Annotated in this window: 102 protein-coding genes, 1 tRNA gene and 2 pseudogenes (2 of these 105 cut by a window edge); 58 read left to right on the top strand and 47 right to left on the bottom strand. The window is 51.3% G+C overall.

Annotated features, from left to right (window positions below):
• A protein-coding gene (locus NB640_RS02325; RefSeq protein ID WP_269309531.1) for a fumarate hydratase crosses the window boundary here: on the bottom strand, nucleotides 1-1,494 show its 5' portion. It extends 45 nt beyond the left edge of the window; only the first 1,494 of its 1,539 coding nucleotides appear in the window; the start codon lies at nucleotides 1,492-1,494; the stop codon falls past the left edge of the window.
• A gap of 233 nt (nucleotides 1,495-1,727) precedes the next feature.
• Between NB640_RS02325 and NB640_RS02320 the strand changes: the two genes are divergently transcribed.
• A complete protein-coding gene (locus NB640_RS02320) occupies nucleotides 1,728-2,264 on the top strand; it encodes a hypothetical protein (RefSeq protein WP_269309530.1) in 537 nt (178 codons plus the stop codon).
• 50 nt (nucleotides 2,265-2,314) lie between these two features.
• Complete coding sequence (locus NB640_RS02315) at nucleotides 2,315-3,535, top strand: Bcr/CflA family efflux MFS transporter (RefSeq protein ID WP_269309529.1); 1,221 nt, start codon at nucleotides 2,315-2,317, stop codon at nucleotides 3,533-3,535.
• Nucleotides 3,536-3,639: 104 nt separating this feature from the next.
• Here the strand turns inward: NB640_RS02315 and NB640_RS02310 are convergent, their stop codons facing one another.
• A complete protein-coding gene (locus tag NB640_RS02310) occupies nucleotides 3,640-3,789 on the bottom strand; it encodes a hypothetical protein (RefSeq protein WP_269309528.1) in 150 nt (49 codons plus the stop codon).
• 175 nt (nucleotides 3,790-3,964) lie between these two features.
• Between NB640_RS02310 and NB640_RS02305 the strand changes: the two genes are divergently transcribed.
• From NB640_RS02305 to NB640_RS02295, 3 genes are all read left to right on the top strand, one after another.
• Nucleotides 3,965-5,194 (top strand): mechanosensitive ion channel family protein, encoded by a 1,230-nt coding sequence (locus NB640_RS02305; RefSeq protein ID WP_269309527.1) that lies wholly within the window; start codon nucleotides 3,965-3,967, stop codon nucleotides 5,192-5,194.
• 133 nt (nucleotides 5,195-5,327) lie between these two features.
• On the top strand, nucleotides 5,328-6,308 hold the full coding sequence (locus NB640_RS02300; RefSeq protein WP_269309526.1) for a DUF3829 domain-containing protein: 981 nt from the start codon (nucleotides 5,328-5,330) through the stop codon (nucleotides 6,306-6,308).
• 143 nt (nucleotides 6,309-6,451) lie between these two features.
• Nucleotides 6,452-7,420, top strand: coding sequence for a DUF3829 domain-containing protein (locus NB640_RS02295; RefSeq protein ID WP_269309525.1), 969 nt, complete (start codon nucleotides 6,452-6,454; stop codon nucleotides 7,418-7,420).
• A gap of 50 nt (nucleotides 7,421-7,470) precedes the next feature.
• On the opposite strand, the gene NB640_RS02290 is transcribed toward NB640_RS02295, so the two are convergent.
• The 4 genes from NB640_RS02290 to adhP all read right to left on the bottom strand — a co-directional run bounded on the left by NB640_RS02290 (nucleotide 7,471) and on the right by adhP (nucleotide 10,170).
• On the bottom strand, nucleotides 7,471-7,692 hold the full coding sequence (locus NB640_RS02290) for a hypothetical protein (RefSeq protein ID WP_269309524.1): 222 nt from the start codon (nucleotides 7,690-7,692) through the stop codon (nucleotides 7,471-7,473).
• Nucleotides 7,693-7,836: 144 nt separating this feature from the next.
• Nucleotides 7,837-8,484, bottom strand: coding sequence for a helix-turn-helix domain-containing protein (locus NB640_RS02285; protein ID WP_269309523.1), 648 nt, complete (start codon nucleotides 8,482-8,484; stop codon nucleotides 7,837-7,839).
• 207 nt (nucleotides 8,485-8,691) lie between these two features.
• Nucleotides 8,692-8,952 carry a hypothetical protein gene (locus NB640_RS02280; RefSeq protein ID WP_269309522.1) on the bottom strand — a complete coding sequence of 87 codons (261 nt, stop codon included), beginning with the start codon at nucleotides 8,950-8,952 and terminating at the stop codon, nucleotides 8,692-8,694.
• 189 nt (nucleotides 8,953-9,141) lie between these two features.
• Nucleotides 9,142-10,170: an alcohol dehydrogenase AdhP gene (gene adhP / locus NB640_RS02275; protein WP_269309521.1), complete on the bottom strand. Its 1,029-nt coding sequence runs from the start codon at nucleotides 10,168-10,170 to the stop codon at nucleotides 9,142-9,144.
• Between the two features lie 269 nt (nucleotides 10,171-10,439).
• Between adhP and NB640_RS02270 the strand changes: the two genes are divergently transcribed.
• On the top strand, nucleotides 10,440-10,715 hold the full coding sequence (locus NB640_RS02270) for a thioredoxin domain-containing protein (protein ID WP_269309520.1): 276 nt from the start codon (nucleotides 10,440-10,442) through the stop codon (nucleotides 10,713-10,715).
• A gap of 246 nt (nucleotides 10,716-10,961) precedes the next feature.
• Here NB640_RS02270 and NB640_RS02265 read toward each other — a convergent pair whose 3' ends face one another.
• The 3 genes from NB640_RS02265 to NB640_RS02255 form a co-directional block, all read right to left on the bottom strand.
• On the bottom strand, nucleotides 10,962-11,693 hold the full coding sequence (locus NB640_RS02265) for an META and DUF4377 domain-containing protein (protein WP_269309519.1): 732 nt from the start codon (nucleotides 11,691-11,693) through the stop codon (nucleotides 10,962-10,964).
• Between the two features lie 360 nt (nucleotides 11,694-12,053).
• Entirely contained in the window at nucleotides 12,054-13,094 is a 1,041-nt protein-coding gene (locus NB640_RS02260) for a sensor domain-containing diguanylate cyclase (RefSeq protein WP_269309518.1), read from the bottom strand.
• 12 nt (nucleotides 13,095-13,106) lie between these two features.
• Nucleotides 13,107-13,643, bottom strand: coding sequence for a 4-vinyl reductase (locus NB640_RS02255; RefSeq protein ID WP_269309516.1), 537 nt, complete (start codon nucleotides 13,641-13,643; stop codon nucleotides 13,107-13,109).
• 410 nt (nucleotides 13,644-14,053) lie between these two features.
• Between NB640_RS02255 and NB640_RS02250 the strand changes: the two genes are divergently transcribed.
• Complete coding sequence (locus tag NB640_RS02250) at nucleotides 14,054-15,523, top strand: IS1182 family transposase (protein WP_269309515.1); 1,470 nt, start codon at nucleotides 14,054-14,056, stop codon at nucleotides 15,521-15,523.
• Between the two features lie 92 nt (nucleotides 15,524-15,615).
• On the opposite strand, the gene NB640_RS02245 is transcribed toward NB640_RS02250, so the two are convergent.
• Together NB640_RS02245 and NB640_RS02240 are read right to left on the bottom strand one after the other, a co-directional pair.
• Nucleotides 15,616-16,257 (bottom strand): SagB/ThcOx family dehydrogenase, encoded by a 642-nt coding sequence (locus NB640_RS02245; RefSeq protein WP_269309514.1) that lies wholly within the window; start codon nucleotides 16,255-16,257, stop codon nucleotides 15,616-15,618.
• Between the two features lie 11 nt (nucleotides 16,258-16,268).
• Entirely contained in the window at nucleotides 16,269-16,832 is a 564-nt protein-coding gene (locus NB640_RS02240) for a nitroreductase family protein (RefSeq protein ID WP_269309513.1), read from the bottom strand.
• 254 nt (nucleotides 16,833-17,086) lie between these two features.
• Here NB640_RS02240 and NB640_RS02235 point away from each other — a divergent pair, with 254 nt between their 5' ends.
• The 7 genes and pseudogenes from NB640_RS02235 (at nucleotide 17,087) to NB640_RS02205 (ending at nucleotide 20,953) form a co-directional block, all read left to right on the top strand.
• Nucleotides 17,087-17,644: a hypothetical protein gene (locus NB640_RS02235; protein WP_269309512.1), complete on the top strand. Its 558-nt coding sequence runs from the start codon at nucleotides 17,087-17,089 to the stop codon at nucleotides 17,642-17,644.
• Nucleotides 17,637-18,293: pseudogene (locus NB640_RS02230) on the top strand (DUF1287 domain-containing protein). The gene NB640_RS02235 and the pseudogene NB640_RS02230 overlap by 8 nt, the downstream one beginning before the upstream one ends.
• A 10-nt stretch (nucleotides 18,294-18,303) precedes the next feature.
• Nucleotides 18,304-18,558 carry a transcriptional regulator gene (locus tag NB640_RS02225; RefSeq protein ID WP_269309511.1) on the top strand — a complete coding sequence of 85 codons (255 nt, stop codon included), beginning with the start codon at nucleotides 18,304-18,306 and terminating at the stop codon, nucleotides 18,556-18,558.
• A 61-nt stretch (nucleotides 18,559-18,619) separates the two neighbouring features.
• A complete protein-coding gene (locus tag NB640_RS02220; RefSeq protein ID WP_269309510.1) occupies nucleotides 18,620-19,789 on the top strand; it encodes an iron-containing alcohol dehydrogenase in 1,170 nt (389 codons plus the stop codon).
• 58 nt (nucleotides 19,790-19,847) lie between these two features.
• Nucleotides 19,848-20,222 (top strand): C-GCAxxG-C-C family protein, encoded by a 375-nt coding sequence (locus NB640_RS02215; RefSeq protein WP_269309509.1) that lies wholly within the window; start codon nucleotides 19,848-19,850, stop codon nucleotides 20,220-20,222.
• Nucleotides 20,223-20,240: 18 nt separating this feature from the next.
• On the top strand, nucleotides 20,241-20,558 hold the full coding sequence (locus NB640_RS02210; RefSeq protein WP_269309508.1) for a hypothetical protein: 318 nt from the start codon (nucleotides 20,241-20,243) through the stop codon (nucleotides 20,556-20,558).
• Between the two features lie 8 nt (nucleotides 20,559-20,566).
• Nucleotides 20,567-20,953, top strand: a complete 387-nt coding sequence (locus tag NB640_RS02205; RefSeq protein WP_269309507.1) for a DUF4280 domain-containing protein — start codon at nucleotides 20,567-20,569, stop codon at nucleotides 20,951-20,953.
• Between the two features lie 448 nt (nucleotides 20,954-21,401).
• Here NB640_RS02205 and NB640_RS02200 read toward each other — a convergent pair whose 3' ends face one another.
• Nucleotides 21,402-21,701, bottom strand: a complete 300-nt coding sequence (locus NB640_RS02200) for a hypothetical protein (RefSeq protein ID WP_269309506.1) — start codon at nucleotides 21,699-21,701, stop codon at nucleotides 21,402-21,404.
• Nucleotides 21,702-22,024: 323 nt separating this feature from the next.
• Between NB640_RS02200 and NB640_RS02195 the strand changes: the two genes are divergently transcribed.
• On the top strand, nucleotides 22,025-23,170 hold the full coding sequence (locus tag NB640_RS02195; protein ID WP_269309505.1) for a site-specific integrase: 1,146 nt from the start codon (nucleotides 22,025-22,027) through the stop codon (nucleotides 23,168-23,170).
• A 734-nt stretch (nucleotides 23,171-23,904) separates the two neighbouring features.
• Nucleotides 23,905-25,374, top strand: coding sequence for an IS1182 family transposase (locus NB640_RS02190; RefSeq protein ID WP_269308866.1), 1,470 nt, complete (start codon nucleotides 23,905-23,907; stop codon nucleotides 25,372-25,374).
• Between the two features lie 92 nt (nucleotides 25,375-25,466).
• On the opposite strand, the gene NB640_RS02185 is transcribed toward NB640_RS02190, so the two are convergent.
• From NB640_RS02185 to NB640_RS02175, 3 genes are all read right to left on the bottom strand, one after another.
• On the bottom strand, nucleotides 25,467-25,856 hold the full coding sequence (locus tag NB640_RS02185) for a flagellar protein FlaG (protein ID WP_269309504.1): 390 nt from the start codon (nucleotides 25,854-25,856) through the stop codon (nucleotides 25,467-25,469).
• 80 nt (nucleotides 25,857-25,936) lie between these two features.
• The gene (locus NB640_RS02180; protein ID WP_269309503.1) at nucleotides 25,937-26,131 is read right to left on the bottom strand and encodes a hypothetical protein; all 195 of its coding nucleotides are present in this window, start codon (nucleotides 26,129-26,131) and stop codon (nucleotides 25,937-25,939) included.
• 58 nt (nucleotides 26,132-26,189) lie between these two features.
• Nucleotides 26,190-27,791, bottom strand: a complete 1,602-nt coding sequence (locus tag NB640_RS02175) for a flagellin N-terminal helical domain-containing protein (protein ID WP_269309502.1) — start codon at nucleotides 27,789-27,791, stop codon at nucleotides 26,190-26,192.
• 325 nt (nucleotides 27,792-28,116) lie between these two features.
• Between NB640_RS02175 and glnK the strand changes: the two genes are divergently transcribed.
• Complete coding sequence (gene glnK / locus NB640_RS02170; RefSeq protein WP_269309501.1) at nucleotides 28,117-28,455, top strand: P-II family nitrogen regulator; 339 nt, start codon at nucleotides 28,117-28,119, stop codon at nucleotides 28,453-28,455.
• Nucleotides 28,456-28,531: 76 nt separating this feature from the next.
• Nucleotides 28,532-29,875: an ammonium transporter gene (locus NB640_RS02165; protein WP_408637951.1), complete on the top strand. Its 1,344-nt coding sequence runs from the start codon at nucleotides 28,532-28,534 to the stop codon at nucleotides 29,873-29,875.
• A 136-nt stretch (nucleotides 29,876-30,011) separates the two neighbouring features.
• On the opposite strand, the gene htpG is transcribed toward NB640_RS02165, so the two are convergent.
• The 3 genes from htpG to NB640_RS02150 all read right to left on the bottom strand — a co-directional run bounded on the left by htpG (nucleotide 30,012) and on the right by NB640_RS02150 (nucleotide 33,404).
• Complete coding sequence (htpG, locus tag NB640_RS02160; RefSeq protein ID WP_269309500.1) at nucleotides 30,012-31,916, bottom strand: molecular chaperone HtpG; 1,905 nt, start codon at nucleotides 31,914-31,916, stop codon at nucleotides 30,012-30,014.
• A gap of 254 nt (nucleotides 31,917-32,170) precedes the next feature.
• The gene (locus NB640_RS02155) at nucleotides 32,171-32,368 is read right to left on the bottom strand and encodes a zinc-finger domain-containing protein (protein ID WP_269309499.1); all 198 of its coding nucleotides are present in this window, start codon (nucleotides 32,366-32,368) and stop codon (nucleotides 32,171-32,173) included.
• A gap of 115 nt (nucleotides 32,369-32,483) precedes the next feature.
• The gene (locus NB640_RS02150) at nucleotides 32,484-33,404 is read right to left on the bottom strand and encodes a branched-chain amino acid transaminase (protein WP_269309498.1); all 921 of its coding nucleotides are present in this window, start codon (nucleotides 33,402-33,404) and stop codon (nucleotides 32,484-32,486) included.
• 181 nt (nucleotides 33,405-33,585) lie between these two features.
• Here NB640_RS02150 and NB640_RS02145 point away from each other — a divergent pair, with 181 nt between their 5' ends.
• From NB640_RS02145 to NB640_RS02125, 5 genes are all read left to right on the top strand, one after another.
• Nucleotides 33,586-34,776, top strand: a complete 1,191-nt coding sequence (locus tag NB640_RS02145; protein WP_269309497.1) for a phosphoglycerate kinase — start codon at nucleotides 33,586-33,588, stop codon at nucleotides 34,774-34,776.
• Nucleotides 34,777-34,799: 23 nt separating this feature from the next.
• Nucleotides 34,800-35,864 (top strand): class II fructose-bisphosphate aldolase, encoded by a 1,065-nt coding sequence (fba, locus tag NB640_RS02140; protein ID WP_269309496.1) that lies wholly within the window; start codon nucleotides 34,800-34,802, stop codon nucleotides 35,862-35,864.
• Between the two features lie 345 nt (nucleotides 35,865-36,209).
• Nucleotides 36,210-36,677, top strand: a complete 468-nt coding sequence (gene purE, locus NB640_RS02135) for a 5-(carboxyamino)imidazole ribonucleotide mutase (protein WP_269310377.1) — start codon at nucleotides 36,210-36,212, stop codon at nucleotides 36,675-36,677.
• A 10-nt stretch (nucleotides 36,678-36,687) separates the two neighbouring features.
• Nucleotides 36,688-37,566, top strand: coding sequence for a phosphoribosylaminoimidazolesuccinocarboxamide synthase (locus tag NB640_RS02130; RefSeq protein WP_269309495.1), 879 nt, complete (start codon nucleotides 36,688-36,690; stop codon nucleotides 37,564-37,566).
• An 11-nt stretch (nucleotides 37,567-37,577) separates the two neighbouring features.
• Nucleotides 37,578-38,597 (top strand): L-threonylcarbamoyladenylate synthase, encoded by a 1,020-nt coding sequence (locus tag NB640_RS02125; RefSeq protein ID WP_408637936.1) that lies wholly within the window; start codon nucleotides 37,578-37,580, stop codon nucleotides 38,595-38,597.
• Nucleotides 38,598-38,653: 56 nt separating this feature from the next.
• Here NB640_RS02125 and NB640_RS02120 read toward each other — a convergent pair whose 3' ends face one another.
• Nucleotides 38,654-39,160: a universal stress protein gene (locus NB640_RS02120; RefSeq protein WP_269309493.1), complete on the bottom strand. Its 507-nt coding sequence runs from the start codon at nucleotides 39,158-39,160 to the stop codon at nucleotides 38,654-38,656.
• A gap of 251 nt (nucleotides 39,161-39,411) precedes the next feature.
• On the opposite strand from NB640_RS02120, the gene msrA reads away from it, so the two are divergent.
• Nucleotides 39,412-39,942, top strand: coding sequence for a peptide-methionine (S)-S-oxide reductase MsrA (msrA, locus tag NB640_RS02115; RefSeq protein ID WP_269310376.1), 531 nt, complete (start codon nucleotides 39,412-39,414; stop codon nucleotides 39,940-39,942).
• A 54-nt stretch (nucleotides 39,943-39,996) separates the two neighbouring features.
• On the opposite strand, the gene NB640_RS02110 is transcribed toward msrA, so the two are convergent.
• The gene (locus NB640_RS02110; protein WP_269309492.1) at nucleotides 39,997-41,211 is read right to left on the bottom strand and encodes a class I SAM-dependent methyltransferase; all 1,215 of its coding nucleotides are present in this window, start codon (nucleotides 41,209-41,211) and stop codon (nucleotides 39,997-39,999) included.
• Between the two features lie 543 nt (nucleotides 41,212-41,754).
• Here NB640_RS02110 and NB640_RS02105 point away from each other — a divergent pair.
• Nucleotides 41,755-42,603, top strand: a complete 849-nt coding sequence (locus NB640_RS02105) for a tRNA threonylcarbamoyladenosine dehydratase (RefSeq protein ID WP_269309491.1) — start codon at nucleotides 41,755-41,757, stop codon at nucleotides 42,601-42,603.
• Here NB640_RS02105 and thpR read toward each other — a convergent pair.
• The 7 genes from thpR to NB640_RS02070 all read right to left on the bottom strand — a co-directional run bounded on the left by thpR (nucleotide 42,600) and on the right by NB640_RS02070 (nucleotide 49,835).
• Entirely contained in the window at nucleotides 42,600-43,127 is a 528-nt protein-coding gene (gene thpR, locus NB640_RS02100) for an RNA 2',3'-cyclic phosphodiesterase (protein WP_269309490.1), read from the bottom strand. The genes NB640_RS02105 and thpR overlap by 4 nt on opposite strands.
• A 7-nt stretch (nucleotides 43,128-43,134) precedes the next feature.
• The gene (locus NB640_RS02095) at nucleotides 43,135-44,043 is read right to left on the bottom strand and encodes a sugar kinase (protein ID WP_269309489.1); all 909 of its coding nucleotides are present in this window, start codon (nucleotides 44,041-44,043) and stop codon (nucleotides 43,135-43,137) included.
• 53 nt (nucleotides 44,044-44,096) lie between these two features.
• Nucleotides 44,097-45,533 carry an MATE family efflux transporter gene (locus NB640_RS02090; protein ID WP_269309488.1) on the bottom strand — a complete coding sequence of 479 codons (1,437 nt, stop codon included), beginning with the start codon at nucleotides 45,531-45,533 and terminating at the stop codon, nucleotides 44,097-44,099.
• Nucleotides 45,534-45,808: 275 nt separating this feature from the next.
• Nucleotides 45,809-47,191: an MATE family efflux transporter gene (locus tag NB640_RS02085; protein WP_269309487.1), complete on the bottom strand. Its 1,383-nt coding sequence runs from the start codon at nucleotides 47,189-47,191 to the stop codon at nucleotides 45,809-45,811.
• The gene (locus NB640_RS02080) at nucleotides 47,188-48,945 is read right to left on the bottom strand and encodes an ArnT family glycosyltransferase (RefSeq protein WP_269309486.1); all 1,758 of its coding nucleotides are present in this window, start codon (nucleotides 48,943-48,945) and stop codon (nucleotides 47,188-47,190) included. Before NB640_RS02080 ends, NB640_RS02085 begins: the two co-directional genes overlap by 4 nt.
• A gap of 85 nt (nucleotides 48,946-49,030) precedes the next feature.
• Entirely contained in the window at nucleotides 49,031-49,297 is a 267-nt protein-coding gene (locus tag NB640_RS02075) for a type B 50S ribosomal protein L31 (RefSeq protein ID WP_269309485.1), read from the bottom strand.
• Nucleotides 49,298-49,526: 229 nt separating this feature from the next.
• Nucleotides 49,527-49,835, bottom strand: coding sequence for a hypothetical protein (locus tag NB640_RS02070; protein WP_269309484.1), 309 nt, complete (start codon nucleotides 49,833-49,835; stop codon nucleotides 49,527-49,529).
• 198 nt (nucleotides 49,836-50,033) lie between these two features.
• Between NB640_RS02070 and ompR the strand changes: the two genes are divergently transcribed.
• Nucleotides 50,034-50,783, top strand: coding sequence for an osmolarity response regulator transcription factor OmpR (gene ompR / locus NB640_RS02065; protein ID WP_269309483.1), 750 nt, complete (start codon nucleotides 50,034-50,036; stop codon nucleotides 50,781-50,783).
• Nucleotides 50,784-50,810: 27 nt separating this feature from the next.
• On the top strand, nucleotides 50,811-52,196 hold the full coding sequence (locus tag NB640_RS02060; RefSeq protein WP_269309482.1) for a sensor histidine kinase: 1,386 nt from the start codon (nucleotides 50,811-50,813) through the stop codon (nucleotides 52,194-52,196).
• A gap of 105 nt (nucleotides 52,197-52,301) precedes the next feature.
• Here the strand turns inward: NB640_RS02060 and NB640_RS02055 are convergent, their stop codons facing one another.
• The 3 genes from NB640_RS02055 to NB640_RS02045 form a co-directional block, all read right to left on the bottom strand.
• On the bottom strand, nucleotides 52,302-52,634 hold the full coding sequence (locus NB640_RS02055; protein ID WP_269309481.1) for a metallophosphoesterase family protein: 333 nt from the start codon (nucleotides 52,632-52,634) through the stop codon (nucleotides 52,302-52,304).
• Nucleotides 52,571-53,206 carry a metallophosphoesterase family protein gene (locus NB640_RS02050; RefSeq protein WP_269309480.1) on the bottom strand — a complete coding sequence of 212 codons (636 nt, stop codon included), beginning with the start codon at nucleotides 53,204-53,206 and terminating at the stop codon, nucleotides 52,571-52,573. The genes NB640_RS02055 and NB640_RS02050 overlap by 64 nt, the downstream gene beginning before the upstream one ends.
• A gap of 79 nt (nucleotides 53,207-53,285) precedes the next feature.
• The gene (locus NB640_RS02045; RefSeq protein ID WP_269309479.1) at nucleotides 53,286-54,203 is read right to left on the bottom strand and encodes a LysR family transcriptional regulator; all 918 of its coding nucleotides are present in this window, start codon (nucleotides 54,201-54,203) and stop codon (nucleotides 53,286-53,288) included.
• A 200-nt stretch (nucleotides 54,204-54,403) separates the two neighbouring features.
• On the opposite strand from NB640_RS02045, the gene NB640_RS02040 reads away from it, so the two are divergent.
• The 12 genes and pseudogenes from NB640_RS02040 (at nucleotide 54,404) to NB640_RS01985 (ending at nucleotide 77,631) form a co-directional block, all read left to right on the top strand.
• A complete protein-coding gene (locus NB640_RS02040; RefSeq protein ID WP_269309478.1) occupies nucleotides 54,404-54,640 on the top strand; it encodes a hypothetical protein in 237 nt (78 codons plus the stop codon).
• A 53-nt stretch (nucleotides 54,641-54,693) separates the two neighbouring features.
• The gene (locus NB640_RS02035) at nucleotides 54,694-58,443 is read left to right on the top strand and encodes an acyl-CoA dehydratase activase-related protein (protein WP_269309476.1); all 3,750 of its coding nucleotides are present in this window, start codon (nucleotides 54,694-54,696) and stop codon (nucleotides 58,441-58,443) included.
• Nucleotides 58,440-58,928: a hypothetical protein gene (locus NB640_RS02030; protein ID WP_269309475.1), complete on the top strand. Its 489-nt coding sequence runs from the start codon at nucleotides 58,440-58,442 to the stop codon at nucleotides 58,926-58,928. The genes NB640_RS02035 and NB640_RS02030 overlap by 4 nt, the downstream gene beginning before the upstream one ends.
• A gap of 409 nt (nucleotides 58,929-59,337) precedes the next feature.
• Nucleotides 59,338-60,606, top strand: a complete 1,269-nt coding sequence (locus tag NB640_RS02025) for a hypothetical protein (RefSeq protein ID WP_269309474.1) — start codon at nucleotides 59,338-59,340, stop codon at nucleotides 60,604-60,606.
• 215 nt (nucleotides 60,607-60,821) lie between these two features.
• Nucleotides 60,822-62,222: an efflux RND transporter periplasmic adaptor subunit gene (locus NB640_RS02020; RefSeq protein ID WP_269309473.1), complete on the top strand. Its 1,401-nt coding sequence runs from the start codon at nucleotides 60,822-60,824 to the stop codon at nucleotides 62,220-62,222.
• 3 nt (nucleotides 62,223-62,225) lie between these two features.
• Nucleotides 62,226-65,432: an efflux RND transporter permease subunit gene (locus tag NB640_RS02015; protein ID WP_269309472.1), complete on the top strand. Its 3,207-nt coding sequence runs from the start codon at nucleotides 62,226-62,228 to the stop codon at nucleotides 65,430-65,432.
• A 336-nt stretch (nucleotides 65,433-65,768) separates the two neighbouring features.
• On the top strand, nucleotides 65,769-69,734 hold the full coding sequence (gene purL / locus NB640_RS02010) for a phosphoribosylformylglycinamidine synthase (RefSeq protein ID WP_269309471.1): 3,966 nt from the start codon (nucleotides 65,769-65,771) through the stop codon (nucleotides 69,732-69,734).
• Nucleotides 69,735-69,829: 95 nt separating this feature from the next.
• Nucleotides 69,830-72,442, top strand: coding sequence for an alanine--tRNA ligase (gene alaS, locus NB640_RS02005; protein WP_269309470.1), 2,613 nt, complete (start codon nucleotides 69,830-69,832; stop codon nucleotides 72,440-72,442).
• Nucleotides 72,443-72,450: 8 nt separating this feature from the next.
• Nucleotides 72,451-72,687 (top strand): sulfurtransferase TusA family protein, encoded by a 237-nt coding sequence (locus NB640_RS02000; protein WP_269309469.1) that lies wholly within the window; start codon nucleotides 72,451-72,453, stop codon nucleotides 72,685-72,687.
• Nucleotides 72,688-72,889: 202 nt separating this feature from the next.
• A complete protein-coding gene (locus NB640_RS01995; RefSeq protein ID WP_269309468.1) occupies nucleotides 72,890-73,639 on the top strand; it encodes an electron transfer flavoprotein subunit beta/FixA family protein in 750 nt (249 codons plus the stop codon).
• A gap of 14 nt (nucleotides 73,640-73,653) precedes the next feature.
• Nucleotides 73,654-74,586 carry an electron transfer flavoprotein subunit alpha/FixB family protein gene (locus NB640_RS01990; protein WP_269309467.1) on the top strand — a complete coding sequence of 311 codons (933 nt, stop codon included), beginning with the start codon at nucleotides 73,654-73,656 and terminating at the stop codon, nucleotides 74,584-74,586.
• 163 nt (nucleotides 74,587-74,749) lie between these two features.
• Nucleotides 74,750-77,631: pseudogene (locus NB640_RS01985) on the top strand (adenosylcobalamin-dependent ribonucleoside-diphosphate reductase).
• 115 nt (nucleotides 77,632-77,746) lie between these two features.
• Here NB640_RS01985 and NB640_RS01980 read toward each other — a convergent pair.
• From NB640_RS01980 to NB640_RS01970, 3 genes are all read right to left on the bottom strand, one after another.
• Nucleotides 77,747-79,216 (bottom strand): IS1182 family transposase, encoded by a 1,470-nt coding sequence (locus tag NB640_RS01980; protein ID WP_269308711.1) that lies wholly within the window; start codon nucleotides 79,214-79,216, stop codon nucleotides 77,747-77,749.
• Nucleotides 79,217-79,356: 140 nt separating this feature from the next.
• The gene (locus NB640_RS01975) at nucleotides 79,357-79,914 is read right to left on the bottom strand and encodes a nitroreductase family protein (protein WP_269309466.1); all 558 of its coding nucleotides are present in this window, start codon (nucleotides 79,912-79,914) and stop codon (nucleotides 79,357-79,359) included.
• 55 nt (nucleotides 79,915-79,969) lie between these two features.
• A complete protein-coding gene (locus NB640_RS01970) occupies nucleotides 79,970-80,122 on the bottom strand; it encodes a hypothetical protein (protein WP_269309465.1) in 153 nt (50 codons plus the stop codon).
• Between the two features lie 124 nt (nucleotides 80,123-80,246).
• Here NB640_RS01970 and NB640_RS01965 point away from each other — a divergent pair, with 124 nt between their 5' ends.
• The 3 genes from NB640_RS01965 to NB640_RS01955 all read left to right on the top strand — a co-directional run bounded on the left by NB640_RS01965 (nucleotide 80,247) and on the right by NB640_RS01955 (nucleotide 84,064).
• Complete coding sequence (locus NB640_RS01965) at nucleotides 80,247-80,984, top strand: hypothetical protein (protein ID WP_269309464.1); 738 nt, start codon at nucleotides 80,247-80,249, stop codon at nucleotides 80,982-80,984.
• A gap of 142 nt (nucleotides 80,985-81,126) precedes the next feature.
• Nucleotides 81,127-81,273 carry a hypothetical protein gene (locus tag NB640_RS01960; protein WP_269309463.1) on the top strand — a complete coding sequence of 49 codons (147 nt, stop codon included), beginning with the start codon at nucleotides 81,127-81,129 and terminating at the stop codon, nucleotides 81,271-81,273.
• A 244-nt stretch (nucleotides 81,274-81,517) separates the two neighbouring features.
• Nucleotides 81,518-84,064: a DUF349 domain-containing protein gene (locus NB640_RS01955; protein ID WP_269309462.1), complete on the top strand. Its 2,547-nt coding sequence runs from the start codon at nucleotides 81,518-81,520 to the stop codon at nucleotides 84,062-84,064.
• Between the two features lie 193 nt (nucleotides 84,065-84,257).
• On the opposite strand, the gene hslO is transcribed toward NB640_RS01955, so the two are convergent.
• Nucleotides 84,258-85,196 (bottom strand): Hsp33 family molecular chaperone HslO, encoded by a 939-nt coding sequence (hslO, locus tag NB640_RS01950; RefSeq protein WP_269309461.1) that lies wholly within the window; start codon nucleotides 85,194-85,196, stop codon nucleotides 84,258-84,260.
• 88 nt (nucleotides 85,197-85,284) lie between these two features.
• Nucleotides 85,285-85,863 carry a gamma carbonic anhydrase family protein gene (locus tag NB640_RS01945; protein ID WP_269309460.1) on the bottom strand — a complete coding sequence of 193 codons (579 nt, stop codon included), beginning with the start codon at nucleotides 85,861-85,863 and terminating at the stop codon, nucleotides 85,285-85,287.
• A 151-nt stretch (nucleotides 85,864-86,014) separates the two neighbouring features.
• On the opposite strand from NB640_RS01945, the gene NB640_RS01940 reads away from it, so the two are divergent.
• From NB640_RS01940 to greA, 9 genes are all read left to right on the top strand, one after another.
• A complete protein-coding gene (locus NB640_RS01940) occupies nucleotides 86,015-86,887 on the top strand; it encodes an alpha/beta fold hydrolase (RefSeq protein WP_269309459.1) in 873 nt (290 codons plus the stop codon).
• Nucleotides 86,888-86,955: 68 nt separating this feature from the next.
• Nucleotides 86,956-87,789, top strand: a complete 834-nt coding sequence (locus NB640_RS01935; protein ID WP_269309458.1) for a PHP domain-containing protein — start codon at nucleotides 86,956-86,958, stop codon at nucleotides 87,787-87,789.
• Nucleotides 87,790-87,946: 157 nt separating this feature from the next.
• On the top strand, nucleotides 87,947-88,822 hold the full coding sequence (htpX, locus tag NB640_RS01930) for a protease HtpX (RefSeq protein WP_269310375.1): 876 nt from the start codon (nucleotides 87,947-87,949) through the stop codon (nucleotides 88,820-88,822).
• A 45-nt stretch (nucleotides 88,823-88,867) separates the two neighbouring features.
• Complete coding sequence (locus NB640_RS01925) at nucleotides 88,868-89,491, top strand: L-threonylcarbamoyladenylate synthase (protein WP_269309457.1); 624 nt, start codon at nucleotides 88,868-88,870, stop codon at nucleotides 89,489-89,491.
• Nucleotides 89,492-89,570: 79 nt separating this feature from the next.
• Complete coding sequence (locus NB640_RS01920) at nucleotides 89,571-90,227, top strand: site-2 protease family protein (RefSeq protein ID WP_269309456.1); 657 nt, start codon at nucleotides 89,571-89,573, stop codon at nucleotides 90,225-90,227.
• Between the two features lie 11 nt (nucleotides 90,228-90,238).
• Nucleotides 90,239-91,450: a tryptophan--tRNA ligase gene (locus NB640_RS01915; RefSeq protein WP_269309455.1), complete on the top strand. Its 1,212-nt coding sequence runs from the start codon at nucleotides 90,239-90,241 to the stop codon at nucleotides 91,448-91,450.
• Between the two features lie 219 nt (nucleotides 91,451-91,669).
• Entirely contained in the window at nucleotides 91,670-92,815 is a 1,146-nt protein-coding gene (gene carA, locus NB640_RS01910; protein WP_269309454.1) for a glutamine-hydrolyzing carbamoyl-phosphate synthase small subunit, read from the top strand.
• 11 nt (nucleotides 92,816-92,826) lie between these two features.
• A complete protein-coding gene (gene carB, locus NB640_RS01905) occupies nucleotides 92,827-96,057 on the top strand; it encodes a carbamoyl-phosphate synthase large subunit (RefSeq protein WP_269309453.1) in 3,231 nt (1,076 codons plus the stop codon).
• Nucleotides 96,058-96,156: 99 nt separating this feature from the next.
• Nucleotides 96,157-96,633 carry a transcription elongation factor GreA gene (greA, locus tag NB640_RS01900; protein WP_269310374.1) on the top strand — a complete coding sequence of 159 codons (477 nt, stop codon included), beginning with the start codon at nucleotides 96,157-96,159 and terminating at the stop codon, nucleotides 96,631-96,633.
• A 32-nt stretch (nucleotides 96,634-96,665) separates the two neighbouring features.
• On the opposite strand, the gene NB640_RS01895 is transcribed toward greA, so the two are convergent.
• Entirely contained in the window at nucleotides 96,666-97,133 is a 468-nt protein-coding gene (locus tag NB640_RS01895) for a YhbY family RNA-binding protein (RefSeq protein ID WP_269309452.1), read from the bottom strand.
• A 30-nt stretch (nucleotides 97,134-97,163) separates the two neighbouring features.
• On the opposite strand from NB640_RS01895, the gene NB640_RS01890 reads away from it, so the two are divergent.
• The 5 genes from NB640_RS01890 (at nucleotide 97,164) to NB640_RS01870 (ending at nucleotide 102,370) form a co-directional block, all read left to right on the top strand.
• The gene (locus NB640_RS01890; RefSeq protein WP_269309451.1) at nucleotides 97,164-97,811 is read left to right on the top strand and encodes an RlmE family RNA methyltransferase; all 648 of its coding nucleotides are present in this window, start codon (nucleotides 97,164-97,166) and stop codon (nucleotides 97,809-97,811) included.
• A gap of 205 nt (nucleotides 97,812-98,016) precedes the next feature.
• On the top strand, nucleotides 98,017-99,903 hold the full coding sequence (gene ftsH / locus NB640_RS01885) for an ATP-dependent zinc metalloprotease FtsH (protein WP_269309450.1): 1,887 nt from the start codon (nucleotides 98,017-98,019) through the stop codon (nucleotides 99,901-99,903).
• Nucleotides 99,904-99,982: 79 nt separating this feature from the next.
• Nucleotides 99,983-100,822, top strand: a complete 840-nt coding sequence (folP, locus tag NB640_RS01880; RefSeq protein WP_269309449.1) for a dihydropteroate synthase — start codon at nucleotides 99,983-99,985, stop codon at nucleotides 100,820-100,822.
• Between the two features lie 41 nt (nucleotides 100,823-100,863).
• A complete protein-coding gene (gene glmM, locus NB640_RS01875; RefSeq protein WP_269309448.1) occupies nucleotides 100,864-102,210 on the top strand; it encodes a phosphoglucosamine mutase in 1,347 nt (448 codons plus the stop codon).
• 83 nt (nucleotides 102,211-102,293) lie between these two features.
• A tRNA-Pro gene (locus NB640_RS01870) sits at nucleotides 102,294-102,370 on the top strand.
• A 112-nt stretch (nucleotides 102,371-102,482) separates the two neighbouring features.
• Here NB640_RS01870 and NB640_RS01865 read toward each other — a convergent pair.
• Genes NB640_RS01865 through NB640_RS01855 form a run of 3 tightly spaced genes read right to left on the bottom strand, consistent with a single transcriptional unit; the run spans nucleotide 102,483 to nucleotide 103,703 of the window.
• The gene (locus tag NB640_RS01865; protein WP_269309447.1) at nucleotides 102,483-102,932 is read right to left on the bottom strand and encodes a DUF6691 family protein; all 450 of its coding nucleotides are present in this window, start codon (nucleotides 102,930-102,932) and stop codon (nucleotides 102,483-102,485) included.
• 10 nt (nucleotides 102,933-102,942) lie between these two features.
• Nucleotides 102,943-103,374, bottom strand: coding sequence for a YeeE/YedE family protein (locus NB640_RS01860; protein WP_269310373.1), 432 nt, complete (start codon nucleotides 103,372-103,374; stop codon nucleotides 102,943-102,945).
• Nucleotides 103,374-103,703 carry a metalloregulator ArsR/SmtB family transcription factor gene (locus NB640_RS01855; RefSeq protein ID WP_408637950.1) on the bottom strand — a complete coding sequence of 110 codons (330 nt, stop codon included), beginning with the start codon at nucleotides 103,701-103,703 and terminating at the stop codon, nucleotides 103,374-103,376. Before NB640_RS01855 ends, NB640_RS01860 begins: the two co-directional genes overlap by 1 nt.
• A 117-nt stretch (nucleotides 103,704-103,820) precedes the next feature.
• On the opposite strand from NB640_RS01855, the gene NB640_RS01850 reads away from it, so the two are divergent.
• A complete protein-coding gene (locus NB640_RS01850) occupies nucleotides 103,821-105,476 on the top strand; it encodes an FAD-dependent oxidoreductase (protein WP_269309446.1) in 1,656 nt (551 codons plus the stop codon).
• 159 nt (nucleotides 105,477-105,635) lie between these two features.
• On the opposite strand, the gene NB640_RS01845 is transcribed toward NB640_RS01850, so the two are convergent.
• Nucleotides 105,636-105,851 (bottom strand): hypothetical protein, encoded by a 216-nt coding sequence (locus NB640_RS01845; protein WP_269309445.1) that lies wholly within the window; start codon nucleotides 105,849-105,851, stop codon nucleotides 105,636-105,638.
• A gap of 658 nt (nucleotides 105,852-106,509) precedes the next feature.
• On the bottom strand, nucleotides 106,510-107,229 hold the full coding sequence (locus NB640_RS01840; protein ID WP_269309444.1) for a Crp/Fnr family transcriptional regulator: 720 nt from the start codon (nucleotides 107,227-107,229) through the stop codon (nucleotides 106,510-106,512).
• 373 nt (nucleotides 107,230-107,602) lie between these two features.
• On the opposite strand from NB640_RS01840, the gene NB640_RS01835 reads away from it, so the two are divergent.
• Nucleotides 107,603-108,364, top strand: coding sequence for a class I SAM-dependent methyltransferase (locus NB640_RS01835; protein ID WP_269309443.1), 762 nt, complete (start codon nucleotides 107,603-107,605; stop codon nucleotides 108,362-108,364).
• A 304-nt stretch (nucleotides 108,365-108,668) separates the two neighbouring features.
• Here the strand turns inward: NB640_RS01835 and NB640_RS01830 are convergent, their stop codons facing one another.
• From NB640_RS01830 to NB640_RS01805, 6 genes are all read right to left on the bottom strand, one after another.
• Nucleotides 108,669-109,415, bottom strand: a complete 747-nt coding sequence (locus NB640_RS01830; RefSeq protein ID WP_269309442.1) for an OB-fold protein — start codon at nucleotides 109,413-109,415, stop codon at nucleotides 108,669-108,671.
• Between the two features lie 100 nt (nucleotides 109,416-109,515).
• Nucleotides 109,516-111,303 (bottom strand): ABC transporter ATP-binding protein/permease, encoded by a 1,788-nt coding sequence (locus NB640_RS01825; RefSeq protein ID WP_269309441.1) that lies wholly within the window; start codon nucleotides 111,301-111,303, stop codon nucleotides 109,516-109,518.
• On the bottom strand, nucleotides 111,300-112,190 hold the full coding sequence (locus tag NB640_RS01820) for a ChaN family lipoprotein (RefSeq protein WP_269309440.1): 891 nt from the start codon (nucleotides 112,188-112,190) through the stop codon (nucleotides 111,300-111,302). Before NB640_RS01820 ends, NB640_RS01825 begins: the two co-directional genes overlap by 4 nt.
• Nucleotides 112,191-112,201: 11 nt before the next feature.
• Nucleotides 112,202-114,508: a TonB-dependent hemoglobin/transferrin/lactoferrin family receptor gene (locus NB640_RS01815; RefSeq protein ID WP_269309439.1), complete on the bottom strand. Its 2,307-nt coding sequence runs from the start codon at nucleotides 114,506-114,508 to the stop codon at nucleotides 112,202-112,204.
• Nucleotides 114,509-114,534: 26 nt separating this feature from the next.
• A complete protein-coding gene (locus NB640_RS01810) occupies nucleotides 114,535-114,975 on the bottom strand; it encodes an ExbD/TolR family protein (RefSeq protein ID WP_269309438.1) in 441 nt (146 codons plus the stop codon).
• Nucleotides 114,976-114,977: 2 nt separating this feature from the next.
• A protein-coding gene (locus NB640_RS01805; RefSeq protein ID WP_269309437.1) for a MotA/TolQ/ExbB proton channel family protein crosses the window boundary here: on the bottom strand, nucleotides 114,978-115,343 show its 3' end. 387 nt of this gene lie beyond the right edge of the window; only the last 366 of its 753 coding nucleotides appear in the window; its start codon lies off the right edge, out of view — the gene reads right to left on this strand; its stop codon occupies nucleotides 114,978-114,980.

The following is a 115,343-nucleotide window of genomic DNA, read 5'->3' as shown; positions in this document are numbered from 1 at the left end:
GTATTCGCTCCATGTCTTCGGGCCGGTTTCGTGTACGGAGATACCGGTGGAATCAACGGCGACGGTTACCGGCATATCAACCACATCAAACTCATAAATCGCTTCCATACCCAGATCATCAAAGCCCACGACCCGCGCATTTTTGATGGCTTGCGAGACGAGATAGGCCGCGCCGCCAACTGCCATCAGGTAGGCTGATTTGTGTTTTTTAATCGATGCCACGGTTTCGGGGCCACGCTCTCCTTTGCCGATCATGGCAATCAGCCCGGCGTCTTCCAGCATGGTGTCAGTAAATTTATCCATGCGGGTTGCTGTCGTCGGGCCTGCCGGGCCGACGGCTTCATCGCGGACAGGGTCAACAGGACCCACGTAGTAGATGACGCGATTGGTAAAATCAACCGGCAGTTTTTCTCCTTTGGCGAGCATGTCCTGGATGCGTTTGTGCGCAGCGTCCCGTCCCGTGAGCATTTTTCCATTCAAAAGCAGGGTCTGGCCGGGCTTCCAGGAAGCGACTTCTTCCTTGGTGAGGGTATCCAGATTGACCCTGAGTGATTTTTCGGTATCCGGCTGCCATTTGACATCCGGCCAGTCCGAAAGGGAAGGCGCGGGCAGATTGGCCGGGCCCGATCCATCCAGCACAAAATGGGCATGGCGGGTTGCCGCGCAATTCGGGATGATGGCAACCGGTTTTGATGCGGCATGGGTGGGGTACATATTGATTTTGACATCCAGCACGGTGGTCAGTCCGCCAAGGCCCTGTGCACCGATACCCAGCGCATTGATCCTGTCGCAGAGTTCAATCCGCAGTGCTTCCAGCTTGTTTTGCGGTCCGCGCTCTTTCAACTCAAACATGTCAATGTCATCCATCAGCGATTCTTTCGCCATGAGAACCGCCTTTTCAGCGGTACCGCCAATGCCGATGCCGAGTATGCCCGGAGGACACCAGCCGGCCCCCATATCCGCTACTTTATCCAGTACACAGTTGATGACAGAGTCAGAAGGATTCAGCATGACAAGCGCTGCCTTGTTTTCAGAGCCGCCGCCTTTGGCAGAAACGCGTACATCAACCGTATTGCCGGGAACCACTTCCATGAAAATCACGGCGGGGGTGTTGTCCCGCGTGTTTTTCCGTTCAAACTGCGGATCGGCAACGACCGAGGCGCGCAATTTGTTTTCCGGCAGATTGTAGGCACGCCGCACGCCTTCGTTGATGGCGTCTTCAATCGAACCGGTAAAACCTTCCCACCTGACATCCATGCCGATTTTGAGAAAAACATCGACGATACCGGTATCCTGGCAGAGCGGGCGTTTTCCTTCAGCGCACATGCGGGAATTCATCAGTATCTGTTCAATGGCATCTTTTGCTGCCGGGCTTTTTTCTGCCTCGTAAGCGCGGGCGAGCTGCTGGAGATAATCCTGTGGATGATAGTAGCTGATGTATTGGAGAGAGGCAGCGATGGATTCGATAAGATCGTTTTGCTTGATAGTGGTCATATCTGTTTTGTTATCCAAAATACAATGAGGGGAGGCTGCTTTTTTACAGCCGGTTTGAGATCTGCTTATTTTAATGCGTAATGGTTGTAAACGAGAAAAAGCTTTTCTTCGGGAAAAAGCCGCAGATTTTGGTTTGCCCGGAAAAATCACAGTGTAGACTGTGGCTTCGTGAGGTAGGGTCAGCCCTCATTAACTGACCTGCTGCAAAGCTGCTTTTCGCGGGCGGCAAATTAATGAGGGCTGACCCTAATGGCAAACAGTATGAAGGGAGGCTGACAATGGCACGTTTTTTTACCAGCGGGATCATGCTGCTGTTAATGGCAATGCTTTCAGGGTGTATCAACCTGAATTCTCCCCCGTTTCAGCCCGGAGCAACTGAAGATGAGATTACTTCCTATATTGGCAAACCTACTGCTCGGTATCAGGATGGCAATACGGTCCTGCTGGAATATGCGCGTGGCTACTGGGGGCAGCATACCCACATGGGAAGGCTGGGTCCGGATGGGCGTCTTGTTTCATGGGAGCAGGTGCCGACAAACGAAAAATTCGGTGAGCTGGCGTTGGGACGATCCACCAAACAGGATGTGCTGCTGACGGTGGGACAGCCCGGGGAGTACACCCGGATTGTCCTGCATGATTATGAAGTCTGGACATATCATTACAAACAGGACGGGGTATTTGACAGTGTGATGCATCTGATGTTTGACAAGAACGGTGTCCTCCGGAAAATGGAAAATGGTCTGGATTTTATGTATAACGTTGGTCCCTGATATGATGACTGAGGCTGAATATTGCAATCAGCTTGAGCCGGCTGCTGTTTATGAATGAACAGGTATTTCACGACGACGTTTTCCTTTTTGGCCGGAAAAGCCTGATCGTTTTTCTGGCCTTTCTGAATGCGTTCGTCCCGCTTTCCATTGACCTGTATCTTCCGGCGCTGCCCGGTATGGCCGCGCTGTTTTCCGCATCGGAGAGTGCTGCCAAGCTGACGCTCAGTCTCTTCATGCTCTTTTTTGCCCTTTCCATGCTGCTATGGGGGCCTTTGAGTGATAAATACGGCCGAAAGAAAATACTCTGGTTTGGCCTTTTTCTGTATGTGACAGCGAGCCTCGCCTGTTCCATGGCCCAGAGCATGGAATTCCTGATTGCCGGACGTATTTTGCAGGCCATTGGTTGTGGTGCCGTCCAGTCTGTTTCCATGGCGATTGTGAAAGATATCTTCCGGGAAGGAAGGACAATGGAAAATGTCCTGGTCTGGATACAGACGATGACGATCCTGTGTCCCATGCTTGCCCCGATCCTGGGGGCTTTCCTTTTGCAGTATTTTTCCTGGCGCGGGCTTTTTGTGATCCTGATGGCCGGCGGCCTGGCCGGGCTGCTGCTTTCTTTTGCGCTGAAAGAAACACTGGAAGACCGGCTGGATGTTTCTCCCTGGCGTTCATTCGGGCGTATCGGGTTTGTGCTGCGTGACAAGGGGTTCAGATCACTTTTGCTGATTTTTTCGCTGACGGCGATGCCTTTCATGGCATTTCTGAGCGCTTCGGCCTTTATTTACGAAAACATGTTTGGCACAACGTCGCAGGGTTACAGTTACTTCTTTGCCCTGAATGCCTCTTTTTCATTGCTGGGTCCGCTGTTTTATGCCCGTCTCTTTCGCAGGATGCCGCGTTTCCTGTTTCTCACCATCAGTTTTGGTGTGACGTTATGCGCGGGTCTTTTACTTTGCTTTTATGGCAGTTCGGGTCCCTGGTATTTTGCGCTGCTTTTCATTCCCGTTACTTTCATGGGAAGTGCCAACAGACCCGTAGGGGCGGTACTGATGATGAGCCAGCTGGATTCGGACAATGGTACTGTGGTTGGATTAATGAGCTGCTCTGCGCTTTTTTTCGGCAGTATCTCCATGCTGATCTGCTCGATGGGGTGGAACAACCTGGTCATCGCTGTTGGTACAATATGTGCTTGTGGCGGTGGCATTTGCCTTGCCCTGTGGCTTAATGCCAACAGGAACCGCACCTACCGTTTGCCCAGGGGAGAGTCGTAAGCTGGGGGCTATGCCAGATGCCTGATATACAGGATAAGAAGGACGCATAAAATGATGATCACTCCTGCCATAAAACTGGTAAAACGATAAGCTTTCCGGCCAAATCAGAAACCGACCGGATTTTTGATGGAGTTGTATGGCGGCGCAAACATCCAGTCCCAGTCGAACCAGGCTGAGGCCATGAAAAAAAGTCCCATAGCGACGAAAAAGAGCTCGACATGCTGGCTGAAAAAGGCACGAAGTGTGTCTTCCATTTTCTGTCCTGTGTCCTCTGAAATTGACGGTGCCGCCGCTTTGTAAGCATAATACGGCATGTTTTGACATTGTCATCCGGCAGTTTCATATTTATCTGCCGATACTTGCCTGTTTGGTGCAACCATGCCGTTCATTGGGGATATTACGCTGAACAGGTGCCTTATATAAAAAAAGATGGAACTGCTACAGTCTTATTTTTCAGATTCACCGGTTTACGCCATGATTGCGGCCCTGACCATTCTGGTTATTGTGGCCTGCTTTGCCAATTTTGTTGTCAAACGGCTTTTGCTCCGCCTGATCCGTCATGCGCTTCGCATGACGCCCTTTGGCAATGACGATGAGATTGTCAGTAATAATGTGATTTCCCGCCTGGCCAACATCATTCCGGCCATGGTGTTTACTGTGGGCATCCCGCTTGTCCCGGCTATGCCTGAAACCGTGACTGCCATCATCAGGAATGTGGCGTCGGCATTTATCATCCTGACGATTGCCATGGCGATTTGTGCCGCGCTTGACGTGGTCAATACGCTGTATTCCCGCCGTCCGGACGCTGACAGCAAGCCCATTAAAGGGTATCTGCAGGTATTGAAAATCGTTGTTTATCTGGTTTCAGCCATTCTCATCATTGCGGCACTCATTGACAAGTCGCCCATTATTCTGCTTTCGGGTCTTGGGGCCATGGCTGCTGTGCTCATGCTGGTGTTTCAGGATACGCTGCTTTCGCTTGTTGCCAGTGTGCAGCTTTCCTCAAATGACATGGTGCGCGTGGGCGACTGGATCGAAATGCCCCAGTTAAATGCGGATGGTGACGTTATTGATATTGCCCTGCATACCGTCAAGGTGCAGAACTGGGACAAGACCATCACGACATTGCCGACACGGCGTCTTATCAGCGATCCTTTCAAAAACTGGCGTGGTATGCAGGAATCCGGCGGGCGCCGCGTCAAAAGAGCCTTCTTTATTGACCAGAACACCATTCACTTTCTGACAGAAACGGAAAAAGCGCACCTGATGAAATTCAGCCTGCTTCAAACGTATCTGATCAATAAAGAGACTGAGCTGGATGAATGGAACAAAATGGTAAGACAGGAAAATGACGAGGCGATGAATACGCGGCGGCTGACCAATATCGGCACCTTTCGGGCGTATGTCTTTGAATACCTGAAAAAACGGGATGACATACACAAGGATATGACCCTGATTGTCCGGCAGTTGAATCCGGGAGCACAGGGGTTGCCGCTTGAGATTTACTGTTTTACCACCACGACAGCATGGGCAGAATACGAAGGAATCCAGTCCGACATATTTGATCACCTGTACGCCATCATGCCGGAATTTGGTTTGAGAGCCTACCAGCAGCCAAGCGGACATGATCTGGAAAAAATCCAGCTCAGTGTATCGTAATTTCGGCAGATTTCGGGCAAGAGGGTTTTGCTGGACGAGAGTTGAATATAGAATAACAGTTTGTTCTCGCTATACTGATTTTACAGACGGTCTTTTCAGGACAGTCTTTTTTATTTTAAGAGAAAGCAATTTAATGAAGCCCTATTCCATTTTTTTGTCAGTTGTTCTTGTTCTCTGCATTGGCCTGGTTGCCGGATGCAAGCGTCCGGAAAATACAGCTGCAAAGCCAGCAGACAAGTCCCAGCCGATGACGGCGAATTCTTCATCGACACCTGAAAAAAGCCAGCTTACCCAGGAACAGCTTGCTGATAAAAAGCTGGCTGTTTATGCTGGCTTCTACAATACGCTTGTCCATGAAGAGGACGGTTTTCCTGAGGGTTACCGGATGCTGACAAAGAAGGTGTTGAAAGGAAAATCATCTGACACCATCGATTTTCCTGTGATTGAGAATCTGGAAAAGATGCTGGAGTCGTTACGGAAAAATCGTGCTGAAGCAGCAGAAGGGCTGACTGAAACAGATAAGGCTGCCGATGAGCTGATTGCCGCCGGGGACAAGCTGCTTGCCCATGAAAAGGAACTGGTTCCTTATTTCAAGGACAGAATCTATAAAGCCGATAACATGGCAAAAGCTAAAACGATGTTTGCTGATCTGGAAAAAGATTATGAGTCAGCTCTGGATGCCCTCTCAGCGTTCGGCGCCGAAATCCTGAAAAGCAAGCGGGCTGCTGCAGAAAAGCGCATGGAAGCGCTCAAGGCATCAGGAGATATGGTTCGCTACCATACAGAAGAGATCATGACGCTTTCAGAAGAATTGCTTGCCCTTTTTGATGATCCCCGGGTGCCGTTTAACCGGAATGAGGCATTTTCAAAAGGGAACAGCATTGCCGTAAAGCTTAATAACGCGATTCAGGCACAGCGCAAGGCTGCAGACGAGGCACGATCCAAAGACGGCAATGTCAGCCCGTACTATGACGCCATTAGAAACAATACGGGGAGCATGATCAGTGATTATCGTGAAGTGCGCGATAAACGCTCCCAAACAGCTTTCAATAACATGCTGAAAAAGTATGACAAAGCGGTACAGGACTATAACAGCGCACAGATGAAAGTGTAGCTGACAGCGTACAGAAGCGTTTTTTGAAAAGGTGGAAGCCATTCCGCCTTTTCATGGTTTTTAGGAAAGGATGTTTTGAAAGAAAGCACGCTTTGAAAGTATTCCCAATTGATATCACTGTTTTTCATCACAGGAAAACAACAATGAAATATGCTTCATTTGTAATACCTGCCATGCTGGCAGTCGCGCTGGGCGTGACGGGGTATGGTAAATCAGATAACAAACAGCCTGCCGCCGACAACAAGGCAGCGCAAAGCGCCAGTGCACCGGCAAAAGAGGCGCCTGCTGTCAAGGCTGATCAGGCGCCGACAGAAAAGCTCAATGCCTATTCGGAAGGCTATAACCGGATGATGCGTGGCACATGGGGATTGTCCGGCACTTATGAGCGCCTGCAGAAGTTTTCTGCCAGAGCAAAAACATCGGACAACCTGAGTTTGCCAACAATGAGCAACCTCAGTGGCGCAATTGATTCCTTCAAAAAGGGCCTGGCTATTTCCGGTGGCATGGATGACCTTGATGCTGCACTCAAGCCCGTAGTGGAAGCAGGGGAAAAACTGCTTGCACAGCAAAAGGAACTGGAGCCTTATTTCAAGAGCAAGGCATACAAGGAAGATGATCTGGCCAAAGGCAAGGCAGCATTTCCGGAAATGCTGGCAAATTATGACGGCATGATTGCGGCGATGGACAAGGTTGATGATCTGTTGACAGCGTATCAGCGTGCAGCATCTGAAAAACGCCTGGCCGGCTTCAAGGATAAAGGTGACATGCTGCGTTACTATACTGAAGAGAGCATGCTTTATGCACAGGATATCCTGAGCGTATTTGAAGATCCGGAGCAAACCATCAAGTCTGCGGAAAGCTATACCAAGGCAGATGAAATTCTGCCCAAGCTCGAAGCTTCACTTGAAGCGCATCGTAAGGTGATTGAAGAAGAAAAAGGCAAAGGCACCAGCGTCGGTTCATACGAAAGCGTCAACAGCAATCTGACCAGCCTGCTTGGCAGCTATCGTGATCTGCGCCAGAAAAAATCAGGCAATGCCTATAACAGCATGACAAAGCGCTATAACGATGCGGTTGACAGTTATAACAGAGCGGCACGCTTCAGCCGTTGATTCATCGTGGTTTATTGAAAGGGAGCGTAAAATGCTCCCTTTTTTCATGTTCATTTTCTTTGTTTATTGTATTCCCGGCGTCTGATTTCCTTACGTATCAGATATTCGATGCGTCTGATTTCAATAAACACATCCCTGGACAGCTGTAATTCAAAATGATGGTTATTATCATCCGGATGTTTCGGCATGGCAGCCAGTATTTTTTCCGCTGCCATGAGTTCGTTGCGAGCGTTATTGAAATGCGCCAGGATTCTCAGGTGGTAGAGCTGCATGGGCAAAACTTTCTCAAAAGAGAAACAAAAATAATGCGTAATACGCATCATACAGGATAAAAAGGGAATATGCGCAATGCGCATGAATGGTATGATGCACGGCAGGGACGTCAGCAAGGCATCTTTAAAGCAGGTGTAAGCGGATCAGGTTTTCCGGTAGCGGCGATGTTCCAGCATGGTACCTATGATCGTGATAGAGGTGATATCAGAACGCAGGGAAGGGTAATCTTCATTCAAGGGCATCAGTTGAAAAACCATATCCCCTGACGCACTGCTTCCACGAGGCCGGTATTTTCTGAACAGGGTTTCGTGGTTGACTTTTGCGAGAATAAAATCGCCCGGTTTGGGTTCCTGGCTGGGGTCAATAATGACATGATCATTCTCATGAAAATCAGGCAGCATGGAACTATCGCCAATTTCCAGTGCAAAAGCATTTTCCGGCATATCTGCTGCTGCGGGTATCCAGCGTGACGGATCGGATGACGCATAGGCGCTTAATTCCTGGCGTATGGTGTGCAGCTTGTTTATGTTTTGCAGCGTTTCCGTCTGGGCATAGGTAACAAGCGGGATTTGCTGTCCTGAGGCGGCACCTGTTGCAGTGTTGCTGAAAAAATCGACAATACTGCAATCCAGCGCGTTGGCAATAGCGATTAATGTTTCTTCTCTGGGCCACTGTTTCCCGGTTTCGATACGGGACAGATTACCTTCGGATATGCCAGCCCTGAGCTCAACATCGGATATGTTGAGTTTTCTGGATTTCCTGATTTCCCTGATTTTTCTTCCTATACCCATACAGCCATTCTGGTAATAAAATGCGTATCGCGCAAAGCGTGAAAAGCATTTTCCCGCTCTAAATATGCGTAATACGCACATTTAGAGCGGGAAGAAAGAAAAAAAGTGCCATCTGCAATGCAGAAAAGCGGAAAAACGTATTAGGGCGTAAAGAAAAGAGGAAGAGGGAAAAGAAAAACAGCCGGTGTATTGACCGGCTGTTTGGAGTTACATCCAGCCCATGGCTTCAGAAAGTTTGTACAAACCGTACATGACGCCGGTACCAACGACCATGACAATCAGGCAGAATTTCATGAAAAACATACGGGAACCTTCCGGTATGGTAGCCGAACAACCACAGGAAAAATCCCGGTTGGGATCATAAACATCACCGCCCTCAATCAGAGGGGATTGTATCGGGTTGTCACTCACGATAGGATTGGCGTTCACAATCGGATTGGCATTAACGATAGGGTTGGTCGCAGACATAGCCATCTCCTTTCGAAATACAAATAAGGTTATCTCGCTTATGCAGGCTTTGCCCACACCACATTGTGCTGTTATTTTATGAACAGCAGCTTATGCTTTGATTATATCAGGAATTTATCCCGATGATTTTATTCCATTTTTCTTGAGGCTAACGGTTTTTCAGTTCAGGTGCCAACCTGAAGAAAAGGCTTATTTACTGAAGTCCAGTACGATACGTCCCTCGATTTCATTATTTTTCATGCGAGTGAAAACTTCATTAATATTTTCCAGTTTTTCCGTTGAAACCGTCGCATGTACTTTCCCTTCTTCCGCAAACTGGAGAGATTCACGCAAATCCAGGCGGGTACCGACAATGGAACCGCGTACAGTGACGCCACCCAGCACCATGTCAAAGATCGGCAAAGGGAATTCTCCTGGTGGAAGGCCGGTTAAGGAAACGGTGCCTTTTCGCCGAACCATGCCCAGGGCCTGCTCAAAAGCCTTGGGAGAAACCGCAGTGACAAGGGCGCCATGCGCCCCGCCGATTTCTTTTTGAAGAAAGGCTGCCGGATCTGTTGTGGCGGCATTGACGGTGACGCTGGCTCCCAGGCGCTTTGCCAGGTCCAGTTTTGAATCATCAATATCAACAGCGGCAACATTTAATCCCATTGCCCGGGCATATTGCACGGCCATGTGGCCAAGTCCGCCGATGCCGGAAATAACCACCCAGTTGCCAGGGCGGGTATCGGTCATTTTCAGTCCTTTGTATACGGTTACGCCGGCACACAGAACCGGTGCGATTTCCACAAAGCCGAGATTTTTGGGTAACAGGCCGACATAATTGGCGTCAGCAACGACATATTCGGCAAAGCTGCCATTGACCGAATAACCGGTATTTTTCTGTTGCAGGCACAGGGTTTCCCACGAATCCAGGCAATAGTCACAATGCCCGCATGCGGAATAAAGCCAGGGAATACCGACCCGGTCACCTTCCTTGATGTGTTTGACATATGGGCCAACGCCGACAACATAGCCCACGCCTTCATGCCCCGGAATGAAGGGAGGGGCAGGTTTGACCGGCCAGTCACCATCGACGGCATGCAGATCCGTGTGACAGACGCCGCAGGCTTCTACCTTGACCAGTATCTGGCCTTCCCCTGGTACGGGGACAGGCACTTCTTCTATGCGTAGAGGCTTACCGAATTCATGTACGACAGCGGCTTTCATGGTCTTGTTCATAAGTCACCTGTTAAAAGCATTCAGAAAAAAGAGCGTTTTTCTATTGTACCCTCATGATTATCAGGATTTATGAAAGAGGGATGTTGATTTGATCGCTGTGGCATTTCATTGATGACAAGAGGGACAGCCAGCTTCTGTATGGGGTATGGCGCCTGAAATTGCGAAAAATATTGATATGCCATAAGCAGTAGCCCAACGCTTTGCTTCATGCTGTTTCCGTATGAAAAACGACACTATCGGTTCCCGCTTTTTCAGGAAAGGGAGGAAATATGTCTCAGGAGATGGGTATGCTTTATTATGGTCAGGGATGTCCGCATTGCCAGATTGTGGAGGATTATCTGTCAGGCAATGGGCTGGGAGACAATGTCAGTCTTCAGAAAAAAGAAGTCTTTCATAATCGGGAGAATCTCGAAGAGCTGAAAAGAAAAGCCAATTCGGCTGGCATTCCAGATGAATTTGTCGGTGTTCCTTTACTGTGTGAGGGAGATAACTGCCTCGTTGGTGAAGAGGAGATTATCAATTTTTTTGAGCAGCACAAACATTGATTTGAAGCGGGAGCCATAGTAGGGTCAGGCCTCATTAAATTGCCTGCTGCAAAGCCATTGTGCCCCAAATGGCGGTGTTGCACCAAGAAATAGGAGCTTGATGGTGGTCTACTACGCCTCTTTCCCCATTTCCCGCTCTTTCTGGGCCCTTGAGTCAAAACGGCTTTTCGCAAACGGAAAATTAATGAGTCCTGATCCTAAAACCCCCGCTTGTTGCGGGGGTTTTTATTCGTGCCGAAATACTGTCTATCGGGGAAGTTTTACCTGTTTTCTTGGCTTGATGACCTGTGATTCGACCACCATGTCAAGAACATAAGCGGAATCAGCGGAATCAGCCGGCGGGTTGGTTATCTTGTATCGTTTGACCCGCAGGAGATTGCGAATGCCCGGCTGGAAGCTGTAACCTTCAATATCCTGATAAAAGGTCTGCCATTGCCCCGGTGTCCCCGTTTTCAGGCCATAACTGTCGTAATAAACCTGGCGAATCTGCAGACACTGTTTGTTCGGGATCTGCGGATGGGAACATGGCGTGGTTTGTGGCGCAACTTCAAGGAAGATGATTTCGCCTTCTGAACCATAACGTGTAGCAGGGGTTTGTACACCGGTCAATTTCAGGATGTCACCATCGGATGTGGTGATGGTCAGGATGGGTTGTTCAGCTGGTGTAATGCTGTAAGTATTGGCACCACGCAAGCGTTTGCTGACTTCATAATCCAGTGCGGTAATCCTGCTGTCAACACACATTTTTTGAGTGGAATGCATGGCGCCGAAAGTCATCTGGTTTTCATAAAGGGAATAGGTTCCTCCCATATTGTTGCAGGTGTTGCTGATGTTGAATCGGCCATTGTTAAAGTCTACCTGTACAGGCTTGCTGGCCTGCACAAAAAGCGGAGTTATCAGCATTCCCTGGGCATTTCTTGCATCCTGCAACATCCACGAATGGCTGGTCAGGGTGGCATTGTCCGATATGGCTGGCATTGTTGTTCGACCTTCGTCAGAGCTTGCGCAACCGATCAGAAAAGCAGGAAATATCAATGCGATCAGATAGCGTTTCATCATCTTCTCCTGTTGAAGGATCAGGGCTCATTAAATTGCCTGCTGCAAAGCCGTTGCGCCTGGCCTTTTGAGCCAAAACAACTTTTCGCGGACGGAGAATTAATGAGTCCTGATCCTGGCGTTGTTCGGTTAAAAAAAGTAAAACGGGCTTAGCATCATATTACTACGCGACGGGGCAGCAGGTACTACACGGGTTATTTTACGCACAGGTTGATGAAACCGTTTGATTTATCCCGGAAAACAGTAACTTTGGCGTCCTGGACAAAAAGCGGATTTTTCCGCTCAGGCGTTCAGTATTTCCTGTGTCAGTGTTGGCTCGATAACAGGGGCAGGCTCGACAGCATTACGTCCGGCCTGTTTGGCTTTATAAAGCGCATTATCAGCATTGGCAATGTGAAACTGTAAAAACTTGTTGGCATTTTCAGCGTCATACCATTCCGGCTTGATAACGGCGACCCCGATACTGGCGGAAATCGGGATCTGGGTACCGTTGGAGAGTTTGACCGGCGTGTTTTCGATGGCAAGGCGTATACGGTCGGCAACGGCCATGCCCTGATCGAGATCGGCCTTGCCAAAGAAAAAGATAAATTCCTCGCCGCCGTAACGCCCCAGCATGTCAGTCTGCCGCAGATGCCCCTGGGCAACTGCCACAATATGCTGCAATGCGATATCACCTTCTGTGTGACCATAGGTGTCATTGAACGTCTTGAAGTGGTCTACATCCAGAAGGGCAACACAGCAGGTGGTATCGTTCTCATGCGCATTATTCAGTTCAGACAGGATCATGGCATGGAAGGAGCGCCGGTTCAGTGTATTGGTCAGCGCATCGTGTTCAGCAAGATATTTGAAGCGTGCTTCGCTCTTCTTCAAGGCATTGGCTGCTGCAGTGCGCAAAGTGATTTCTTTTTGGAGAGAATCGGTCAGTACAGTAAGTGCTTCTTCATTTTGCCTGAGTTCTTTCATGGTACGGTCGAGCTGGGCAACCATGCTGTTAAAGGCAACAGAAAAATCTCCAAGGAAATGGACTTCCTGCTTGAAATCACCCCGCTCAACCTGCTGTGCCTGCCATGTCAGGTGCCGAAGATTGGATTGCAGCGCCTTCAGGCCGCCGGCAACAAAGCCGCGCATTTTAATGGAGTGTGAGAGATTGCCCTTGGCGAAATCCGAGATGATGAGCCTTAATTCCATCAGCCTGTTGTGGAGCGCAACGAACTCCCCATTCCCGGCCAGTTCTTCAGGTACTGACGGAGATGAGGAGCCACCAAGCAGCCCATCGATATGTTTTACAATAAGCGATGTAATTTTTTCTTCAGATTTATCCATGCATGGGGCGGTCTATTCTACCGGCATCCCCTGGAAACGGCACGTTCGGGCACCCGTGCACCAGCAGTCTACTTCCTTGACGGTATAGACTTTACCAGTAAATTTTTCCAGAATACCAGCGATGAAACCCTCATCATAAATGCAGATAACATCTTCAATGTCCGGCAGGCCGGAGCAGTCAAGATCCTCATCAACTGTAACGTAACACTGCATAGATTCGTTGTCAAAAGATTCGACACGAAAAATGCCAATACCCAAATCACGGAACAACTCGCCAATTCGTCTGACCAGGGGGCCGGTATCGCTTGATCCGGTAAATTCGGTCAGAAACTGGTCATAAAATGATTTTCCGGCAAGCACGCCTGATTTGTAGAAAAGATCATCAGCCGCCTGCGTACCGTATTCCTGTTCAATAACGTCACGCATAGTAAATTGAAGAAGCCGATAAACCTCGATTTTCAGCGAGTCACCCAGGCTTGGCCTGGCCAGTGCCATATCAGAACCCAGCGTATCCCAGGAAAATTTGTACTTTCTTTTATCCTCACTCATTTTACGTCTTCCTTCGAACAAAACAGTTATTGATTTGTACAACAGGGCTTTAGCATTTGCATTTGTTGTGAATCAGTTGAATTTTAAATGTTTTTTTGTTGTAAAAAAAGCATTATTTTCTTTGTCTATGAAAATAATTTTGTTAATGTAAAAAAATAACATACCGCGGATCATATTATTTTGCTTATGAGGATATTTTTTTGCTTTTTCAATCAGATCTTTCCTCATGCTTTTTTATCTTCCGTTTATGGTATTGGCTGTGTCAGAGAGGGGATTTCCAGACATAAAAAAGCGCCTGAATAATCAGGCGCTCAGACTGCTGACAAAGTATTGCAAAGTCCCTGGCGTTAAGCCGGGGATTTTGCTTTAATGGAATTGCTTATAGATATCCGCATAAAAGGCAGGCTCTGATGCTAAAGACACCGACACCGCAGCAACACGAATTGGAGATGGTCACCCTTGAAGAACTGGTTCCCAAAGACCATCTATTAAGACTGATAGACCGCCACATCCATTTTGACTTTATCAGAGAGCACACCGCCCATCTTTACAGTGCGGACAATGGCAGGCCCGCCCTTGATCCCGTAGTTTTATTCAAGATGCTCTTCATTGGGTACCTATTCGGGATAAGATCAGAGCGCCAGATAGAGCGTGAGATTCAGGTTAACGTAGCCTACCGCTGGTTTTTAGGCTTACGCCTGACAGACCGTGTTCCAGACGCCAGCACCCTTTCCCAGAACCGCCGTCGTCGCTTTGCTGGCACAGACATAGAACAAGTCATTTTTGACGAGATTGTTGAGCAGTGCATCCGTCATGGATTAATAGGCGGTCGCGTTTTTTACAGTGACAGCACACACCTCAAAGCCTCGGCCAACAAGAACCGTCACGAACGTCACCTTGTTGAGCAAAAGCCCGTTGCCTACCTTGCAGAACTCAACAGCGCCATAGAAGCCGACCGTTATTCCCATGGCAAAAATCCCCTTTCAGACAGAGACGACGAACCGCCCTCACAAAAAGAAATCAAAGTCAGCCCGGCAGACCCTGATGCCGGCTACCTTGTTCGTGATGGCAAGCCCAAAGGTTTTTACTACCTGGACCACCGCACCGTTGACGGCAAGTACGCCCTGATCACAGACACCCATGTGACGCCGGGAAATGTCCATGACAGTGTTCCTTACCTGAAGCGTCTTGACAGGATGCAGTCACGTTTTGGATTTGAGATACAGGCCGTAGGCTTGGATGCAGGTTATGACACACCACACATAGCCAAGGGACTCATAGAGCGAGGCATATACGGCGTTATCGGTTACCGTCGTCCGAATCACAAGGCGGGCTACTTTTACAAGCGGCAGTACAGCTATGACCCTCAAGGAGACTGTTATCTCTGTCCCAATGGAAAGCTTTTACCTTACCGTACGACCAACCGTTCAGGGTACCGGGAATATGCCTCTCAACAAGGGCAATGTACGGACTGCGCCTTTCTTATGCAGTGTACCCAGAGCCGCAACCAGATAAAACTGATCACCCGGCATATTTGGCAGGGCTTCAAGGAACAGGTTCATGACAATCGCCTGACGGCAAAGGGCAAGGCGATTTACCGTCGGCGACAGGAAACGGTAGAGCGCAGTTTTGCGGATGCGAAAGAGTTGCACGGTCACCGTTATGCGCGTTACCGTGGTTTATCGAAAGTGAAGGGGCAGGCGCTTTTAGCGGCAGCGTGTCAGAACATGAAGAAGATGGCACGCCTGCTTGAGGCAGCAAGCCTTGCTTTTTTGCGCTATTTCCCGGGAAGATTCGGCCTTGTCATTGGGATATTTCGGCCAAGGGGGCTTAATGGAAAATGTGATAGCTATTTTAATTTTGTTTTGATCTCCCGATAATGCGCCAATGAAAAAACCCCACTTCGAAAAAAATGGGGTTTGTCAGCAGTCTGAGCGCCTGAATAATCAGGCGCTTTTTATGTGTTTGCGTATCAGTTTTTGCCAAGCGGCATAATGTTGATCGGCATATCGTTTTCGTTGAGCTTCAGTTCCTTGCGGATGGCGTCATTATTCATGGAGACAATATAACGTGTGCCAATATCCATGGACGCTGCAGCCAGATAGATGTTCTGGGTGATGGCGCCGCTTGCGATGTGTGCCCAGTCTCTGGCACGTTCTCCCGTCACATTACCCATTGCTTCGCTGTCCGAGACAATCACGAGAATAACGGGGGCAGATGCGACGGCGGGCTGCTTGCCCACCATGCTCTTGATATTCTTTTTCGAGATTTCTTTCAGGGAATGGGTTTTCCAGTCATAGAGGGAGACGCCTTTGTCGCAGATGACATAGATTTTGTTGTAGGGGGTCATGCCCATGCCATAGGGAATAGTCCATCCTTTTGCTTCCCGGTTCAAGCCGGTGCCGGCCCAAAGGAGATTGGAGAGTTCCTGAAGAGAGAGAGGCTTTTGGGGAAAATTATTCAGGTTTGCCGAGCGGCGGACTTTCAGCACATCATAAATGCCTTTTCCGCCTGTCATTTGCGGCTCCGGCAGTTGGGTATCAGCAAAAACACTGGCACAAAAACAGAGCAGGGCGGAAAAAAGAAGGGTTTTGAACCCGGTGCGCGATGTCATGTTCTTCTCCTTTATTTGATATAGCGGATCACATCCCTGTTGCGGTGTGGCGTATTGGGGGGTGGTTCATCCGTATACCCCAGCGCGACAGCAAAGATGGTGGAGTAGCCTTCGGGCAGGCCCAGCGCTTTATTGAGCTCTACTGCAAGTACCCGGTCTTCAAAAGCCTGTTTGAAACTTCTGACATAGCAGGAGCCAAGACCCAGTGAATAGGCTGCGACACACATATTCTGCGCCGCATTGGCACAGTCGATAACTGCGCTGGCTTCGTCATCCTTACCGGAAAGGAAGATGACGGTTGGTGCATGGTAAAAAGGGGAAAAGCCGGGATCCTGCGCCTTGATCTTGTATTGCTCGATATTGGTGGTACGCATGGTTTCCAGCGTGCCACGGGTGATTTTGTCGAGAATCGCCTTGTTGGTCACCACGGAAAAAAACCAGGGCTGTTTGTTTCTTGAGGTGGCTGCATACAATCCGGCTTCCAGTATCCAGTTTACCTCCCGTTCAGGAACCGGTTCCGGCTTGAATGCCCGTATGCTTCTTCGTTCAAGGATAGAGGTAATCGTCTGATTCATAAACGCTCCCTGCAGGAAAGAGTGATAAATAAGGAACCGGGGGAACTGGCCCAATTTCAAGGATACACGTTATTGTACGAAATGTCGCTATGAAAAATATTGTTTTTTTTCAGGTAATGTCTGTAAAAAAAGAGGTGTTTTTTAACAGGAAAACAAGCCTTTTAAAAGGCGTTTAAAGGGCATGTTTTCTGCAGATTGTGAAAGTATCCTGACTCTCTATAATGAACGTATTGTTAACTTCTCCGGACAGAAAAATGAAGGTAGAAAAACTGATTCAGTATGCCCTGTATTTTTTCCTGATTGGAATTGGTATCATCATCGGCATAGCCATCCGCCATTATTACAATATTCCCATGAGCGATACCATCAATATTATTGATGTTGCGGCTCTCATCACAACGATTTTTCTTGCGGTTTACATCCCTGAGGTGCTTGACCGGAAGCTGAAGATACAGCGTGATAAAAAGAAGTTGATCGACAGCCGGATAGATGAACTCCAATACCTGTACAGAAAGATCAACCACAATGTTCAGCAGGGGGAGGGCCAGGTAAGCATCTCACGTGAACTCAGAAATATGATTGATATCTGCGAGAGTCGGCTTACCACCCTTATCATGCTTATTGAGCATGCGGAAATGAAAGTTTCACTGGGAAAAGAAATCGCGGAAGTGGTGCAACTGTGTGAGGCGCATCGACAGCTTTTTTCAAAGGCGGAAAAAAGGGAACCCTCTTTTTTGGGGGAAGAGGAGCGTCTGTATAATGAAATCGACAGGGCGACATCCCTGATTATCCTGAAACTGAGTGATGCCTGATCTTGTGCCGAGACAACTGATGAAAAGCCGGATTTTTTTCTTTTTCTTTTTTTACCTGTGGGTTGCCTGTGCGCATGCAGACAGCAATTTTGGCGCAAAGCTGGCGAAATCAGCCGAGAAGCAGATCGGGGTGACCGTATCCTATGATCCCGCATACCGGCGCATCGCCTATCCGGGAGGGGATGTATCCAAAGATACCGGTGTCTGTACCGACGTGGTTATTCGCGCCTACCGTGACCAGGGGATAGCCCTGCAAAAAGAAATTCACGAAGACATGAAGGCTAATTTCGGGGTTTACCCCACAATATAGGGAATGAAACGAACCGATACCAATATCGATCACCGGCGGGTACAGAATATCCAGACCTTCATGAAGCGCCATGGCAAGACGCTGCAAAATGATAGCGACTTCAAACCCGGCGATATCGTTACCTGGAATCTCAAGGAGCAGGGGATGCTGCCGCATATCGGTATTGTGGCTATCGGAAAAAGCCGGGATGGCGCACCGCTTGTTATCCACAATATCAACAGCAGCGCCCAAAAAGAAAATATCCTCCATATCTATACGATTACAGGGCATTATCGTTACAATAAAAACAATAAATCACGTCGATTTCCCGTGTTGCGGCATTCCAAATTCACGTTATGAAGGGGCAGGCATGAATCCCGTTTCAGGCCATAAGGACAACCAGGAGCTAAAGGCGCCTGACGCACAGACGTTGCGCAACCTGATGAAAGAAGTCAGGATCACGCGCCAGGAAGTGGCAGAGCTTTTGCATGTCAATACCAATACGGTCAATGCCTGGGCGGCAGCGGAAAATACATCACTTCACCGCCCCATGCCGCTGATGGCCTGGGAATTACTGCTACTGAAACTGAATCGCCATCCCTCAAAGCGGGTATTTGAACTTTAATTGATAACAGGCAGCCATAGGCTGCCTGTTTTGTTTTTGAACAGACAGGAGGTATGACAGCATGTTTTTCAACTATTTCATTCCCACACGGATCATGTTTGGAAAAGGGCAATTGAACCATCTGCATGAGTGCGTACCTCCGGGAGACAAGGCGCTGGTTGTTATCTCAACCGGAAAATCCACAAGAGAAAATGGCTACCTGGACAGGCTCATTGGAGAACTGAAGCTGGCAGGCGTGGATTATGTGGTTTATGACAAAATCCAGCCCAATCCGACCAAGGCCAGTATCATGGATGGTGCGGTTGTTGCACGCGAATCAGATTGTGATTTTGTGATTGGCCTGGGGGGTGGCAGTGTCATGGATGCGTCCAAGTCTATTGCCATCATGGCGACCAACGACGGGGATTACTGGGATTATGTTTTTGGCGGAAGCGGCAAAGGCAAGCCTGTCCAGAATGCGCCGCTGCCTGTCGTCGCGATCAGCACGACAGCCGGTACCGGTTCGGAGACGGACCCCTGGACGGTTATCACCAAAGAAGAGACCAATGAAAAAATCGGTTTTGGCTATGACAGGACCTTCCCTGTACTGGCTTTGGTTGACCCGGACCTGATGCTGAGTGTTCCCCCCATGCTCACAGCTTACCAGGGCTTTGATGCGCTTTTTCATGCGACGGAGGCGTATATCAGCAAATCGGCCAACCCGATGAGTGATCTTTATGCCTTAAAGGCCATTGAGTTGGTCAGCGGTTATCTGCCTCGTGCTGTGAAAGACGGCAAAGATGAAGAGGCGCGTGCCAATGTGGCATTGGCCAATACCCTTTCCGGCATGGTACTCAGCAGCTGCTTTATTACATCAGAACACTCACTTGAGCATGCGCTTTCGGCTTTTCATCCTGATTTGCCGCATGGCGCAGGTCTCATCATGTTGAGCCGTGCCTACTATACGCATTTTGTGAAAGCCGGCGCATGTGATGAGAGGATGATTGCCATGGCAAGAGCCATGGGCAAAAAGGATGCAGACAAGCCAATGGATTTTGTCGATGCGCTGGTTGAATTGCAGCAGGCCTGTGGTGTGGCATCGCTCAGGATGTCTGACTACGGGATCAGGCGTGATGAGCTGCGCAAGTATGCCATCAATGCACGGGAGACGATGGGCGATCTTTTTGCCATGGACCCGGCGCCGCTCTCGGAAGACGATTGCGTGGCAATCCTGGAAAGCGCTTACCAGTAGTGCGAGTACCGATAAGGCAATCTCCCTTTCCCTGAACCCTCCAACAAGGAGAAAAGACATGAGTGCGCGAGTTGACAAGGCGGTTACCCGTTTTCGGGAGCCACTGGACGAAGGTAAAAGAATCAGCTGTGCCCAGACAGTTGCCATTGCCTATGCCGATCTTGCCGGATTGAGTGAAAAACAGGCGATGGACCTCACTGCCGGTTTTGGCGGCGGTATGGGAAAAAGACAGACCTGCGGTGTGGTTACCGCCATGCTCATGATTTCCGGCTTGAGTGAAAATGGCGATAAGTGCCGCAAAATCATGGATGCTTTTGAAGAAAAAACAGGCAGTACGATGTGCGGCGAACTGCTGGGAAAATATACCGAGGAATATTGTTCCAGTCTGGTGAGATGTGCGTCTGAGTTGATGGATACCAAGGTGTTTGGCTGATGACGGCGAGGGGGGGCAATGGCAGAAAACAAGGATAACGAGCTGATCATAGACGGGGATTACACCGTTCATATCAAGGGCAACCTGACTATTCGTGTCGACGGTAATATTACGGTTAAAACAGGAGGCGCTCTGACATTTCACGCCGGCAAGGCATTGCATATTGAGTCGGCCACCGGTATGGATCTCAAGTCCGGTACCGCCATGCATGTGAATGCCGGTACCAGTCTGGATCAGGAAGCGCGGACGACTTTCAGTATCAAGGGGGCGGCCAAGGGTGTTGTTTCCAGTACCGGCATGCTGGAAATAAAAGGTGCCATGGTCAAGATGAATTGAGGGACGATATGAGCCTGCTTGTGACACAAGGGAGTCTGTGCCAATGTTCTTTTGGCATGGCGCCTTGCACGCTGACAGTGCTTCCCACGGCCAGAACAATGGCTGGCGGTCAGCCGACAGCTACCATCATGGATCATAAGCCCTTTGTCAATATGACGTCTTTTGGCATGTGCAACTCTCCTGCCAATCCTGCTGTGGCGGCTGCTACTGCGGCGGCGCTTGGCGTTTTGACCCCCATGCCCTGTATTCCGAATACAGCAGCGCCATGGGTGCCGGGCCACCCCGCCGTACTGATTGGCAACCAACCCGCACTAACCCATAACAGCAGGCTCATGTGCATGTGGGGAGGGGTTATTTCAATTATGGCACCGGGACAGTTTACCGTTCAGGTCTGAGTATGCTCTTAAGGCGAGTCTAAAAAGAGTTCCACATCCACATAAAACCAGTCAATGGCATCCCATTTTTCACGCTGGCTGACGAGGCTCTCGCCGCTTCCCATACTGACTTCATAACGGGTCAGGATCGTGTCGCACGATTCCGGCGAGCCTTCGGGCCACTGGTTGTGCGGGATATGGCCATAACGCTTTCCCGCTTTGAGGAGTGATTCTCAAATGCAAAAGACGCGTGAAAGCGGCTGCATGCCAGTTTCCTTCACCAGGTATTCTTCCACCTCATGGGCGTTTTTTCCTTCCACACACTCAAGATATTCCAGGCGTGGTGGTTTTTTTCAGCTATTGCCAGAAAATCACCACAGGCGGGCTGGGCGTTGGCATGCCTGAAGCAAAACAGTAGCAAAAGCAGAAAGAAGAAAAAAAGACGGGGTTTCATGAGGCAGGTTTCCGTTTATCCATACTGGCTTATCAAGGATTGAATCATATACTGCTGTCCATTTGAACGGGAGTGGCAATAGACAAGCTGGCCGATATCCAGATCAAAAAAAAGACGGGGATTTTCTGTCACAGGCCCATCGTTACTTCCGGATTTTTCAGGATGCATTATCCATTTTTCATCTCCCCTGAGTTCATTGCCCAGGCGCGACATGACCTCGAAAATCACAATGCTGTTGTTCTCCTCTATTCCGACACGCCAGCTATTCCTGATTTGTTCGAGAATATCATCCGTCAATAATTTCAGTTCATTCATTCTTTATGAAGAAGCCTCATTCCGATCAACAGTATAAAAGCATCTGCCCGGAAAAACAGGCTGAAAATATACGATCTGTATAAAGTATTTTACAAGTCTTTATTTATTTTGGCTGACTTGAGGCAGGCTCTGCAATACAATCAGAAAGTTTATAAAAAAATCCCGGCAGTAAAAAAATGCCAGGCAATCGTGGCGTCATATAAAAAAGTGTTGTGAACAAGACAAGTGTTTTTCATCAACACAACAAAACAAAGATATACCACACTATATACGTAAGCCCTTTTGGGAATTAACAGCACAGTATCCTGACCCCTGATTGGAACATGAAGAGACAACTATTGCGAAATGCATTTGAAAAATACGGCGCCACAATATCGATCCTGAAAAAAGGCTACAAACAGGAGCGATACCGCATTGAGCAGATATCACGCTCTTTTCTTGGAGAAAAGTTTGTTCATAAAATAACAAGCGTGGATATTGCCACCTACCGTGACCAGCGCTTAAACCATATCAATTTCAAAACCGGAAATTTGATTTCGGCTTCCAGTGTACGTCTTGAAATGTCGCTTCTGTCCAATTTTTTTGACATCGCACGAATAGAGTGGGGTTTGTGTGAGCATAATCCTGTCCAGAATGTCAGGAAACCCAAACTGCCACCGGGCCGTGAGCGTCGCCTGACACCACGTGAAGACCGGATGATATTGCGCTATGCGCACCAGCATACCAACTCAACACTGTATTCCATCATCGTGCTGGCGCTGGAAACTGCTATGCGGCAGGGAGAGATAATCAGCCTCCATTGGGAAAATATTGACCTGAAAAAAAGAGTGGCGCATCTGCCGGAAACGAAAAACGGCAGTAAAAGGGATGTGCCGCTTTCTCTTCGGGCGCGCGATGCACTTGTGCGATTGGGGCAAAAAAATGTAGGCAGGGTATTTCATTACACAGCGGAAGGCATCAAATCCACCTGGCGTTTCATGCTGGGAAAACTGGGCATAGCTGACCTGCACTTTCATGATTTGCGGCATGAAGCCATCTCACGGCTTTTTGAACTGGGTACGCTTGATGTGATGGAAATTGCTGCCATCAGCGGGCACAAAAATCTTTCCATGCTCAAAAGATATACCCACCTTTCTGCCCAGAAGCTCGCGAAAAAACTGGAAACCGGCAAAAACAGAAATGCGCAGCATGTGATTGACATGCTGGTTCCTTATCCGGCAATTGTGAAAAAGGAAAGCGGGCTTTACCATGTGCGTCTTCTGGATTTTGAGGATATGGAAATAAAAGGAACATCCTCCCAATCAGCCATCAGGGCGGCACAGGACACCCTGCTGCGAAAAATCGTGCTCTCAGTACGGATGAATGACCAGTTTCCTCTTCCGGACCAATATATGGAAAGCATTGATGATTCCAAAGTCGTCATGATTGATCCGCTGGCCCTGGATGAGATGGCTGTAAAACCCGCTTGATACCTTTTTTTCGATAAAGTGCCATAAAAATTGCCATCAAGGCAATAAATCGAGGTTGCCTCCCAGCCCATCATCTTTCTTTTTGATGTTCCCGCGCAAAAAAAAGCAAATATTTTTGTTGCTTTTATGCAAATAATTACCTCCCTTTTTGTGAATCAATAACCGATTGATTTTTAAGAATTTTTCGCGCATATTAAAAATATAAGGGGTGTTTCTGCCTTTTATTTTGTTATGGGGTATTGAAAAAATGTGGTAAGTCAACCCTAAATTTTTCCCGGGTGTTTCCGTTAAGCATGTAACAGAGGTTGATTTGACAGACATAACGTTGGTAAGTGGATTGTCAATCCAGTCTGCAAGCATTGCCACCTTTTTAACGGTTTATCATTATTTATCAGTCGCGTATGCTTAAACGTGAAAAGGTTTGCCACTCGTAAAATATAAAGTTTCCGCTTCTACGGAAATTTGTCTTTCTTTCTTTTTCAGTCCCAGCGCGTTTGCTGAAAGCACTGAAGCCTGTCTCGCGATCAATTAATCTGCAGTTTCTTCAGAAGAGGCTATCCCTGAACAGGATGGACAGGATTTGCATCAGACAAAAGCCGGATCCCATCATGAAAAAAGCCCCGATAAAATCGGGGCCAGACTGCTGACAAAGTATTGCAAAGTCCCTGGCGTTAAGCCGGGGATTTTGCTTTAATGGAATTGCTTATAGATATCCGCATAAAAGGCAGGCTCTGATGCTAAAGACACCGACACCGCAGCAACACGAATTGGAGATGGTCACCCTTGAAGAACTGGTTCCCAAAGACCATCTATTAAGACTGATAGACCGCCACATCCATTTTGACTTTATCAGAGAGCACACCGCCCATCTTTACAGTGCGGACAATGGCAGGCCCGCCCTTGATCCCGTAGTTTTATTCAAGATGCTCTTCATTGGGTACCTATTCGGGATAAGATCAGAGCGCCAGATAGAGCGTGAGATTCAGGTTAACGTAGCCTACCGCTGGTTTTTAGGCTTACGCCTGACAGACCGTGTTCCAGACGCCAGCACCCTTTCCCAGAACCGCCGTCGTCGCTTTGCTGGCACAGACATAGAACAAGTCATTTTTGACGAGATTGTTGAGCAGTGCATCCGTCATGGATTAATAGGCGGTCGCGTTTTTTACAGTGACAGCACACACCTCAAAGCCTCGGCCAACAAGAACCGTCACGAACGTCACCTTGTTGAGCAAAAGCCCGTTGCCTACCTTGCAGAACTCAACAGCGCCATAGAAGCCGACCGTTATTCCCATGGCAAAAATCCCCTTTCAGACAGAGACGACGAACCGCCCTCACAAAAAGAAATCAAAGTCAGCCCGGCAGACCCTGATGCCGGCTACCTTGTTCGTGATGGCAAGCCCAAAGGTTTTTACTACCTGGACCACCGCACCGTTGACGGCAAGTACGCCCTGATCACAGACACCCATGTGACGCCGGGAAATGTCCATGACAGTGTTCCTTACCTGAAGCGTCTTGACAGGATGCAGTCACGTTTTGGATTTGAGATACAGGCCGTAGGCTTGGATGCAGGTTATGACACACCACACATAGCCAAGGGACTCATAGAGCGAGGCATATACGGCGTTATCGGTTACCGTCGTCCGAATCACAAGGCGGGCTACTTTTACAAGCGGCAGTACAGCTATGACCCTCAAGGAGACTGTTATCTCTGTCCCAATGGAAAGCTTTTACCTTACCGTACGACCAACCGTTCAGGGTACCGGGAATATGCCTCTCAACAAGGGCAATGTACGGACTGCGCCTTTCTTATGCAGTGTACCCAGAGCCGCAACCAGATAAAACTGATCACCCGGCATATTTGGCAGGGCTTCAAGGAACAGGTTCATGACAATCGCCTGACGGCAAAGGGCAAGGCGATTTACCGTCGGCGACAGGAAACGGTAGAGCGCAGTTTTGCGGATGCGAAAGAGTTGCACGGTCACCGTTATGCGCGTTACCGTGGTTTATCGAAAGTGAAGGGGCAGGCGCTTTTAGCGGCAGCGTGTCAGAACATGAAGAAGATGGCACGCCTGCTTGAGGCAGCAAGCCTTGCTTTTTTGCGCCATTTCCCGGGAAGATTCGGCCTTGTCATTGGGATATTTCGGCCAAGGGGGCTTAATGGAAAATGTGATAGCTATTTTAATTTTGTTTTGATCTCCCGATAATGCGCCAATGAAAAAACCCCACTTCGAAAAAAATGGGGTTTGTCAGCAGTCTGGCCCCGATAAAATCGGGGCTTTTTTCATACGATATGCCGTCATGCTTTTTCACTGAGCAGGACACCGGTAAGATTGCTAAGTGACTGCGCGATCCTGAGTGCCTCTTCAGAGGGGATTTGTTTCAATACCTCCCCGCTTTGCTTATCCACCATTTTGACGATTACCTTGCCGGAATCTTCATCAACCTGGAACTGCAAACCGGATGAAATACTCTGCAGTGATGCGGAAATGCTGTTGACAATCTCTTTTGCCTCTTCCACTGTCACTGATGCTTCTGCCAGTTGGCGTTGTGATTCATCAACACCGGAAACCGCACGAACGGTTTGCACTGGTACAGCATCAAACGAAGCATCCTGCACTGGCTGGCTTATATGGGCCTCTGGCGGTGCCGCCCTTGTCTGGGTGTTGCCAATTGTCCTGATATCCATATCCGTTTCTCCTGTAGCTGATGGCATACCCCAACAGGTTTTTCGCCTGTCGGGGTATGCCGGTTACTGCTGTATGGCGTTTACTTTTCCTCGTCAAGGAGCCTTTCTATGATTTCCTTTTCCTTGCCCGTTTCCGAGAGAAGCGGGGTGCCGGTTTCCTGCAGGAGCAGCCCCCTTTTGCCTTTCCAGCCGGTCTTGCCGGTGGTCTTGTTGTTGGTTGTTGCCGTCATCTTTTCCTCCATTGGGGGTGTTTCCTGTTGGGTGTCGGGTGCCATGATGTGTGCCTCCTTGTCCGATGGGGAAAGCCGGCGTTTACCGGCTTTCCCACAACGCTTAGCCGATCAGTGACAGGACGGTCTGTGGCATCTGGTTGGCCTGCGCCAGCATGGCGGTACCGGCCTGCTGCAGGATCGACGCACGAGAGAGTTCCGCGGTCTCGGCTGCATAGTCGGCATCCAGGATGCGACTCCGGGCGTTGCTGGTATTTTCGCTGTTGACTTCCAGATTCTTGATCGTGGCTTCAAAGCGGGCCTGGAGCGCACCGTAGCGGGCCATTTCATTGTTGACAATATTGATGGCCGCATCGGCAATCGCAATGGCCAACTGGGCCTTATTGAAATCGGTTACATCCAGGCTTGATACGGAATTCAATCGGGAATTTCCAACATCAATTTCCGTTGTCCCGCCTGCTATGGTGTATTTATCAGAAAAGCCGACATCATCCAGGCCAGTGACAGAAAAGCTTTTGTCAGAGTCGAAGGTCAGCACACCAGCCGCGACAATGGCTCCTTCCCAAGGCTTATCCGTATCACTTGAAAGATTGGTGAGTTCATCTAAATCTGCACCCTCCTCTATTGTTCCGTTCCCCTTGAAGGTATTAAGCTTGGGAGCTGTGGCCGGCGCTGTGATGTCTTTGGTGAGACCCACCATGATGTTTTCACCGGAGGCATGGGTCAGCTTGATGCCCTGGTCTGATACGACATTCGTCGCAGGATCAAGAACCTCATGGTATTCCGCTGTAATACCGGTCTTGGAACTTTGTGCGTTGATCGCATTGACAGCTGCGGCATACGAATCCGCCTGTTTTTCATTCGATCCGATGGTGAACGAGACATTGACAGAAGTTTTCTTGTTGTCACCAAACAAGGTGATCGAGTACGATTCATCTGCTGTGAAAGTATTCATAAACGCTTCCGTTTTGGCGCTGGCAGTCACGCCAGTCTTCGAGGAAAGCGCATTGACCGAGGCAGCAATGGTTTTTGCAGTATCCCCCAATACGGTCTTGTATATGGCCGAGCCGATACTGCCGTTAATGGTGATATCTTTATCTTCAGCAATCGTTGACACCTTGGGATAACTGCCCGGGGGAGTACCTCCCGCGTCAACTGCTGCCGCTGCTACGTTATCGGTGGTGACCCGGTTGTTGCCGTAGACATTCGTCAAAAAGTTCATGCCGCCGGCAGAAATGATATCTCCCGCATTGAAGCCAACCTGGTAATTCTGGGTGCCCATCGTGCCATTCAGCAGGCTCTGCCCGTTGAAGGTCGTCGTGGTGGCAATCCGGTTGAGCTCGGATACCAGTTGGTTAACCTCATCCTGGATTGCCTGCCGATCCAGCGAAGCGTTCGTGGCGTTGGATGACTGCACGGCCAGAGTCCGGATACGCTGGAGCATGTCAGCTGACGTGGACAGCGCGCCCTCTGCCGTCTGGCCAAGGGAGATACCGTCACGGGCATTGCGGATCGCCTGGTTCATGCCGTTGACCTGGGTGGTCATGCGAGAAGAAATACCGAGGCCTGCCGCGTCGTCTTTCGCGCTGTTGATGCGCTTGCCGGAAGACAGGCGCTCAAGGGCTGTGGACAGGGACGACTGTGTATTGTTCAGGTGACGCTGGGAATTCAGCGAACTGATATTGGTGTTGATGATTTGAGGCATGGTGCCCTCCTTTGTCTTTCAGGTTGTCGAAGTTATCTTTCGCAGAGGAAATCCAGCCTAAGCTTTTGGATTTACTGGTTTTTTCGACTTTTTGCGTTAATACCGGATTGACAATAATGTCGCAAGCTTCATCTGTAGCGGCTTTCACGGCGATTTGTTAGTGGATTCTGCAGGGAATGCGGATCACCCAATCATTCATTCACAAGGGGAAGCAGGCATTTGTCGTTTCCGCCTTTTTTCGGTCAGGTCTTCCGTCAATTTCAGGTTGGCATGATTCTTGCTTGTGTATGGGTAGGGGTGTTTGTTTTCCAAAAAGGAGGAAGTCATGAAATTTGTAAGTGCAATTATCAAACCCTTCAAGCTGGATGAAGTAAGGGAGGGGCTTTCATCAATCGGGATACAGGGAATGACGGTAACCGAAGTGAAAGGGTTTGGCCGACAGAAGGGGCATACAGAGTTGTATCGGGGTGCAGAGTATGTAGTGGATTTCCTGCCCAAGGTGAAGGTGGAGGTGGCGGTATCTGATGCCATGCTTGAGCAGGTACTGGAAGTTGTCCAGGAGACGGCGACAACCGGCAAGATCGGAGATGGCAAGATTTTTGTGTTTGACCTGAAGGAAGTGGTTCGCATCCGCACAGGTGAAACAGGTGATGAGGCGTTGTGAGGAAAGGATGGATGATATGAAATATGCTATTTCCTGTTTAAAAAGCGCAGGCACAAGGCTTTTGGGTTTGCCCTGCATGCTGGTGGCGTTTCAGTGCCTGGTTTTTTCGAGACTGGCCATGGCACAGGAAAGTGCTGTAGCAAATTCCGTTGCCGTTGTAACAGCAGGTGCGGCTGAAGTAGCTCAGGCCGCACCTGCTGTGCTTTCCGCCGGTGATACGGCCTGGATGCTGACATCGACGATGCTGGTTATCCTGATGATTATTCCGGGTCTTGCTCTCTTTTATGGCGGGCTGGCGCGCAGCAAGAATATGCTGTCAGTCCTGATGCAGGTGTTTGTGATTTTTTCGCTGACATCGGTGTTGTGGTGTCTGTATGGCTACACCCTGGCTTTTTCAGGGAAGGGCGCCATCATCGGTGATTTTGGCAAGGCTTTCCTCATGGGAATCACGCCTGATACGCTGTCTCAAACGCTTTCGACCATACCGGAATATGTATTTGTGGCTTTTCAATGCACCTTTGCGGGGATTACCTGTGCACTGATAGTGGGCGCTTTTGCCGAGAGGATGAAGTTTTGCGCCGTGCTGGTTTTCATTTTCCTGTGGTTTACCTTCAGTTATGTACCGATGGCACATATCGTATGGGGGGGCGGCTTTCTCAATGCCGATGGCGCGCTGGACTTTGCTGGCGGCACGGTGGTGCATATCAATGCAGGGATTGCCGGGCTTATCGGTGCTTATATGGTGGGCAGGCGCATTGGCTTTGGCCGCGAGTCATTTACGCCGCATTCTCTGACACTGACGATGGTGGGTGCTTCGCTTCTGTGGGTCGGCTGGTTCGGATTCAACGCGGGTTCGGCCGGGGCTGCTGACGGGATTGCCGGACTGGCCTTTATCAACACAATAGTCGCAACAGCAGCGGCGACATTGGCCTGGATTGCTGGCGAGGCCATCATGAAAAAGAAGGCCTCCATGCTGGGCGCAGCGTCCGGTGCAGTGGCCGGTCTGGTTGCTGTTACGCCTGCAGCCGGTTTTGCCGGGCCGATGGGATCGATTGTGCTTGGCGTGATCTCCGGTTTTGTCTGCCTGTGGGGGGTAAGTGGCTTAAAACGCCTGCTTAAGGTTGACGATGCGTTTGATGCTTTCGGTGTGCACGGTGTTGGCGGTATTGTCGGTGCGATCCTGACCGGGGTTGTGGTTTCGCCTGATCTGGGCGGAACCGGTATCGGGGGCGACTTTTCGATGATGCACCAGGTCTGGATACAGGTGAAAAGTGTGCTGGTCACCGTGGTCTGGTCAGGTGTGGTTTCGGTCATTGCCTACAAGCTGATTGATAAGGTGATGGGGCTGAGGGTTCCCGAAGATGCGGAGCGCGCGGGCCTGGATATTTCTTCTCATGGAGAGACCGCATACCGTTACTGATTTTTTCTCCTTTAGGGTGCTTCACCTTCACGGATCACTTTTGGGTGATCCGTTTTTTTACACGGTGATGAATGACATAAGAAAACGCGGTGCAGACTTTCCTGTCTGCACCGCGTTTTGCGTATGACTGCGGGTTTTATTTCGATAACAGCAGGTCGTTTATCCGTTTGACATAGGCGGCCGGATCAGCCGGGATACCGCCTTCCGCCAGCATGGCCTGATCAAAGAGAATATGTGCCCAGTCGTCAAAGCGAGCCTCTTCTTTTTTGAGGCTCTGCACCAGCGGGTGGTCAGGATTGATTTCCAGGATTGGCTTGGTGTCCGGCGCACCCTGTCCGGCGGCCTTGAGCATCCGCTGCAGGTTGTTGGAAAGATCCTGCTCATCAACGACAAGGCATGATGGTGAATCGGTCAGACGGTGGGTGACACGAACATCCTTGGCTTCGTTTTCCAGCACTTTTTTCATCTTCCCGACCACATCTTTGTAGTCGGTCTGTGTTTCCTCAAAGTGTTTCTTTTCTTCCTCATCCTCAAGTGTTCCCAGATCAAGCCCGCCCTTGGCAACGGAAACCAGTTCCCTGTCTTCGAATTTGTCGAGGAAAGAGAGCATCCATTCATCCACACGGTCTGTCATGAGAAGGACTTCAACGCCTTTTTTGCGGAAGATTTCCAGGTGCGGGCTGTTTTTGGCGGCGGCATAGTTTTCTGCCGTGACGTAATAGATTTTGTCCTGGCCTTCCTTCATGCGGGAAATGTAGTCGTCAAACGATACATTCTGGATATCGGTATCGTTGTGTGTGGAGGAAAAACGCATGAGTTTGGCAATACGGTCCTTGTTGGCGGCGTCTTCGCCGATGCCTTCTTTCAGCACCTGGCCAAACTGGTCCCAGAATTCGGCGTACTGGTCTTTTTTCTCCTGCTCATCCGCATTGGCCAGCTCTTCGAGCATGGAGAGCACCCGGCGGGTTGAGCCTTCGCGGATCATTTTGACATCACGGGATTCCTGCAGGATTTCGCGTGAGACATTCAGGGGCAGATCGTTGGAGTCGATAACGCCTTTCACGAAACGCAGGTAGACGGGCATGAGCTGCTCGGCATCGTCCATGATGAAAACGCGCTTGACGTAAAGCTTGATGCCGCCACGCTTGTTGCGGTCCCACAAGTCAAACGGTGCGTGTTTTGGAATGTAGAGAAGCTGTGTGTATTCGGTGCGTCCTTCTACCCGGTTGTGCGTCCAGGTCAGCGGGTCATTGAAGTCGTGGGAGACGTGTTTGTAAAATTCCTTGTACTGTTCATCCGTTACATCGGATTTGCTGCGGGACCATAGTGCGCTCGCCTGGTTGACCGTTGCCAGCTCGGTGCCTGGCTTCATGGATTTGGTTTCATCATCCCAGATATCCTGCTCCATCTGGATAGGGATGGGAATATGGTCGGAGTACTTGCGGATGATGCCTTTGAGCCGCCAGTTGGTCAGCAACTCATCCTCGCCTTCACGCAGGTGCAGGGTGATGTCGGTGCCCCGACGGGTCTTTTCGATGGTTTCCACGCTGAAGTCGCCTTCGCCGGTGGATTCCCAGCGGACGGCTTCTGTTGCGGGCGTACCTGCCTTGCGGGTCTCGACCGTGATTTTGTCGGCGACGATAAAGCCGGAGTAAAAGCCGACACCAAACTGGCCGATGAGCGCAGCGTCTTTCTGCTCATCACCAGTGAGACGGGTAATGAATTCCTTGGTGCCGGATTTGGCAATGGTGCCAAGGTGGGCAATGGCCTCTTCTTTGGTCATGCCGATGCCATTGTCGGAAATGGTGATGGTGCGCTTGTCCTTGTCGTAGGAAATGATGATTTTCAGGTCCGGATCGTTTTCATAGATTTCCGGCTGGTCCAGCGCCTCGTAGCGCAGCCGGTCTGCTGCGTCTGACGCATTCGAGATCATTTCACGCAGGAAGATTTCCTTGTTGGAGTACAGGGAATGAATCATCAATTGCAGAAGTTGTTTGACTTCTGCCTGAAAGCCCATAGTCTGTTTTTCAGAGAAGGTCATTTTTTTCCTCTTTTGCTATGGAAACGCTGATTAAATGGCTTTGTGAGCGAATTGCTGCGTTACACGGTGCTCGCAAGCTTGTCTATCCCGAGATATGCCGCGCTTGCTGCGCTCCGTGCGCCTTGCACTTCATCTCATAAAGCCATTTAATCAGCGTTCCCTATATTTTATTGAACGAATGGGTGACAGATAGGGGTCCTGTTCCGCTTTTTCAAGGGCGGCAAATCAAAAAAATGATGGAGAGGGCTGCAAACTCAGACGATAAGTGAACGGATGATGTAAAGAGTGCTGCAGTAAGGGCATCGGCAGGTCCCGTTGGCATTGGGCTCCAGATAGACGCGCGGATGCATGAAAACGACCGGCGTTTCGCTGTTTGGACAGGTAATGGGCAACTTCGGGTTATTCAGTTCGATGATGCGGTAGGGGAGCAGGTTTTTGTCGGCGTCTTCCATGGCGTTTTCCATTTTCCCGTTGTTTTTTCATTGTAGGGATAATCGGTCGAATCTGGCAAGCAGGGAAAAAAATACCCTCCCGAAAGAGGGAGGGCAGGTAAAGGTGGATGGCTGTTTATACGTAGGTCAGCCAGTCTGCGTATTTTGGCGTTTTGCCGGCAACCACGTCAAAGAAAAGGGATTGCAGTTTTTCCGTGATCGGGCCGCGTGTGCCGGCGCCAATGACACGGTTGTCGAGCTCACGGATCGGGGTGATCTCTGCGGCGGTACCGGTAAAGAAAGCCTCATCACAGGTATAGAATTCATCGCGGGTGATGCGTTTTTCAATGACTTTCAATCCCATGTCTTCTGCCATGACGATGACGGAATCACGGGTAATGCCGTCAAGACAGCTTGCCAGGTCCGGCGTGTAAAGTTTGCCGTTGCGGACGATAAAGACATTTTCACCGGAGCCTTCAGAAACGAAGCCGTCGGTATCCAGCACCAGTGCTTCATCATAGCCATTGGCAAGCGCTTCCTGATTGGACAGGATGGAGTTGATGTAGTACCCCGATGCCTTGGCGCGGACCAGGGAAACGTTGACATGGTGACGCGTAAAGGAAGAAGTCTTGACGCGAATGCCCTTGTTCAACCCGTCCTCGCCCAGGTAGGCGCCCCATGGCCATGCCGCGATCATGGCGTGGATGGTATTGTCTTTGGCGGCAATGCCAAGCCTTTCGGAGCCAACCCAGACCAGCGGGCGGATATAACCGGAATCCAGATTATTGACACGGATGACTTCCTTTTGCGCTTCCATCAGGGTGTCGTAGTCGTAGGGCACCTTCATCTGGAAAATTTTGGCGGAGTTCAAAAGACGCCTGGTATGTTCGGGAAGACGGAAAATTGCCGGTCCCTTATCGGTTTTATAGGCCCGGACTCCCTCAAACACCGCCATGCCATAGTGCAGTGAGTGCGTTAACACGTGGATGTTGGCGTCACGCCATTCAATTAGTTTTCCATCCATCCAGATTTTACCGTCACGACTGTGCATTGGCATGAAATTCTCCTGATTTTCAAACGTAAAAGTAAGATTCTAATGGAATTTCGGGCCGATTTGTTGGGGATAATGGCTGCATGGTAAAAAGTCTTCGGCTGCCGGTAATTTCAGACTTTAAATTGGGCTTTTGTGGCAGACGCTGCGGTAAAATAATCGAATTATCTTTTTTCGGGTGATAGCCATGCAATTCAAACGTTTAACTGATCTGGTCGAGAAGGGTGAACTGAAGGGTAAGCGGGTATTTATCCGCGCCGATCTGAATGTGCCGCAGGATGCCAAGGGCAATATTACGGAAGATACGCGAATCAGGGCTTCCATGCCTGCGGTGGAGATGGCGCTGAAAGCCGGAGCGGCTGTCATGGTGACATCGCATCTGGGTCGCCCGACGGAAGGGGAATTCAACGAAAGTGAATCGCTCATGCCTGTGGCAAAGCGCATGTCTGAGCTGCTGGGGCAGCCTGTTGAGCTCAAACGTGACTGGATTGACGGGGTGGACGTAAAGCCCGGCCAGGTGGTTCTGCTGGAAAATGCCCGCTTTAATAAGGGTGAAAAGAAAAATGATGATGCGCTGTCGAAAAAGATGGCGGCCCTGTGCGATGTATACGTAAATGACGCGTTTGGTACGGCGCATCGTGCAGAAGCAACGACTTACGGGATTGCACAATATGCGCCGATAGCCTGTGCCGGCCCGCTGATGGCGGCTGAGCTGGATGCGCTTGGCAAAGCGGTTGATCATCCTGCCCATCCGCTGATGGCTGTCGTTGGTGGCGCCAAAGTATCCGGCAAGCTGACGATTCTCAAGACGCTGGGTGGCAAGGTGGATAATCTGATTGTCGGTGGAGGCATTGCCAATACTTTCCTGAAAGCTGCCGGGTATGAAATCGGCCGTTCGCTGGTGGAAGAGGAATTGCTGGAAGAGGCAAAATCCATCATGGAGATGATGCAAAAACGGGGCGCGACGGTTCCGATTCCTGTTGATGTGATCTGTGCCAAAGAGTTTGCTGCCAGTGCGCCAGCCAGTGTGAAAAAGGTGGATGCCGTCGAGGCGGATGACATGATTCTGGATATCGGGCCTGAGACGGCAAAGATGCTGGCTGATCTGATTGGCAAGGCGGGAACCATTGTATGGAACGGGCCGGTTGGTGTGTTTGAATTTGATCAGTTTGGCAGTGGCACAAAAGCGGTTTCGATGGCGATTGCGGACTCAAAAGCCTTTTCGATTGCCGGAGGCGGTGACACCCTGGCAGCTATTGCCAAGTACGATATTGGAAACAGGATCAGCTATATCTCAACGGGAGGCGGCGCTTTCCTGGAATTTCTCGAAGGCAAAACGCTGCCTGCCGTGGAAATTCTGATGCAGCGTGCCCAATAAACAGTTAAACAAAGGAGAGACGGATGCCTATCGTATCAATGCGTCAATTGCTGGATCATGCTGCGGAAAACGGCTATGGTATTCCGGCATTCAATGTGAATAATCTTGAACAGGTGCAGGCAATCATGGCTGCTGCCGATGAGGTGGGTGCGCCTGTCATCATGCAGGCTTCGGCAGGGGCAAGGCGTTATGCCGGCGAGGCGTTTCTTCGCCATCTGATTGAAGCGGCGGTGGAGGCCTATCCGCATATTCCGGTTGTGATGCATCAGGATCACGGCCAGTCACCTGCTGTCTGTATGGCGGCTATCCGTTCCGGCTTTTCCTCTGTGATGATGGATGGTTCCCTCATGCCGGATGGCAAGACCGCATCGACTTATGAATACAACCTGGAAGTGACGCGCGAGGTGGTGAGGTTTTCCCATGCAATTGGCGTAACAGTTGAAGGTGAGCTTGGGGTGCTGGGGTCGCTTGAAACGATGTCAGGCGGCAAGGAGGATGGTCATGGTGCAGAGGGCAAGCTGACAAAGGAGCAGCTTCTGACCAGCCCGGATGAGGCGGCTGATTTCGTGCGCGAGACCCAGTGTGATGCGCTGGCAATCGCGATCGGCACTTCTCACGGGGCATACAAATTCACACGCAAGCCGACAGGCGATATTCTGTCGATCCAGCGCATCAAGGAAATTCATGCCCGTATTCCGAACACGCATCTGGTTATGCATGGCTCTTCATCGGTGCCACAGGAGTTGCTTGCAGAAATCCGCCAGTTTGGGGGAGATTTCAAGGAAACCTACGGGGTGCCTGTTGAGGAAATTCAGGAAGGCATCAAAAACGGGGTACGCAAGATTAATATCGACACAGATATCCGGCTGGCGATGACAGGAGCGATCCGGCGCTATTTCGCTGAAAACCCCACCCATTTTGATCCGCGTGAATACCTGACTGTTGCCCGCGAAGCGGCCAAACAGTTGTGCAAACAGCGTTATCTGGAGTTCGGCTGTGAAGGCCAGGCGCCAAAAATCAAGCCGGTTTCCCTGGACAAAATGGCGGCGAAATATAAAGCGGGCGATTTCATCCAAATCGTGAAATAATACGTTTTTTCTGTAACCATCTGTTATGGTTTATTAAAATTCAGGTGCGTCTCAAAAAGGGACGCGCCTGTCTTGTTTCCAGACAGTTTTTTCATGATGCGAAAAGGTATCGGGTAGGTGAGCATGGCAATTAAAAAACTTTCTCTTAAAAAAACGGCAGCGAAAAAAGCGCCGGCAAAACCGGCCGTGAAAAAGGTAACGGCCGCTGCGGCGCCAGCCAAGGCCGCATCTGGTGTCAAGCGGCTCGTGTCCAGTGTGTCAAACCGGGTTTCTTCAATTAAAAAACAATCAGCGCCCAAAGCTGGCAAAGGTAAAACAACAGGAAAAGTACTGGTCGGGATTGTGATGGGATCAACCTCTGACTGGGATGTGATGAAAGAGGCGGCGCAAATGTGCAAGGATTTTGGCATTCCCTATGAGGCCCGGGCACTTTCTGCACACCGCTCGCCAGCAGAGCTGGAAGCGTGGATTGCTGACATGGAAGCGCGTGGCTGCCAGGCGTTTATTGCCGGTGCGGGCGGAGCTGCCCATCTGGCCGGTGTCGTGGCAGCACAAACCATTCTGCCCACTTTTGGCGTTCCCATGCCATCCAAGTACATGAAAGGGCTGGATTCGCTGCTTGCAACGGTACAGATGCCCAAAGGGATTCCTGTGCCGACCATGGCGATTGGTGAGGCAGGCGCTGCCAATGCCGCACTTGCAGTCGTTGCCATGCTGGCGCTGACAGACCCTGCATTGAGGAAAAAGCTGCTGGATTTCAGGGAAAAACAGTCTGAAAAAGTATTGAAAGCCAGCCTGCCGGAACTGAAGTGATTGGAAAACTATGTCAGGGATGATGCAAACGAACCTGAAGTCACTGCCGCTTTTACATCGCGGCAAGGTTCGGGATATTTATGCGGTGGGTGACGACAAGCTGTTGGTGGTGCAGACGGATCGTCTTTCCGCTTTTGATGTCGTACTGGATGATCCGATTCCTGAAAAGGGCAGGATCCTCACAGCCATGTCGAATTTCTGGTTTAAAAAATTCGGCAACATGATGTCGAATCATATGACAGACATTGATCCGGTATCCGTTGTCGCACCGGATGAGCGTGACCAGGTGGAAGGCCGTGCAGTGGTGGTGAAAAAGCTCAAGCCCCTTGGTATTGAAGCCATCGTGCGCGGCTATATGATAGGCACGGGCTGGCTGGACTACCAGAAAACCGGGCAGGTTGCCGGCATTACGCTTCCAGGGGGTATGCAGAAAGCGGAAAAACTGCCGGAAGTGATGTTTACGCCCTCGACAAAGGCGGCGGTGGGTGACCATGATGAAAACATCACGTTTGAGGAGGCAGAAAAAATCGTGGGTGCTGATGTGGCCCGACAGGTGCGTGATATGGCGATTAGTCTGTATTCTGCCGCAGCAGAATACGCTGCGCAAAAAGGGATTTTGATTGCTGATACCAAATTCGAGTTTGGCCAGGATGAGCAGGGAAAGGTGTACCTGATTGATGAAATCCTGACGCCGGATTCTTCCCGCTTCTGGCTGGCATCGCGTTATGTCACGGGCAGTTCTCCTCCGTCTTTTGACAAGCAGTTTGTACGGGACTGGCTGGAAGAGCAGCCCTGGAATAAACAGGCGCCTGCGCCGCGCCTTCCGGAAGATATTGCCCGGAAAACAGCGGAAAAATATCATGAGGCACTCCGTTTGCTGACGGAGTAACAAAAACTGTGGTGCCTGACAGCAATGAAATTCATCTTGCCGCTGATGCCCTTGGAAAAGGGCAGCTGGTGGCATTTCCTACCGAGACAGTTTATGGCTTGGGTGCTGACGCGGAAAATCCGGATGCGGTTGCCGCCATCTATGCGTTAAAGGGCCGCCCATCCGGCCATCCGCTTATCGTGCATCTGGCGCCCGGTGCTGATATTGCTTACTGGGCAGAGGCGATTCCTGAAGAAGCGAGAAAACTGATTGATGCTTTCTGGCCCGGGCCGCTGACACTGATCCTGAAACGTGCCGCACATATTCCGTCTGCCGTTGCCGGCGGGCAGGATACGATTGGCTTGCGGTGTCCTTCACACCCTGTTGCGCAGGCATTGCTTTTGACCTTCAAGGCGGGTAAAGGGGGCGTGGCAGCGCCTTCGGCTAATCTCTTTGGCCATGTGAGCCCTACCCTGGCCCGGCATGTGCGTGATGAGTTTGGTAATGATACCCGTCTTGCTGTTGTACTGGATGGCGGGCAGAGTGAGGTCGGTATTGAGTCCACCATACTGGATCTTTCGCGGATTGATACGCATGGGCCGGTATTGTTAAGGCCTGGAAAGATCAGTGCCACGGATATTGCCCGTGTAACAGGCCGGATACCGGCAAAGGCCGATAGTACGGCACCCCGCGCCTCAGGCACACTGTTGTCCCATTATGCGCCTGATACGCCGGTGGTGCTGGTTGCCACATCGCAGATGGCAGAGGTATTTTCCACGTTGAAGAAAAAGGGAATACCTGCCGCTGTCATGCATTATTCATCATTGCCGGATGTATCGAAGGAGCACCTTTTCACAAGGATAGTGATGCCGCTATCCGTAGAGGCGTATTCGCATGAACTGTATGCCTGCCTGCGCAGGCTGGACGAAGCGGGCGTTGATGTGATTATCGTGGAGCATCCACCGGAAGATATTGCCTGGGATGGCGTGAATGACAGGTTGCGCCGTGCTGCGCATGATACAAAGGATATGCTGGAAAAGCTGTTGGGATGAAAGACGTAGGCATGATAAAAAACTGCCGGTAATTGTACCGGCAGTTTTGTTTTGGCTTATATCGGCAGAACACCAATATTGATTTTTGCTTTGGCAGGAACCTGTGCCTTTTTGACCTTGTATACGGTTACCGGCATCTGGCTCAGAGCAACCACCTTGGCGGCGACACTGCCCAACAGCATGCTGGCCCACCCGGCCGAGCCCTGAGAGCCCATAAAGATCATGTCGCAGCCGTTTTCTTCTGCTGTCTGGACAATCGTGTTGGCTGCTGTATTGGAAATTTCAATCAGCCTGGTAAATTTGACGCCCTCCTTTTCAGCCGCCTCGCGAAGCGGAAGCATCAGCGCGTTGCCTGCTGTAGCAACAGCCGCTTCATATTCCTCAGGTGAAATCTGGTTTTTTATCGGAACATCCGAAAAATCGAATGCTGGATTCTGACGTTCACGTGCCACGTAAATGCACACAATTTCTGCGCCGATCTGTTTGGCCAGGGTGATGCCTTCAAGCGCAGCCTGGTTTGAAAGAGGTGAACCATCGGTTGGTATTAGTATTTTTTTAAACATGGTATTCCCCTGAAAAAACGATGATAGTGAAATATCAGATCAGCGCGAAACAAGAACAGTTTTCCACAATGATCCACGTGCACTGCAAATTCATTCTTATGTATTTTGCTGTGTTCGTCAACTTGTCCGGGGAATATTTTCCCGAAAGCATTTTTTGACCAAAAGCAGAAGGAAAACCTAATCTGTCCTGCATCAGGCAGGTTTTTCCACTTTAGGATAAAGTAAAGAAAAAGCTTGAGAAGGAGAAAATGATGGCTACAGAAATTGCAACGCTTGGTGGAGGCTGTTTCTGGTGCCTCGAAGCCGTTTTCCAGGACATGAAAGGCGTAGAGTCTGTTGTATCGGGATATACCGGTGGACATGTTGATAACCCGACCTATGAGACGGTTTCGCAGGGGACAACAGGGCATGCTGAAGTGGTGAATATCACATTTGACCCGGATGTGATCGCTTATGGCGATATTCTCCGGATATTTTTCATGATGCATGATCCAACCACGCCAAACCGTCAGGGAAATGATATCGGGCCGCAATACCGCTCGGCTGTTTTTTACCATACGCCCGAGCAGAAGCGGATAGTGCATGAAGTCATGTCGGAGATGGCCGGTGTCTGGTCTTCTCCCATCGTGACGCAGGTGGAGGCTTTCACGAAATTTTACCCTGCCGAGGATTATCACCAGAATTTTTACAAGGATAATCCCGAGCAGGGCTATTGTATTTTTGTCATAGAGCCGAAAGTCTCTCAGTTCCGCCGTCTGTTTTCAGAGCGCCTCAAGGCCTGAAGAAAATCGCCCGGAAAAATACCGGGCGATTGGTACTGATATCAGAAATTGCCATTAATTTTCATACATATAGCGCCTTGACCAGGGCAGGATCGGATTCATTTTTCCTGATCTGGTACAGAGGATCTGATAAAGGGCTATCCGGTCAGCAGAGAAGGCGTATGAACACCCTGCGAGATAAACACGCCAGATGCGATAACGCTTGTCATCGACAATTTTTTTGATGGCTTCGGTATTGTTTTCAAAGTTTTCCGCCCATATGCCGCAGGTGCGGGCATAGTGGTGGCGGAGGTTTTCGATATCGTGAGATTCGAGGCCGGCTTCCTGCATGGTTTTCAGCACCATGCTGATATGGGGAAGCTCCCCATTGGGGAACACATATTTTTCGATGAATTCCCCACCGCCGAATGGTGTCTCATTGCTGTCAGGATCACAGGAGGTAATGCCGTGATTCATTGCGATACCATCATCTTCCAGCAGATCGTGCATAATTTTGAAATAGCTTTCGAGATAACGCAGGCCAACGTGTTCAAACATACCGACACTGGTGACGCGGTCGAATCTTTCCTTGACATCACGATAGTCCTGCATGCGGATTTCGACCTGTTTTTCCAGGCCGGCCTCTTTTACCCTTTCCCGTGCCAGATTGTACTGATTTTCAGAGAGTGTGATGCCAACGCATTTTGCGCCGAATTTTTCAGCAGCGCGCATGACAAGTCCGCCCCATCCGCAGCCGATATCAAGCAGCCGGTTGCCCGGTTGAACGCGTATCTTGGTCAGGATGTGATCGAGTTTACTTACCTGAGCGGTCGCAAGGTCTTCATCCCCGTTTTCAAAGTAGGCACAGGAGTACACCATGCGCGAATCGAGCCATTGCTGGTAAAACTCGTTTGAGACATCATAGTGATAACCGATGGATTCCCTGTCGACTTTACGGCTGTGGAAACCACCAAAGAATCTTCTGAACTTGGCGGCGCTATCTGATACGGTATCGTGAAATCCGGAAGCCATTCTATTGGCGATATCAATCATGTCGGTCAGTTTGCCCTCGATATGGAGCTTGCCTTCGACATAAGCAGTGCCAAGATTATCCAATGATGGTTTGATCAGGTAATGCAGTGACTCCAGCGCCGGAACACGGATGGTAACGGCAGGCGTACCATCGCAAAAATCGTAGGTATTTCCGTTCCACATTTCGACGCGGAGCGGCATGCTGGATTCCTTTTTGAAATTGGTAACCCAGTTTTCTAGTTTTTTTTCCCAGAACACAATGCTTCCTCCTATTCAATGGTGTGATCTGAAACAGCAGTGTTTATCAGATTGAATGAATATGTTCTTTTTTGAATGTCATGTATTTCCTTTTATGCCGATAGTTGTTTGATTTCCTGTCAGCAAACAGGCTGGATGCAGGGTTCAGTTCAACATTTCCACAACAGGGCAAGCGCACTGAAAAAAGCGGCTGTTCGCTGTGGAGGAATGTCTTGTCGAGGAATATTGCGCAGAAAACGGGGGGAGGCCTTTTTGGCATGAAAAAGCGCCAGACTCGCCAGTGAGATGGGAATCATCCCGGCAGGATAACTTTTCAGCTGAGGAAACATTGCTCTCATATCACCTATGATGAGAAATATTCCAAGATAAACAGAACCTGGAAAAAGTAAGGCCAGTTACTGCGTTGCCAAAATACTATTAACAATCTTACCTCAACTTTTTCAGGGTGTCGATTACAGATAATGATTAACCGCCGGTTTTTTGATGAAAACGGTGTGGATGAACTGGATAGGCTTTTTGGAAAGGTTTGGTTAAAATTGCGCGATGAATAAATCAGCAGAAAAGACAGCACATGACCGGGAAGAGGCACTTGAACCACGCATTTGCTTTGAGGGTGTCCGGCATTTATATGGAGAAGCAGCATTCGATTGCTTTCAGAAGGCCCATGTTTGCATTATCGGTGTTGGCGGGGTTGGTTCCTGGGCAGTTGAGGCGCTGGCACGGAGCGGTATTGGTAATCTGACCCTGATTGATCCGGACTGTGTCGCGCCTTCCAACAAAAACCGGCAAATCCAGGCGCTACAGAATACGATGGGCAAAAGCAAGATCAGTGTGCTGGCCGAGCGTATCAGGCAGATCAATGCGGCCTGCAGGGTACGGGAAGTGGCAGAAAAGGTGACGCTGGAAAATCCGCAAACGCTTTTGGGCAATCAGGCGTTTGATTATGTGATTGATGCCATCGATGATATGTTTGCCAAAACAGCATTGATTGCCTGGTGTCGCGAAAATGGGATTCCCCTGGTGACAGTCGGCGGTGCGGGCGGGCAGACGGATCCGACACAAATTGCCGTTTGTGACTTGTGCCGGACGGAGCAGGAACCGCTTTTGGCCCGTGTCAGAAAACGTCTGAGGCAGAAATACGGTTTCCCCCGCGGGCTCCGTCCTTTCGGCATCGATGCTGTTTATTCAACTGAGCCACTGCGATACCCGGAGGGCGTGAGTAAAGCATTGCCCGATATACTGGAAGAGAGGGCGCTTGCTGAAACAGATTCATTGCGTTTTGGCACATCTGTCACCGTTACCGCATCTTTTGGCATGGTGGCGGCATCTGTTGTTTTGCGGCGGCTGGCTGAAAACGCAAACAGGAAAGAAGAGAATGATGGAGTGGGTTAATTGCCCAGCATACGTTCTGCAACCGGGATGTATTGGGGATGACTTCCTTTTTTATCCTGCCTGATGCGGGATTCCACCAGAACAAGATGATTGGCATGCCATGTGATGGGTTTTAAATCTGCTGTTTCTGTCCGGCTGGAATGGCGCGCCAGCGTAATATGCGGTTTGAAACGGTTTCGCCTGTCATAGGAAATGGATTTTTCTGCGAGTACGGTGGCAAGCCCTTTATAAAGCTGTGTGAGTTCAGGCGGGATAGCTTTCATTCCCGCCCAACTGATCCGGCTGTGTGAAAAGTACCCCATCCTGTCCAGTTTCAGGCCGATGGCATCAGAAGAGACCTGTTCAAGAATCCGGGACAGTTCAGGTACAGCGCTGGCAGGTTGTTCTCCCAGAAAGGCCAGAGTGATGTGCAGATTTTCCGGAGGCACTTTTCTTCCTGAAACGGCTGATTGCCATGCTGACAGCGCTTTTCGTGTTGACTCATCCGGCCACAGGGCAAAAAACAGGCGAAGCGATCCGGTCATGTTTCAACTAACAGAACTGTTCTGCCAGGAAAGCATCGACTTCCTCCCGATCCGGGATGCCGGCCCGGCCACCGTAGTGGGTGCATTTGAGTGCCGCAACACCACTGGCAAAGCGCATGGCTTCAACGGTATTTTTACCTTCTGCCAGCGCGACAGCATAAGCGCCGTGAAAGACATCGCCTGCACCGGTTGTGTCGACCACATTCACACCGAAGGCCGCCTGATGCTGAACCCCGTTGTCGTCTATCCAGAGGCAGCCCTGTGCTCCCATGGTAACGGCAGCCACCTTGCAGCCCTGTTCGCGTACTTTCTGGAGAATCTGAAGATGGTTGGTAACGGCACCACCATATGAACGTAACCCCGGAAGGGAAAAGATCGCATGGTCAACCAGGGGCAGGAGGGCATCATAGATGTCCAGATCGGCAATTTCCCCATCTAAAATGGTAGGGATACCATGTGCGCGTGCCTTGGCGCAAATGCTGACTGCACCTTCTTTCCAGCGGACATCGACAAGTACGGCATGGGTTTGTGCCACATCATCGAGATCAAGCCAGTGCGCTTCATCAGGGATGTCAGCGCCGCGAAAATTGGCAATGGCTCGCTCGCCTTCCTTATCAACCAGAATGCCGGAAACAGAAGAGCGTGCGTTGGGGAAAAGGCGAAATTGGGAAACATCCACACCATAGCCAGCCAGTTCATCCAGCATGGCATGGCCGGCGGCGTCATCTCCGGCCCGTCCGTAAAAGGCGACCTTCCGGCCGAGACGTGATACGGCAACCGCAGCAGTGGCAGCCATGCCGCCGCCCAGTTGGATAAAGTCACGAGCAATGAATTTACCGCCTTTTCCCGGCAGGGATTCGAGAGGCCAGATAAGGTCAAGCGTGGATTTGCCCAGGCAGATGATATCGTTGCTCATACGTTCCTCCCTTGTTGATGATGACATTGCGTTTTTGCAGCTGTTTTTCTATTCTAACAACAGAAAGGCCTGATTCTGCAATGATTTTCTTCAGGACGTTTCAGCCGCTTCAGCGGCTTTTTTTCGGTGCGCCGTTGAATGGTTTTGAGCAGTGTCATCAGGCTCATGGATTGCAGTACAACGCTAATGCTGTAGGCGAACCAGAATCCGCCAGCTCCTGTGATCCTGGCCGGCGGCTGAAGGTGAAATACATCGAATGCCAGTATGTAGCCTCCACCCAGTCCGACGCACCAGAAGGTCAGAAAATACAGCAGGGTTGGCGCCAGTACAACTTTATAGGCCCTCAGAATATAGCCGGAAGTAATTTGAAAAGCGAAAAAGAACTGATAGCAACAAACAAAGGTAATCAGCGGCAACGCCGTGGTAACAATGCTTTCATTGGATGTGTAAGCACCGATGATCTGATGCCGAAGAAACCACGAAGAAATGGCAATCACTATGGCAATGCACACAGCAAGGCGTTGTCCGGAAAAGGCGATTTGTCTTGCCAGCGGAAGCCGCTTTGCACCAAGGCATTGTGCGACCAGTGCGCTGGTGGCATTGGCAGTTGCCAGAGGCAGCATATAGAGTACGGTGGAAATATTGGCGACGATCTGGTGGCCTGCGACAATATCGACGCCAATACGGGCAATGAAAAGGGCCATGAATGTGAAGGACGTTATCTCGATAAATGAGTTCATGCCCATCGGAATACCCAGCTTGAGAAGCTCTTTAAGCATATGCCAGCGCGGCCAGACAAAGCCACTGCCGAACAGATGTAAAAAGCTGTAAAAAGAGTCCAAGCGGAGGATGGCGATAGCGGCTGCCAGCATAAACCAGGCCAGTAGTCCGGTTGCCATGGCGCATCCTGGTCCACCAAAGGCAGGTATGCCAAACCAGCCAAAGATAAAAACAATATTGAGCGGAATTTTGAGAAGCAGGCCGCTTACCTGTATTGCCATGACCATTTTAGGGCGTGCGATGGCATTATTCAGTGTGCTGTAAACGAAAAAACACATGGAGGCAGGTAGTGAAAATGCCAGAACACGCAGGTACAGCGTGGCTTTTTCTACCAACTCGGGGGGAGCCTTGGCCAAAGAAAGCAGCGCGCCCGGAAAAGAAAGCAGGGTGGATCCGACAGCGGCAATAAAAAGTGCAAGCCAGATGCCTTGCTTGACGGTATCACGCATTTCTCTGAAATTGCCGGCACCATAAAAATGGCCGAATGTGGGCGTAAGTGATGACATCATGCCGGCAAGCGGAACAAAAATGCTGACATAGATCGAGGCACCGACAGCCAGGGCGGCCAGGTCGGTTGATGAAAAGCGGGCAACCATGATGGTATCAAGAACCGGATTGCCAACCGCAGCAAGAAGGCCGATGAGGATGGGCACGGCAAGACTGGCGATACTCAGGGTCGGGTTACTGGACGTCAGTCTGATGTTTTTCATGGGTACACCGGTTTGCGCGGAAAAGTCTCAGGGACCGCTGATTAATGTGCCTTGTGAGCGAATTGCTGCGCTCTTCGCTGCTCGCAAGCTTGTCTATCCCGAGATATGCCGCGCTTGCTGCTCCGTTTGCCTTGTACTTCATCTCCCAAAACACATTAATCAGCGGTTCCTCAGGTATCCTGCTGATTCAGAGAATACCATTTTGGTATGCTTTTTATGGGTTTTTCATGCGGGAGATCATGAAAAACAATTGCGCTGGGGTACCCAGGAGAGATTCAGGCAATATTGCCGGCAGCCTGTTTTTCCACCCTTTTCAGCAGGATAAAAAGAAACGTTGCCAAAAAGACGAGACTGACCCCGTTGCTGAACCAGAAGCCGGCTGCATTGGTGATGCGGGAGGGCAGATCAAGCCCGAAAATATTGAAGGCAAGGAGGTAGCCGCCACCCAGACCGGCGCACCACAGCGTCATGAAATAAAGCAGGGTGGGGGCAAGCACGACTTTGTATGCCCGAAGGATATGGGCGGCAGTGACCTGTATTGCGTCAAAAAACTGGTAGCAGCAGACAAACAGGATGAGCGGCAGGGCGTTTTTTGCGATGACCGGGTTGGACGTATAGGTCCCGATAATAAAGTCTTTAAAGAACCAGACATTGGTGCCGACAAAAATGGCGATACAGCCTGCCAGGCGCTGGCCCGAAAAGGCAATTTTTCTGGCCAGGAGAAGATTGCCCGCGCCGATGGATTGTGCGACCAGGGTGCTGGTGGCATTGGCGGTTGCCAGCGGCAGCATGTAAAGAACGGAGGACAAATTGGCAATAATCTGATGCCCAGCAACGACATCTTCTCCTATACGGGCGATAAAGAGTGCCATAAAAGTAAACGAAGTGACTTCAATAAAGTAATTCAGCCCCAGGGGTAATCCCAGCCTGAGCAATTCTTTTAACGAACGCCAGTCGGGAAGGGCAATGCCGGTACCAAAGAGATGCAGGAAGCGGTAGAAGGGATTCAGTTTGAGAATAAGCCAGCCGGTTATCAGCATGAACCAGGTCAGGCACAGTGTCGCCAGTGCGCATCCTGGTCCGCCCATGGCAGGCAGGCCCAGTCCACCGAAAATAAAGAGGGTATTTAACGGGACCTTGAGAAAGAGGCCGCATACCTGAATTGCCATGACCATTTTGGGGCGTGCAATGGCGTTATTGAGCGTAATGTAAACGAGAAAATTGAGGGTGGCTGGCAGGGAAAATGCCAGGATGCGCAGGTAAAGCGTCGCTTTTTCTGCCAGTTCAGGTCGCGCCCTGGCAATGGAAAGCAGCGGTGTCGGAAAAAAGAGAATGAGTGAGCCAATAAAGGAAAGAAAAATGGCCAGCCAGACCCCCTGCTTGACTTCCCGGCCAATTTCCCTGAACTGGCCGGCGCCATACATCTGCCCGAAAGTAGGTGTCAGCGACTGCATGACGCCATTGAGCGCAACAATGACACTGACATAAATGGAAGCGCCGATTGCCAGTGCTGCCAGGTCGGTTGCTGAAAAGCGGGCGACCATGATGGTATCAAGAACGGGGTTGGCGATACCGGCCAGTTGCGCGATGAGGATGGGCCAGGCGAGGCTGGCGACACTGACAGTCAGGTTTTTCGATGCAAGCTGAACATTTTTCATTTGTGCTGCTGGTACTGGTACAGGCGGAAGCGTTCGGTGCGGTCGCTTGGCCTGTTTCCTTCCCACAGCAGCCTCATGCCATTCATGAACTCCGGCGAAGGCGGTCGGTTGCGTTTTGGCGTGGTATCCTGCAGCAGGAGATAGCCGCAGGTATCCTCATGAAATCCCGAGAAACGGATATCGCCAAAATAGGCAAAGGAGGCACGCTGTGCCCAGCCGACGTTGGTATCAACACAGATATGCTTGTCCGGAATGTTTTCCGCCAGTTCGGCTGCCACAGGCGCATAGCTCTTGTTATAGTTGATCCACGGCAGCCAGAGTGTGGCTAAAAGCAGCCAGCACAGGATAACGCCGCCGGAAGAGAGGACAACAGCGCGCCAGAGCACAGAAGGCTGTCTGGACAACCGCCAGTAAACAAGGGCAAACCAGCTGATGGTGACAAGTGTCGCGATCAGGAGCGCCAGGATATTGAATTCCGGCACAAAACCGGGTGCCAGTTTCAGGGCATTGCGTGCAATTTTTGGTGGCCAGCCGGTTTGTGCAGCGATCCAGCATACCCAGATGACCGCGGCGACAAGTGTAAAACTCATGACGGAGAACCAGTCCACGGCATTGATAGCGCCACGCTTCATGGTGGGCAGGCCAAAAGCGGCAAGAATTGCCAGTGGCGGAAACATGGCTAGCATGAGCGTTTCTTCCTTCTGGAAATTCAGGACAGCCAGCAAAAAGAAGATAAGCGCAAAGAGGAGGGGAAGCATCACGTGCGGTTCACGCAACTGGCGGCGCCAGGCATATACCGCCCAGCAGGCATAAGGCCATGCCGGCCAGAATCCCCAAAGCGCGTACCGGAAAACATAACTGCTGGAATGCAGATCGGGAGGGCTTATCTGTTCGATATTCCATTGCATCCAGAGATTCACCGGGGAGCCGTTGTAGGGATGGATGGCCTGTGAAACAATTGCCCAGGAAAAAATCAGGGCCAGCGTGACCACAAGCGCGATCAACAGATGCGATAGTGTGCGTGAACGGAGCCCAGGCAAGAAAAATACGGTGGCAATAAAGCCAAGATAGAGCGCCGCGGGGGTAATCAGCCCATTTGTCAGGGCAAGACAGCCCAGTGAAAATCCCAGGAGAACCGCATTTTTTATTCCGGGTCTGGTGACGTAACAGGTACTTCTGAAGAGGGTGAAGGCGATCAGGGCCACGTAAAGCGCATTGACACTGGTTTCATGGCTGAACATGATCAGGCCCAGGCAGCCGAGGTAAATCAGTAACGTGCCGTCAGCAAGTACCCTGCCATAATCATCGGGTTCAGGGTGGCCGCCAAAGGCAAGCCGCATGGGTTGCGCTTCGGTGCGGCGGCCCAGCAGAAAAGCCGTTTGCCAGACCGAATAGGCAGCCAGTGAAAAAAAGAAAAGAGTCGCCATTCTGGCTGCCGTTACGGCACCGGTTAACCAGCCAAAAACCTTGATAAAGATGGCACCGGCCCAGAATGTCATGGGACCGTAGCGCGACATGGCCTGTCCGGCTATATTCGGGTACAGCCAGTCATTGAATGTTCCCTTGGCCATGGTCCACATGACACCGAAGTTGGCGGCATCAATGTTTTTCCAGGGGTCACGGCCAAAAAGACCCGGGAGGATATAAAGCAGGCACAACAGTATCAGCCCCCAGCGCGGCAGCGTCAGCGTTGCTGAAGCCGGAAGACGAACAGGCTTCATGGCGGTGGGAGGTCTTGATGGTGTGTCTGGCATTGTCTTGAAAATAGCTCAGGTATCAGTTTGGCATGAACAGGAAAAAAAAGGCAGCCGAAGCTGCCTTTTGTATGCTGTTGCAGTGTCAGCCTGCCACATGTGTTTTGGAGCCGACTTTGCCGAATTTCTGGCGGAATTTTTCCACGCGGCCTGCGGTATCTACAATCTTGTATTTTCCGGTGTAAAACGGATGCGATTCGGAAGAAACCTCAACCTTTATGTAAGGATACTCCTTGCCTTCAAACGTGATGGTTTCACGGGCAGGGATGGTTGAACGGGTGATGAATTTAAAATCGCATGAGATGTCGTGAAAAACAACGTCACGATATTCCGGATGAATGCCTTCTTTCATTTTTGCCTCTATTGTTCGGTAGCCAGCCAGCACTTCATTGATCCATACCGCATCCTGATCTGATTGCCGGCAACTTGCCTTGGGTGTTTTAAATCGGTTTTTATCCTGTGCACTGCAAAAATGCTGCAGCGCGAAACCATGGATTATGCCATAAATACAAAGCTATAGCACTATTTTTTTCAGGATATTAAAAAAGTGTTGATACGCGTGAAATCCGTGACGGGTGCTTTTAGTGATGGCGTTGCGGATACAGCGTTTTTCCTGCTTCATTGACTTGCTGACGAAGCATTTTCCGGTCATGGTGCGACATCCGGTTTGCCCGCCGGTAGTTCGAGCAGGGCGAATCGCCGCAATAATTATCATAGTTGGTATTGCGGCGCATCCTGCGACCATAACCAACGTATGAGGTTTCATCTTCAGCCGCCAATTGCTGGGGTGTTTCCGCAGGTTTTTCTTCGTGTGACTCCTGCGCGTGAGCCGTCCCGATAAAAATACCGAAGGAAAAAAGCGTAATCGCGATTTTGTGGGAGGCTTTCATGTCTGTTCAGGTTCCTGTTATGGCAAAACACTTGCCTGCTTCCTATTCTAGGGGAGAGATGCAGAATTGGCATGCCTAATAATGTAAAAATGCAGCCTAAGTTGTAACTTTGTGTAATGCTGTTTTTAAGCAGGGACTATCGTGCTCTAGTGTGGCATTATCATTACAATTAATCATCATGAATTTGGGATATTCTTTATGAGTACAGCCGAAATGCCGGAAAAGACAGCGCGCCAGACAAAAATTCTTGTGGTTGATGATGATGCCCGACTGCGCGATCTCCTTCGCCGCTATCTGACTGAACAGGGGTTTTCCGTCACAACAGCTGAGAACGCACAGAGCATGAATCGTTTCTGGCTGCGTGAGCGCTTTGATCTGCTGGTGCTTGACCTGATGCTACCGGGAGAGGATGGATTATCCATCACGCGCAGATTGAGAGGCGCTGGTGATATGACGCCGATTATCATGCTCACAGCCAAAGGTGAGGAGACGGATCGGATTGTCGGATTGGAAATGGGGGCGGACGATTATCTGCCCAAACCTTTCAACCCCAGAGAGTTGCTGGCCAGAATCGGTGCGGTATTGCGCCGCAGACAGCCGGACGAAATTCCGGGATCACCGACGGAAACGCCCCAGATTTTCCAGTTTGGCGATTTCGAGCTGGACCTGAGCACCCGTACCCTGAAGAAAAACGGCGATCCCGTGCAGTTGACTACCGGTGAATTTTCCGTGCTCAAGGTGTTTGCCCAGCACGCCCGTCAGCCGTTGTCTCGGGACAAGCTGATGAGCCTGGCCCGGGGCCGGGAATATGAGGTATTTGACCGGAGCCTGGATGTACAGATATCCCGTCTGAGAAAACTGATTGAACCTGATCCGGCGCATCCTTTTTACATCCAGACAGTCTGGGGGCTGGGTTATGTTTTTATCCCGGATGGACAGCCACAGTAATTTTCCCTGTTTTCATGGTTTGGCTAAATGATGAATAGTGAAGTTCAGGTCAATTCGATACTGACGCCCTGGTGGAAGAGCGGGCTTTTCTGGCGTACCTTTGTCCTGCTTTCTTTCCTTATCAGCGTCAGTATGGGGGCCTGGGTACTGAGCTTTCGCATGGTCGAACGTGAGCCAATGGCAGAGCAGGCTGCCAATCAACTGGTTTCCATTGTCACCATTACCCGCGCGGCGCTGACCCATTCCGATCCGGAGTTAAGGCGCGAGCTGCTTTTTGATCTGGCCAGTAATGAGGGTATCCGTATTTATACTCTTGAACCCACCGATGAGATTGAGCCGATTTCGGAAAACGACCGCTGGTATATTCTTTTGAAAATCCTCCAGAAAAAACTTGGCCCGAGTACCAAGATATCCGGGAAGGTCAATGGCATAGAAAGTTTCTGGATCAGCTTTAAGATTGATGATGAGGATGAATACGAATACTGGCTGGCACTGCCGCGCGGGCGGCTGGAAGGGCCGGCTAACTGGCAGTGGTTATGGTGGGCTGTTGCGGGTTTTGGTCTTTCACTGATGGGTGCCGGTTTTATTTCAGGCCTGATTAATCGTCCGCTTGCCCGTCTGGCAGTGGCTGCCAGAACGTTTGCCAGTGGCCAGACGCCGGAAATGCTGCCGGAGACAAAAACGGAATCGGCAGAAGTACGCGATGCCAATCACAGCTTTAACCAGATGGTCAGGGAGCTGGAACGCAATGAAAAAGAGCGCACAGAAGTGCTTGCCGGCATCTCCCATGATTTGCGTACGCCGCTGACACGGATACAGCTTGAGCTGGAGATGTCGAGTCTGTCCGGAGAGGAAAAAAGCGGCATGGAAGCCGATATCCGGCAGATGGACGCCATCGTGGGACAGTTCCTGGATTATGCGCGCCTGAGCATTCCCGGCCAGAATGAAACCGTCAATATGAGTTTGCTGCTGGAGAAAGTGGCGATAGAGGCCGCGCGCGCTCCTGATGTGCTGGTTCAGAGCAGTGTGGAGCAAAATCTTTTTGTCAGGGGAAACGCGACGGATTTCGAGCGTATGTTCAACAATCTGGTTTCCAATGCCGAACGTTATGGTCGCGCCGAAAATACGGATCTGGTTGAATTGGGTATCCTCTGCAGGCAGAAAAATGAAGAAGTTGTCATTGAGATTTCAGATCAGGGGCCAGGTATTTCAGAGGAAGACAGGGAAAGGCTTTTGCGCCCCTTTATCCGGCTCGATAATGCCCGAAGCCAGGCAAATGGCTCGGGGCTTGGTCTGGCTATTGTCAATCGGATTGTCCAGCGCTATGGCGGCAGGCTCGTGTTGAAAAACAATGTGGCAAGCGGACTGGTGGTATCCGTGGCTTTTCCTCTGGCGGGAAAAGACAAGTCATAAGGGGGATCAGTCTCTCCACTTGATATCCAGTGAATTGCGTCTCCCGGCTGTCTGTTGCTGCAGGCGGGATATCCGGCAACCCCTTAGACTCCGAAAAAGGTTGATTCATTTGCCTGATGATAACCCGTCTCTGACAGGGGGCGTTCCTTCAAGTGCTTCTGTGACATTCGGAACCGGTTTGCGAAATTGAGCGGCTACGGGATCTGTAATGCCGGCGAGGACAAGCGGTGTCTGATTGATGGACAGGATAATATGGCTGTTGTTGAGCATGTGAATGCCCAGTTCCGGCAGTTTTTTCTGCCAGGCGTCATAGCCGGAATAGTATTCATTATTGCCTGCTGAACCAGAAACACCGTAGGTTGCTTTCAGGTTCTTTAAGGGCGCAATATCCTTTTCCCGTTTGACAGTTGCCCCGTCAACAATATCACCGGTGAGCAAAATGAGATCGGGGTTGAGGCCGTTGACCGTTTCGACAACTCTTTCACCTTGTGAGCCGGATTGAATGCATTCACATGCAGGTCGGTTATCTGGACAATCGTCAGGCCATCCAGCGCTTTGGGCAGGCGTGTCAGGGTGACCTCCATTCTTTTGATATCGAGGCGCCGGATCGCTTCATAAAGGCTGTATGTGCTGCATAGCAATACGATCAGAAGGATGCCAAGAGAAAACGGCAATTCGGTGAGAGACAGGTTGACGGAAAATCCGGCTTTGCCTGCAATCCACAGCAGACAACCGGTGATATCACGAATGACAAGCAGGACAAAAAGGAAGGTCAGCGTCACGTAAAGCCAGCCGGAAAGGATGATGACAATACGTGGCAGATCAGGTGAGGCAAGCCCCCCGAAAAAATTCTGGAAAAAGTAATGCTTGAGTGAAATCAGCAGAACCAGAAGCGCAGCGCATATTTTTCCTGTCATAGTGATTGGCAGCGGTGCAATCAGCCTGAGTGCGATATAGGCAAAAGAACGAAGGAGTAGAGATTTATCATCGTGTCTGTCTGATGACATCATGCAAAGGATGCCGTTATAGGTCAGGGTGTTTCAATGTGTCCGGATAGGGATTAACTGCATGCAAAAGCCCCGGGATTGATCAATTGTTTTTCTTCATTTCCTCTCGCAGTTCTTCATTTAACTGGTCAGAATAGGCCGTGATATGGTCCATAAAAAGACGAACGCGCAAGGGCAGTTGCTGATTTGGCATGACAAGATTGACATCCAGATCCGGCAATGTCCAGTCAGTCAGTATCTGTGTCAGCAACCCTTCCCGCTGATGCCTGAATACCAGGGCTTTGGCCGCATAGACAACCCCCATGCCAGAGAGGGCAAAGTCGATGGCTGCAAACATGCTGTTAAAGCTATAGGCAGGTGAGATGGTGATGGAACGGTTTTCTTTGCCTTTTGACAGTGTCCATATCGTACCCGGGTGGGGAATGGAAGTCAGGCAAGGTATTTCACTTAAATCTTCGGGGGTCCGGGGTAACGGATAAACGTCAAGAATACCTGGTGCAACATACAACCCGTGTTCCACAGAATTGAGTTTTCTTGCCCTGAGTGATGAATCCGGAAGCGGGCCAATGCGCATGTCGAGGTCGTATGGCTCGGTGAGCAGATCAGCCCACCGGTCGGCAAACCGGATATGGAGCTGTATCCGGGGCCAGGCTGCGGCAAAGCTTTTCAGGGCGGGCAAAATGAAATTGTAGCTGTCATTGGTGGCGGAAAACCGGACAGCACCTGCCGGGGCATTCATATTCTGTACCAGCGCTTCGCAGGCGCTCATCGCATTTTCAACAATGTAAGCGCAATGCTCGAAAAATGCTTTTCCGCTTTCAGTCAGTTCGACATTACGGGAATTCCGCAGAAACAATGGCACCCCCAGCACTTTTTCCATGGTGGAGATCCGGCGGGAAAGCGTTGAAACCGGTATATCCAGAATATCGGCTGCAGCGGTGAAGCTTTTCTGCTTGGCAACCTCTACGAAGAGCGGCATATCATTGAGTATGTTTTTCATGACCATTTCATTTTTGGAAAGATTCCTTTATTTTAAATTATTGCGTTATGATTTTGGAAATATTAAGCTGTTATGGTGAGAGCAGTTTTATACATTCGCGTTTTTGTTTATGCAACGTATCACAAGGTTAAACCAGGGCGTGTTAACACGCCCTGGAAAGTAAACGCGTAAAAGGTCATCCTGATGAATGCATTGTTGAAATGGCTGTTCAAAATACCGCGCCTTGCCAGGCTGCTGGAAACGCATCAAAAAATGAAGCTTATCTTGAGCTGGCTTTTCTGGCTTATCAGAACAGCAGTGAAGCCATTGCTGTCGTCAGTGCACAGCATACAATCGTTGCGGTTACTGGCGGCGGCTGGGTGGGGACAGCCTGCTTCTTGAAAATATTTCCTCGGAGGAAGCCATCATTTCAGGAAGTTTGTTGTACTATTAAATAGCTAATCTGCAGTTCATATTTTCCATACAATTGCTGTTTTTTGGGAGTGATTGGATGACAATGTCCGGCGTTTACCTTGGATTGGATATCGGTTCGACAACGGTGAAAGCGGTTGTGCTGAATGCCGCTGGTGATATTGTGTTCAGCAGATATACGCGCCATCTTTCCGAAGTCCGGCAGAGTATTGCCGCTATTCTGCAGGAAATTGCCGGCACCATGAATTGCGCTGAATGGAAGGTCAGTCTGACCGGATCCGGTGCTATTTCTCTTGCTTCAGAACTCAATGTGCCTTTTGTCCAGGAAGTCATTGCGTCTGGACTCAGTATCCGTCAACGGATTCCCGATGCGGATGTTGTCATTGAACTCGGCGGGGAAGATGCCAAACTCACCTACGTTACCGGTGGTCTTGACCAGCGCATGAATGAAACCTGTGCAGGAGGAACTGGTGCCTTTATTGACCAGATGGCTTCTTTTGTGCAGACCGATGCGGCTGGTCTCGACAAGCTCGCATTGCGGCATCGCACCATTTACCCGATTGCATCCCGTTGCGGTGTCTTTGCAAAGACGGATGTTCTGCCATTGTTAAATGAAGGGTGTTCCCGTGAGGATATTGCCGCCTCGATCATGCAGGCGGTTGTCAATCAGACAATCAGTGGTCTGGCCCGGGGACGGCCTATCCGAGGCAAGGTGGTTTTCCTGGGAGGGCCGCTGGCTTTTCTGGAATCGCTTCGCCGGTGTTTTGTTGCAACGTTAAAGCTGGAGAAATCGGAAGCCATTTTTCCCGAGTATGCGGAATACTTTGTCGCGCTGGGTGCAGCGCTTCATGCCGGGCGGCATGAAGCGCCTGCTGTCAGCCTGGATGACTTGATTCAGCGGCTGGAAAATATCCCGGAGATAGAAGATACCAAAGCCCTTTTTCCGCTTTTCCGCACTGAAGAAGAACGCATCGATTTTCACACGCGGCATGCGGCGGAGCATGTTGAAAGGCGTAATCTGGAAGCGTGCACGGGCGATGCCTGGCTGGGTTTCGACTGCGGCTCAACCACTATCAAGGCGGCACTGATAGATGACGCCGGCAATTTGCTGTATTCATCCTATTCCCCCAACAAAGGGGATCCCCTGTCCGCTGCGATAGATATCCTTCGGGAAATCCATGCGCGCAAGCAACCGGACCTGCATATTCGTGCAACATCCGTTACCGGATACGGGAGCCAGTTGCTGGCGGCAGGGTTAAATGCCGATATTGATGAGGTTGAGACAGTCGCCCACTTTACTGCCGCCCGTTTTTTCGAACCCAGAGTCAGTTTTATCCTGGATATTGGCGGACAGGATATCAAGTGCATGCGTATCAGCGATGGCGCTATTTCCAGTATCCAGCTCAATGAAGCCTGTTCTGCCGGCTGTGGTTCTTTCATCGAAAATTTTGCCGGCTCTTTGCAGATGCCGCTTCCCCGGTTTGTCGAAGCCGCCATGAATGCAAAATCACCGGTTGATCTTGGCACACGCTGTACCGTATTCATGAACTCAAAGGTCAAGCAGGCACAGAAGGATCGTGCAAAAGTCGGTGATATTGCCGCAGGCCTTTCTTACTCTGTTATCAGGAATGCCTGCTTCAAGGTGATGAAAATCACCAATGTCGATGATCTGGGCAAGTATGTGGTTGTCCAGGGCGGTGCTTTTGCCAATGACGCGCTCTTGAGGGCGCTGGAACTGGAGCTCGGCTGTACGGTCTTGCGTCCGGATATTTCCGGCCTGATGGGCGCTTATGGCGCGGCACTGATTGCTAAAGATCGCGGTCCGGCAGCCGGCGGGTCACGTCTTCTGGATGGTGAGGCGATTGACAGTTTTTCTGTCAGGAAGATGACATCCCGCTGCCGGCAGTGTGCCAACAGCTGCCTGCTGACGATCAACACATTTTCTGATTCGACCCGTTTTGTCTCGGGCAATCGCTGTGACCGTGGCGCTGGTGCGGCAAAGCAGACGGCGCCGAATCTGTATGCTTTCAAATATGAGCGTCTTTTCAACAGTTACGCGCCGCTTGAGGCAAAAGAGGCAAAAAGGGGAACGATCGGTATTCCGAGAGCGCTGAATATTTTTGAAAACTACCCGCTGTGGTTTACGATTTTCACCCGCCTGGGCTTCCGTGTCGAATTGTCTTCCCCTTCCTCAAAGGAACTTTATTTTCAGGGGTATGAAACCATTCCCTCGCAGACAGTCTGCTATCCGGCCAAGCTGGCGCACGGGCACGTGATTGATCTGGTCAACCGTAAGGTGGACCAGATCTTTTTCCCCTGTCTGCCAAATGAGCAGAAAGAATTCGTGACGCAGGCGGGTAATTACAACTGCCCCGTTGTCATTGGCTATCCGGAACTGCTTGCCAAAAACATCACGGCTTTGCAGGAAAACAATATTCCGATCATTCATCAGTTTTTGCCGATGGATCGCAGGATACTGGCGAGGCGGCTGCGTGATATTGCGCCCTTTTCAGATATTCCCCCAAGGGAAATCGAAGCCGCCGTCAAGGCCGGTTTTGACGAAATGGCGTGTTTTCGCAAAGACATGCAGCGTGCGGGTGAAGAGGTGCTGGCAGAGCTGGAAGCCACCGGGCGGTTTGGTATTGTGCTGGCAGGGCATCCCTACCATGTGGATCCCGAAATCCACAATGGCATTGCCGATCTGATTACCTCATTTGGCATGGCTGTCATGACGGAAGATGCGGTTGCCCATCTGATGCCTGATCCGGGGCCATTGCGTGTGGTTGACCAGTGGACCTATCATTCGCGCCTGTACCGGGCAGGCGCTTATGCGGCTGACCTGAAAAATATTGCTGTTCTTCAACTGGTTTCTTTTGGCTGTGGTATTGATGCGATTACCGCTGACCAGCTTGAAGAAATTATCCGGCGAAAAGGCGGCCTTTATGCGCAGATCAAGATTGATGAAGGCGTCAATCTGGGGCCGGCACGTATCCGTATCCGTTCCCTTTTGGCGACATTGCGTGAGCGTGCGACACGGGAGCCGAAAGTTTATCCGCTGATCGAGCACAGGCCGTTTCCGAGATTCACGCGTGAAATGCAGAATACGCATACCATCCTGATTCCACAAATGTCCCCTGTTCATTTCCAGTTTCTGGAAACGGTTTTTGCTTCTGAAGGATACAAGGCCGTGCAACTGCCGACAGTCGACAGGGAGGCGATTGACCTGGGGCTGCGATATGTGAATAACGATGCCTGTTATCCGGCGATTGTCGTGGTTGGCCAGTTGTTACAGGCTATCTTAAAAGGCGGCTATGACAAAAACCGTATAGCGCTGATGATTTCCCAGACAGGCGGGGGCTGTCGGGCGACCAATTACATCGCATTTTTAAGAAAAGCGTTGCAGGATGCTTCGCTGGATCATATACCGATTATCTCCTTTAACATGGGCAGCCTGGCAGATACCCAGGGCATCCGTTTTTCCGGCAAGCTGTTAAAGCGGATCATCATGGCGATACAGTATGGTGATGCCCTGATGCGGGTGCTTTGCCGCGTCACCCCGTATGAGGCAGAGCCGGGCAGTGCTGAACGGCTGGCAGCGGAATGGGCGGAAAAAGGAAAGAAAAGCATCGCCTCAGGAAGCATCCTGCTTTTTGACCTGAATATGCTGCGCATGATCCGTGCGTTTGACCGTCTGCCGTTAAAAACAGAAGAACGCCGTCCACGGGTCGGCCTTGTAGGTGAAATCCTGCTCAAATATCATCCGGACGCGAATAACAATGCCGTTTCTGTCGTGGAGCAGGAAGGGGGGAGGCGGTTGTTCCGGATATGATGGACTTTGCCCTGTACTCTTTTTATAACCATATATTCAATTACCGGCATCTTGCTGGCTCCTGGCGGGATTATGTCAGGGGGTTGTCCAATATGTTCAGCCTGGAACTGATACGATGGTCGGCGCGCTTTGGCTTCAAGCGAAGCAGGCGCTTTTCTCCGCCTGAACGTTTCAGCGAGATCCGGAAAAAAGCGGAAAACCTGGTTTCTCATGGACACCAGACGGGTGAGGGGTGGCTGTTGACGGCAGAGATGGTGAAGCTCATCGAAAACGGCGTATCCAATATTCTCTGTATGCAGCCTTTCGGCTGCCTGCCGAATCATATTACCGGTAAAGGGCTTTTCAAGGAGTTGAAACACCGCTACCCCGAAGCCAATATCATTGCGCTCGATTATGATGCCGGTGCCAGTGAGGTTAACCAGATCAACCGGATCAAGCTGATGATGTCTGCCGCCAATGCCGACCACATGCGGATCAATGCATAGGCTGATTCTGACCCTAGTGGAAAAACCAACTGCTATTTTTATCATTCCATTTTTGGAAAAAAGCTTTTATTTTTAGTCATTGCTTGATGTGGTCGCAATAATTAAACTGCCTCTCAGGTATGAAAGCTGTTATGCAACTTTTGTACCAGATTGGTCGAAAGTGGTATCAGACGAACTGCATCAATGTCACAGCCGCTCTCCCGGATGAAGTGTGAGACAAAAGCGCTTTACCAGGCAATATGGATAAAAACACATCCACCGTCTCCTGTGCTGGTATGGCGAAAAACAGGCTCTCATCCGGCTGAACCATTGTCAGGACGACAGACAGGCGATATCAATTCCGGTCAATCCCGGGGGCAAAAGTTGCATGACAGCTTTTTAAAAAGTCAAAGAACCAGGCGGGGGCAGGATGAATAAATCATACGAAAAAATAGAAAGCGATATTGCCATTTTCAGGGATATTCTTGAGAGTTACATCCAGCCTGTCACCTATGGCGCTATCATGAGCGGTCCGTATACCGATGCGGTCAGGCCATTAAGCCCTGTTGTTTATGATACGCAGCACAGAATAAAGATTTTTGTCAGTGAAAACAGCCGGGTCTATTTTATTTTCCAAAGGCGTCTTCCTTTCAGTGCCAAGGAAAAAAAACTGATTGAGGATGTTATTGTCGGGTTGCGCCAGATGAGTGGGGAAGACAGGGCAGCCGACTGTCTCCACGTGCAGGAAGTGGTGGAGCGTGTGGTTGCCTTTCATATTAGCAGGGACTATGGCGACCTGGTGTTTCGCCTGATCCAGATGTACAAGGAGTGGGCCGGAAAAACCGGTACGGAAGCGCTGTCCGTGCATACCACGGGTATTTATTTCAACCGCCAGAAAAATACCGGCTGCAATATTTTCACCATGTTTGACGATGGATTGATCCGTTCGATTGGATCAACTGATAAAACCCTTCTGGCGATTGACCGGAACGGTTATATCCAGTCAGTTGAAAATATCAACTCAACCGCGGTCCAGGCAAAAAAACAGCAGAATGCGTTTGCTCCGGTATCGGTCGCCGATATTGCGATGTGGACCGATTATCGCAACAAGGCTGTTATCAGGCTGACAGAAAGAGGCGATATCCTTCTTTTTAAGGACAGAAAGCTGGTTTTTGCCCGGATTTTTTCTCAGTGGCGTTATTTTCCTCACGGTACCATCATGGATGAAGTTTTTTCCGAGGACATTACACAGGAAGAAAAAGAAGTCAGAAAAGCGGTTTACCTGACCTTGCTGGATCTGATTTTTGACGGGAAAGGTGCACGTATCGGTATTCTTGATGATCCGGAGCGCCAACAGAAGCGGCTGGAACGTATTCACTCGCGTTTTCGTTTTTCCCCGGTTTTACAGGCAGAAAGAAACAGTTTTCTGACCACCATTCTTGGCACCAGAAAATTTCATGAAATTCCGAGGAAAATCCGTGCCGAATTGTGTGCCCTGGATGGGGTGCTCCTTTTAGGCACACAGGGAGATATCTTTGCAGGAAGGGAGGCAAAAAAGAAACATGAGGCCCGGAACCTGGATAAGGACAACGCACTGTTACGTCCGTCCGGGAAAAACCATGATCTGGGTATCCGGATTTCTGAGCTGGGGTGTGTGGAGATCTATAAAAACAGTGATATTCCGCTGGCATTTGCATGATTTCTTTTCCTGGCGATGACTCTTTTCTATGAGGCATTCGCCGAAAAATGGCTTTTCGTGACAACGGATTGTTTGTCCTATAACAAAAAAATGCAGAATGAACGGGCATTTTTTTTATAATGGTTCTGTTTTGCCTAAAGAAAGCTTATCCTTGTGAAAGTTGTGCCGGAACCAGCAAAACCATCTTTTGAAATGCTGCGTGAAAAAGGAGAAAAATGAGCAGCCTGCCAATGTATAAAATAAGCCTGTGGGGAATACTGTTTGCCGCTATTGCGGGTTTGACAGGCTGTCAGGAAAAACAAGCGCCGGTTCAACAGAATGTGAATGTGACTTATCTGGTGGCGCAAGCCAACAATGTGCCGCTGATCACCGAAATGCCGGGACGGGTCTCGGCATTTATGGTTTCCGAAGTCAGGCCGCAGGTAAGCGGTATTATCCAGAAACGCCTCTTTGAAGAAGGCACTGATGTCAAGGAAGGCCAGCAGCTTTACCAGATTGATCCGGCGCTTTTTCAGGCAGCATACAACAGTGCCCGTGCGGATCTTGCCAAGGCGCAGGCCAATGTGGTTGCCGCACGCCTGCTGGCAGAACGCTATGGCAAGATTGTCGATATCAATGCGGTCAGCAAGCAGGAATATGACGATGCGGTTGCGGCACGGGATCAGGCGATTGCTGCGGTTAATGCCGCCAGACAGGCGGTTGAAACCGCGCGGATCAATCTGGAATACACCAAAGTGCTCTCGCCCGTATCAGGACGCATCAGCCGTTCGTTTGTGACGCCAGGCGCACTGGTTACCCAGAACCAGCCGGACCCGCTGACGACGGTACAGCAACTGACGCCAGTCTATGTGGACGTTACCCAGTCCAGTACCGAGCTGCTGAAACTGCGCCGTGCACTGGCCATGGGAGAAATTCAGGCCGGAGCCAACAGGGGGGCCAAGGTCAAGCTCAAGCTTGAAGATGGTTCTCCTTATGCAAAAATCGACAAGGCCAGTGCGGAAAATCCGGAGCCTGAATGGATTCTGGGCGAACTCCAGTTTTCCGATGTGACCATTGAGCAAAGCACAGGTGTGGTATCCGTGCGGGCGACATTTGAAAACCCTGACCATATTCTTTTGCCGGGCATGTACGTGCGCGCGGTCATTGAAGAAGGAATACGCGAAGGCACGATTCTCATTCCCCAGAAAACCGTCCAGCGCGATACCAAAAACCGGCCGATGGTTTATGTCCTGACGAAGGAAAATCCGCATCCGGAACAATCTTCAGCACCGAAGGAAGGGGAAAAAACCGCAGCGCCCAAGGCGTTGGGATCAAATGATTACTATGTTGCCCTGCGCTATGTCACGCTGGATCGCGACTACAAAAACAACTGGCTGGTGACAGATGGTCTGAAACCGGGAGATCGTGTCATGGTCGATGGCTTGCAGAAAGTACAGCCGGGCCAGGTTGTGACAGGTGAAGAAGTCAAACCCGAAACGGTAGTTGAAGCAACCACAGCAGTACCAGCACAGACAACTGAAACAACACAGACAACTGAAACAACACAGGAGGAAGCTGTGGCCGAGGCCAGCCCGCCGGCTCCGGATCAGGGCGAAGCGAAAGAAAAGGCGGAATAATCCATGGCAAATTTCTTTATTGATCGCCCCATTTTTGCATGGGTCATCGCGATTCTGATCATGCTGGGAGGGGCACTTTCTATCTCCACCCTGCCTATTGCGCAGTATCCTGCTATTGCCTCACCTGAGGTAGCCATTTCCGCAGTCTATCCGGGCGCTTCAGCCAAAACGCTTGAAAGTACGGTAACCCAGGTCATCGAACAGCAGATGAAGGGTATCGATCACATGATCTACATGTATTCGAGCAGTGATTCTTCAGGGCAGGCTACGATCAATCTGGTGTTTGAATCTGGTGTTGATGTGGACATCGCACAGGTTCAGGTACAAAACAAGCTTCAGCTCGCAACGCCACTTTTGCCGGAAGAGGTGCAGCGCCAGGGGCTTTCCGTGACGAAGTCAGTCAAAAACTTCCTGATGGTTGTCAGTCTGATTTCTGAAGACGGCAGTATGGATGGCGCCGATCTGAGTGACTATATTGCCAGCAATATCCAGGATCCTATTGGCCGCTTGAGTGGTGTGGGTGATACGCAGATTTTTGGTGCGCAATATGCCATGCGGATATGGCTGGATCCGCTGAAGATGGAGCAGTACAGACTGAATCCATCCGACATCATTGCCGTTATAAAGGAACAGAATGCACAGGTGACGGGGGGCCAGGTGGGTGCGGCGCCCCAGCTTCCGGGGCAGGAAATCAATGTAACCATTATTGCGTCAGAACGCTTTGAAAGGGTCGAGCAGTTTGAAAACATCTTCCTCAGGACAAATCCCGATGGTTCTTCCCTGTTTCTGAAAGATATCGCCCGAATTGAACTGAACAATGAAATGTTCACCTCGGAGGCTTACTATAACGGCAGCCCTTCCTCCGGTCTTGCCATCAAGCTGGCATCAGGCGCCAACGCACTGGATACATCGGCCCTCATCAAAAAAGAACTGGACGGGCTGGCCAAGTTCTATCCGCCTGGCGTCAAAAATGTTTATCCCTACGATACGACCCCATTCGTCAAGCTTTCCATTGAAGGCGTTTTCCACACGCTTGGCGAGGCAATTATCCTGGTTTTCCTGGTGATGTATCTGTTCCTGCAGAACTTCCGGGCAACCCTGATTCCTACGATTGCCATTCCGGTTGTGCTTTTGGGAACGTTTGGCGTATTGGCGATCGCTGGCTTTTCCATCAATTCCCTGACCATGTTCGGTATGGTGCTCGCAATTGGCCTGTTGGTCGATGATGCCATTGTGGTGGTGGAAAACGTGGAACGGATCATGCATGAGGAACATATTGGTCCGAAAGAGGCCGCCAAGAAATCCATGGGGCAGATCACCGGTGCGCTGGTCGGTGTGGCAATGGTGATTGCCGCCGTATTCGTGCCGATGGCTTTTATGGCAGGATCAACCGGCGTTATTTACCGTCAGTTCTCCATTACGATTGTGACCGCCATGACGCTTTCCGTTCTGGTCGCCATGATTCTGACGCCTGCTTTGTGTGCCACCATGCTGCCCGACGTCATGAAACACAAGACCACCGGCTTCTTCGGGCGGTTCAATATCTGGTTTGACAAGGTCTCGAACCGCTACCAGGGCGGGGTTTCGCACGTGATATCCAAACCGAAGCGTTATCTGCTGGTATTTCTTGTTGGTGTCGGTCTGATTGGCTATATGTTCTGGCGATTGCCTTCCGGCTTTTTGCCGGATGAGGATCAGGGCATGCTGTTTATTCAGGTCACCCTGCCGACAGGCGCGACATTTGAGCGGACACGTGAAGTACTCAAGCAGGTGGATAATCACTTTCGGGAGGATGAGAAAGAGTCTGTCAGCAGTGTCCTGACGGTTGCCGGATTCAGTTATGGCGGCAGCGGACAGAATGCCGGTCTTGCTTTCGTCAGCTTAAAGGACTGGAAAGAGCGCAAGGGGAAGGAGCATCGTGTGCCGGCAATTGTTGAGCGCGCCACAAAAAAATTCTCCGGGATCAAGGAAGCGAGTGTCTTTGCGTTTGCGCCACCGGCAGTTGTCGAGTTGGGTAATGCAACCGGTTTTGACTTTGAGCTGATTGATCGCGCCAATCAGGGCCATGAAGCCCTGATGAATGCCCGGAATATTCTGCTTGCAAAAGCGAATCAGCATCCTGACCTGCAGGCGGTTCGGCCAAATGGTCTGGAAGACGTGGATCAGTATGTGCTGGATATCGATCTTGCCAAAGCGGGGGCTCAGAGCCTCTTGAAAGGCGAAATCAATACGGCTATCGCTGCCTATTGGGGCAGTGCGTATGTGAATGACTTCATGGATCGCGGCAGAACCAAGAAAGTGTATATCCAGGCTGATACACCATACCGTATGCAGGCGGAGGATTTCAACCGCTATCACATTCGCAATGCCAAGGGGGACATGGTTCCTTTTTCATCCTTCATCTCGATGGACATGAAAAAAGGATCCCCGCGCCTGGAGCGGTATAACGGGCTTCCTTCCATTGAAATCCTGGGTGTGCCACGGGGCAACAAGAGTACCGGCCAGGCGATGGACGCCATGGAAAAGCTGGCTGCCGAGTTGCCGCCGGGTTTCGATTTTTCCTGGACGGGCCTTTCCTATCAGGAGAAAATGGCCGGGGCGCAGGCACCCATGCTTTATGCCATTTCACTGGTTATTGTGTTTCTGTGTCTGGCGGCTCTCTATGAAAGCTGGTCCATTCCTTTTTCTGTATTGCTGGTAGTGCCGACCGGTATTATCGGTGCCCTGGCAGGCGTCATGCTGCGCGGGATGAGCAATGACGTTTACTTCCAAATCGGTATCCTGACGGTGATCGGGCTGTCGGCGAAAAACTCGATCCTGATTGTCGAATTTGCCCAGGAAATGCACGAAAAAGGCGAGGATATTTTCCATGCAATGGTTCATGCCGCCAGGTTGCGCCTGCGCCCGATTATCATGACGTCCATGGCGTTCATTCTGGGGGTCATTCCTCTCATGATCAGTTCCGGCGCTGGCTCCGGTGGTCAGAATGCCATTGGTACCACGGTTGTTTTCGGGGTGTTTGCCGCAACATTGCTGGGTATTTTCTTCACCCCGATTTCCTACATCGTTGTGAACGGCTTCTTCAAGTCCAGAGAGAAAGCGGCGCCCGCGGCTGCAACGGCACCGCCAGTGACAGCGGCTGAAGAGACTGATGAAAATGGTACCGAAAAAAATAGCGGTGAAAGTGGCAGGAATGATCCCAACAGTTAAACCGGATGCATCAGATGATAAAAAAACGGCGTATTAAGCGCCGTTTTTTTATCGTACCATTCAGTGCAGGGTTTTTCTCAGGCGCAGGCTTGTCTGGGCAATGGCCGTACGTGTCTGTGGCTTTTTCCAGTTTCCGGGCACAAGCCTTGTCTTCATCATGCAATACATCATTTCCGGCGCTGATAATGAAGGCAGAAAATCTGCCCCGGTTTCTGTCCTGCCTGATGCCGGTTCAGGGTATCGGAATTTTTGTGTTTCGGCCTGCGTTTGGCGCTATCAGCGGGTATAATGTAAGACTCACTTGTCTGCAGTTAATTTCTATTTTTTCGATATATCATGCTCATCATTCCGGGTTCCAATGCCCTGTCGGCCTTTCGTGTCAAAGGCCTTCTGTCCCGTTTGCAAAAGATTGATCCTGAGACGACAGATATAACAGGATGCTTTGTTCATTTTGTGGATGCATCTTCACCGCTTTCGGATGAGGATGCAGCTCGTTTGGCGTCTCTTCTGGATTATGGTGAGCCTTTTTCCGGCAGCACGACAGCCAGTGAGTTTGTGGTGGTGCCGCGGCTGGGCACAATTTCTCCCTGGGCATCCAAGGCAACCGACATTGCCCATAATTGCGGGATGCCGCAGGTGAAACGGATTGAACGGGGTATTTCGTACTATCTCCATCGCCGGGAAAATGCGTCGCCGTTAAGCGAGGCACAGCAGCAGGGCATAATGGACCTGCTGCATGACCGCATGACCGAGACCGTCCTTTTTGACCGAAAGGATGTGCAGGCGCTTTTTTCGGAGCTGGAACCGACACCGCTGGAATATGTGGATATGCTGTCAGGCGGGAAAGATGCCCTGGAAAAAGCCAATGCCGATATGGGGCTGGCCCTTTCCGAGGATGAGGTGGATTACCTGTATGATGCCTTTACCCGGGCAAACCGCAATCCCACGGATGTCGAGCTGATGATGTTTGCCCAGGCAAACAGTGAGCACTGCCGGCACAAGATTTTCAATGCTGACTGGACGATTGATGGCAAAGCGCAGGATATTTCGCTTTTTGGCATGATCCGGCACACGCACACGCAGCATCCGGAAGGAACCATCGTTGCCTACAAGGACAATTCTTCCATTATCGAGGGCGCTCAGGTTATGCGTTTTTACCCGCGCGGGGAAGCTTCAGGCCATGAATACCAGGGAACGGAAGAGTTGACGCATATCCTGATGAAGGTGGAAACCCACAATCATCCGACAGCCATTTCTCCTTTCCCGGGTGCATCAACCGGTGCAGGCGGTGAGATCCGGGATGAAGGGGCAACGGGAAGAGGTGCCAAACCCAAGGCCGGGCTGACAGGCTTTTCAGTATCCAACCTCATGCTGCCGGATGCAAGGAAACCATGGGAAAATGCCGCTGACGTGACGCAGACTGAAAAGACCAAAGACGATGCTGCCGAATATGGCCGTCCTGACCGGATTGCTTCTCCCCTGCAGATCATGATTGACGGGCCGATCGGCGGCGCGGCATTCAACAATGAATTTGGCCGTCCGAACCTGGCCGGTTATTTCCGGACATACGAACAGAATGTCGGTGGACAGGTTTTTGGCTATCACAAACCGATCATGATTGCCGGTGGTATCGGCAATATTTCAGACAAACATACCTTCAAGCGCGATCTGCCACCGGGGAGCCTGCTGATTCAACTGGGTGGTCCGGGCATGCGCATCGGCATGGGCGGCGGTGCAGCCTCTTCGATGGCAACAGGTGCCAATACGGCAGACCTGGATTTTGATTCCGTGCAGCGCGGCAATCCCGAGATGGAACGGCGCGCACAGGAAGTCATCAATGCCTGCTGGGCAATGTGCGATGACAATCCCATCCTTTCCATCCATGATGTGGGCGCCGGCGGACTTTCCAATGCGTTCCCGGAAATCACGAACGATGCCAATCGGGGTGCGATTTTTGATCTGCGCTGTGTTCCGCTGGAAGAAAGCGGTATGTCACCCAAAGAGATATGGAGCAATGAATCCCAGGAGCGTTATGTGCTGGGGATTGCACCTGAAAGCCTTGAGCTTTTTGAACAACTCTGCGAAAGGGAGCGTTGCCGTTTCGCCGTTGTCGGGACAGCAACAGAAGAACGCCAGTTGAAGCTGGTTGATCCCCGGTATGGCAACGATCCGGTGGATATGCCTATGGATGTGCTGCTTGGCAAACCGCCGAAAATGCATCGCGATGTGACGCATGTTATCCATGACTATCCACCTGTCAGCGCTGCCGGGCTCAATCTGGGTGAAACGGCTGAAAAAATCCTGCAGTTGCCCACGGTAGGTGACAAGTCTTTCCTGATTACGATTGGCGACCGTACTGTCGGCGGCCTGACATCGCGGGACCAGATGGTGGGTCCCTGGCAGATTCCGGTTGCGGATTGTGCCGTGACGCTGATGAGTTTTACCGGCTATGCGGGTGAAGCCATGGCCATGGGAGAAAGGACGCCGATTGCCGTGATTGATGCAGCGGCATCCAGCCGGATTGCGATTGGTGAAGCCATTACGAATATTGCGTCTGCCCCCATTCGCCGGATATCGGATATCAAACTTTCAGCAAACTGGATGGCGGCCTGCGGGCAGACCGGTCAGGATGCGGCGCTTTATGATGCAGTAAAAGCCGTGGGTCTGGAGTTATGCCCGGCGTTGGGGATCAGCATCCCTGTAGGCAAGGATTCGCTGTCGATGCGAACGACCTGGCAGGATGCAGGCGCGGATAAGGAGGTCATCGCGCCGGTTTCATTGATTGCTTCGGCTTTTTCCCCGGTTTATGATGTCAGAAAGACGTTGACGCCAGAACTCAAGACCGATGCCGGTGAAACGGTACTGATGCTGATTGATCTGTCCCGCGGCAAAAACCGGCTGGGCGCTTCAGCCATGGCACAGGTAACAAAACAGATCGGCCATGAAGTGCCGGATGTGGACAGTGCGGAAGACCTGAAATCTTTCTTTGAGTCGATCCAGCAGTTGAATGGAGAAGGAAAGCTTCTGGCATACCACGACCGTTCCGATGGTGGCCTTTTTGTGACCCTTTGTGAAATGGCTTTTGCTTCACGTACCGGCTTGCACATCTCGCTTGATTCCATGCTGGATAACCTCACCGAAGCCGCTGTCACACGCGATCCTCACGAGAGGCTTTTCCGGGTCCTGTTTGCTGAAGAACTGGGTGCTGTCATCCAGGTGCGCGATGAGGATCTTGAGTCCGTTCAACAATGCCTGCAGGCGCATAATCTCGGGTATGCCTCCCATGTGATTGGCACACTGGCCGATGATGCAAACCTGACGGTTGTGCATGGCGCCGAAACGGTTTATTCGCAACCCCTTGTCAGGCTCAATCGCCTGTGGAGTGAAACCAGCTGGCGCATTGCGCGTTTGCGGGATAATCCGGCCTGTGCCGATAGGGAGTATCACCGGATCATGGATACGGCTGATCCGGGTATCTCACCGCATGTGCCCTTTGACATGGCCGAAGATATTGCTGCGCCGTACATTGCAACGGGGGCCAGACCCAGGGTAGCCATTCTGCGTGAGCAGGGGTCCAACTCACACGTGGAAACGGCCTGGGTCATGCACAAGTCCGGTTTTGCTGCGGTTGATGTGCATATGAGTGATCTCATTGCCGGGCGGGCCAATCTGTCTGATTTCAAGGGCATAATTGCCGTGGGCGGTTTTTCATACGGGGATGTGCTCGGTGCGGGTGAAGGCTGGGCAAAAACCATTCTTTTCAATGAGCGGCTCAAGGAGCAGTTCAGCGCCTTCTTTGCGAAAAATGACAGTTTTGCGCTGGGTATCTGCAATGGCTGCCAGATGATGAGCAACCTGCATTCCATTATTCCGGGCGCCAGGTACTGGCCGAAATTCACCCGCAACAAGTCCGAGCAGTTTGAGGCACGTTTCACCATGGTTGAAATTCCCGAGTCGCCGTCCATTTTCTTTGACGGCATGACCGGATTGCGTGCGCCGATTGTCGTTTCGCATGGCGAGGGATTTGCTGATTTTTCACGGCAGGGTGATATCAACCGGGTGCAGGTGGCGATGCGGTATATTGACAATTACGGGTTGCCAACCGAGAGTTATCCGTTCAATCCAAACGGCTCGCCGCACGGCATTACGTCAGTGACAACTGAAGATGGCCGTTTTACCGTGCTTATGCCACATGCCGAACGGGTTTTCCGCACGGCCCAGCATTCCTGGCATCCTGATTCATGGGGTGAAGACTCTCCCTGGATGCGCATGTTCAGAAATGCCCGCCGGTGGGTCGGCTGATTTTGTGCCAGCACAAGCAGGGACGACAGGCTTGAAGCGCTGTCTGACAGATAACGTATAATCCATTTTTTGCCGTTAACGTACTTTTCACCATCATGAAATCTTCTGAAATCCGCGAGAAATTCCTTGGCTTTTTTGCTGAAAGAGGGCACGCGATTGTGCGCTCAAGCCCGCTGGTGCCAGGTAACGATCCGACCATGCTCCTGACCAATTCAGGGATGGTGCAGTTCAAGGATGTCTTTCTTGGCATCGAGAAGCGTCCCTATACCCGCGCAACCTCCGTGCAGCGCTGTGTCAGAGCAGGCGGCAAGCACAATGACCTGGAAAATGTGGGTTATACGGCGCGTCACCATACTTTCTTTGAAATGCTGGGCAATTTCAGTTTTGGTGACTATTTCAAGCGTGATGCCATCCGTTATGCCTGGGAACTGCTGACAGACGTCTACCGGCTGCCGCCAGAAAAACTCTGGATCACGGTTTACCAGGAAGATGATGAAGCGTATGACATCTGGGTGAAGGATATCGGCCTGCCTGAAGAAAGAGTGATTCGTATCGGGGATAACAAGGGCGCCCGTTATGCCTCTGACAATTTCTGGCAAATGGCCGATACCGGTCCCTGTGGCCCCTGCAGCGAGATTTTCTATGACCATGGCCCGGAAATACCGGGCGGCCTGCCCGGTACCCCGGAAGAAGATGGCGACCGCTATATCGAAATATGGAATCTGGTTTTCATGCAGTACAACCGCGATGAAGCGGGCAATCTTTCGCCGCTTCCGATGCCCTGTGTTGATACCGGCATGGGACTGGAAAGGCTTGCTGCTGTCTTGCAGCATGTTCACAGCAATTATGACATTGATCTTTTCCAGCACCTGATCCGTGCCGCAGCACGCGAAACAGGAACGACGGATCTGGAAGACAACTCCCTGAAAGTGATTGCCGACCATATTCGTGCCAGTGCTTTCATGATCGTTGACGGGTTGATTCCCGGCAGTGACGGGCATGGCTATGTGCTTCGCCGGATTATCCGGCGCGCGCTTCGTCACGGACACAAGCTTGGCCAGTCCAGGCCGTTCTTTTACAAGCTGGTCAAGGATCTGGTCGAGGAAATGGGGGCGGCCTATCCTGAGCTGAAAGAATCGGCTTCCCAGGTGGAGCGTATTCTTTTGCATGAGGAAGAGCGCTTTGGGGAAACACTGGAAAATGGCATGAAAATCCTGGAAGCCGCCCTGCCGTCAGGGACGAAAGTGCTGGATGGCGAAACGGCTTTTACCCTGTATGACACCTATGGTTTTCCGCTGGACCTGACGGCTGATATCTGCCGCGAACGGGAGATCACGCTGGATGAGGACGGGTTTGACGTGGCCATGGAACGCCAGAAAGCGGCTGCACGTGCCGCCGGAAAATTCAAGATGGCCGCCATGCTGGACTACCATGGAGAAAATACGGAATTTGTCGGGTATACCAAGCTACAGGAAGAAGGCAAAATCATTGCGCTTTATGTAGAGGGAACACCGGTTGAAGAAATCAAGGCGGGCCAGCATGGTGTGGTGGTGCTGGATGTCACGCCGTTTTATGCAGAATCAGGCGGCCAGGTGGGTGATTGCGGCGCACTCATTGCCGAAGGGGTTCGCTTTGAAGTCGAGGATACCCAGAAGATACAGGCAGAAGTCGCAGGCCATCATGGCTGGCTTTTGACAGGCCGGCTGGCAATTGGCGACAAGGTGACGGCAAGGGTGAATCTGGACTTGAGAGCCCAGACCATGCGGAATCACTCGGCGACCCACCTGATGCACAAGGCATTGCGCCAGGTGCTCGGCAATCACGTCGCGCAGCGCGGATCACTGGTGGATGCGGAAAGAACCCGTTTTGACTTCAGTCACAATGCACCGCTGACCGGGGAAGAAATCCGCGAAATCGAGGAAATTGTGAACAAGCAGATCCTCTCCAACCAGGATGTCAGCGCCAAACAGATGCCTTATGACCAGGCGATTACGCACGGCGCGATGGCTCTTTTTGGTGAAAAGTACGGTGATGAAGTGCGTGTGCTGGATATCGGTTTTTCCTGTGAGCTTTGCGGTGGCACGCACGTGGCACGTACCGGCGATATCGGTTTTTTCAAGATTGTTTCAGAAAGCGGCATTGCCGCCGGTGTCAGGCGTGTGGAAGCCGTAACAGGCACGGTTGCACTGGATATGATCCAGGCATTGTCACGCAAGGTGAATGAGGCGGCTTTTGTCTTAAAGACACAGCCCGAAGAGCTGGTCACCCGTATTCACCAGATGCAGGAGCAGGTGAGAGGGCTTGAGCGTGAGCTGGTTTCACTGAAAGCGAAATTTGCCTCCAGTCAGGGAGATGATCTGGTCAGTCAGGCCGTCGAGGTAAAAGGCATGAAGGTGCTCGCTGCCACACTGGAAGGAGCGGATGTTGCCAGCCTTCGCAATGCCATGGACAAGCTGAAAGATTCGCTGAAAACGGCGGCAATTGTGCTGGCAACGGTAAATGACGGCAAGGTGAGCCTGATAGCCGGGGTGACCCCGGATATGACTGCCAAAATAAAAGCTGGCGACTTGGTCAATCATGTGGCAAAGCAGGTCGGCGGAAAAGGGGGCGGTCGTCCGGACATGGCGCAGGCAGGCGGCACTGATCCATCCGGCTTGCCTGCCGCGCTGAACAGTGTCACGGCCTGGGTTGATGAGCGTCTTGCCTGAGCAACAGGATGAATGAGGCGGAAATCACCCGGGAAGTGGATGCGCGGGGCGAGAAGTGCCCCGTGCCGATTCTGCGGGCGAAAAAGGCCCTGGCAACGATGGAAAGCGGGCAGGTGCTCAGGGTGCTGGCAACCGATCCGGCTGCTGTGGGCGACTTCCGCTTTTTTTCCCGGCAAACGGGAAATACCCTGCTGGATCAGACAGAGTCTGACGGGGAATACACTATTTACCTGAAAAGAAAATAAAGGAACCGCTGATTAATGTGCCTTGTGAACGAATTGCTGTGCTCTCCGCTGCTCGCAAGCTTGTCTATCCCGAGATATGCCACGCTTGCTGCGCTCGGTGCGCCTTGCGCTTCATCTCCCAAAACACATTAATCAGCGGTTCCTACATGCCATGACGCTGCCATATCTGCTGAAAGGTAAAAGAATTGGCCGGAGAGAATGAATGAAAATCATCGTGTGTATCAAACGGGTTGTGGATTTCAATGCCAGAATCCGGGTGAAACCGGATAAAAGCGGCATTGAAACCGAAAACGTCAAAATGTCGATGAATCCGTTTGACGAAATTGCTGTCGAGGAAGCGGTTCGCTTAAGGGAAGCGGGTACAGCATCCGAGGTCATTGTGGTTTCGTGCGGTGTGGAAAAAGTGCAGGATACATTGCGTACCGCAGTGGCGATGGGGGCAGACCGTGCCATCCTGATTCGCACGGATGACCAGCTCCAGCCGCTGGGTATTGCCAAACTGCTCAAGGCGCTGGCAGAAAGAGAAGCGCCGCAACTGGTCATGCTCGGCAAGCAGTCAACCGATGATGATGCGGCGCAGACAGGGCAGATGCTGGCAGCACTTTTAGACTGGCCGCAGGGCATTTTTGCTTCAGGTATTGAGGTGCAGGAGGAGGGTGTCAGCGTCATCCGGGAAATCGATGATGGAACCGAAACACTGTCCCTGGGTTTGCCGGCTGTTATCACGGCAGATCTTCGCCTGAATGCGCCCCGCTATGTCACGCTGCCCAATATGGCAAGAGCACGTAAGCAGCCGGTTGAAATGGTCACCCCCGAGGAGTTGGGGGTATCCATCGTGCCCAGGCTTGAGGTTATACAGGTGGACGAGCCTGCTGCACGCTCCGGTGTGCAGATGCTGCCTGATGTGGAAACACTGGTCGACAAACTGAAAAACGAAGCAAAAGTCATCTGACGGGGGGAAAAATTATGTCCATACTTGTCATTGCAGAACACGATAACAGCGAACTGAAAATCAGTACGGCCTGTACTGTCACCGCAGCGCTCCAGTGCGGCAGTCCGGTTGATATTCTGGTGATGGGATATCAGTGCGAGGCAGTGGCAAAATCTGCGGCACAAATCAGCGGCGTTATCCGGGTTTTGCATGCGGACGCCCCATCACTTCAGTATGGCCTGGCAGAAAATGCGGCAGAGCAGGTGCTTTCTGTTGCCTCGTCTTATACCCATATCTTCGCCCCGGCAACCACCTTCGGAAAAGGCGTGATGCCCAGAGTCGCTGCCAGGCTGGATGTGGAGCTGATATCAGAAGTCATTCGGGTGCTGTCAAACGATACATTTTCCCGTCCGGTTTATGCCGGAAACGCCATTGCGACAGTCAAGTCAGCCGATCCGGTCAAGGTGTTGACAGTGCGCCCGACAGCGTTTGCTGCAGAAACCCGGGACGGTGGCGCTATCATAGAAAATATCCCGCCTGTACCGGATACCGGCAAAGCCGTTTATGTGTCCCGTGATGTGGATAAAACCGGGCGGCCTGACCTGGCTGATGCCAGCGTTATTGTGGCAGGCGGGCAGGGTGTTGGTTCGGTTGACAATTTCCGCTTGCTGGAAGTATTGGCCGATCAGCTTGGTGCTGCTATCGGTGCTTCCCGTGCTGCTGTTGACGCGGGGTATGTCAAAAACGATCTTCAGATCGGGCAAACCGGCAAGATCGTTGCCCCGGAACTCTATTTTGCCATTGGCATTTCCGGTGCCATACAGCATGTTGCCGGTATCAAGGATGCCAAAACCATTGTTGCCATTAACCAGGATCCTGATGCGCCAATCTTTCTTGTGGCAGATTATGGCCTGGTTGGTGATCTGCATGAACTGGTACCTCAACTCACGGATTTGCTGCAATCCTGAGCTCGCCTGAAGCATTTTCATTTAGGCATTACAATAAAAAATTATCCATCCCGTGATTTGCGCCAAGAGAATTATCCGAATTTTCGTTAAATTCGGATAATTGCTGCCAATTCCGGTAAATTTCTATCATTTGTTTTTATTATTGCTTCTTTTGGGGTGATTTATGCCATTAAATGAAAGTGCAGCCGCAGCACACGCCACGCCACAGGAAATCTCTCAGGAAGTCCTGATGGAGAAATATGCCAAGGGAAAAGAAACGACAGCAGATGAAGTGATGGGGCGTGTGGCAGTTGCGCTGGCTGAGGTGGAGTCTCCGAAAAGCCGGAAAAGATATCAGGAAGAATTTTTGTGGGCGATGCAAAATGGATTCATCCCTGCCGGGCGCGTCAGCAGCGCCGCAGGGACAGGACTTGAAACCACGCTGATCAACTGTTTTGTCCAGCCGGTAGGTGACTCCATTACCAGTATGGTTGATGGCAAGCCCGGCATTTATACCGCACTTGCCCAGGCCGCAGAAACCATGCGCAGGGGGGAGGCGTTGGTTACAATTTTTCTGCGATCCGCCCGAAAGGCGCCCTGGTAAGGGGGACCGGGAGCAGTGCGTCAGGCCCGATTTCGTACATGAGGGTTTTTGACCGTTCCTGTGAAACAGTGGAATCAGCCGGAGCCCGTCGTGGTGCACAAATGGCGGTACTCAATATTGACCATCCGGATATTGAGGAATTCATCACCGTCAAGCAGGAGGAAGGGCAGCTCAGCAATTTCAATGTCTCAGTCGGGGTGACGGATGTATTCATGGAAGCGGTTGAGGCTGGTGGCGATTTTGAGCTGGCGCACATCGCAGAACCCAATGACGCGCTGAAAGCGGCAGGGGCGTATAAACGGGAAGATGGCAAATGGGTTTATCGCACCATCAAGGCGGCTGACATATGGGATCTTGTCATGCTGAGCACCTACAATGCCGCTGAGCCGGGCATCCTGTATCTTGACCGTATTAACCGGGAAAACAATCTGGCTTACTGCGAAGTCGTGGATTCAACCAATCCCTGCGGTGAGCAGCCCCTGCCGGATTTTGGCTGCTGTTGCCTGGGAAGTCTCAATCTCGCTTCCTATGTGCGGAGCCCCTTCTCAGCAGAGCCGCGTTTTGATTTTGACATGATGTCCAGGGTAACCCGCCTGGCTGTGCGTATGCTGGATAATGTGTTGACAGCGACACGCTGGCCGCTGAAAGAACAGGCCAGCGAAGCCGAAGCGAAAAGACGGATTGGCCTGGGATTTACCGGTCTGGGAGATGCGCTGATTATGCTGGGCATCCGGTATGACTCGGCCAAAGGGCGTGAGCTTGCCGCTCAGATTGCCAAAGCCATGCGCGATGCGGCGTATTCGGCCTCGGTTGAGCTTGCCAGGGAACGGGGTGCTTTCCCCATGCTGGATGTCGAAAAATACCTGGCAAGCGGATTCGTTTCCCGTTTGCCTGATGAAATCAAGGCAGACATTCGCCAGCATGGCATCCGCAATTCCCATCTGACTTCCATCGCGCCGACCGGCACCATTTCGCTTGCCTTTGCCGACAATGCCTCCAATGGGATTGAGCCGGCATTTTCCTGGTTTTACAACCGGGTAAAACGCATGCCGGATGGGTCAAAGAAGAATTATGTGGTAGAAGACCATGCTTACCGGCTGTATCGTTCGATGGGACATGATGTTTCCCGACTGCCGGAATCGTTCGTTTCCGCACTGGAAATTTCCGCTGTAGATCATATGCTCATGGTGGCGGAAGTCGCGCCCTATGTGGATGCTGCCATCTCAAAGACAGTCAATGTGGCAGAAGAATACCCGTACGAGGATTTCAAGAACCTCTATCTTGAGGCGTGGAAAAAAGGATTAAAGGGGATTACGACCTATCGTCCGAACAGCGTGCGTACGGCGATTCTTTCTGTCCCGACAGAAACGTCGCCTGAAGAAATGAAAAAGCAGGAAGAGGTATCGTCATTACATGCGGTGCTTTCGGAACAGGACCGGCGCATGATCTTAAAGGAAGTGGTGACATCGGCGCCCCTGGCCTCCCTTCGCTGGCCTTCCCGCCCGGCTTTGCCGGCAGGAGCTTCTGCCTGGATCAGTGAGCAGATCATGACGCCCCAGGGAGAATTTGCCATCGCGGTGTCAGACAAGGACGGTATTCCTTTTGAGGTATGGGTGCTTGGCGGGCAGACCCCACGCGGTCTGGATGCCATTGCCAAGATGCTGTCCACGGATATGCGTGCGAATGATCGGGCATGGCTTGAAAATCGTTTTGCCATGCTCGCAACCGCCAAGGGGGATTCGTTTGAAATGCCGGTTCCGCCAAACGGGGAACTTGCCCTGGTACCCAGTGCTACGGCTGCCTTTTCCCGCCTCCTGACATGGCGTTATAACCAGCTCGGCGCGCTGGATTATCAAAAAGATGATCCTCGTCCGGTAATGAATGCCCTGTTTGTTCCCAATGAACCCAGAACCGGTGCTGATGGTACGCTTGCCTGGGTCGCAGATGTCCAGAACCCGTCCACTGGTGATGATTTTGTCCTGATGTTAAAAGAGCTGCAAATGCCGGATGGAACAAGACGGCCATACAGCATGGGGCTGACGGGTGCCCATCCGCATGCGATTGATGCGCTGTGCAAACTGTTGTCAGTGGATATGCGGGTGATTGATCCTGCCTGGATCGGCATGAAGCTGCGCAAGCTGCTGAATTACGCGGAACCGCGGGGAGATTTCCTGGCAAGGGTGCCGGGCAGTGAAAAACAGGCCAGCTTCCCGTCGACCGTTGCCTATATTGCCCAACTGGTGATTCACCGTTATGTCATGCTGGGCATCCTGACGCCGGAAGGACATCCGGTCAAACCGCTGGGTGTGGTGGTAGATGAACCGGCACGGTCAGTGTCTGGTCGTTCACAAGCCGTATTTTCCAGCGGCAGGCATTGTAATGAATGCGGCAATACTGCAGTGATCCGCAAGGATGGCTGTGATTTCTGCATTGCCTGTGGTGCCATAGGAACCTGTGGATAAGGCTTTTCCAAAGCAGTGGGAGCCGCTACAGGCAAGCAAAAAACCTGACGTCAGTCAGGTTTCAGACTGCTGACAAACCCCATTTTTTTCGAAGTGGGGTTTTTTCATTGGCGCATTATCGGGAGATCAAAACAAAATTAAAATAGCAATCACATTTTCCATTAAGCCCCCTTGGCCGAAATATCCCAATGACAAGGCCGAATCTTCCCGGGAAATGGCGCAAAAAAGCAAGGCTTGCTGCCTCAAGCAGGCGTGCCATCTTCTTCATGTTCTGACACGCTGCCGCTAAAAGCGCCTGCCCCTTCACTTTCGATAAACCACGGTAACGCGCATAACGGTGACCGTGCAACTCTTTCGCATCCGCAAAACTGCGCTCTACCGTTTCCTGTCGCCGACGGTAAATCGCCTTGCCCTTTGCCGTCAGGCGATTGTCATGAACCTGTTCCTTGAAGCCCTGCCAAATATGCCGGGTGATCAGTTTTATCTGGTTGCGGCTCTGGGTACACTGCATAAGAAAGGCGCAGTCCGTACATTGCCCTTGTTGAGAGGCATATTCCCGGTACCCTGAACGGTTGGTCGTACGGTAAGGTAAAAGCTTTCCATTGGGACAGAGATAACAGTCTCCTTGAGGGTCATAGCTGTACTGCCGCTTGTAAAAGTAGCCCGCCTTGTGATTCGGACGACGGTAACCGATAACGCCGTATATGCCTCGCTCTATGAGTCCCTTGGCTATGTGTGGTGTGTCATAACCTGCATCCAAGCCTACGGCCTGTATCTCAAATCCAAAACGTGACTGCATCCTGTCAAGACGCTTCAGGTAAGGAACACTGTCATGGACATTTCCCGGCGTCACATGGGTGTCTGTGATCAGGGCGTACTTGCCGTCAACGGTGCGGTGGTCCAGGTAGTAAAAACCTTTGGGCTTGCCATCACGAACAAGGTAGCCAGCATCAGGGTCTGCCGGGCTGACTTTGATTTCTTTTTGTGAGGGCGGTTCGTCGTCTCTGTCTGAAAGGGGATTTTTGCCATGGGAATAACGGTCGGCTTCTATGGCGCTGTTGAGTTCTGCAAGGTAGGCAACGGGCTTTTGCTCAACAAGGTGACGTTCGTGACGGTTCTTGTTGGCCGAGGCTTTGAGGTGTGTGCTGTCACTGTAAAAAACGCGACCGCCTATTAATCCATGACGGATGCACTGCTCAACAATCTCGTCAAAAATGACTTGTTCTATGTCTGTGCCAGCAAAGCGACGACGGCGGTTCTGGGAAAGGGTGCTGGCGTCTGGAACACGGTCTGTCAGGCGTAAGCCTAAAAACCAGCGGTAGGCTACGTTAACCTGAATCTCACGCTCTATCTGGCGCTCTGATCTTATCCCGAATAGGTACCCAATGAAGAGCATCTTGAATAAAACTACGGGATCAAGGGCGGGCCTGCCATTGTCCGCACTGTAAAGATGGGCGGTGTGCTCTCTGATAAAGTCAAAATGGATGTGGCGGTCTATCAGTCTTAATAGATGGTCTTTGGGAACCAGTTCTTCAAGGGTGACCATCTCCAATTCGTGTTGCTGCGGTGTCGGTGTCTTTAGCATCAGAGCCTGCCTTTTATGCGGATATCTATAAGCAATTCCATTAAAGCAAAATCCCAGGCTTAACGCCAGGGACTTTGCAATACTTTGTCAGCAGTCTGAAACCTGACGTCAGTCAGGTTTTTTTATACAGGAAAGAGCGCTCAGCGGATATGATTGACTGTATTTCCCCGTATTGTGCGCTCTCCGGGAGGGCCGTCTTCTTTGGTGCCAATGACGAGTGCGCCATAGGGGCAATACCTTTCGGGGATGTCGAGCTTTTCCCGGTATTCAGCATCTTTGGATCCCTGAAAAAGAAAAAGCACGTAATTGACCCAGCAGGTACTGTAACCCAGGGATTCAGCCGCAATCATCATGTTCTGGATGGCAGCGGCACAATCGGATTCCACCATTGGTTCATCAGGCCCTGAGACAATAATGAGTAATGGCGCATGATGAAAAATACTGTAGTTTTCGCTTTGTGCCATCAGGCTGAGATAGCGGTCTTTGACGCCGACAGCAACAGCTTTTGATTCCCGGTTCATGTCAGCCATCAATTCCTGTGACTGAACCACGGTAAAGTGACGTTCCTGCCGGTTCATGGAGCAGGGAGCCAGCCTGCCGGCTTCAAGGATGGCTTCTGCCATATCATCCGGTACCCGCGTTTCCTGGAATTTTTTGATGGAACGGCGTTGCCGGATCAATTGCAAAGTCTCATTCATCGCTCAACTTTCTAAAATGGATGTGGCATCAAACGGTTTTTTTGACACTAATATATCACTGCCTGCCCATCCTTGCTGTTGCCAGATCCCCTGTTTTACTTTTCCAGCCGTCATCCTGCTGTGCTGACGGCGTATTGTTTTCCTGTTTTTTCCTTTTCCTGTTGTGGCTTTGCAAGGCGCAGATGTGGAAATACATAAAAAATTTCATGTTACCCCTTGAAAAAATAGCGAATTCTGCCGTAATAAGTGAATTGAACAGGTGGAACTTTGCTGTTTTGCAGGACTCTTTATCAACGATATCCATTTCATGCTGCAAAAACCGGAGTAAAAACATGCTGTCGAGTACTTATGTACAGGTTGCCATGCAACTGGAAAATGATCGCTTGCGGGAAGATCTGTCGCGTTTGAAACGCTGGGCAGAAGACTTCTGTGAGAGTGGGAAATACCAGCAGGAGGCGCTGGAAAAGCTGCTCCTGCTTGCTTATCCGTTGCACAGCCAATGCTGTCTCCGGCGACTGGAAGTTCACTTTCTGCCTGAAATGCAAAAGCAGGTACCGGAAAGCAGCAGGCTGATCGCTGATCATGAGGTACTGCACCAGTCTTCAGCCAACCTGCATGCGGCTGTCTGCCTGAGCCTGTATCAGGTCTTGAAAGAAGGAGGCAATGCCAGTGCCGTATCAAAGGCGCTGGTGGAGCAGTACTGTCAGACAATGTTTCAACTGCTTGAAATCGAAGAACGCCTGATTTTCCCGTTGGCTCAGGAGAATATTCCCCGTGAAAGCTGGTTTTCCCTGGCCAGAATATTCATGCGCGAGCAGACTGATGAAATCAGCCGCCATGTCGTTATTGATCTGGATGATGACCATCTGGAGAAATATTGCCCTTTATCAATAAATGGGCGTGACGAAAAAGCAGATTCAGGGTTAAAATATAAGCTGACAGATAACTCCGGCTTACAAGGCTTGGAATTGTCTTCTCTGCATGTTGGAAGCGGACAACTCCCGCCATCCAATTTGACGCGGATACATGGTAAACCGGTCGTTCAGCAAGCACTCCTTCAAAACAGCTGACGACTTCCTGGAAGTACTGCCGTCTGTTTTACCAGACAGGCCGGCAAGGTATTTCCGGTATATCTCAAAAAGATTAACGGGTGAGGTTGATATGAAAAGATTTATATCCAGGCATCATGCTGCCTATTTAAAACGCATTTACATGAAAACGGAATTTGACCGCCAACTGGTGATGGGTATCCATAATCGCAAGGCGGCCATGTACGATATCCTGGCAGAACGTGAGCAATTGCCAAAATCCTATGATATGCACCGTCATTGCACCAGCCAGTGCTACTGTGGTAATTAACGATGGGATGTCTTTGCAACTGACCGGTTTCCGGTTGGTTGCAGTTTTCCCCTCCTGAAAGTATTTTTCCGCAATATTTCTGTTTTCCGTTTTTCCGGAAGGCCGATATCTGGCTGTAATCCGCGGATTTTTTTATGAGAGCATAAAAAAATCGTTTTCTTGTCTTTTTGAGAAGCGCTTTTTGCCAGAGTCTTGTTATCATGAATGTCCTCGCAATGTGATTGCCGATTTGGATTTCAGGTTTATGTTTAATTTTTTATTACAACGCTTCGGGAAAAAACAGCCTGATTCCATTTCATTTTCAGAAGAAAAGAAAAATGCCCGGCAGGCAGCAGCCAATGAAGTGCGGCAGGCAGCAATCCGGCAGGCTGAGGCATTGCCTGACGATGAGAATGAGGCGGCCGCATTCATTTTGCAAAGTTCATCGGCTGATGCCCGTTTTATTGCGGCACAAAAAGTCCATTCCAAAGTCCTGCTGCAGCAGATCAGAAATGCCCTGCGAAATACTGACCGGCGTGTCACCCGCCTGGTGCAGTCCAGGCTGGACGCGCTTTCACAGCGCGAGAAGCAGCAGGAACAGATCCTGGCCTGTGTTGATTTAGCCAATCACCTGAAAAATGAAGTTCACTTGCTCCCCAATCTGGTGGCAGATCTTGATCGCCAGTGGGATACCGTTAAAAAAGCAGATGCTGATGATGCGGGGCTTGTGCGGCAATATGAGGCCATTCGTGACGCAATCAGGCAGCGCCTGACGGATCAGGCGGCATTGCAGCGCGAGGTCATGGATACGCTTTCTGCGCTCTTGCAGCTTGAAGAAGAAGAGGCAGCGCTGACCCCGCCAGAACGGGAAGCCCGGCTCACCGTACTGTTGGCATTATCTGAAAACCGGGTTCAGTCGCGTGAGTGGACTGCGTTGCCGCGGCACCTGATCAATGACGTTGACGAAGCAAAAGAGCGCCTTGCTGGCAATACACAGCAGCACAGGCAAAACCATGAAGCGCTGGCGGTACGCATAGAGATGCTGGCGGCATGGGAAAGTGCGGATCTGTCCACTTTGACGCTGAAGGATCTGCAGCAGCAATGGCGGGCGTTTCCAGTCGGAAATGATGATGAACGCCTGTCTGATCTCCAGGCAAGATTTGATGCGCTTGCTGCCCGGGTTTCCCGGGACGACAGGCAAGAGCACGAAAAAACCGGGCAAAAACTCTCTTCCACCGAAATCGAATCACTTTTTGTCTATTCCCTTTCTCTCATGAAAAAAGCCATTGAGGAAGGATCAGTTCGTGAGGCAACACAGCAAAGCGAGCGGATAACGCACCTGGATTTTTCTGTATTTGAGCCGTCTTTCGAACAAAAGGCCATGCTGGTTCAGTTGCGCTCTGAACTCAGAAATCTTGCTGATTGGGCACGATGGGGAGGACATGCTTCCCGCGAACAACTGCTTCGCATTGTAGAGGCACTTCCCGGAAAGAATTATCCATTGGAAGAGCTGGCTGCTGCGGTTGTCGATGCACGGGAAAAATGGAAAGCATTGAATGAATCTTCAGGGATGGCTTCCAAGAGCCAGTGGCAACAATTTGATGCAGCCTGTAACCATGCGTATGAGCCGGTCATGGAATATGCCCGTTCACAGGCCGTTGCACGTGAACAGAATAAAGAGAAAGCGCAGGCATTGGTAGACAGTGCCCGGGAGATCCTTTCAACGCTGAAGCTGCCGCCCGAAGAAAATGAGATGAACTGGCGCTCGCTGGTTGAATATCAGAGACAGGTACAGCGCACATGGCAGCAGATCGGGCCGATTACCCGAAAAGAGAAAAAACGGCTGAACGCCGAGCTTGACGCGGTTATGCGCCCTTTGGATGAATTGCTGAAGGAAGAGACGAAAATCCAAGTGCAAAGGCGAAAGGAACTGATAGAAGAAGTCAGAAACCTTGAGCCTCAGGACAAAAAATCAGGCCGGATGGCGCGGCAATTGCAGGAAAAATGGCAGGAAAGGGCCCGGGCGTTTCCCCTGGACAGCCGTGAGGACGAGAAGTTGTGGCAACAGTTCCGAAGTGCATCAGAAGCCATTTTTGCCCATCGCAGCAAACTGAATGAAGTGGCGGAAAAAGAGCGGCTGGACAGTTTGCGCGAAAAGGAAAAACTCTGCGAAAATCTGGAAACAAACCTCGCAGAAACGGTTGGAAAAATACAGCAGGCTCTCAGGGAGGCTGATGGGCAATGGCGCGGTGCCGGTCCTGTACCGAAGGAGCAGGAAGGTGTTATTCAAGAACGTTATAACGCCGCAGTGGAAGCCCTTCTGTCCCGGATGAGGACAATGCAGGAAGAAGAAAAAAACCGCCGGATTGCTGCGTTGATTGAGAAACTTTCTATTTGCCAGAAAGGGGAAAATGCCCTGCCGGATCAGCCTGAACTGGCCGATGAATTGAAATCCCTGTGGGAGTCACAGCCGTCAGATGAGTGGAAAAAAATGTTGCGCCCGCGTTTTGATGCAGCATTAAACGCACTGGCAGCCAGGGATGCAGCGTATGTCGAAGCATTGAAGTCCCGTCAGTCGCATCTTTCGGAGCAGTTGCTCAGGCTTGAAATTGCTGCTGCCATAGACAGCCCGCCCGAGTTTGCTGAAAAACGGCGGCAGGTACAACTGGAAGTCCTGAAGGATTCACTTTCAGGCAATCGGAATGTCTCTTCACACGATCAGCTCAATGCGCTGTGTATCTTGCCTGTACTCACCGATCCCCTATCTGCAGACAGAATTATCAGGCTGGTCAAAAAGATCAAGGGTGCATAAGTTGAGTGACATCCCTAGGGCGTGTTAACACTAAACAGCCTGCTGCAAAGCCGTTATGTCCCACATGGCGGTGTTGCCTCGAAAAATCTGAATTTGACGTAGGTTGACTACGCCTGCATCCAGATTTTCCGATGCGCCTTGCCCTTTGAAACAAAACGACTTTTCGCGAACAGCGGTCTAGTGTTAACACGCCCTAGTGCATGGCGTTTTTTGGGCCGGCTGCCGGATTGGTACTGGTATCCTCTGTAAAAACCTGGGCGACATCAACTCTGTCGAAATCGTATCCCTTGCCGCAGAAGTCACAATTCACAGTCAGTTTTCCCTGCTGTTCTTCCAGTGCCTCATTCACTTCGACTTCGCCAAGCATGCGAAACATATCGCTGACTTTCTGGCGGGAACAGCTGCATGAAAATATTGGTTGCTGAGGCTCAAAGGACAGGATGTCCTCTTCCCAGAAAAGACGATGCTGCAGGGTGTCTATATCCGTGCCGAGCATTTCATCCCGGTTTAACGTTGAAGACAGCGCAACCAGGTGATCCCATACCCGTGCTTCTTCTTCTGTTTTCTGGCTCAGTCCGTCTTCTCCTGTTTTTTCCGGCAGTTTTTGCAAAAGAAGACCGCGTGAAACCGAATCGTTGGCTGCCAGCCAGATACAGGTGCTGAGCTGCTCTGATTGCTGCATATAGTTTTCAATAACTTCTGCAAGATTTTCTCCTTCGAGCGATACAATGCCCTGATAGGGAAGCTGCCCCGGTACCTTGTCATTCATATCCAGCGTAATGACAAAGCGTCCTCGCCCACGGGCGTGCACCAATTGTCGAAGGGAGGCATCATCCGCAATAACCGCATCTTCTGCCAGCTTGGCAGTTGCCCGGACATGCAGACTGGAATCGCATTCGGCAACCAGCAGGCGAACCGGGCCATCGCCCTGTATCTGCATGATCAGTGAGCCATTGAATTTGATATTGCTGGCCAGTAAAACAGCAGCAGAAAGCATTTCTCCCAGGAGGCTGGTTACCGCAGGCGGATAGGCATGATTTTCCTGCACCTGCTCCCAGGCTTCGGTCAGGTCAACGAATTCACCGCGAACAGCGGCGTGTTCAAACAGAAATTTTTGCAGACGGTCTTTCATGATGTTATTTTCGTACCAGGAAAAGAGGCCATTTTACTCTGATACCGGATTCATGCATTGCGTGATCGTAAAACCACCCGGTTGGCTGTTATTTTTTTTCGGATTCCTGGTAGGTGAAATGTTCTCTGCGGGCTTCATCTATCGGTACCTGCATCAACCATTCCTTATACCGCTGCCGGTTCTGGATGTAATAGTTGGCTGCGCCCGGAATTCTGCGTGCGACTCTTTCATCCAGCTTTTTGGTCATTTTCACCGGTGCCCCCATCAATTGCGAGCCGGGCTCAAATGTCTTGTTTTCGGATACCAGTGCACCGGCAGCTACCAGCGTATTTTCCGGAATGACCGAGCCATTCAGCACCGTGGCACGTACGCCGATAATGACGTTGTCACTGATGGTGCAGCCGTGGAGCATGGCCATGTGGCCAATGGTGACGTTTTTCCCGATTATTAAGGGCTGGCCGGGATCGGTGTGCAGGATGGCGCCATCCTGCACGTTGGAACCTTCACCGATAACGATAAGATCATTGTCACCCCGTATGACCGCATTGAACCAGACAGAGGCGTTGGCTTCGACAACGACATTGCCGATCAGGGTCGCGTTGGGCGCGATGTAGGCTGAGGGGTGAATTTGCGGAATATGCTCTTTTAAACGGTAGATATTGGCCATAAATTTTCCTGTCAGTTTGGGGGGCATGCCCGTTGACGTTAAGTATGCAGTACGGTGTGACACGCCCCTGATTTCACCTGATTTTATCCGCTAATACCGGTGGAGTGATATATTTCATTCCTGAATTTATTTCGAATATTTACGATTGCCAATGAAACTCTCCCGGTCAGAATTTCTTTCCGTGCGCGGCATGCGTTTTCATATCCGTCACTGGGGAAGTGCTGACGCGCCTGCAATTTTCATGCTGCACGGCTGGATGGATTCATCCATTACCTTTCAGTTTCTCGTAGATGCCTTGCAGGAGGAATGGCATATTATTGCCCCCGACTGGCGAGGATTTGGTCATTCCTCTCATGCAAAGGATGGCTACTGGTTCCCGGATTATCTGGCAGACCTTGACGCATTGCTGAACCATTATTCACGCGATACGCCGGTGCGCCTTCTCGGGCACAGCCTGGGAGGGAATGTCGCCTGTCTTTATGCGAGTGTGCGTCCTGCGCGTGTAAGGCAGCTTGTCAGCCTGGAAGGGTACGGCATGATGCGGATGGAGCCGGATCAGGCGGCTGCGCGTTATGGGAAATGGCTGGATTCACTGCATGCATATGACAAGCCTCGAGGGTTCGCCAGCCTGGATGAGGTGGTTCGCCGGGTCAAGCGAAATAATCCACGGTTGACTGATGAGCGGGCGCTTTTTATCGCATCGCACTGGGCGCAGCAGAATGAGGATGGCATGTGGCGGATTCTGGCCGATCCCCATCATCGCCGTATTAATCCCGTCATGACACGCATGGATGAAGTGCTAGCCAGTTGGGGTCTGATTACCGCGCCCACACTGATGGTGGATGGGGAGTTTTCCCTTCTGGGTATGCGAATGGGTGATTACGAAAAGGGGCGAGAGGAAATCCGGAGCCGTGCCTCGGTTATTCCGGATGTGAAAGTCGTCATGATCCCGGATGCCGGGCATATGGTTCAGCAGGACCAGCCTGAGGTTGTTGCGGAACTGATCGAGGATTTCCTTGTCTGACAGGGTCAAACAGGCAATTTTTTCACTCTCGTACTACAATAGCAGTTTGAGACACCATTGCCTTTCCCATGCTCAATATTGATCTTCATTCTCACTCCAGGTGCTCTGACGGCATGCTGACGCCTTCCGAACTGGTGGCGCGCGCCGCAGCCAACGGTGCAAAAGTGCTGGCCCTGACGGACCATGATATGGTCACGGGCGTTGGGGAGGCGAAAGAGGCCAGCGAGAAGGCCGGGATTCACCTTGTGCCGGGCGTTGAAATATCCATTACCTGGGGCGGACGTTCCGTTCACATCGTGGGATTGCATGTTGATGAAAACAATCAGGAATTCGTCAGCAAGCTGGATGCCAACCGCGCAGGGCGTGTGGAAAGGGCGGTTGAAATTGGCCGGCGGCTTGAGAAGCAGGGCATTGCTGGTGCTTATGAAAGCATTGTGAAACAGGTATCCGATCCGATCATTATTTCACGTAAACACTTTTCCCGCTTCCTGGTTGACGCAAAAATCTGTGCCACGACAAACGATGCGTTTGAGCAGTACCTGAAAAAGGGAAGGCCGGCTTATGTGTTTCATGAATGGACCACATTGGAAAATGCGATTAACTGGATCAAAAGCGCTGGCGGAATTGCCATCATTGCACATCCGGGGCGCTATGAAATATCTGAACAGTCGCTCCTCGCGCTTTTTGATGATTTCAAGCAGTTGGGGGGTGTCGGGATTGAAGTGGTCACGGGCAGCCACAGCCGCGATCTTTATCCTTATTTTGCGGATCTGGCAAAGCAGTATGGTTTTCTGGCATCGGCCGGTTCTGATTTTCATGCGCCGGGAGAAACCTATCTGGATGTGGGAAGGATTCCTCCCCTTCCGGATGGCTTGACACCAGTCTGGTATGACTGGTTTTGAGCGAGCGCAGGCTGAAAAGGTCACAGCTTACAAATTATTACCATTAAAATAGCACTATGCCATGAGTTCAGGTGACATCTCTCTTGAAATGCTCTAGCCTGATCCTATATATATTTTTGTCGAATCTGTTTTTTTATCTTCTTAACCGGAACTGAAAATAATGCGAGTTATTCTTTTTCTTGTTACCAACCTTGCTGTCATGCTTGTTGCGTCCATTGTCCTGTCATTACTCGGTGCAGGGCGATACATGACGGCACAGGGTATTGATTACTATTCCCTGTTTGTTTTTGCGCTGGTCTTTGGTTTTACCGGCTCATTTATTTCCCTTTTCCTCAGCAAATTCCTGGCAAAGCGTTCGACACGCGCCCATGTCATTACCAGCCCGGCCAATGAAACCGAAAGATGGCTTGTCTCCACCGTGGAAAAACTGGCGACAACAGCCGGCATCGGTATGCCGGAAGTGGCGGTTTATGAAGGAGAGCCCAATGCCTTTGCAACCGGTGCCTTTAAAAATTCCGCACTGGTTGCTGTTTCGACAGGGCTTTTGCAAAGCATGAGCCATGAGGAAGTTGAAGCTGTCCTGGCACACGAAGTGGCACATATTGCCAATGGCGATATGGTGACCATGACCCTGCTTCAGGGCGTCGTCAATACGTTTGTGATTTTCCTTGCCCGTGTTGTCGGGTTTGTTGTGGACAAGGCAATTTCCCGTGATTCCGACAGCGAGGGCGGTGCTGGCTACTATATCACCGTTATTGTCTGTGAAATTGCATTTGGTGTGCTGGCATCCATCATTGTGGCCTGGTTTTCCCGCCGCCGTGAATACCGTGCCGACGCCGGTTCCGTCAAGCTGATGGGCCGTCGCCAGCCGATGATCCATGCGCTGCAGCGTCTTGGCGGTATTGAGTCGGGCGATCTGCCCAAGAATCTGGTTACCGCGGGTATCACCAGTTCAAACAAGTTTCTGGCGCTGTTCAGAAGCCATCCACCGATTGAGAAACGGATCGAAACGCTGCAAAACAACGTCGTCTGACCATGTTGAGATGCGGGGAGATCCCGCCAGCAAAAGGAGGCAGTTATGAGTCAATTTTTCCAGATTCACCCCGACAATCCCCAGCAGCGCCTGATCAGGCGGGCAGCCGAGATTGTTCGCAAGGGCGGCATTATTGCTGTGCCTACCGAATCATGCTACGTACTGGCCTGCCGGCTCGAGGACAAGAGTGCATCTGACAGGCTTCGCCAGATTCGTCAGGTGGATGAAAAGCACCACCTGACACTGATGTGCCGTGACTTAAGCGAGATCGGCTCATATGCCAAGGTCGACAACAGCCAGTTCCGGATGCTGAAAGCGGCCATGCCAGGCTCATTCACTTTTATTTTAGAAGCCACGAAAGAAGTGCCGCGGCGTCTGAGCCATCCCTCCCGCAAAACGATCGGCATTCGTGTACCGGATAACCGCATCATGCAGATGCTGCTGGAAGAGGTGGGGGAACCGCTTTTAGGTACGACACTGATCCTGCCGGGTGAAACCGATCCGCTGACCGATCCGGAAGTCATCAATGAAAAACTGAAAAACCTGGTTGATGTGGTTGTGGACGGCGGTGCCTGCAGCTTTATCCCGACAACAGTGATTGATATGACGGATAAGGAACCGGTTCTGGTGCGCAAGGGTGGCGGTGATGCGGCTGTATTCGGATTGTAATCACAAAATATCATGACACAGCGGGGAGCGCTTTTGCCAACCATTATCAATCAGTTGCGCCTCTGGTAAAATCTCCCCGATGAACGATACCCTATATACCATTGCAGTCTGGATCTTGCCCGTCCTGTTTGCCATCACGCTGCATGAAGCCTCTCATGCCTATGTAGCAAAATATTTCGGCGATACCACCGCTTATTCGCTGGGGCGGATGACGCTTAACCCCATCCGCCATATTGATCTGCTTGGCACGATCATCATTCCTGCCGCACTTATCCTCCTGAAAAGCCCTTTTATTTTTGGTTATGCCAAGCCGGTGCCGGTTAATTTCGGCAACCTGCGCAACCCTCGCAGCAGTTCTGCACTCGTTGCGCTTGCCGGGCCTGCATCCAATCTCTTTATGGCACTGTTGTGGCAGATTTTCAAGATCATCGTGGTGGTGAGTGGCCTGCAGGAACCTTTTCTGCTTAAAATGGCTGACGCCGGTGTCCTGATCAATCTGGTGCTGTTTGCCTTTAACCTTTTTCCGGTTCCGCCACTTGATGGCGGCCGGATTCTGACCAGCCTGCTTCCGGTTAATCTGGCGTGGCGGTTTGCGAAAATCGAGCCTTATGGCTTTTTTATCGTGCTGGCACTGGTTTACTTCAAGATGCTGAACTACTGGATGCGTCCGCTGATTCAGGCCGGTGCAGCAGTTATTCAGACGATTCTTTATCCCGTTACCATTTTCTTACGTTAGTGTGAGCCATCATGTATCCTGCTAGAGTTGTCTCCGGTATGCGTCCGACAGGCGCAATGCATCTGGGCCATTTTCATGGCGCCCTCAAAAACTGGATTCGTATCCAGAATGAAGTGGAAAGTCTCTTTTTCGTTGCCGACTGGCATGCGCTGACTACTCACTATGATGAGGCAGAGACGATTGAGCAAAGCACATGGGATATGGTGATTGACTGGCTGGCAGCCGGCATTGATCCTGAAAAAGCCGCGATTTTTGTCCAGTCACGGGTAATAGAACACGCGGAACTGACGCTGCTTTTGGGTATGGCAACGCCGCTTGGCTGGCTTGAACGGGTGCCGACATACAAGGACCAGATTGAAAAAATCTCCCATAAAGACCTCGCCACCTTCGGTTTTCTGGGCTACCCGGTCATGATGGCGGCTGACGTGCTGATTTATCGTGCCAATCAGGTGCCGGTGGGGGAAGACCAGATTCCGCATATCGAAATCATGCGGGAAATGGCACGCCGCTTTAATCATATGTATGGCAGGGAAAAAAACTTTGCTGAAAAAGCGCAGGAAGCCGTGAAAAAAATGGGTGGGAAAGTCTCCAGACAATTCGTTTCGCTGCGGACTGAGTTCCAGGAGAAAGGGAGTGCCGAAGCGCTGGCTGAGGCCCGTGCGTTGCTGGAAGGTGCCGGCAGCCTGTCAATGGCTGATCGTGAAAGGCTGGTGGGCTGGCTGGAAGGAACGGGCAAACAGATATTGGTTGAGCCTCAGGTATTGCTGACAGAGGCTTCCCGCCTGCCGGGGCTGGATGGACAAAAAATGTCGAAAAGCTATGGCAATGCGATTTCGCTTCGGGAAAAACCGGATGAGGTAAACCGCAAGATACGGACCATGCAGACGGATCCTGCCCGCGTTCGCCGTACCGATCCGGGCGATCCTGAAAAATGTCCGGTTTGGCAGTTTCATGTGGTGTATTCGGATAATGATACCCGGGAGTGGGTACAGAAAGGATGCCGCACGGCCGGTATCGGCTGTATTGAATGCAAGCAGCCGGTTATCGATGCCATTATTCGCGAACAGGCACCTTTCCATGAGCGGGCCCAGCAATATCTGGATAACCCGGCTTATGTGCGCGAGATTGTGGCCGCTGGTTGTGACAAAGCCCGTCGCCTGGCGCAGGAAACCATGCGGGACGTGCGGGGGGCAATGGGGTTGAATTACGACGATCATGCCTGATTTTTTCAGTAGGAAAGGGTAGAAAAAAAGCCGGAGCGGTTTACCGGGAAGGGGATTCTCGGCTATAATCCCGTTGGTAAAACAATTCAATTCAACCGTAGCGCCTGCATATCCAGATCCCTGTGAAAACATCTATATCCGAATAAGAAAAAAACTATTCGGTAGATTTATGCGGCCTGATGACGCGGTGCTGTTACGGTAACCAGACAGGAGTTACCTTTGTCATTTCCATTAGGTCAACACGAACCAGCCATACTGGCATTAGCTGACGGTACCATTTTCCGGGGCTATTCCATTGGCGCAGAGGGTCAGACATCAGGCGAAGTGGTTTTCAACACTTCCATGACCGGTTATCAGGAGATTCTGACCGATCCCAGCTACAGCAACCAGATCGTCACACTGACATATCCCCATATCGGCAATACAGGCGTAAATCCCGAGGATGTGGAATCCACCCGGCTTCATGCCGCAGGACTGATTATCAAGGATGTGCAGCCGCTGACATCCAATTTCAGAACCACCCAATCCCTTCCGGATTACTTGAAAGCCGGCAATATCGTCGCGATAGCCGGTATTGATACCCGCAAGCTCACCCGTATCCTGAGAGAAAAGGGTAACCAGAGCGGAGCGATTGTCACAGGCACAGATGAAAAAGCCGCGCTGGAACTGGCGCGTTCTGCTAAGTCGCTTTCCGGGCTGGATCTTGCCAGGGAAGTCACTACTCCCGAGGCTTATGACTGGACAGAGACACAATGGCGTCTGGGTGAGGGATATGGCAAGCTGACTGATCCGAAATACCACGTGGTCGCTTTTGATTATGGTGTAAAGCGCAATATTCTGCGGATGCTGGCAGAGCGCCATTGCCGCGTGACGGTTTTGCCGGCAAAGTCCACCGCAGCCGATGCACTTTCCTATAATCCTGACGGCGTCTTCCTCTCCAATGGCCCGGGAGACCCGCAGCCATGTACCTATGCCATTGAAGCGACCAAAGCACTTATCGAAGAGGGGATTCCCGTTTTCGGTATTTGCCTGGGGCATCAGATCATGGCGCTGGCATCAGGGGCAAAGACCGGCAAGATGAAGTTTGGCCACCATGGCGCCAATCATCCTGTGCAGGATCTGGACACCGGTAAAGTAATGATTACGTCTCAAAACCATGGTTTTGCTGTGGATGCCGAGACATTGCCTTCAAATTGCCGTGTGACACATCGTTCACTGTTTGATGGCACCCTGCAAGGCTTTGAGCGCACCGATAAACCTGCATTCTGTTTCCAGGGCCATCCCGAAGCGTCTCCCGGACCCGGAGATGTCGATTACCTTTTTGACCGGTTCATCGGCATGATGGAAAAGGCAAAACAAAAATAAAAGCGAAAAATATGCCAAAACGTACTGATATTAAAAGCATTCTTATTATTGGCGCCGGCCCCATCATCATCGGGCAGGCCTGCGAGTTTGACTATTCCGGGGCACAGGCCTGCAAGGCGCTGCGCGAAGAGGGTTATAAGGTCATTCTTGTTAACAGCAATCCCGCTACCATCATGACCGATCCGGAAATGGCGGATGTGACTTTCATTGAGCCGGTCAACTGGCGGGTTGTTGAGCGTATCATCGAAAAAGAGCGTCCGGATGCCATCCTGCCGACAATGGGGGGACAGACGGCGCTCAACTGTGCGCTTGATCTGTATAACAATGGCGTTCTTGATCGGTATGGTGTTGAACTGATTGGCGCTTCTCCGGAAGCCATCGACAAGGCCGAAGACCGTTCCAAGTTCAAGGAAGCCATGACAGCAATCGGCCTGGAGTCAGCCCGTTCCGGTATTGCGCGTTCCATGGAAGCAGCATGGGAAGTCCAGCGCCAGATGGGGTTTCCTGTGATCATTCGCCCATCCTTTACGCTTGGTGGTACCGGTGGCGGCATTGCCTATAATGGCGAAGAGTTTGAGGTGATCTGCCGTCGTGGTCTTGAGGCGTCTCCTACCAACGAGCTTCTGATTGAAGAGTCACTGATTGGCTGGAAAGAGTTCGAAATGGAAGTGGTCCGTGACCGTGCGGATAACTGCATCATTATCTGCTCAATCGAAAATCTTGACCCGATGGGCATCCATACCGGCGACTCGATTACGGTGGCGCCAGCCCAGACGCTGACGGACAAGGAATACCAGATCATGCGTGATGCATCCATTGCCATCCTGCGTGAAATCGGTGTGGATACCGGTGGCTCCAACGTTCAGTTTGCCATTAATCCCAAAGATGGCCGCATCATTGTGATCGAGATGAATCCGCGTGTTTCCCGTTCATCCGCACTGGCATCAAAGGCAACCGGTTTCCCGATTGCGAAAGTTGCCGCCAAGCTGGCGGTCGGCTTCACCCTTGATGAACTGAAAAATGACATTACCGGCGGTGCGACACCGGCTTCATTTGAACCGACGATTGATTATGTCGTTACCAAGGTGCCCCGCTTCACCTTTGAAAAATTTCCGCTTGCGGACCCCCATCTGACGACACAGATGAAATCGGTCGGGGAGGTCATGGCGATCGGCCGCACTTTCCAGGAGTCTTTCCAGAAGGCGTTGCGCGGCCTGGAGGTTGGCGTTGACGGCATGAATGAAAAAACGACCGATCTTGAAGTGATTCGGGAAGAGCTGGGTGAGCCGGGGCCGGAGCGTATCTGGTACATCGGTGACGCTTTTGCACAGGGCTTCACGATTGAGGAAGTCTACAACCTGACGCATATCGATCCCTGGTTCCTCGCACAAATCAAGGAAATCGTGGATATCGAGCTCTGGCTGGACAAACAGAAACTGGCTGATCTCGACAGGGATATGCTCTTTAGGCTCAAGCAAAAGGGATTCTCTGACCGCAGACTGGCGTGGCTGTTGAAAACCACGGATGTTGAGGTGCGCAACAGGCGCCGCGAACTCAACATTCGTCCGGTATACAAGCGCGTGGATACCTGTGCTGGTGAATTTGCAACCAGCACGGCTTACATGTATTCCTCTTATGATGAAGAATGTGAAGCCAATCCCACTGACCGCCAGAAAATCATGGTGCTCGGTGGCGGGCCCAACCGGATCGGGCAGGGTATTGAATTTGATTACTGCTGTGTTCACGCCGCCATGGCGATGCGTGAGGATGGTTATGAAACCATCATGGTCAACTGTAATCCTGAGACGGTTTCCACGGATTACGATATTTCCGACCGGCTGTATTTCGAGCCGTTGACACTGGAAGATGTGCTGGAAATCGTTGATCTGGAAAAACCAATAGGTGTTATTGTCCAGTATGGTGGACAGACCCCGCTCAAGCTGGCACTGGATCTTGAGAAAAACGGCGTACCGATTATCGGTACATCACCGGACATGATCGATGCGGCAGAAGACCGCGAGCGTTTCCAGCAACTCCTGCAGAAGCTTGATTTGCGCCAGCCACCAAACCGCACGGCCCGTACCGAGGAAGAAGCACTGGAAATGGCCCAGGAAATCGGTTATCCGCTGGTGGTCCGCCCTTCGTATGTCCTGGGTGGACGTGCCATGGAAATCGTCCATGAACAAAGCGGCCTGGAACGCTACATGCGCGAGGCTGTCAAGGTATCGAATGATTCTCCTGTTTTGCTTGACCGCTTTTTGAACGATGCTATCGAGGTGGATGTGGACTGTATCTCAGACGGTACCCGCACCTTTATAGGTGGTGTGATGGAACATATTGAGCAGGCGGGTGTGCACTCGGGGGATTCTGCCTGTTCCCTGCCGGTCTATTCACTTTCACGCGAAACGGTTGATGAGCTCAAGCGGCAGACAACACTGATGGCACACGCGCTCAATGTGGTTGGTTTGATGAATGTCCAGTTTGCCATCCAGAAGGAAGAAGTGAATGGCGAAATGAAAGACAAGGTTTTTGTACTGGAAGTCAATCCGCGCGCATCACGGACGGTCCCGTTTGTTTCCAAGGCAACAGGCCTTCAACTGGCAAAGATTGCTGCCCGCTGCATGGTAGGAAAGACGCTGGATTCACAGGGTATTTTCAGTGAAACCATTCCGCCATATTACAGCGTCAAGGAAGCGGTATTCCCGTTTATCAAGTTCCCGGGCGTTGACACGATCTTAGGACCGGAAATGAAGTCGACAGGTGAAGTCATGGGGGTGGGCAAAACTTTTGGCGAGGCCTATGTGAAATCGCAAATGGGCGCAGGCGTGACATTGCCGCGTTCTGGCAAGGTTTTCCTTTCCATCAAGGACAGTGACAAGCCACGGGCAGTAAAGGTGGCAAGGGAGCTGATCAGGCTGGGTTTTTCTATTGTTGCAACACGCGGCACAGCAGAAACTATTCGTCAGGCCGGCATGGAAGCAGAAACCATCAACAAGATGGCAGAAGGCCGCCCGCACGTGGGTGATCTGCTGAAAAACGGTGAGATCGTGCTGGTTATCAACACGGTGGAAGAGCGCAGGAACGCCATTGCGGATTCCCGTGCTATCCGGACCTCATCGCTGGCCGCGCGTGTCAATACGATCACGACAATCGCAGGTGCTGAAGCAAGCGTGCAGGGGATGTCCTATCTGGATGATATCCATGTCTATGATTTACAAAGCCTGCACAAAACCTTAAACTAAGCCCTAAACTTATTATTTTTTGCGAGGTCATACTGGCATTGGAAGCAATGTCATTGATGACCTCGCTGGTTTTTTGGAGTAGTAGATATGTCAAGCAATATGGGTACCATCCCGGTTACCGTTCTCGGCGCAAAGATGTTGCGTGACGAGTTGCACAAACTCAAGACAAAGGATCGGTACGAGATCATCCAGGCGATTGCCGAAGCGCGTTCGCATGGTGATTTGTCTGAAAATGCCGAATATGAAGCCGCGAAGGAAAGACAGGGCTTTATCGAAGGCCGTATTGCCGAGCTTGAGGCCAAACTGAGTTCTGCCCAGATTATTGATCCGACATCGCTGAATGTGGATGGCAGGATTGTTTTTGGCGCTACCGTTCTGCTTGAGGATCTGGATAACGGCAAGCAGGTGCGTTACCAGATTGTCGGTAACGATGAAGCAGATATCAAGGAATTGAAGGTATCCATTACTTCTCCTATTGCCCGTGCCATGATCGGCAAATATAGCGGAGAGGTTATTGAGGTTGAGGCACCGTCCGGCATTCGTGAATACGAAGTGCTGGAAGTCCTCTATGTCTGATGGTTTGCGGAAAATCCCTGTCCTGATTGCTGTCAGGACAGGGATTTTTTCTTGGCGCTGGTCTGCCGTACCTTGGCACGTTTGACTTTACCGCCTGCTGTCAACCGTTCGTTGCCCTTTACGGCGACTTTCTTTACGCGGCTGCGTACAGCGCCTGAGCCCGGACGGATGGTTTTAACTTCCCGTATGCCACGGGATTTTTTATCATCGAAAAGGGAGGAGGTTTTTTCCTTTTTGTGACGATAAACGACCAGCAGTTTTCCGATATGCTGTATGGGAGCCGCATTCAGTTCTGTGCAGATGGTCTGGTAAATATCAATCCGGTTGGCGCGGTCATCGCCAAAAACACGGATTTTGATGAGGCCATGCGCATCCAGGCTGCTGCTGATTTCCTTGAGCACCCCATCGGTCAGCCCGGCATCGCCAACCATGACGACCGGGTTTAAACCATGTGCCTGTTCACGCAGTCTGCTTCGTTCTGCCGGAGTTAATTTCAACATAAACTTTCCCTAAAAGGATATTGTACGCTAATGGCAAAAAATAAATTCAACAAAAGCTGGATGAACAGCCATTTGAATGATCCTTATGTGAAGCTTGCGCAGAAAGAGGATTACCGGTCGCGTGCGGCATACAAACTCAAAGAGATTGACGAAGAGGTAAAGCTCCTCAAAAGCGGCCAGGTAATTGTGGACCTGGGCTCCTCTCCCGGAAGCTGGTCACAGTACGTGATACGCAAAATGGGGCGTGATGGCGGGGCTATCAAGGGAGAGGTGGTCGGTATTGATATCCTGCCGATGGAAGCCATTGAAGGTGTCAGATTCCTGCAGGGTGATTTCAGGGAAGAGAACGTTTTGCACCAGCTTGAAGCCATGCTGGAAGGGCGCAAGGCAGATGTCATTTTGTCGGATATGGCGCCCAACCTTTCCGGTATTGCCTTAGCCGATGCTGCAAGAATGGAGGATTTGCTGGATATTGCACTGGACTTTGCGCAAACCCACCTGAAACCAAACGGCGCCTTGCTGGTCAAGTGTTTCAATGGAATGGGGTATAACGAGATACTGGCCAAATTCAGGGCGCAGTTTCAATCGGTGGTGTCCAAAAAACCGAAAGCCAGCCGTAACCAGTCTTCTGAGATTTATCTGTTGGGGCGTCATATGAAAACGGATGAGGGTATTTGAGGGAACGGCGCTTGATATCATCGTTTTTGTCCCCACTTACTTTTGAACCGGGTGAGTTTTATGGCAATTTGCCTTTAATTGAACCCATGTAACATTTTGTTTCCATATGGCACTGAAATTACGACCTGGCCTGATGCGAAGTACAGGAAATACGGGTAAAATGAAAAAACATATCAAAAAGGCGTGATACGCCTGAGGAGTTACCGTGCATAACATGTTTGTCAGGGCAGCCGTTTGGGGCGCCATCATTGTTATCCTTCTTATGACATTCAAGCATTTTACCGATCGTGATACTACGTCGGGTGCGACACCTATTTCGTACTCCGAATTTCTCGATGAAGTAAAAGCACAGCGCGTGAAAGATGCTGTCATTGAGGACCGAGTCCTCGTGGCAAACATGACTGACGGGCGCAGGGTCAAGACAGGCATAACCTACCTGGATCGTGGATTGATTGGCGATCTGGTCAACAGTGGCGTCAAGTTTGATGTCAAACAGCCTGAGGAGCCCTCATTCCTCTCGCAGATTTTTATTTCCTGGTTCCCCATGCTGCTTTTAATCGGCGTGTGGGTGTTTTTCATGCGACAGATGCAGGGCGGAGGAAAGGGCGGTGCCTTTTCTTTCGGCAAATCCAAGGCGCGCATGATTGATGAAAAGAGCAATACGGTGACTTTCAGTGATGTGGCCGGATGTGACGAGGCCAAGGAAGAAGTCGTTGAAATCGTCGAATTTCTGCGTGATCCGAATAAATTCCAGAAGCTGGGTGGCCGTATTCCCAGAGGCCTTCTTCTGGTTGGCCCTCCGGGTACCGGTAAAACACTGCTTGCGCGTGCTATTGCAGGCGAGGCCAAGGTGCCGTTTTTCTCCATTTCCGGCTCCGATTTTGTGGAAATGTTCGTGGGTGTCGGTGCCTCCCGTGTGAGGGACATGTTCGAGACCGCCAAAAAGCATCAATCCTGCATTATTTTCATTGATGAGATTGATGCTGTCGGCCGTCACCGTGGTGCAGGCATGGGCGGGGGCAATGATGAACGCGAGCAGACCTTGAACCAGCTTCTCGTTGAAATGGATGGCTTTGAGCCGAATTCCGGTGTTATCGTTGTCGCAGCCACTAACCGTGCCGATGTTCTGGACAAGGCGCTCCTTCGTCCTGGCCGTTTCGATCGCCAGGTGGTTGTCGGATTGCCCGATATTCGTGGCCGTGAGCAGATTCTGTATGTTCATATGCGCAAGGTGCCGATTGCTGCTGACGTAAAGGCAGATGTGATTGCACGCGGTTCTCCTGGCTTTTCCGGTGCTGACTTGGCCAATCTGGTCAATGAAGCGGCTCTTTTCGCGGCCCGTCGTAACAAGCGGCTTGTCGAAATGCAGGATTTTGAAGATGCCAAAGATAAAGTCCTGATGGGGCCGGAGCGCAAGTCTTTCGTCATGCGCGAAGAAGAGCGCAGGAATACAGCTTTCCATGAGGCCGGGCATGCCGTAGTGGCCAAGCTGCTGCCAAAATCTGATCCGGTTCACAAGGTGACCATCATGCCGCGCGGACATGCGCTTGGCCTGACATGGCAACTGCCCGAGTATGACCAGATCAATATGTACAAGGACAAGATGCTTGAGCAGATCGCCATCCTGTTTGGCGGGCGCATTGCTGAAGAGCTTTTCATGCACCAGATGTCAACCGGCGCATCCAATGACTTTGAACGGGCAACCAAGATCGCCAGGGCGATGGTGACGCGCTATGGTATGTCTGAGTCCCTCGGCACCATGGTGTACGAGGATACCGAGCAGGATATGTTCCATGGTGGCCGTATGGCAGCCAAGACGGTGTCGGAGGCAACCCAGCAGAAAGTGGATAACGAAATCCGCCTGATTCTGGATCAACAGTATGATCTGGCGCGCCATCTGCTCCATGAAAACCGTGACAAGGTGGAGAAAATGGCCACCATGCTGCTGGAATGGGAGACACTGGATTCCGATCAGGTGAATGACATCATGGAAGGCAATGATCCGCGTCCTCCCAAATCAGGCACGCCAGTAGCGGCATCATCAGGTAATCCGTCGGGTGATGTATCTGAAAGTGCGACAGCTCCGGCCTGATGACAATAGTAATTGAACGAAAAGGGCGAGAAGTGATTCTGGCCCTTTTTGTATTTGGAATGTGCAGGAAACAGAAACAATGACACCTTTTTTTCAATGCGGGCGCTATCGTTTTGAGCTGGCCGGTCCGGATTATCGCCCGCTTGTCATGGGTATTCTCAATGTCACACCGGACTCCTTTTCCGATGGGGGGAAATATACGCAGCTGTCCGCTGCGTTGGCGCATGCCAACCGGATGATAGAAGAAGGCGTGGATATTATCGATATCGGCGCGGAATCCTCCCGTCCGGGCATTGAGCCGGTTTCACTGCAGGAAGAGCTGGATCGCATCATGCCGGTTGTCGAGGCATTGCGTGATTGCGGCAAGCCGCTTTCCATTGATACCTACAAACCCGAGGTGATGGCTGCCACACTGGCAGCCGGTGTGGACATGATCAATGATATTGCCGGTTTTCAGTCTGATGAATCCATAGAGGCGGTTGTCCGGGGCCAGTGTGGATTATGTGTCATGCACATGCAGGGAGAACCCGAAACCATGCAGTCCGCGCCGGAATATAGTGATGTGACCGGTGAAGTAATCCGTTTTCTCCAGGAACAGGTCAATCGACTGGTTGCAGCAGGAATGGTCAAAGAAAGGATCTGTATTGATCCCGGCTTCGGTTTCGGGAAAACTCTCGAACACAACCTGACACTTCTGAAAAATATCGGGCATATTCAGCAATCACTTCAATTGCCTGTACTGGCAGGACTATCCCGCAAATCAGTCATTGCCGCCATCACCAAAAAAGATGTTTCCCGGCGACTTGCCGGAAATCTGGGTGCCGCGCTTTCTGCCGTGGCCTATGGAACCCATATCGTTCGGGTGCATGAGGTGGGTGAAACCGTCGATGCACTTAAAGTATGGCAGGCAACAAGGTAAAATGACGGGTTGAAACTCATCGGAAATTACATCAGGAAGCTATGACGAGAAAATATTTTGGTACAGATGGCGTAAGAGGAACAGTCGGTATCAGTCCGATTACCCCGGACTTTGTGATGCGGCTGGGGTATGCGGCAGGCAAGGTGCTGACACGTTCGGGAACTTCAGCCATACAGCCTACGGTGCTGATAGGAAAAGATACCCGTATCTCAGGCTACATGCTGGAAGCAGCCCTGCAGGCAGGGCTTTCTGCTGCCGGTGTTGATGTCATGCTTTCCGGACCAATGCCAACGCCTGCTGTGGCTTATCTGACCCGCGCATTGCGTATTACGGCGGGTATTGTCATTTCTGCCTCCCATAATCCTTATCAGGATAACGGGATCAAATTCTTTTCCTCATCCGGCAACAAGCTGCCGGATGAAATGGAGCTGAAAATCGAGGAAATGATGGAGCGTCCAATGGATTGCGCCATGTCGGACGCCCTGGGAAAAGCGCGGCGCCTGGATGATGCGCAAGGACGATATATCGAGTTTTGCAAAAGCACCTTTCCCGGTGAGTTCGATCTGCGTGGCATGAAAATTGCGGTGGATTGTGCGCATGGTGCGGCTTATCACATTGCGCCTCACGTTTTCCATGAATTGGGCGCTGAAGTTATTGCGATTGGCGTACAGCCTAATGGTGAAAACATCAATGATGGCTGTGGCGCAACTTCACCTGAGGCGCTGGCAGAAGCGGTGATCATGCATGGTGCCGATGTGGGCATTGCGCTGGATGGTGATGCAGACCGCGTTGTCATGATTGATGAAAAAGGAGAGATCTACAATGGTGACCAGCTGCTTTACCTGATGACCAAGGATCGCATGTCACAGGGAGCAGTTGACGGGGTGGTTGGTACGCTCATGACCAACATGGCGCTTGAAGTGGCTTTTGCCAGGATGGGTATCGGATTTGAGCGCGCAGCGGTGGGTGACCGGTATGTACTGGAAGCCATGCAGGAGCGCGGGTGGGTGCTGGGTGGAGAAGGTTCCGGGCATTTACTTTGTCTGGACAAACAGACAACCGGTGATGGTATCGTGTCGGCCCTTCAGGTGCTTTCTGCCTTGCGGCGCAACAACGCCACACTTTCCGAATATTGCAACGATCTTACCCTTTTTCCACAGACACTGATCAATGTGCGTATCGCGCGCGGCTTTAACTGGAAAGAAAATGAAGCCATGCTGAAAGAAAAGGAAAAAGTGGAAAAAGAGCTCGGTAATAGCGGAAGGGTCCTGATTCGTGCCTCCGGCACTGAGCCGCTATTGCGTATCATGGTCGAAGCGGAAAATGAAGCGGCTGCTCATGCCATGGCCAAACGGATTGCGGATTACTGCATGGTCGATGCTGCTTGAGATGAATTAATTAAGGGAAAACTGCGATAAAAAGTAAGAGATTGATTGACCACACCACCAGATAGCGTTATTATTTCGTTCTTCGGGGCGTGGCGCAGCCTGGTAGCGCATCTGGTTTGGGACCAGAGGGTCGGATGTTCGAATCATCTCGCCCCGACCAAAATACCAACGGGTTATCTATCGCATAGATAACCCGTTTTTATTTCATGCCTCCCATTGCAGCGGTGTCGCCGCCAGCATTTGTCATGGCTTTTGCATATTGCGCAGGATATTCATCGGCAAAATATGCATAACCGTTCGCTAAATCGCTGGAAAACCCGCGTGGCCACGGAAAATGCCAGCATTCCGGCCAGCATGGCGATAAAAAAGACAACACTTTTTGCGGACGCATAGCCAAGCAATACAATGGCTGGTCCGGGGCAAATGCCTGCCAGTCCCCAGCCGATACCAAACAGCGCACTTCCTGTTACCAGCCGATAATCAAGGTTTTGGGTATCCGGTAATTGAAGAGGAATGCCTGTCAGGGTAGTTTTGCGCTTTTTTGCTATCAGAAAGACGATCGCACTGATCGGGATAGCCCCTGCCATAACCAGCGCCAGCGAAGGATCCCAGTTTCCCACAATATCTAGAAATGCCAGGATTTTCACCGGGTTGGACATGCCGGAAAAAATGACGCCCATACCGAAGAGAAGTCCTGAAATCAAAGCGGTCAGAATATACATGGCGTTTTTCTCACATCATCAGGTGGCGGGTAAAAAACACGGTGGAAAATCCGGCAATCATGAAGATGGCCGTTGCGACAATGGAGCGTTTTGACAGGCGGGATATTCCACAGATGCCATGACCGCTGGTGCAGCCTGATCCCAGCCGGGCACCGAAACCAACCAGCAACCCTGCCGCAATCAGGAAAGGCCAGCTCGTATCAATATGGCTTTCGGGCAAAGTGCTCATGCCCTGGTACAGGACGGGAGACAGAAAGATGCCGCCAAGAAAAGCCAGCCGCCACAACGTATTGTTTCTTGTCGGTGGCAGGAGTCCGCCGATAATTCCACTGATCCCGGCTATCCGGCCATTAACCAGCAACAACAACATGACGGCCAGCCCGATAAGTACCCCGCCAGCCAGGGCACTTGCCGGGGTAAAACTGTGCCAGTCAATCATGATCATGACGTCTCTCCCGTCTGCTGGCAGTAAAGTTCACACAGGGTTGACAGCACTGCGAGCACTTTGGGACTGGCTACAGAGTAATAAATCCGCTTTCCCTCCCGTCGTGTATTGACGAGTCCCTCTGTTCTCAGAACCCCCAGTTGCTGGGAAAGTGACGGCTGGTGAATGTCCAGTTGCTCCTCAAGTTCGCTGACGGACTTTTCCCCTTTGCTCAATTGGCACAGCAAAAGCAGGCGATCTTCGTTGGACAGGGCGCGCAGCGTCTGGGCAGCCTCTTTAGCGGTACTTCTCATCAACTCCCTGTCCAGGTCGGTAAATTTGATCATCACGAAATACTCCTGATGTTGCGTTGCATGAACGTTTACATTATATATAATTATATTATATTATTTAATATAACGTTTGGCTGTTTTTAATCCCGTTCATCTTTTCAGGGAGTCTATATGAAAACATTGAGAATCATTGTCATTGGCGGTGTTGCCGCTGGCGCATCTTTTGCTGCGCGTGCCCGCCGTCTTTCGGAAACTGCGCAGATTACGATTATTGAGCGGGGTCCGGATGTGTCTTTTGCCAATTGCGGGCTTCCTTATCATATCGGTGGCGAAATCCCGGAAAGACGGACGCTGGCGGTGCAGACTGAGGCGTCACTGAAAGCCATGCTCAATCTGGACGTTCGAACGCTTAGCGAGGCCACCTTCATTGACCGCGCCGCAAAGCGCGTATTGGTCCGCAATCTCAGAAACGGGGAAGAGGAGTGGCTGGCGTACGATAAATTGATGCTTTCTCCGGGCGCGGCACCTGTCTTTCCTTCGCTTCCCGGCATTGATGATCCGCGTGTTTTTACCTTGCGTAATCTTCAGGATATGGACCGTATTGCAGCGGCATCGGAAGCGGGAAAGCATGCGGTCATCGCCGGGGCCGGTTTTATCGGGCTGGAGATGGCCGAACAATTGTATCGCAAGGGACTTTCTGTTGAGATTGTGCAGATCAGCCATCAGGTGCTGTCGCTGCTTGATGCCAAATTGGCGGGATTGCTTGAGGATGAACTGAGTAAAAACAATATCGGTCTGCATTTGGGAAACCAGATTACCCGTTTTGAGGGCCGCGAAAACAAGCTGCTTTGCCACCTGTCTTCGGGAACGGTGTTGGAAACAGACCTTGTTGTCATGTCTATCGGTGTGCAGCCTGAAAGTGCGCTGGCACAAGCAGCGGGATTACAACTGGGCGAAAAAGGGCATATTGCGGTCAGTGCATTCATGCAAACTTCTGACCCCGATATTTATGCTGCAGGCGATGTTGTTGAAACCAGCGAACGAACGATGGGAGGGCAAATAGCTGTGCCGCTTGGCGGACCGGCAAACCGGCAGGGGCGTGTTGCAGCAGATCACCTCTTCCTTAAGGAAAAAGCGCGCCCCTATCCCGGCTCACTGGGAACCTCGATTGTCCGGGTATTTGAGATGGCTGCAGGTGTCACAGGCTGGAATGAAAAGGGGCTGAAAAAGGCCGGTATTGATTATGAAACAGTAACCGTCACGGACAGCCATCACGCATCATACTATCCAGGCGCCAAACCGCTGACACTCAAAATATTCTGGGCACGCGACGATGGTATGCTCCTTGGGGCACAGGCTGCCGGGCAGGAAGGGGTTGATAAACGGCTTGATGTGATGGCAACTGCGATTGCGGCAGGGATGAACATTGAAGACCTTTGTCATCTGGAGCTTGCCTATGCGCCTCCATTTGGCTCAGCCAAGGATGTGGTCAATATCGCCGGATTTGCCGCAACCAACATGCAGGACGAACTGGTCAATATGGTTCATGAATTTCCGGCGGCTTCAGCCGATGTGCAGTTGCTGGATGTACGTGGCAAGGCATTGTCAATGGCCCAGCCTGTTCCCGGTGCCATCAATATTCCCTTAACATCCTTGCGAAACAGCATGGACAGGCTTGATCCGGGCAAACCGGTTGTCATATTTTGCTCGATAGGAAAGAACAGCTATTTTGCATCCAGAGTGTTGTTGCAGCATGGTTTTGATGCAAAAAGCCTTGCCGGAGGTGCTTTTATCAATAAGGAACGCAAAGCAGCGCCTGTCACGTAATCGGCGCATGACAGAAGAGGTGATGAATCATTCGGAGTTTTGTGGCGGGAATACTATTTGCAAAACACAGGTCAGGAAAATCAGCCGGTCGCTCGACCGGCTTTTTTTATTAAAATCCATCACGCAACAGCGTTTTGGCTAAATCCTGGTTTTTTTGCATTATTTATTGTCAGGAAGAAGGCTTCTTCTCATGCATTCGTCATACAGGGTATCTTCAGACCAGTTGTTGTAGCCGATGAATCCTTCCATCATCATGGTCGCCAGCGCAATTTTTGCGGCATCCGACGTCCGGATGAACTGCACAAAATATTCCAGGTCGTAACTGGCGAGTTTCTGGATTAAAAGCTCTTTTCTGGTTCTGATCTCGTTTGGCATGGCCTGTTCCGTTGATGAAATATTATTCTGTCAGGTCCTGCCGGTTGAATGTTTCAGTGATACTGGGATCAGAAACGAGTTGCGCCTCGTCTTCTGATATTTTGACCCACCATTCGCCGCCGATCGGATCCCGAACTCTTCGCCTATGGCGACGTACTGAAAATTTTGCATGTCACTTCCTTTGCCGGATTTTGTTTGTGCTTGTTTACTGAATAACATATCCAGAAAACATCATAGCGGTCTATTGATTTTTTTGGGACCAGAGGGTCGGATGTTCGAATCATCTCGCCCCGACCAAAATACTAAGCGGTATCAAAGGGTTATTTTTCAGCAGATAACCCTTTTTCATTTTCCGGAGCCTGTTGTAGCTAAATGACACCTGCTTTCGCTCAAAGGGGCTGCCAAAGGTGCAGGGTGATTGGCATGCAAATGTGAGGAATTGCCTGCCATTTCCCCCATTTTCCATCTGCCACGTTCTTTTAGGCCCGAGTCAGGCGTGTCACATTGTTTATGCCAGCTTGCCCGGGCATGCTGCCACAGGCCGGCATACCATAAACGGCTGATACCAATAGATTGATTCCGGTATGATGACGGAGAGCATCAATGGCGGATGACGATGGCTGCCGGTAAAGAGGTAAAAATAAAAATTGCCGCATGCTTAAAAAGTTCTTTGTGCCGGCTTGGCCAGGTTTCGTAAAACATCCGGGTTGAGTATTTGTACTTCGTTTTTATCCACGTGAATGTATTGCTTTTTTTGCCATGCCGATATTAACCGTATCAGCGTTTCATGGCGAACGCCAAGGTATGTGGCAAGCTGAACCCTGTTCATTGGAAGCGTGATCGCTTTTTTCTCTGTGTTTTGCTTGTGCAGCTTCAAAAGGTATTCGGCCAAACGCTCGGAAGTTGAACTTGATGTCAGCCAGTCAACACGATTGACCATTTCGTATAAATGGTTGCAAACATTGCTGAGTAACTGAAAGGTGACTTCAGGATATTGCAGGCACATCTGGTGAATGGCATGCTTGGGCACCGCCAATGCACGGCCATCCTCCAGTGCTCTGACACTCATCGGATAGCGGCCATGTTTCATGAATACGGCAGGCAGGGCTAAAAACTCTTTGTCTTGAATATAGCCGAATATCTTTTCGTTTCCTTCGGTCGTGTAGCGAAAAACCTCCAGGCGTCCCGACTCCAATAGCAGGCCATGGATGATTTTGTCCCCTTCATGAAACAGTACTTCCCCCCTGGCGAAGGTTCGCCAGGCGGAGGATGCCAGAAGGTCATCAAGGGCATTCTGAGGCAAACTGCGCATCCATGAGCAGTTTTTCAGAATGGTTCTGGCATCGTTTTCATTTTTTTGAGGATTGACAAATGTCATTTGCGTTCACTGGCTGGTTGCGTATTATTGATAATAATTCTCATTTGCATCGTAGCAAAAGGTGAGCCGATTGCATAGAACCGGTACGCGCAGGTATCCGCACTCCTTATCCGGCGGCACGGTCAGGCGTATTGCTATAGCCCGTGCTGCCCATGTTCCCGCAGGTGCTGTTGCCGGATGAAACTTTCAATGCGCTTGACATTGCAATCACGCAGTCGCCTCATGACCTGCTGCTGCATGAATTTGCGCATCGCTTGCCAGCCAGGCGACTTCAGGCCGCTGCAGATTGAACGGACCATAATTCATTTAAGAAAGCGTTTGCGTATATGTCACCGGGCTGAACCTGTAGCTAACCATATTGCGAGGAAACAAAATGCATGAAAAACATGAAGCCGGCCACATGCTTTTGGCCAGATTGGGCAAAAAGCGCCTGCGCCCTGGAGGAAAACAGGGAACGGACTGGTTAATCCGGCAGGTCAGCATCGGGGCGAATACCCGGATACTTGAAGTCGCCTGCAACATGGGCACGACCGCGATTGAACTGGCGAAACGCTACAAATGCCACATCACGGGCATTGACCTGCATGACGCCTCGCTCCAGAAAGCAACGCACAATGCCCGGATACAGGGTGTCAGCGACTGTGTTCGATTTATGCGGGCAAACGCCACGGCACTTCCATTTGATGATGCCAGTTTTGACATTGTGATCAATGAAGCCATGCTGACCATGCTTGATAACGAGAGCAAACGCAAGGCCCTGCAGGAATATGCCCGGGTGCTGAGACCAGGCGGGTATCTGCTGACACATGATCTGATTATCAGGAGTGCAGATACGCAAAACAGTCTCAGCCAGTTGCACTCGGCAATCAATGTCAAGGCAACACCGTTGAGCGAACATGAATGGAAGGCGCTTTTGAGCGCTCAGGGTTTTAAGGTGAGGACTCTGACCGGGCCGATGTCACTGCTCAGCCCGATGGGGATGATACGTGACGAGGGTTTTCTGAATACCCTGAAAATTGTTAAAAATGCCATGAAACAGGAAAATCGCCCCATGTTTATGCGGATGTTTCGCTTGTTTCGCCAATCAAAAGGAATTTTTGGCTTTATTGCAGCCTGCAGCCAAAAAGTACAGTGAAACATGAAAAGGAACCATGAGGCAAAAAATTACAATCAACCCGCGTGCTGCTGCCCGGAGTTTCCCGCCCATTTTCCATTGGCTTCATTCAGGCTGGTAGCCGGTGGGGCGCATTTTCGCTTTTCCTTCTGGTTAGCGCTGCATTGAAATCCGGTGCCGTAGAAATGTGCCGGCCTCCAGATATGTTGATGCCAGCCATTTTTTACCCTGTAACCTACGATTCCGGCTATTTCATCTGCCGTCAACCCGACCGGATCATTTGCTGCAATATTGCCAGAAGCAAATCAGGAGGGAAGGGAGCCGCTCAGTGCCCGGCCTTTATTTTTTCCTTCTCTTCCTTTGAAATGTTTGCCATGTCGGCCTGACATGGTTTTGATGCAGGGTCTGAATAGCATGCACTGTTTTCAGGCAGGTGTTTTCTCAGGGCGTATGCGTATTGAATCGATTTGTCGGCGCCCGGATTAATGGATTTTTTTCCGGTGATGACATCCGGAACCATTTTGGCGAGTTCAGCAATCATTGGGGGCGCGTAACTGGAAAGCGTTTGACAATTTTTTAGTGCAACCTGTCCGACAATATAATTTTTAATATCGCACACAAGGCTGATATTCTGGTTTTTTGACATCTTGGCCAGATCTCCCGCGCTTTTCCTGTCGAAATAGGCATTGACCATTTTGAATATATTGTCACCATTCAACTGAAGGTAGGGCGTATCAGCCGTATCTTTTCCTATTGATTGGATCGTTCCGCTGACAATGTAAGTTTTATCCCTGAATTTTTCGTCGGCGGCCTTTTCATTGGCGCCGTATGCTTTTGAAAGGGCAGCAGACGTAATCCTGCCGTTCAGTTTTACGGCTTTCATTGCATCATCCGAACTGATCAGTGATTGGTTTCCGGAAAGAGTGTTTTTGATCTCGTCAGAAAAAACAGCCTGTGCCAGTTTGACTCCTTTGTCATTCAGGCCCTGTTTTGCCGTACCTTTATCGGACGACCCACCGCCACACGACGCAAGAGCAGCGGCACAGGCAATAACGGCAATCGTTTTTTTCATGATTTTTCCTTTCCCGAGAGTCATATCAAATGATAAGCGGAGCATTCGGCAAATGACAACCGTCAATTCTGTGCTACCCGTCTCGCATGACATGCGGTTTTCAGTACGCCAGTTGATTCTCCATGGCATTGACAGCATATCGGGGAGCATTTGCGGTGGTTTGTGTCGGCTCATTCCAGAGGCTCACGCGCCGGAAACTGCCCAGGCCTTGCGGTTCGCGGTGCGCAATGACGACAAAGCCGGTATGCGGGAGTGACGTCCTCAGCAGTTGATAGAGCTGCTTTTCGGCGGCCGCATCGAGTGAACTGGTGGCTTCGTCCAAAAAGACCCAGTCAGGCCGTGCGGCCAGGATGCGGGCAACCATCAGACGCTGCTGTTCACCGCCGGAAAGCCGGTAATCGCTCGAAAGCTCCCCTTTGTCGAGTTGCTTTTCATGTCGCGGGCAGGTGAGGCCGACATGGTAAAGCAAGGCGCGGACATGCTCCATGTCATCCGGTTTTTCCGGATACGTAAGGCATTCGGCAAGACTGCCAAGCGGAAGGTAGGCTTTCTGGGGCAAAAAGAGTGTTTTTCCGGCAGGCAGGGCAACCTGGCCTGAACAGTGCGGCCAGATACCGGCAAGCGCTTTCAGGAACGTTGATTTGCCGATGCCGGAAGGACCGTCTATCCAGACGGCTTCGCCGGGCCTGACCGTCAGTTCGGGAAGATGGATGAGGCGCTGTTCGAGCGGGTTGTTGACGACGAGGTCACGGATATGCAGGCTGTTGTCGGGTGACGTGCTGCGCGTGACAGGTGAGGGGGTATTGCCGACCGCATCGGCCTTTTCCATGAAACCGGCCAGACGATTGGTCGTTGCGGCCAGTTCGGCCATATCCTTGTACGAAAAGATGAACCAGGAGAGTGTCGTCACCAGTCGCGTGAAGGCGGAGCCAAGCTGCATGAGCCCGCCCAGCGCAACATGACCCATGAGATAGGCGGGGAAGGCCAGGAAAATGGGAATACGCAGGACGGTCGTGTAATAGGGGCGGGTGAAGATGCCGAGGATGAATTCCCGGTTGATGCGTTGCCGCCAGTTTTCCAGGATAAGGCGGTAGCGTCTGCCGATGATGTCCTTTTCAGCCGTTTCGCCGTTTTCAAGGGCAATGGCCTCCTTGGATTCACGGGTGCGCGCCAGCGCAAAACGCATGTCGGCTTCGCGATGCTGCTGGATGATATTGAGGCGCATGAGCGGTTTGCCCATCCAGTGCGTCAGCAGGCTGGAGATAAGCACATAGACGGGTGCCGCCCAGACGAGATAATGGTTGATGACGATCCGGGTGTCGAAAAGGGTGAACGAGAGGGGAAAGTCAGACAGTTTCCAGAGCAGCGCGATATACGTGGTCAGGCCGATGATGCCGGTAAAGAGATCGAGCACACAGTAACCGCCTGAGCCGCCTTTTGAACTGCCGCCGCCGACCATCCGTTCGGCAAAGAGACGGCAGTCTTCCGAAATGCGCTGGTCCGGGTTGTCGAGTTTGGACCCTTCATCGGTGTTAAGATGCCAGAATGCCTTGTGTTTGAACCATTTTTCCAGTGAGATGTCGGTAAGGGCCGTGCGCCATCTGATTTGTACCAGTTGGCGCATGTAGGTGGCAATGAGAAACTGTCCTGCGCTCAATGCCGTGATGATGCCAAAAACGCCGATTTGCCGGAGCGCCGAGTTGCCGTCGAATTTTTCAAGCGCGCCGTAAAAATCCTTGTTCCAGGAAATGAACTTGATCGCAAGCTGGATTTCAAAAAGATTGAGCGCCAGGATAATGAAGCAGTAAAGGATCGCGAGCTTGCCGCCCGGCGCCCTGATACAGAGCTTCGTCAGCATCCAGATGCGCCTGAGTGTTTCATTTTTCATGTGCTTTTCCGTTCACTGCCTTGGTTCTTTGGCCTGGCCACGCGTTCAGCGCGCGGCTCGGGGATGTCGATGCGGAAGACGGCATCCGCGATTCTGCCGGTCGGATTGGGGTGCCACTCCTGCCATTCGTCCCGGTCAGACGTCAGCAGGACTGCGGTATCTGTAATGCCGAGGTCAGCCAGCTGGTACGGCGTGCCGTGTCCATACTCGAGATGGCCGCGTCCGATGATGCCGATAATCAGCGGCATGGGCTCGTCTGCTCCCATGCTGTCGAGCGCATAGGCCATGTTGCAGGCAAAGGCGCGGTCCCAGGTTTGCTGCGCGCGGATAAAACGGTCGCCTTCCGGCGAGGGCGTGCCCGGCTTTCTGTACCCGGAAAGATAGGTCCGGTAGGCATCGGTTGGCGGGGCACTGGGGGTAAGCCCGTCACGCTCGGATTCCGGAACGGCGTCCCATCCTTCTTTCCCGACACGGGTGACGAGCCCGCGGTAGCAGTTGGCCGCAATCATCCTGATTTTCTGCTGGCGGCAGAAGTGAAAAAGCGGCAGGTAAATTTCGGCAGGAAACCCCCAGACATCGTACCATTCCGATTGGCGGATGAACGTTTCGGTATCGAGCAATCCGTCGACCCATTCGTCTAGCACGGGCTGGATGCGTCTGGGAAACATTTCAAAGGCCATCATCATATGGGGCCGCAGCGTGTAAAGCGACATGGCGACGTGGAGCTGCCAGCGATGGATTTCTGCGACATCATGTGTTTCGCCCAGCATGACAATGCTTTTCTGCGCCATTTTCTGCATGAGCGGCTGAAACGGCAGAATCTCTCTGCTTACCGGGTCAATCCAACTGGCCCGCGGGTGGGGAACGGTCTGACGGATTTTCGACATGAATGGCTCCTTCAGAAACTGGCACTGAGCGTGACAGCGAAAGTCCTGCCCGGCGCGGTGTAGAGTTCAAGCGGATTGGTGTAGGCCTGAGATGCGGAAGTCGGATACGCATTCATGGTGGAGGCCGTCTGTTCGAAGTAACGCTTGTTGAAGATATTGAGGACAGAGGCCGTCAGCTTGAAGTTTTTGTCGATCTGCCAGTTGACGTAGCTGTCAAAGACCCCGTAGCCGCCGGGCTTGTAATAGTCTTCATCGCTCACGCGGGTGATGCGCCTGGAAAAGGTGCCGATCAGCTCCGTGCTGAGCTTGTATTCGGGCTGGTTCCAGCGCAGGCCCAGGTTGCCGGATAGTGGCGAGGCGGCATCAAAGGGGACGTACTTGCCGCTGTTCGTGCTGGTCTGCTTGCCATGCTGGTAAGTAGCGCCGCCTGATACGCTCCAGTTCTGTGCAAAGCGCCATTCTCCGGAAGCCTCAAAGCCCCAGAGCTTGACCTTGTCAAGATTCTGGTAGGTATAATCGGCAGCGGTACCGGCAACAGGCTGGCGGCTCTTGATGAAATTGGTATAGTCGCTGTAGAAACCGCCAAAGGAGAACCACCCCCGGCTGTATTGTCCGCGTATACCGGCTTCGTATGATTTGACTTCTTCCGGTTTGAGGTTCGGGTTGGGGATCAGGCGCAGGACTCCCATGTCATACGAAGTGTAGAGCTGCTCGGCCGTCGGCATCTTGAAGCCTTCCGCGTAGCGTCCGTAAAGCGAATGCATGCTGTCGATCTTGAAGAGAAGGCCGATTTGCGGCAGCCATTTGTTTTCGGTGACCTTGGTGGGTTCCTTTCCGGCGATGATGCCGTAATTCCTGTCCGGTGAGGGGTCAAGGGAGTAGTGGGCATGGCGGATACCGGGGGTGATCGTCAGCCGCCGCTCAAAGAACTTCATTTCGTCCTGCAGATAAAGGTCGGCACGAATGGTTTCCGCATTGGCAAAATTGGTGCCGCTGCCGTAAGTCGTCGTCGAGGTGCCTGAAGTCAGGTTGTTGGTAACATCTTTGCGATAGTAATCGGTATCCGTCCTGTCTCCCTGGAAGCCATAGGTCAGGGTGTGTTCGCTGCTGGCAAGGGCGAAGCTGGAGGTGAACTGGATATCTGCCTGGGAAAAGTCTTCTGAATACTCGGTGTTCCGCGTGGCATACATATCGCTGGTGAGACCTCCTGTGCGTGTCTGATAATTCCGGCGATCATGAAGGCGGCGTTCCTGCGGGGAATAGGAAACCCGCCATGAGAGATTGTCGAGCGCGGCGGCATTGACATCCCAACTGTGCTCAAATGCCGCGCGCTGCCGTGTCTGCTTCTGGTTCCGGATGTGGTCACCGCTGTTGATCGTCGTCGTGGCCATGCCACTGGAAAGTCCGCGATCATAAAGCTGGTTGATGGTCGTGTCGGACCCGAAAAATTCGCCGGTGAGTTTCAACTCATGGTCGGCGTTCGGGCGGTAGACGAGTTTAGCTATGGCATTGTTGACTTCGGCGTCCGTCGGGTTGAAGCGGTCGCAGCCAAGCGCAACACGCGTACAACCCCATTGGCCGCCATCGGCCTTGGCGTTTCTCAGGCGGGTTTCGTTGTACGTACGGTGCGTGTAGCCCATGAGAAACTGCATGTCCGGACTGATCTGCATGGCAAACATGGCGTTTTGGGTATTGGCCGCATTGAGTCCGTCAAAGCCGTAGCTGGCCTTGCCGCCGACGGTGTTGCCGTTCAGGAGGTCATCCGGGTCGAGTGTCCGGTACGAGACGATGCCGCCCAGCGCATCGGCACCCCAGAGGACGGAACCCGGGCCGCGCTGGATCTCGACAGCCTTCATCATGGAAAGATCGACAAAGTCACGGTTGCCGCCGTCATTGCTTTCAATGACGCGAGCGCCGTCAACGACCGTCTGTATCCGGTTGCCGCCGACACCGCGGATTGTGAAGCCTGAAAGACCGCCAAAGGGCGTTGTGCCGGACGCCTGCCTGTTGACGCGGATGCCGGGCTGATAGCGCACGAGTTCCTGGATGTTGTTGACATTGTGCTCGTCCATTTCCTCCCGCGAAATGACACTGATGGTTGCAGGCACATCCAGTACTCGTTCTTTCTGGCGTGTGGCCGTGACGGTGATGGCACCCATTTGCTGGAACGGTGCGGCCGTATCGGCTGTTTCTGCATTGGCAGCCTGCCCGGTTTCAGATGTTTCTTTTGTTGGCTGTGCCTGTGCGGCGGGTGCCAGATGAAATGCCATGATGGCGATTGCAACAAGCGCGCAGAGTTTTTTCTTTTGTATTTTCATGGGGGTTTACTGCCGTTATCGGCTGGTCAGGGTTGGATGGATAGGTTCTTTTCTGCTTGCGGCTTTGTCACGAAGCCGATGGTTGTAAGGCCGGCCCGGCTTGCGTCTGCCAGGGTTTCGGCGACAAACTGGTAGTCGCTATGCCTGTCGGCGTGAATGTGCAGTTCAGGCATGGGATTTTTTTTCGACGCGACAGCAAATTGTTGCTGGGCGGTTTTGCGGTCAATGGCTTCCCCATTCCAATAGAGTGTGCCGTCGGCATGGATGGAAAACGTGATTTTTTCCGCCGGGGCCTCAATGGTTTTCGCGCTGGCCTGCGGCAATTCGATTTTGACCGAATGCGAAAGCAGGGGGGCCGTGACGATGAAGATGACGAGCAGCACGAGCATCACGTCAATCAGGGGAACCATGTTCATCTCGGACATGGGCGTCCGCTTATGCCGGTTGTCAAATCCGCCGAATGCCATGATCAGCCTCGCTTGATGTTATGAACCACCGGTGGCTGCATGGTGGCCTGAACCGATACCTGTGCGAAGGCACAGATCTTTCCGGTGGAAAGGAAGGTCAGGAGTTCATTGGCAAAGGCGTCAAGCCTGGCAAGCGTGACGTTATTGGTGCGCACGAGCATGTTATAGCCAATGACCGCCGGAATGGCGACGGCCAGGCCGATGCCGGTCATGATAAGCGCTTCGCCAACCGGACCGGCTACCTTGTCGAGTGTGCCTGCACCCGTGGCGCTGATCGCAATCAATGCGTTGTAGATTCCCCAGACCGTGCCGAACAGTCCGATGAAAGGGGCGGTGCTTCCGATGGTGGCCAGGACGGAAAGGCCGTT

Source organism: Oxalobacter vibrioformis (assembly GCF_027118995.1).
Lineage (GTDB): Bacteria > Pseudomonadota > Gammaproteobacteria > Burkholderiales > Burkholderiaceae_D > Oxalobacter > Oxalobacter vibrioformis.
The sequence above is the reverse complement of the archived record's forward strand: the minus strand, read 5'-3'. Positions and strand labels throughout refer to the sequence as shown.

Bases quoted from the DNA above. Each gene is read 5' to 3' on its own strand.
- NB640_RS02320 (WP_269309530.1), top strand. From the start codon at position 1,728: ATGAGGGCTGACCCTAATGGCAAACAGTATGAAGGGAGGCTGACAATG.
- NB640_RS02315 (WP_269309529.1), top strand. From the start codon at position 2,315: ATGAATGAACAGGTATTTCACGACGACGTTTTCCTTTTTGGCCGGAAA.
- NB640_RS02310 (WP_269309528.1), bottom strand. From the start codon at position 3,789: ATGGAAGACACACTTCGTGCCTTTTTCAGCCAGCATGTCGAGCTCTTT.
- NB640_RS02305 (WP_269309527.1), top strand. From the start codon at position 3,965: ATGGAACTGCTACAGTCTTATTTTTCAGATTCACCGGTTTACGCCATG.
- NB640_RS02300 (WP_269309526.1), top strand. From the start codon at position 5,328: ATGAAGCCCTATTCCATTTTTTTGTCAGTTGTTCTTGTTCTCTGCATT.
- NB640_RS02295 (WP_269309525.1), top strand. From the start codon at position 6,452: ATGAAATATGCTTCATTTGTAATACCTGCCATGCTGGCAGTCGCGCTG.
- NB640_RS02290 (WP_269309524.1), bottom strand. From the start codon at position 7,692: ATGCAGCTCTACCACCTGAGAATCCTGGCGCATTTCAATAACGCTCGC.
- NB640_RS02285 (WP_269309523.1), bottom strand. From the start codon at position 8,484: ATGGGTATAGGAAGAAAAATCAGGGAAATCAGGAAATCCAGAAAACTC.
- NB640_RS02280 (WP_269309522.1), bottom strand. From the start codon at position 8,952: ATGTCTGCGACCAACCCTATCGTTAATGCCAATCCGATTGTGAACGCC.
- adhP (WP_269309521.1), bottom strand. From the start codon at position 10,170: ATGAACAAGACCATGAAAGCCGCTGTCGTACATGAATTCGGTAAGCCT.
- NB640_RS02270 (WP_269309520.1), top strand. From the start codon at position 10,440: ATGTCTCAGGAGATGGGTATGCTTTATTATGGTCAGGGATGTCCGCAT.
- NB640_RS02265 (WP_269309519.1), bottom strand. From the start codon at position 11,693: ATGCCAGCCATATCGGACAATGCCACCCTGACCAGCCATTCGTGGATG.
- NB640_RS02260 (WP_269309518.1), bottom strand. From the start codon at position 13,094: ATGGATAAATCTGAAGAAAAAATTACATCGCTTATTGTAAAACATATC.
- NB640_RS02255 (WP_269309516.1), bottom strand. From the start codon at position 13,643: ATGAGTGAGGATAAAAGAAAGTACAAATTTTCCTGGGATACGCTGGGT.
- NB640_RS02250 (WP_269309515.1), top strand. From the start codon at position 14,054: ATGCTAAAGACACCGACACCGCAGCAACACGAATTGGAGATGGTCACC.
- NB640_RS02245 (WP_269309514.1), bottom strand. From the start codon at position 16,257: ATGACATCGCGCACCGGGTTCAAAACCCTTCTTTTTTCCGCCCTGCTC.
- NB640_RS02240 (WP_269309513.1), bottom strand. From the start codon at position 16,832: ATGAATCAGACGATTACCTCTATCCTTGAACGAAGAAGCATACGGGCA.
- NB640_RS02235 (WP_269309512.1), top strand. From the start codon at position 17,087: ATGAAGGTAGAAAAACTGATTCAGTATGCCCTGTATTTTTTCCTGATT.
- NB640_RS02225 (WP_269309511.1), top strand. From the start codon at position 18,304: ATGAATCCCGTTTCAGGCCATAAGGACAACCAGGAGCTAAAGGCGCCT.
- NB640_RS02220 (WP_269309510.1), top strand. From the start codon at position 18,620: ATGTTTTTCAACTATTTCATTCCCACACGGATCATGTTTGGAAAAGGG.
- NB640_RS02215 (WP_269309509.1), top strand. From the start codon at position 19,848: ATGAGTGCGCGAGTTGACAAGGCGGTTACCCGTTTTCGGGAGCCACTG.
- NB640_RS02210 (WP_269309508.1), top strand. From the start codon at position 20,241: ATGGCAGAAAACAAGGATAACGAGCTGATCATAGACGGGGATTACACC.
- NB640_RS02205 (WP_269309507.1), top strand. From the start codon at position 20,567: ATGAGCCTGCTTGTGACACAAGGGAGTCTGTGCCAATGTTCTTTTGGC.
- NB640_RS02200 (WP_269309506.1), bottom strand. From the start codon at position 21,701: ATGAATGAACTGAAATTATTGACGGATGATATTCTCGAACAAATCAGG.
- NB640_RS02195 (WP_269309505.1), top strand. From the start codon at position 22,025: ATGAAGAGACAACTATTGCGAAATGCATTTGAAAAATACGGCGCCACA.
- NB640_RS02190 (WP_269308866.1), top strand. From the start codon at position 23,905: ATGCTAAAGACACCGACACCGCAGCAACACGAATTGGAGATGGTCACC.
- NB640_RS02185 (WP_269309504.1), bottom strand. From the start codon at position 25,856: ATGGATATCAGGACAATTGGCAACACCCAGACAAGGGCGGCACCGCCA.
- NB640_RS02180 (WP_269309503.1), bottom strand. From the start codon at position 26,131: ATGGCACCCGACACCCAACAGGAAACACCCCCAATGGAGGAAAAGATG.
- NB640_RS02175 (WP_269309502.1), bottom strand. From the start codon at position 27,791: ATGCCTCAAATCATCAACACCAATATCAGTTCGCTGAATTCCCAGCGT.
- glnK (WP_269309501.1), top strand. From the start codon at position 28,117: ATGAAATTTGTAAGTGCAATTATCAAACCCTTCAAGCTGGATGAAGTA.
- NB640_RS02165 (WP_408637951.1), top strand. From the start codon at position 28,532: ATGCTGGTGGCGTTTCAGTGCCTGGTTTTTTCGAGACTGGCCATGGCA.
- htpG (WP_269309500.1), bottom strand. From the start codon at position 31,916: ATGACCTTCTCTGAAAAACAGACTATGGGCTTTCAGGCAGAAGTCAAA.
- NB640_RS02155 (WP_269309499.1), bottom strand. From the start codon at position 32,368: ATGGAAGACGCCGACAAAAACCTGCTCCCCTACCGCATCATCGAACTG.
- NB640_RS02150 (WP_269309498.1), bottom strand. From the start codon at position 33,404: ATGCCAATGCACAGTCGTGACGGTAAAATCTGGATGGATGGAAAACTA.
- NB640_RS02145 (WP_269309497.1), top strand. From the start codon at position 33,586: ATGCAATTCAAACGTTTAACTGATCTGGTCGAGAAGGGTGAACTGAAG.
- fba (WP_269309496.1), top strand. From the start codon at position 34,800: ATGCCTATCGTATCAATGCGTCAATTGCTGGATCATGCTGCGGAAAAC.
- purE (WP_269310377.1), top strand. From the start codon at position 36,210: ATGGGATCAACCTCTGACTGGGATGTGATGAAAGAGGCGGCGCAAATG.
- NB640_RS02130 (WP_269309495.1), top strand. From the start codon at position 36,688: ATGTCAGGGATGATGCAAACGAACCTGAAGTCACTGCCGCTTTTACAT.
- NB640_RS02120 (WP_269309493.1), bottom strand. From the start codon at position 39,160: ATGTTTAAAAAAATACTAATACCAACCGATGGTTCACCTCTTTCAAAC.
- msrA (WP_269310376.1), top strand. From the start codon at position 39,412: ATGGCTACAGAAATTGCAACGCTTGGTGGAGGCTGTTTCTGGTGCCTC.
- NB640_RS02105 (WP_269309491.1), top strand. From the start codon at position 41,755: ATGAATAAATCAGCAGAAAAGACAGCACATGACCGGGAAGAGGCACTT.
- thpR (WP_269309490.1), bottom strand. From the start codon at position 43,127: ATGACCGGATCGCTTCGCCTGTTTTTTGCCCTGTGGCCGGATGAGTCA.
- NB640_RS02095 (WP_269309489.1), bottom strand. From the start codon at position 44,043: ATGAGCAACGATATCATCTGCCTGGGCAAATCCACGCTTGACCTTATC.
- NB640_RS02090 (WP_269309488.1), bottom strand. From the start codon at position 45,533: ATGAAAAACATCAGACTGACGTCCAGTAACCCGACCCTGAGTATCGCC.
- NB640_RS02085 (WP_269309487.1), bottom strand. From the start codon at position 47,191: ATGAAAAATGTTCAGCTTGCATCGAAAAACCTGACTGTCAGTGTCGCC.
- NB640_RS02080 (WP_269309486.1), bottom strand. From the start codon at position 48,945: ATGCCAGACACACCATCAAGACCTCCCACCGCCATGAAGCCTGTTCGT.
- NB640_RS02075 (WP_269309485.1), bottom strand. From the start codon at position 49,297: ATGAAAGAAGGCATTCATCCGGAATATCGTGACGTTGTTTTTCACGAC.
- NB640_RS02070 (WP_269309484.1), bottom strand. From the start codon at position 49,835: ATGAAAGCCTCCCACAAAATCGCGATTACGCTTTTTTCCTTCGGTATT.
- ompR (WP_269309483.1), top strand. From the start codon at position 50,034: ATGAGTACAGCCGAAATGCCGGAAAAGACAGCGCGCCAGACAAAAATT.
- NB640_RS02060 (WP_269309482.1), top strand. From the start codon at position 50,811: ATGATGAATAGTGAAGTTCAGGTCAATTCGATACTGACGCCCTGGTGG.
- NB640_RS02050 (WP_269309480.1), bottom strand. From the start codon at position 53,206: ATGATGTCATCAGACAGACACGATGATAAATCTCTACTCCTTCGTTCT.
- NB640_RS02045 (WP_269309479.1), bottom strand. From the start codon at position 54,203: ATGAAAAACATACTCAATGATATGCCGCTCTTCGTAGAGGTTGCCAAG.
- NB640_RS02040 (WP_269309478.1), top strand. From the start codon at position 54,404: ATGGCTGTTCAAAATACCGCGCCTTGCCAGGCTGCTGGAAACGCATCA.
- NB640_RS02035 (WP_269309476.1), top strand. From the start codon at position 54,694: ATGACAATGTCCGGCGTTTACCTTGGATTGGATATCGGTTCGACAACG.
- NB640_RS02030 (WP_269309475.1), top strand. From the start codon at position 58,440: ATGATGGACTTTGCCCTGTACTCTTTTTATAACCATATATTCAATTAC.
- NB640_RS02025 (WP_269309474.1), top strand. From the start codon at position 59,338: ATGAATAAATCATACGAAAAAATAGAAAGCGATATTGCCATTTTCAGG.
- NB640_RS02020 (WP_269309473.1), top strand. From the start codon at position 60,822: ATGAGCAGCCTGCCAATGTATAAAATAAGCCTGTGGGGAATACTGTTT.
- NB640_RS02015 (WP_269309472.1), top strand. From the start codon at position 62,226: ATGGCAAATTTCTTTATTGATCGCCCCATTTTTGCATGGGTCATCGCG.
- purL (WP_269309471.1), top strand. From the start codon at position 65,769: ATGCTCATCATTCCGGGTTCCAATGCCCTGTCGGCCTTTCGTGTCAAA.
- alaS (WP_269309470.1), top strand. From the start codon at position 69,830: ATGAAATCTTCTGAAATCCGCGAGAAATTCCTTGGCTTTTTTGCTGAA.
- NB640_RS02000 (WP_269309469.1), top strand. From the start codon at position 72,451: ATGAATGAGGCGGAAATCACCCGGGAAGTGGATGCGCGGGGCGAGAAG.
- NB640_RS01995 (WP_269309468.1), top strand. From the start codon at position 72,890: ATGAAAATCATCGTGTGTATCAAACGGGTTGTGGATTTCAATGCCAGA.
- NB640_RS01990 (WP_269309467.1), top strand. From the start codon at position 73,654: ATGTCCATACTTGTCATTGCAGAACACGATAACAGCGAACTGAAAATC.
- NB640_RS01980 (WP_269308711.1), bottom strand. From the start codon at position 79,216: ATGCTAAAGACACCGACACCGCAGCAACACGAATTGGAGATGGTCACC.
- NB640_RS01975 (WP_269309466.1), bottom strand. From the start codon at position 79,914: ATGAATGAGACTTTGCAATTGATCCGGCAACGCCGTTCCATCAAAAAA.
- NB640_RS01970 (WP_269309465.1), bottom strand. From the start codon at position 80,122: ATGAAATTTTTTATGTATTTCCACATCTGCGCCTTGCAAAGCCACAAC.
- NB640_RS01965 (WP_269309464.1), top strand. From the start codon at position 80,247: ATGCTGTCGAGTACTTATGTACAGGTTGCCATGCAACTGGAAAATGAT.
- NB640_RS01960 (WP_269309463.1), top strand. From the start codon at position 81,127: ATGAAAACGGAATTTGACCGCCAACTGGTGATGGGTATCCATAATCGC.
- NB640_RS01955 (WP_269309462.1), top strand. From the start codon at position 81,518: ATGTTTAATTTTTTATTACAACGCTTCGGGAAAAAACAGCCTGATTCC.
- hslO (WP_269309461.1), bottom strand. From the start codon at position 85,196: ATGAAAGACCGTCTGCAAAAATTTCTGTTTGAACACGCCGCTGTTCGC.
- NB640_RS01945 (WP_269309460.1), bottom strand. From the start codon at position 85,863: ATGGCCAATATCTACCGTTTAAAAGAGCATATTCCGCAAATTCACCCC.
- NB640_RS01940 (WP_269309459.1), top strand. From the start codon at position 86,015: ATGAAACTCTCCCGGTCAGAATTTCTTTCCGTGCGCGGCATGCGTTTT.
- NB640_RS01935 (WP_269309458.1), top strand. From the start codon at position 86,956: ATGCTCAATATTGATCTTCATTCTCACTCCAGGTGCTCTGACGGCATG.
- NB640_RS01925 (WP_269309457.1), top strand. From the start codon at position 88,868: ATGAGTCAATTTTTCCAGATTCACCCCGACAATCCCCAGCAGCGCCTG.
- NB640_RS01920 (WP_269309456.1), top strand. From the start codon at position 89,571: ATGAACGATACCCTATATACCATTGCAGTCTGGATCTTGCCCGTCCTG.
- NB640_RS01915 (WP_269309455.1), top strand. From the start codon at position 90,239: ATGTATCCTGCTAGAGTTGTCTCCGGTATGCGTCCGACAGGCGCAATG.
- carB (WP_269309453.1), top strand. From the start codon at position 92,827: ATGCCAAAACGTACTGATATTAAAAGCATTCTTATTATTGGCGCCGGC.
- greA (WP_269310374.1), top strand. From the start codon at position 96,157: ATGGGTACCATCCCGGTTACCGTTCTCGGCGCAAAGATGTTGCGTGAC.
- NB640_RS01895 (WP_269309452.1), bottom strand. From the start codon at position 97,133: ATGTTGAAATTAACTCCGGCAGAACGAAGCAGACTGCGTGAACAGGCA.
- NB640_RS01890 (WP_269309451.1), top strand. From the start codon at position 97,164: ATGGCAAAAAATAAATTCAACAAAAGCTGGATGAACAGCCATTTGAAT.
- folP (WP_269309449.1), top strand. From the start codon at position 99,983: ATGACACCTTTTTTTCAATGCGGGCGCTATCGTTTTGAGCTGGCCGGT.
- glmM (WP_269309448.1), top strand. From the start codon at position 100,864: ATGACGAGAAAATATTTTGGTACAGATGGCGTAAGAGGAACAGTCGGT.
- NB640_RS01865 (WP_269309447.1), bottom strand. From the start codon at position 102,932: ATGTATATTCTGACCGCTTTGATTTCAGGACTTCTCTTCGGTATGGGC.
- NB640_RS01855 (WP_408637950.1), bottom strand. From the start codon at position 103,703: ATGATCAAATTTACCGACCTGGACAGGGAGTTGATGAGAAGTACCGCT.
- NB640_RS01850 (WP_269309446.1), top strand. From the start codon at position 103,821: ATGAAAACATTGAGAATCATTGTCATTGGCGGTGTTGCCGCTGGCGCA.
- NB640_RS01845 (WP_269309445.1), bottom strand. From the start codon at position 105,851: ATGCCAAACGAGATCAGAACCAGAAAAGAGCTTTTAATCCAGAAACTC.
- NB640_RS01840 (WP_269309444.1), bottom strand. From the start codon at position 107,229: ATGACATTTGTCAATCCTCAAAAAAATGAAAACGATGCCAGAACCATT.
- NB640_RS01835 (WP_269309443.1), top strand. From the start codon at position 107,603: ATGCATGAAAAACATGAAGCCGGCCACATGCTTTTGGCCAGATTGGGC.
- NB640_RS01830 (WP_269309442.1), bottom strand. From the start codon at position 109,415: ATGAAAAAAACGATTGCCGTTATTGCCTGTGCCGCTGCTCTTGCGTCG.
- NB640_RS01825 (WP_269309441.1), bottom strand. From the start codon at position 111,303: ATGAAAAATGAAACACTCAGGCGCATCTGGATGCTGACGAAGCTCTGT.
- NB640_RS01820 (WP_269309440.1), bottom strand. From the start codon at position 112,190: ATGTCGAAAATCCGTCAGACCGTTCCCCACCCGCGGGCCAGTTGGATT.
- NB640_RS01815 (WP_269309439.1), bottom strand. From the start codon at position 114,508: ATGAAAATACAAAAGAAAAAACTCTGCGCGCTTGTTGCAATCGCCATC.
- NB640_RS01810 (WP_269309438.1), bottom strand. From the start codon at position 114,975: ATGGCATTCGGCGGATTTGACAACCGGCATAAGCGGACGCCCATGTCC.